Here is a 115,343-nt window from a genome sequence, read left to right as displayed (position 1 = left end):
CGGCGCGAGCTGCCACATGTAGCGCGAGCCGCCGCGGGAATCATCGGCACGGCGCACCGCGATCTTGAAGCCGGTCGAGATGGCTTCGCCGACCAGCGAATAGGACCGCGTCTCCGGCAGGCCGTCGATGGTCACGCTGACATTGATGTGGCTGCCGACCGGATAGGCGGCGGCGTCGAACTGATCCGGCCGGATCAGGAATTCGCGGATGCCGGGGGCAAGATCGCGCGTCGAAACGAGCGTTGCCGGAATCCAGGTTTCGATGAAGCGCATGATGACTGCCCTCAATCGGTTGTGGTCTTGATCAGTGCGAGCGCCGGCAAGAGGTCGAGATGGGTGCGGTTGCGCAGCGCGAGGCGCAGATTGCGCACCGCCAGCCGCGCATGCTCGCGCATGACGGCTTCGGCACGCGCGCCTTCGCGGTTCTCGATGGCGTCGATCACGACACGGTGGTGCTCCTGCCCGATGATCAGGATCTGCTGCGCCTCGGGCAGCGCCGATTGCGCCATCACGAAGCCGCTCGGGGATGCGAACGGCAGCGCCGAGGCGCGGTCGATCTGGCGGATCAAGGGTGGGCTGCGCGACAATTCCGTGAGCAGGGCGTGAAAGCGCGCGTTCAGCGTGACATAGGAGGAAAACGCTTCGATCGAGATCGGCACCTGCCGCAGCAGTTCGTCGATCGCGGCAAGGCACTCCTTGAGCGGCTCCAGCTCGCGCGCGGAGACGCCGCGCTCGGCGGCGAAGCGCGCAGCGAGCCCTTCCAGCGTGCCGCGCAGCTCGATGGAATCGGAGATGTCGCGCTCCGAAAACGCCTTCACCATGAAGCCGCCGGACGGGATCGCCTCCAGCAGGCCTTCCTCCTCCAGTCGCACCAGCGCCATGCGCACGGGGGTGCGCGAGGCTCCGGTGGTCTCCACCGCCTGGAGCTCGGAGATGCGCTCGCCCGGACGTAGGGAGCCGGACAGGATCTGGTCGCGCAGCGCAAGCTGCGCCTTCACAGTCTGCGAGACGGAGCGGTCGACCTCACGTTCGGCCATGATCTACTCCGCCGCCTGAAGGTGCTGCGGCCCGTTTTCCTTGGCCACCATCCTGTCGATCAGCTTGCGCGTCCACATCGCGCCGGCGTCGATGTTGAGGTTATAGAAGATGCGATCGGGGTTCTCGTCCATGGCGCGCTGCTGCGCCTCGAGGATCAGCTCGTCCTCGTGGAAGATGCCGGAAACGCCCTCGCGGATCTCGGAGGTGATGCGCTGCTCACCGATCTGATAGTTGCGCACGAAGGCCCAGAAATAGTGGCAGGTCTTCTCGGTCTCCGGCGTGATGGTGTTGAGCACGAAGCCGTTGACGCCCTGCGAGCGGTCGCCTTCCGGCGCGCCGGTGCCTGTGGGCGCCACGCCGACGTCGATCGCGATGGTGCAGGGAGCCTCGAAACGGATGATCTGCCAGCGATCGACGGGGCCGGACTTGCCGAGTTGTTTCGCCCAGAACGGCGGCGGCTCGATGTTCCGCATCCAGCGCGTCACCGTGACCGTCTTCTCACCATGGGTGACGTCGAACGGCGCCTCCGCCACCGCCTCGTTGCCGATGGAGGAGCCGTGCACGAAGGTCTCGTGGGTGAGATCCATGAGATTGTCGAGCACGAGGCGATAGTCGCATTTGACGTGGATGGTCTTGCCGTCGCCGGCCCAGGCCGGATCGTGATTCCAGTGCATGTCGGGGACGAGCGCGGGATCGGCCAGCGCGGGATCGCCCATCCAGAGCCAGATGTAGCGGTGGCGCTCGACCACGGGATAGGCGCGGACGCAGGCCGACGGATTGATGGTCTCCTGCGAGGGCATGAAGGTGCAGCGTCCCTGTGCATTGTATTTGAGGCCGTGGTAGCCGCAGACGACGGTGTCGCCTTCGAGCCGGCCCTTGGACAGCGGCACCAAGCGGTGCCAGCAGGCATCCTCAAGCGCCGCGACCGAGCCGTCGGCCTTCCGGTACATCACGACATGCTTGCCGCAGATCGTCCGCGGCAGCAGCGCAGCTTTCACGTCCGCGTCCCAGGCCGCGGCGTACCAGGCGTTCATCGGGAAGGGCCTTGTCATTGTCTCACTCCCACGGCTTGTGAATACGTTATGTATACAATAGCGGAGGCAAAGAAAGGTTCAAGAGGCAATTTTGCCGTACTAGAGTACCTTTATGTGTTTTGATGTATACACACAAGGTGGCGGTCATTCCCCGCGAAAGCGGGGAATCCAGTACTCCGCAGCGGGCATGAGACTCACACCACACAACTGGAGCCGCGGGCGTACTGGATCACCCGCTTTCGCGGGTGATGACAGCGGTGGATGCGGCAAGCGGTCCGCTTCGGAGCGGCAGAGGTATCCCCGCGGGCAGCAGCGAGAGCCGTAAGCGTCGGACCCTTAAGCGCCGAACACCTTCGCCAGTCCTGCCTTGGCCTCTTCCTGAATCCGCGTCAGGTGCTCGGTGCTGCGGAAACTCTCGGCGTAGATCTTGTAGACATCCTCGGTCCCTGACGGCCGCGCGGCGAACCAGCCGTAGTCAGTCTCGACCTTGATGCCGCCAAACGACTGGCCGTTGCCGGGCGCCTTGCTCAGCGTTGAGCGGACGGGGTCGCCGGCGAGATCCTTCAGGCCGAGCTGCTCGGGCGTGACGGATTTGAGGATGTTCTTTTGCGGCCCGGTCGCGGCGACGTCGATGCGCGCGTAATGCGGCACGCCGAACTCGGCGGTCAGATCATTGAAGAGCTGGCTGGGATCGCGGCCGGTCTTGGCCATGATCTCCGCTGCGAGCAAGCCAAGGATGACGCCGTCCTTGTCGGTGGTCCAAACCCCGCCGTCGCGGCGCAGGAACGAGGCGCCCGCACTTTCCTCGCCGCCGAAACCGAAGCCGCCGGTGAGGAGGCCGTCGACGAACCATTTGAAGCCGACCGGCGTCTCGACCAGCTTGCGGCCGAGTTTTTTCGCGACGCGGTCGATGATCGAGCTCGACACCACGGTCTTGCCGATCGCGGCATCCCGGCTCCAGTTCGGGCGGTGCGCGAACAGATAGGAGATCGCGGTCGCCAGATAATGGTTCGGATTCATCAGGCCGCCGGTGCGCGTCACGATGCCGTGGCGATCGGCGTCGGTGTCGTTGGCAAAGGCGACGTCGAAGCGGTCGCGCATCCCGATCAGGCTCGCCATCGCATAAGGCGATGAGCAGTCCATGCGGATCTTGCCATCCCAGTCCACCGTCATGAAACGGAAGGTCGGGTCGATCGCCTCGTTCACCACGGTGGCCTTCAGGCCGTAACGCTCGATGATCGGATGCCAGTAATGCACGGCGGCGCCGCCGAGCGGATCGATGCCGATCTTGATGGCGGCGGATTTGACGAGGTCGAGATCGACGACATTGCCGAGATCGGCGACGTAGGGCGTGACGAAGTCATAGGCATGGACGTTCGAAGTCTTCAGCGCCTTGGCATAGTCGATGCGCTTCACGCCCTTGAGGCCGTCGGCGAGATAGGCATTGGCGCGCTTCTCGACGACACCAGTCACATCGATGTCGGCCGGGCCGCCATGCGGCGGATTGTATTTGTAGCCGCCATCCTCCGGCGGATTGTGCGAGGGCGTGATGACGACGCCGTCGGCAAGGCCGCTGGTACGGCCCTTGTTGTAGGTGAGGATCGCGTGAGAGATGACCGGCGTCGGCGTGTAGCCGCCGTCCTTGTCGATCATGATGTCGACGCCGTTGGCGGCGAACACCTCGACGGCGCTGACCAGTGCCGGCTCGGCCAGCGCGTGGGTGTCGATGCCGATGAACAGCGGTCCGGTCAGGCCCTTTTCCCGCCTGTAGTCGCAAATGGCCTGCGTGGTCGCGAGGATGTGGCCTTCGTTGAAAGTGTTCTTGAACGAGGTGCCGCGATGGCCGGAGGTGCCGAACGCCACGCGCTGCGCGGGATTTGTGACATCGGGCTTGCCGGCAAAATAGGCCGTCACCAGCCGCGGAATATTGGTGAGCGCGTCCGGCGAAGCCTGCTTGCCCGCCGCGGGATGAACATCAGCCACTGAACTATCCTCGTCGTTGTCAAATTGAGGCCCTGCCGCACCATAGCATTGGGCTTGCACACGCCAACTCAAAAGCCATCGGCCGACGCCGGCAACAAATGGCCGCATTTGGGTCCATGAATGGGGACATGACCATTCTCGCAACGGCCCTGCTGCTCGCCAGTTCCTTGGTGCTATCGTCTCCCGGATACGTCGAGCAAACCGGCGTCGAACGCAACCCGATGCTGCGCAACGCAGCCGTGGATCATGACCTCGCCAAGGTGAGGCGCCGGTTCGAGCGGGAGCTCCGTAGCGACACCACGGACACCTCTGGCGCATCCACCGGGCGCTAGCGCCGCGCGTCGTGCACGTAGGCACCGCAATGCAAATTGCGGGATCGTGCTATGGTCGAGGCCTTCCGGCTGTTCGAATCGCCTCATGGCTGTCCTGCGCAAGCTGCTCCCTCTGCTGATCGCCTGGCTGATCCCGGCGGACGGGCCGTCGTCTGCGGTGGCCGCGGAGTTCTACACCGAGGATCTCCGCATCCCCATGGCGGAGGCCGGGCCGCAGGGGCTCGAGGCCTTCCTGGTCCGCCCGGCCGGGACGAAGCGCTATCCGCTGGCGCTGCTCAGCCACGGCTCGCCGCGCAGCTTCGACGACCGCGCGACGATGTCCGCGCACAAATATTACGGCATTGCGCTGGAATATGCCCGGCGCGGCTTTGCCGCGCTGATCGTGATGCGGCGCGGCTACGGCAGCTCGCCCGGCGGACGCGTCGACAGCGTCGGCGGCTGCGCGAAAGCCGCTTATCTGCCCGCAGTCGCGGTCGCGGTTGCCGACTTACGGGCCGCGATCGATGCGATGGCGCGCCGCCCTGACGTCACAACAACGGGCATGATCGCGGCCGGCCATTCCGCCGGCGGGCTCGCCACGATCGCGCTCACTGCGCAGGCGCCGTCCGGTCTCGTCGCCGCGATCAACTTCGCCGGTGGCCGCGGCTCGCGAGACGACGACGACGTCTGCAATGCCGATGGGCTGGTGCAGGCCTTCGCCACCTTCGGCAAGACCTCGCGCGTACCGACGCTGTGGGTCTATGCGACCAACGATTCCTATTTCGGCCCCGACCTCGCGCGCCGCCTCCATGACGGATTTCGCACCAGTGGCGGCAATGCAAAATTCATCGCGGCGCCGCCGTTCGGTGACGACGGCCACTACCTCTATGCGGTGGCGAGCCGTGCGCAATGGACGCCCTATGTCGACGCTTTCCTGCGCGAGCGCGGCCTCGTCAGCCGCGACATCCTGAGCCCGCCCGATCCGCTACCGCCGCCGCGCCAGCTCAATGAGGCCGCGCGGGCCGAGTTCGCGCGCTATCTCGCCAGCATGCTGCCGCACAAGGCGTTCGCGGTGTCGCCGAATGGCGGCTACGGCTGGCGCTCGGGGCACATCACGGCCGACGACGCCCGGCGCGAGTCGCTGGCGGCCTGCATGAAATGGTCGCCGACCTGCACGCTCTATGCGATCGACGACCGGCTGGCTGAACCTGCGCAAGCGACGTCCACCGATCAGAGCGCCCGCGCGCGCTAGTTGCCGCAGCGGAGGCCGGTTTATTAACTCCGGAGCTCTATGACGGACCGATGCTGTGGGATCGGGCAGGCTTCAATCTCGGCGTGACGTGGAGACACGTGGCGGTCGTCCTGCTGTTGTCGGCCCCGATCTGTGCGCGCGCTGGAGACGGCACGGAGCTCGGCGCCGGCGAAACGCCGTCATCCCGGGCCATGATCCGGAAGATCATCGAACGAGAAACCGCAAACACCAATTTACCGGCCGATGTCGCCGAAGCGGTCGTGTTCGTCGAAAGCGGCTACAATTCGGCCGTCATCGGCAGCGTCGGCGAGATCGGCCTGATGCAGGTGCGGCCCGAGACGGCGGCGATGCTGGGCTTCCGGGGCAGCGATGCGGAACTCGCCGAACCCGACATCAACATCCATTACGGGGTGCTTTATCTCAGCCGGGCCTGGCGCCTCGCCGGCGGGGATCTCTGCCGGGCCCTCATGAAGTATCGGGCAGGCCATGGCGAAGAAGATATGACCGCGCGGTCGCAGGTCTATTGCAATCGGGCCCGCAACCGTCTTGCCGCCATGAATTCGAAGGCTCTTGAGACCGAGGTTGCGGCCGCTCCGGATCCGGCGCCCCGGCCCACTCCCGCAGCACCTACGGCAGCTCCGGCAAATCCGGCGAGCCGCCCGAAGATGGCTGCGCAACCCAAAGCCGTCTATGCCCGCTATCGTCAAGGCACCGCGGCCGCCAGCCGCGCCTATTGGGCCGTGCACGAGGCCAGAGTCAACCAGATCAAGGCTCGCGTCGCAGCGCGATGGAAGCGCGTCGCATCGCGCTGACGACAAGTGCCCTATAGCCGCTCGCTGAGCGCGAGCTTGTAGCCGACGCCGGTGACGGTCGCGATCACGGGCGTACCGCTGCCGACGAGCTTGCGGCGCAGCCGCGCCACCAGCGCATCGACCGTGCGGATGTCGACCTCGGCCTGGCGGTTGCTGACGACCTCGATCAGATAGTCGCGGCTGAGCGGCCGTCCGTCGGCACCGACCAGCGCCGCGAGCAGGTCGAATTCGGCGCGCGTCAGCGCCACCGGCTTGCCGTCGCTGCCGAGCAATTCACGCCGGGTGAGGTCGATGATCCAGTCGCCGAACGCGATCGAATTGTGGTTGCGCGCCGCCTTGCGATCGAGCGAGCGTCGCCGCAGCACGCTGCGTGCGCGCGCCAGCAGGTCGCGCAGATTGATCGGCTTGGTGACGTAGTGGTCGCCGGCGATCTCGAGGCCGAGGATGCGATCGACGTCGGTGTCGCGGCGCGTCACGAAGATGATGCCCGCGTTGCTGGTCGCCTGGATCTCCTTGGCGAGTTCGAAGCCGTCGCCATCGGGCAGTTGCACGTCGAGGAAGATGAGATCGGTTCGAGCGCGCAACGCCTGGCGGCACTCCGCACAGGAACTGGCGCCGACCACGTCGAAATTGTTCTCGCTGAAATAGCCGACCAGCATGGTCCGCGTCACCGGATCGTCCTCGACGACGATCAGCCGCTCGCGGCCGGCGGGACGCAACTCCTTGAGTGCGGGATCAACCACTGTCTTGGATGTCCTGTGTGCCTGGGACCCGACCTGGAAATTCAAGTCACCGCGCAATGCGCTGTCATGTGAACGGACATTCACGACTTGTTCGAGCCCCCGAAATTGCCTGCTGGAATATTAGGCGCGTTGCGACGCGCAAACAATATTGCTCATGGTCTCCAGGGATTAAGTATGAATTGGCCCACAATTCTCATTCCGCGCATCGTACGCAGGATGCCTTGAGGGCCTTACGCCGGCCCCGGGGCCGTCGATCCCACACATTCAGCTTTGGACTCAACCGGCGGTTAACGTAAAGACAGCCTTCGGCTTCGGAAAGCCCACCTGCACCTCTATTGTCCCGCCTGCACAATACGAAACCACGGAGCAGGCGTGATGCAGGGGCAGGCCCGGTTGGCTGCCGGTCGAATCGAGCAAGGCATAGCGCCTTTCGGCCGTTCGCACACGCTCGATGTCCTGCGCGGCCTGGCCATCGCCGGCGTGATGGCCATCCACGTCTCGCAGTCGTTTCCATCAAATATCCACGCCGTCGATTACGCCTTCATGTGCGGCTGGACCGGCGTCAACGTGTTCTACTTCGTCAGCGCCATGACGATGTGCCTGATGTGGACGCGGCGTGTCGAAACCGGTCCGACGCGGAAGTTCTACATCCGCCGCTTCCTGCGCATCGCGCCGCTGTTCTGGCTCGCGATCCCGATCTACCTCGTCATCAACGGCACCGGCCCGAGCGCCAATGCGCCTGGCGGCATCGGGCCAGCTCAAGTGATCCTCACAGCGACGTTCCTGCACGGCTTCTGGCCGGACAGCGTCAACAGCGTCGTGCCCGGCGACTGGTCGATCGCGGCCGAGATGACCTTCTATCTCGTCTTCCCGCTTCTGATCACCGCGTTCGGCTCGCGCCGCCATCTCTATCTCGCGCTGGCGATCGTGCTGCATCTCGTCAATGTCTGCCTGTTCAAGCCGTGGGCTTTCGCGCTGTTCTCCGCCTATTACGGTCCCGGTCACGAAGCGTTCGTCTGGACCACGCTGCACATCAGCTTCCTGAACCAGCTGCCGGTCTTCCTTGTGGGATGCGCGCTGTTCTTCGCGCTGCGCGACGGATTTGCCAAGTCGGACGCCGCGATCTACGCGGTCTTCATTGCGGTGTCCTTTGTTGCCAACCGCATAACCGGCTCGCATGAGTTCAACTATCTCATGATCAACCTCGTGCTCGGCGCGCTGGTTGCCGGTTGCATCAAGCTTGCCATCCGCTTCCAGCCGCTCGAGGCGCTCGGCCGCAATTCCTATTCGATGTACCTGTCGCACTTCGCGGTGATCTACGGCCTGCGTCAGCTCTGGCCGCTCGCCGATGGACTGGTCTCGCTGCTCATCGCCTATGTCGTCACCGCCGCGCTGAGCTATCTCGTCGCGCGCGCGACCTGGCATCTGGTCGAACGGCGCGCGCAGGATCTCGCGCACCGCCTGACCTCGGCGGGATCGGACCGATCAATCCTCCCGCCGACCATCGCCGCCACCGCGGCCAGCATCCCCTAAGTCCCCCGCTGCATGCTCCGGGCCTGATGCGGCTTGCCTCGCTGCCGCCTCCGAATCTACTGTGGAGACTGTTCACGCTGGAGAAGGCGCCATGGAGGTCATACTGCTCGGCACCGGCGGCCCGCGCCCGGACCCGCGCCGCATGGCGACGACCACCCTGATCAGGCTCGGCGACGAGAACATCCTGTTCGACGCCGGCCGCGGCGTCGTGGTGCAGCTCAGCAAGGCCGGCGTTCCGCTCGGCTCCATCAACACGGTCTTCCTCACCCATCACCATTTCGACCACATCGGCGATCTCTACGATGTGATGCTGAATTCATGGATGCATGGTCGCAAGGACGATCTGCGCATCTATGGACCGCCGGATACCGAGCGGCTCGTCGACACGCTGGTCACGCAGGTCTACGACAAGGACATCGCCTGGCGCGATCAGGGCGAGCCGACCTTCGGCGGCTGGAAACCGGTCGTGGCGACGGACATCATTCCCGGACCCGTGCTCGACACCGCCCGCTGGAAGATCAGCGCCGAGCTCGTCTCGCACGGCGACGGCCTCGACATGTCGCCGGCGTTCCTGGCGCGATGGATGTGTCTCGGCTACCGCTTCGAGGCGGAGGGGAAGGTCATCGCGATCTCCGGCGACACGGTCCCCTGCCCCGGTCTCGAGCGGCTGGCCGAGGGCGCCGATTTGCTTGTCCAGTGCTGTTTTCTCGCAACGCCGGAGATCAACAACGAGCACCTCCGCCGCCTTGCGAAATTCACGATCGCCTGCGGCGACACCGTCGGCAAGGTTGCGGCCAAGGCCGGCGTCAAAAAGCTCGCGCTGACTCATCACCGGCCGCGCGCCGACGATGCCATGCTGAAAGCGCTGCTTGCGGATGTCAGGCAGGATTATGCGGGGCCGGTCGTGCTCGGCGAGGATCTCACGCGCATCGAGGTCTGAGGGCCGACGCTCGGCTCGCCCTTCGGCTTCAGGACGATCCGACCTCGATCCGGAACGACAAGCGCTCTTCCGCTCCCGGCGCGATATGCATCAGCCCCGGCTTGTCCGCGAATTCGCCGTCAAAGCCGGCGGGACTGGCATAGCCGCGCCAGGGCTCGATGCAGAGGAACGGCGCGCCCGACGGTTTCGACCAGACGCCGAGCTCGCGAAAGCCGCGCCAGGACATTTTGAGCCAGGGGCCGCTGGACGCGGTGTAGCGGACCGCGTCGCTTTCGATTCGGTCGAAGATGACGGCGTCATCGACGAACAGGGATTCCGACAGGGGGAGCGCGGCACCTTTGACTGGGCTCGGCTCCGTTGCCGCGCGCAGCAGCCCGCCATCAAGACGGCGGACGGGAGAGGATTCCACCTTCGCAAAGGTCAGCGCGTAGTCCGCTTTCGCGCTTTCGGGCTGGAGCGGCCAGTTGAAGGCGGGATGACCGCCGATCGAAGCCGGCAAAGTCTCCTTGCCGGTGTTGGCGATCGTGAGCGTCAGGTCGAGGCCGGCCTCATCGAGGACATACGCGGCCGTCAGACGGAACGCGAACGGATAGAGCGCGCGGGTCGTCTCGCTGTCTTCGAGCACCAGCGTGCAGCGGCTCTCGCCGCGCTCCGCCCATGCAAAGCGGCTGTCCCGCGCAAAGCCGTGCTGGGTCATCCGGTATGTCTTGCCCCGGTGCCGCAATTCGTCCCCGGCGAGGCGCCCCACGATCGGAAACAGCAGCGGCGCATGGCGCGGCCATTCCGGCCCGGCCTGCCAGACGAATTCGGTGACATTGTCCTTCAACGAGCACAGCTCGGCGCCGTGCGCCTTGATGGTCGCGGTGAGCCCCCCGCTGCGGAGGGAGTGGGTGTCGTCACTCATGGCGGACATCTACACCGCGACCTCACACGCAGCAAGGCAACGTCAGCCATGCAGGCGGAACGTCTCCACCGTGCAGGGCTGCGTCATATTTCTGTACCTAACGGTTGCTCCTTTGCGGTTCGTCCCCCCGCTTGCTTGCTGCAGGGCGGCCCGGACTCCGATCAACCATTATGGTAGCCAATTGAAATTCTTCATCAACGGTCGTTTTCTGTCGCAAAAGCTCACCGGCGTTCAGCGTTATGCCGCCGAGATCGTCAAGGCGATCGACGTGCTTTTGGCGTCGGAGCAAACTCCCGCCTCGCTGCGGAACGCAGACTGGCAGTTGCTGACGCCCGTGGATGCAAGCGAGCAGCTCCAGCTGGAGCGAATCAAGATTCGCGCCGTCGGCCGCTTGCGCGGGCACGCCTGGGATCAAATCGACCTGGCACGCGCCGCTGCAGGAGGCCGCTTGATCAGTCTCGCCAATTCCGGCCCCGTGTTCCATCGCGACCACATTGTGGTGATCCACGACGCACAGGTCTTTCGCAGGCCCGACTTCTTCAACTGGCGCTATCTGGCAGTTCACCGAACCATGGGCCGGCTGCTCGCCCGGCACGCAAGCATCGCAACCGTATCGGCCTTTTCGCGCAAAGAGCTTGCCGAGGTGCTGAATCTGTCAGCAACGGCGATCCCGGTTTTCCCCAATAGCGCCGAACACTTCGCCAGGACGAAGCCGGATCCCGACATCATTGCCCGGCTCGGCGTTCAGCCGCGAAAGTTCTTCCTCTTCGTGGGCTCGAAGACCAAGAACAAGAATCTCTCCATCGCGATCCGCGCTGTCCAGCTGCTCGATCGAGCCGACGTTCCCCTGGTCATCGTCGGAGGGGATAACAGCAAGGTCTTTCAAGACAATTCGGGCGACGGGGTTTCCGGCCTGCTGCTCGCCGGGCGTCTGACGGACGGCGAGATCGCCGCTCTCTACGCGCATGCATCGGCATTCGTGTTTCCCTCGCTGTACGAGGGCTTCGGCGTGCCGCCACTCGAAGCCATGATCTTCGGTTGCCCAGTCATTGCCTCGACGGCCGATGCGGTCGTGGAGACGTGTGCCGACGCCGCTGCGTATTTTGACGCCAATGATGCCGAATCGTTGAAGCAGCTGATGCTCGAAAGATTGGCAATCGGCGCCATCTCCGATCAGGAACGGCGGCGGCAGCAAGAACGCGTTGCGTTCTTTTCGTGGCAAAAGTCGGCGAAGTCGTTGCTCGATCATCTCGCACCATCGGCAAACGTTGCCAGCGCTGCTTGAAGTTCGATGCACTTCGCTTATCCCGCGCATCGGTTTTCGCACAAACGATTTGCAACTGGCTGCAACTCGCGCACCTGCGCATGGTTCCACGAAAAGTTTTCGTTCTTCCCATGTCAATCATGCGCACAAAGAGCTTGGCGCAACATCACCACATCGCTGCCCCAATATCGCTACGTATTCGAGGAACTGTCTCTCGCACTAGCGAACACTAGCGAACTCAGAACAGGGATACAGGATGTCCGGCTCTCCAACGCGGCCCTACGGAAGGCAAACGATGAAAGTGCTGCACATCGCCGAGACGATCCGGGGCGGGATTGCCAGCTACCTGAACGAGTTGCACCCACAGCAACAGGCGAGCTTCGGCACCGGGAACGTGCACTACGTCGTGCCGTCGGATCATCGCCGCGATCTTCCGGCGATCGATGACAACCAGATCACGACGTTCGAACGATCCGGCCGCGGCATCGCCGGGCTATTCCAGATGCTGCGCGCAAGCATGCAAGCGCTGGATGCCTTTCGCCCTGATGTCGTCCACCTGCATTCCTCGTTTGCGGGCCTGGTGCTGCGCCCGGCGCTGGCGGCCCGCTCCGACGGTCCGCGCGTCGTCTATTGCCCGCACGGCTGGGCGTTTTCACGCGAGACCGGCCGCCTCAGTCATCTCGTGACGAAAGCGGCGGAGAACCTCCTTGCCCGCACGTCGGACCGAATCATCTGCATCTCGAGCGACGAGTTCAACGAGGCCGTCCGCGCCGGAATTCCCGCCGAGCGCCTCACCCTCGTCCATAACGGCATCTCGAAGAGCCGCACGCCGCAGCCTGTCGCGGCCGACTGGACGTCTGAAAAGGTCAAGGTCCTGTTCATCGGACGGCTGGACCGCCAGAAGGGCTTTGATCTCCTGATCGAAGCGGCACGCTCGCTCGAGGACGTGCTGGAGATCCGCATGATCGGCGCCTCCGTCGTCAACAAGTACGAAGGCCCGAGCGTCCCGTCCAACGTGTCCCTGCTGGGCTGGCTCGATCGCCCGACCATTGAGACCCAACTCGAGGCCGCCGACCTCGTCGTGATCCCGTCGCGATGGGAAGCCTTCGGCCTCGTTGCCCTGGAAGCGATGCGCGCGGCCAAACCCATCCTGGCGTTCCGCAGCGGAGCATTGCCCGAGATCGTCGTCGATGGCGTGACCGGCGTGCTTTGCGAGCCCGTCGCGGTCCAGCCACTCGTCGACGGTTTCCGGCGAGCACTCGATCTCGACCTCAAGGTGCTGGGACAGCGCGGTTACGACCGGTTCAAGCAGTTTTATGACGTTCAGAAGACGCATGGGCAATTGCAGCAGGTCTATGCCGAGCTGCTCCATGACGACCGGACACCGATCGACGCGAAGGCGGGGCTGCAGTCGGACCTCTCCAAGAATTTCTGATGGCTCGACGTTCTCACTTGCCCTCGCAGATGCAGGAGATCGCGATGGCGATGTCATGGACCGGACTGGGTGTCACCGCGAACGCAGCACGCGCGAGCATGAACTAGCCGATGATATTCTCACGCACCTTGGTTCGCGGCAGCTTCCGCCTCGCGGGCATCATGGCATCGATTTTTCTGCCGGTCTCCGTCTGCGCACAGCAGGCGCAACCGCTCGATGCCCGATTCCTGCTGGGCGTCGGCACCCATCAGGGGCTGGGTGGCCCGGTGAGCGCGCGCGGATACGTTCCTTCGGAAAACGTCGCGCAGATCAAGCAGCTCGGCCTCAACGCCTTCCGCGATGACTTTCCCTGGTCCGATTTCGAGGTCGGGGGACGCCGGATGGGCTTCACGCCCAGGCTCGGCCGGCTCGAAGCGCAAGTCAAATCCGGCGTCGCGCGCCCCCTCCTGATCCTCGCCTTCGGCCATCATCTGGTTCCGAATTCCTCACCGCCGACCACCGATGAGGCCCGGCAGCGGTTCGCCGATTATGCCGCGGCGGCGGCGCAATCGGTCGTGGCGCAGCATCCGGTCTTCGAACTCTGGAACGAATGGAATCTGGCGGCGAAGAAGGATCCGGCATTCTCACCGGAGAACTATCTGGCGCTCGCGCAAGTCGCACGGCCGGCGGTCAAGCGCGTTGCACCGCATGCGCCTTTCCTGGTCGGAGCTCTCGGCGACGATCCGGGCTGGACATGGACGGAGAAGATGCTGCGAACCGGCATTCTTCAGCATGCGGACGGTGCTTCGATCCATCTCTACAATTTCTGCATGGGCCCGAGCAAACGCACGTCGGCCGAGATCATCGACCGGCTCACGGCGTTTCACCGTCTCGTCGGCCAGGCCAGCGGAAATCCTGACTTCCCGATCTACGTCACCGAGACGGGCTGGACCACGGCCACCAACAAGTGCGGCGTCAGCGAGCAGGCCCAGGCCGACAATACGGCTCAGCTCATCCTGTGGGCGTCGACCGCGACACGCTGGCTCAAGGGCATGTGGCTCTACGAGCTCAAGGACAGCGGAAAGAACCCGTCAGAGCTGGAAGATAATTTCGGGCTCTATCGTTTCGATAATTCGCCAAAGCCGGTTGCCTGCGCGGCCCAGGGGGCCTGGGCCTTCATTCGCCCCAGCCTGAGTGCCGAGCGACGCGAGCTCGCCAGCGGCGTCGTGTCGATCAATGCATCGACGGCTTCGGGCGGCAGAGTTGCAGTCTGGTCCGAGGCCCCGGACCGACGTTACGAGATCCGGCTCAAGGGCGATCAACAAGGCGCAAGCTTTGCGATGCCGTGCGACCAGGCGGCAAGGCCTGCGTCCGGGGTCTGGATCCCCGTTTCGAGCACACCGGTTTTGATTGCAGCCAATGACAGTGCCGTTCCCGTCCTGGAGATAAGGCCGGCGCGGTAGACGCGATTTTGCAGATATGAGGTTGATGCGATGAAAGTTCTTTTGACGTCCACGCTTTATCCGACGCCTCAGGCCCCAAAGATCGTCGGCGGCGCGGAGATTTTCGCCCGTCGTTTCGCCGAAGGTCTTGTGCAGCGCGGTGATGAGGTGGAAGTGATCCGGGCCGCATCCACGCCTCATCAGGCTCCGGAAACCTGCGACGGCATCAACGTCTACTCCGCGCCGGTGCGGAACGTGTATCTGCCCTTCACGGAGCAGAAGAACGTCGCATTGCGTAGCATCTGGCACGCGGTCGACGACTGGCAGATGCAGGCCCCCCTGATCGCGGAGCGCATCCGGGCCTTCAAGCCGGACGTGCTGCACTCCAACAATCTGTCCGGCCTCACCACCGCGATCTGGCGCGTTGCCGCGCAGCTCGGCGTTCCCGTGCTCCATACGCTTCACGACTATTATCTGACTTGCCCGCGCTGCTCCCGCTTCAACAATGGGCGATCCTGCGAGCACACCTGCACGAGCTGCGGAATTCTGAGCTTTCATCGCAAGCGCGCCACGCATTGGCTCAGCGCCGTGGTCGGCGTGAGCGAGCGCGTCCTGTCCATTCACACCGACATGGGCATGTTCTCGGAGACGCCAATCCGCACCGTGATCCGCAACGCCTCGACCGAGCCGCCGCGCGAGCCCTACCCTCGGCCGGTCTGCACCACGGAAGTGACGTTCGGGTTCATCGGCCGCCTCACGGAGGAAAAGGGCATCGACAATTTGATGCAGGCCCTTGCTCAGCTGCCCCGTGATCGGATTCGAATGATGATCGCCGGACGGGTCAGCGAGGAGGAGCAACGGCGCCTCAGGGCGCTCGCGCCCGATGCGCGAATCGAGTTCATGGGCTTCGTGGTGCCGGACGATTTCTACAAGCAGGTCGACGTCGTGATCGCGCCCTCCATCTGGCACGACCCCGGTCCGCTCGTCGTCGCAGATGCCAAGGCTGCGGGCAGGCCGCTGCTCGGCACGCGCTTTGGCGGCATGCCCGAGGTCATCGAGCACGGCGTGACCGGCTGGCTGACCGAAGCCGATCCGCAATCCCTGGCCAGGAGCATGCTCGCGGTCGCAGCCGATCCGCACAAGATCGACGAGATCAGCCGGCGCCTGATCGCGGATACCAACAAATGGATATTCTCCGACGTGCTGTCTTCATACAAGAACCTGTATGAACAATTGCGCGAGCAGCGGATGTCGCACGTGCGCGCAGCAACGGCCGAAGCGTCGCAGGGGCCGTCGATCGTCGGCAAGGAGCGCCTCATTCCGCGATGACACGCCTCCTCGCGATGGCGGGCTACGTCTATCAGAGCGCCGCGGCGATCATCCTGATCTTCGCGATCAGCCATCTGTTGCCCGCCGCCGACTACACCAACTTTTCCCTCGCGCTGGCCTCGAGCCAATTGCTCTGCGTCCTGATGTTCGAGTGGCTGCAGCTGGCCGGACTGCGGTTTCTGGCGGCAGCCAAGGAAAACGAGGCGGCGCGGCTGAGGTGGTCGCTGTTTGCCGCCGGCCTGTCGAGCGCAGCCGCGCTCGTCGTGGTCGGGAGCTGCGCGTCTGTGGCCAGCGTGCTCCCGACCGGGATCGTGGCGTTGGGTCTCAGCATATCCGTGCTCCAGGGCTTGACGGATCTTTACTTCCTGTCGGTGCGCCTGTCCGACCGGCTGGGCATCGCATCCTTTCTGCTCGCGCTGCGTGCCACCGCCCTTCTGATTGGAGCCGCCGCGGGCGCGATGATCTCGGGGACGGCCGAAGCGGCGCTGCTCGGCATTGCCTCGGGTCACGCCCTCGGCCTACTCGCCGGCTTTGTCGCCTATCGCACGCCGATGGAGCGCGTCTCGCCGCAGACGATGCTGGCCGACTGGAAGGAGTTCTCCCGCTACGGCATGCTCGCGGCAGGCGCGTCCGTCATCCATCTGTCGGTGCCGGTGCTGCTCCGTGTCATCGTCGTCGGCCAGCTGGGTGCGACCGGGGCCGGGGCTGGATTTTCGATTGCGCTCGACCTCCTGCAACGTCCCTTCTGGGTGCTCAATGCGGCGATCCACACCGTGAGCTATCCGGAAGTGGTCAACGACTTCGAGCACGGAGGCAGCGCAAAATCGGTGCAGTCGGCGCGGCGGATGTTCGAATTCATGATCTGCACGACCCTCGTGCTGCTCGGTGGTCTGATTGGATTCATTCCAGATGCCGCCCGTATCCTGGTGCCGCAGGCCAGCCTGAATGGCTTTCTGGAGACGGCACCAACGGTCGCCGCCTTCTATTTCCTGCACACCCATCTGCAGGCGACGATCGCGGTCGTTCCCCACCTCGAGAAGCTGGCGACCAGGCTCGTCGTCGTTGCGGCCTGCCAGCTCGCCATCGTTGTGTCCCTCTCCCTGGTCGCGGTATCGGCCGGCCTGTCGCCGCGGGGGGCGGTCGGCTGCGCTGCGGTCGCCACGCTCGCGACGATCCTGGTCGCACTCGGTCCCACGCTGCGGTTCGAGGCGTTCCCGCGCTGGCCGTTGGTCCTGCAGGCGGTCGTGGCCGCAATCCTGATCGGATCGCTCGGTTCGATACCGACGGAGCCCGCGGCATGGCTGGCCGGCAAGATCGCGATCGCCGCGATGGCAACGGCGGTCATCGGATGGCGCGGAGACTTTCTGATGCTGGCTCGCCGCAGCTGATTGGCTGCATCAGCGGTGTGCGAAGCGGATCTGGTTCCGATACGGAACCGGGTCTTCATCAACGGTTTCCGCGGCGAACGCTGCACCATCCCTGAGCAACCACAACCATTACGAGTAAATCAATTGGTTTAACCGCCCATGGAAGCGGCATCTGCGAACTTCCCGTGCAGGAAGGCGCGAGTAGCGCGAAGGAATGAGACGAAGATGCTTTGATCCACGGCCAGCGAGAAAATGTCTTGCTGCTCCTTGCCGACCTCGCGCGCCGCGCGCGCCAACCGCTCTTTCGAAATCTGTCATATAAAATCTAATTCGCGCGGTCTGCGCATACATTCAGCAGTGCAAATCACGAAAATCTTGAAAGCGCCTTCCTCACGCCATGCTGCCCGGGCATCGCATGAATATTCTGCTGCAACACAGAGCAAGTCTGTTCCTGCACAAGGAACCTCGTTTCGCTCGCGATTTGTAGCTTCCATTTTTATCTGAAATTCACACTCGACAGAGAAGCTTGAACGCAATCCCTGCGAGCAATTTCGTTCGCGCTGAAACTCGAGTGTGAAATGTCCGATCAAACCATCCTATCCGCCAGCGGCTTCATCGACTCTATCGGCGTCAACACGCACGCCGGCTTCGGCTGGACCGGCTACAACAATCTCGCGCTGATGGTCGATGACCTCGAGTATCTCGGCGTCACCCATCTCCGCGACGCCATGGGGACCAGCCCGGCCGCGCAACCCGTCGTCGACGGTCTGGCCGCTGCCGGCTACAAGTTCGACTTCCTGGTGTCATCCGCGCTGCCCCAGACCGGCACAACCGGGCTGCAGAACTACATCGCCTCGCTCCAGAAGTTCGTGACGAGCCACCCGGGCAGCATTAGCGCCATCGAAGGGCTCAACGAGGCCAATCACCAGCCCTTCAGCTACAACGGCAGCTCGAGCCTTACCGCCGCAGCTCAGTTCCAGAGCGCGCTCTATCAGGCCGTGAACGCCAACGCCGCGCTCGGCAGCATCCCCGTCTACAATCTGTCACTGGCCTACAATGATCCGCAAGGCTACAGCCAGCTCGGCGACATGTCGGGCTCGGTCGACTACGCCAACGCCCACGCCTATGTCAGCACCAGCCTGACGACCGGCAGCTCGATTTCGGCAACGCTGAGCGCCGTCATGGCCGCGGCACCGGGCAAGCCTGTCGTCATCACCGAGACCGGGTACACCACGCAAGCCAACACCCAATATCTCGGCGTCAACGAGACGGTGCAGGCCAAATCGATCCTGAACACCCTGGTCGATGCCTACAAGGCCGGCGTGAGCGCGACTTATCTCTACGAGCTGTTCGACCGCGATTCTTCCGCCGGCAATACCAATCCCGAGGCCAATTTCGGACTGTTCAATTCCGACGGGACGCCGAAGCTCGCCGCCACCGCCATTCACAACCTGACGACCATTCTGGCCGACGACGGCAAGGGCGGCCTGCAGCCGACTGATCCGTTGAACTACACGTTGAGCAACATGCCAGCCACAGGCAACAGCATGGTGCTCGGCAAGAGCAACGGCGCTTACGAGCTCGTCGTTTGGGCGGAGCCGAAGCTCTGGAAGGACTCGAACGACACCGAGATTTCCAATCCGACCGAGACCGTCACGGTGAACCTCGGCGGCGTGCATCATTCGGTGAAGGTGTACGACACCCTGACAGGGACCACGGCGATCGCCAGCTACACCGACGTCAGCACGATCACGATCCCGGTCAGCGATCACCCGCTGATCATCGAGATCGACGCGCCTCCGACCACCACGACTCCGCCGGACACAAGGACCACTGTCAGCGGCACCGCCGCCGAGATCGTGCCGCAACTGTCCGACCTCAGCGACTCCACGGCGCTGCAGACCATCACGCTGACCGATTCGCACGTCCTGCCGGTCGCCTCGAAGGCGACCATGGACTACATGATCGCCCACTACGGCAGCGCCCTCTCCAAGATCCAGGGCGGTTACTCGTTCTCGGTGACGAACTCGGCTGCGACCTGGAGCAGCACGAAGACCTATAATTCCAGCGGAACGCTTGTGTCGAAGTCGGACACCGGCCTGAATGCAAGCGGACAGCCGACCTCGACCACCGTCGCCTACACCGACGGTTCCAAGGACCTGATCAGCTACACCGGCGGCGTGAAGACGAAGTTCGTTCATGTCGGCACCGACGCAACCAGGACGACCGACACCTACAACACGGCCGGAACCCTTCTGAGCGAAGTGGTCCAGAAGTCGGACGGCTATTACTCCACCACGCTCTACACGAGCGGCGTGAAGACGGCCGCCTACGTCAAGAATGCCGACGGCTCGCAGGACAATTACACCTACGGCATCACGGGCAAGAGCTTCACGACCCAGGTCCAGCATCTCGATGCCTCCGGAAAGGTCACCTCGGTGACCCGCAGCCATGCCGACGGCTCGCTGGACTCGACGCAGGTCTACAACGCCGACGGCAGCAGCGTGATCACCACCTACAGCGCCACCGGCGTCAAGCTGGTCGAGACCGCCTATCATGCCGATCACAGCAAGGATGTCTGGACCTACAACATCACAGGCCAGAACTACACGACCGAGCACGACGTCTACAATTCGACCGGCTTCCTCACCAGCTTGACGCGGCTGCACAGCGACGGCAGCCTCGCCTTCAAGCTTACTCAGACGACCGACGGCACCAAGACGACCGATTGGTACAATGCCGCCGGCAGCCTCACCAGCGAGGTGGTCCAGAAGGCCGACGGCTTCTCCTCAACCACGCTCTACAGCAACGGGGTCAAGACCAACGCCTATGTGAAGAATGCCGACGGCAGCCAGGATAATTATGCCTACGGCATCACCGGCCAGAGCTACACCACGCTGATCCAGCACGTTGATCCCACGGGCAAGGTCACCGCCGTGACCCGCAAGCATGCCGACGGCACGCTCGACTATACCCAGGTGATCAACAGCGACGGCAGCAGCGTCGTCACCAATTATGATGCCGCGGGAACACGAACCAAGGAAACCGACTATCACGCCGACGGCAGCAAGGACGTTTTCCTCTTCAACATCACCGGCCAGACCTACACGACCGAACACGACATCTACGACGCGACCGGCTTCCTCACCACGCTGATTCGCAAGCATGCCGACGGCAGCATGGCGTTCAAGCTGGTGCAGAGCGCCGATGGGGCCAAGACCACGGACTGGTACGACGCCAGCGGCGTGCTGACCAGCGAGGTGGTCCAGAAGCCGAGCGGTTACAGCTCGACCACGGTGTATACCAATGGCGTGAAGACCGCGGCGTACATCACGAACGCGGACATGAGTCACGACAACTACAGCTACAACATCACCGGGCAGAGCTATACCACGCAGTACCAGCACCTCGATCCATCCGGCCAGACCACCGAGGTGACCCGCTGGCATGCCGACAACTCGCTCGACTACACCCAGATCGTCAACAGCGACGGCAGCAGCGTGGTGACCAACTACGATGCATCAGGTGTCAAGAAGACGGAAACCGATTACCACGCCGACGGGTCGAAGGACGTCTTCCAGTTCAACGTCGTCGGCCAGAACTACACGAACGAGCACGACAGCTACGATTCGACCGGCTTCCTCACCAACATCGTGCGCACCCATGCCGACGACAGCCTGGCCTTCACGCTGGTGCAGAGCGCCGACGGCACCAAGACCTCCGACTGGTACGATGCCAACGGCGTCATCACCAGCGAAGTGACGACCAAGAGCGATGGTTACAGCTCCACGACCGTCTATACCGGCGGCGTGAAGAGCGCTGCCTACATCAAGAATGCCGACGGCACATCCGACAACTGGAATTACAACATCACCGGGCAGTCCTACACGACCCAGCATCAGCACCTCGATGCCTCGGGCAAGTTGGTCGAGCTCACCCGGACCCACGCCGACGGCACCCTGGACTATACCCAGGTCATCCATGACGACGGCAGCAAGCTGACCGACATTTACAACAGCTCCGGGACCAAGACCCAGGAGATCGCCAACAACGTGGACGGCTCGAAGGACGTCTTCCTGTTCAACTTCAACGGACAGACCGGTACGACGCAGCACGAGAACTACAACTCCGCCAGCGCGCTGCAATTCTTCGATCAAACCAAGGCCGACGGCACCCACAATGTCACAGCCGTCGCCGGCGGCGTGACGATCCAGGGCGGGGCCGGCAATGACGTGTTCTCGGCCGCGCCAAACTCGACCACGGTTGCCTACGATCATGGCCAGGACCAGATCCTCAACTTCCAGGCCGGTGACGGCACAACCCACGACGTGGTCCAGATCTCGAAGCTCCTGGCCGCTGACTACAGTCACCTGCAGATCACGCAATCCGGGACGAATGCGCTCATCACGTTCTCGGCCAATGATTCGATCCTGCTGAAGAACGTGTATGTCAGCAGCCTGACGAGCCACGATTTCTTGTTCGTCTGAGCAAGGCGAGCTGACGACAAGTCCGCATCAACGTTGACACGGGCCGGGACCAGCCAAGGTCCCGGCCCGCTCGTTAGGCGTCTGCCTCATCAAGAGGCAGAGTTGAGGCGATGAAGACGTTCACCTCCCCGGCAAGATGGTTTCGAGGAACTCGAGGCCGACCGATCCGCGATCACGCCACCTCCCCCCGCTCCATCCAGCGAACTTGCGTCACAATTGGTCTCTAGAAGCGAGACGAACCGCGCAAGGACTCCGAGGCCCGATGGAAGCCAGTGAAGCAAGACGTTTTGTCGTTCTCGACTTCTACCGCTTCGTCGCTGCGCTCGGGGTCTTCATCTTCCACCTGAAGCTGATCGACACGGGCATTTCGCCGGCCTGGAACGGGTCCTACGGCCTGTTCGTGGACATGTTCTTCATCCTGTCCGGCTTCGTGATCTCCTATTCCTACCCGTCCGACGCCCGTGGCGTGGCGGCCTATTCCCGGTTCATGATCCGTCGCATCGCGCGGATCTATCCGCTACATCTGTTGAGCTTGCTCATCTTCGTGGTGCTCATCGGCGTCGGCCTGGAGCGCACGGCCCGCTCGACCTCGCTGGACTTCCTGTACAATCTTCTGCTGCTCCAGGCCTGGGGCGTCACCGACCATCTCAGCTTCAACTCGCCGTCCTGGTCGATCAGCGCGGAGTTCTTCTGCTATCTGATCTTTCCGCTGCTGATGCTGCTTGCACGCAAGGTGCAACCGTTCGTGCTCGGCGCGATCGTCGCCGCGCTCTATCTGGTGCTTGCCCACGGCCATTTGCCGATCTGGCAGGAACGGTCGCAGATGTATGGCGCCAATTTCGACTACGGGATGCTCCGCGCGCTGCCGAGCTTTTTGAACGGTATCCTGCTCGCCATTCTATTCCGGATGTCGCATCCCTACCGGCACAAGCGGATGATCTTCGCCGGCATCGGCATGTTCGGCCTCTCCGTGCTCGTCCTCAACGTCTTCGCCAAGCCGGACCTCGCCATCCTGCTGTTCTCATGCGCCATCCTGCTCACAGCGGTCGGCGAGAGCGCCTTCAAGGAGTTTCCGGGCGCCCGCCTGCTCGGACGGCTCGGCAACACCTCATATGCGATCTACATGCTGCACGATGCCATTCTCATTGCCGTGTTCAAGCCGCTGTGGATTTGGCTCGGACTGCGTCCTGATCAGTTCGGCCTGTTCGCTCTGGCGTGCTGCGCGGTCCTGACCATCGCCGCGGACCGCACCTACGCCTATTTCGAAAATCCGGCGCGGCGCTTCATCAACCGCTGGGCCGACATTGGTGCCACGTCCTCGCGCAAGCCGGCCGCAGCCGACACCTCCGTGCGCTTTGACAACACCGAGCGGGCGGTCAACTGACGCCTGCCGGCGACGTGAGGGCGTTCAGGCGACCTTGCCGCCGGCCTGCTGCACCGTCCGCATCGCGCTGTCGCCCAGCAACGGTGCGATGTTGGCGCGGGACAGCTCCATGACATCCGGCAGCATCTGTCGTACCTTCTCACCGACGGCTTCGTGGGCGCCAAGGAACTGCAGCACAAACTTCTCAAAGCTGTCGTCGACCAGGAACTGGGCCGGCGACAGCAACAACGATTCGCTGACGCCAAAGTGCGCGAACAGACCCTGGAACTTGTCCTGATAGGTAATCGCCGCGACGGGCGTTCCCTGCCCCAGCGCCGCAATCGCGAGATGCATGCGGCCGGTAATCACACCGTCGACCAGACCGACAACGGCCTTGATCTCGCCCGCCGACAGCGCCTGATCGACATGATGCACGTGATCGCCGAGCGTGGGCTTCAGGCGGTCAGCCAGCGGCCGAAGGCAATTGTCGTCGGCGATCTCGGGGCGGTAGTCATGAGCGAGCAACAACCAGCTCGCATTGTGCTCGCGAGACAGCCGCTTCATGGCGCCCGCCGCGAGCTCTATCATTTGCCGCAGCTTGGCCGGCTCCGGCTTCCTGAACAACATCGGATGAATGTTGAAGACAAAGACCTTGCGACCCTGCTCGCGTTGTTGCGCGATCGTCGCCGCGATCTGCCTCACCGCCGCCGTATCCGCCCGCGGCGTCAGCATGAACGCCGCGTCGGCGACCAAATGGGCACGTTTCCGCGCGAAATCGTCGAAACGCTGAAGAGATATTGTATCGCGCAGATTCAGCACCACGCCCGGGTCCAGCAGCCGGAACACCTCGCGTAACGCCTTCGCCGGGCGGGAGTTGAAACTGAAGCCGAGCACGCTGACCTTGGCGCCGAACGCAGCCATCAGATCGGCCACGAGCAGCATGCGCGCGGCATCCACCGGCGAATAGTAGCCATCGAGCACGTCGGCGCCCAGAACCAGCCCGAAATCCGGCCTGGTGAGCGACAGCTCCTGCGCGACCGTCTCGTATGAGAACGGCTGTCGCCAGAGTTCGAGGGGCTTGAAACCCATCGCGCGCACGTCCGCGCTGGCCGTTGGCGTCGCGGTGACAATGTAGACCTCGAGGTTCGGATAGGTCTTCTTCACCTCCCCAGTGGCCGCTTCGATCATCGCCTCATCGCCGCGCGATTGACGAACGCTCCAGGGATCGGAGGGGAGCACGACGAGCCGGCGCGGAGTGTTGCGCGGCGCGGCGTTGACGCCGACGTCCCTCCGGGCGATCTGCCATCTGCGCAGCTCGAGCAGGTCGAGCGCCAACGGCGTATTCTTCGCGCTGTTGAGCCAGCCTCGGAGTTGCCTGCGTACGGGCACCGGGATCAGTTGCTTCACGACATCCTCCTCGTCTTCATCAAGCGGTCGCACCGCGCTTCACGACGAAATCAATCAGGGAAAGGAGCTGCTTCCGCCAGAACAGCAGAATGCCCGTCAGATAAGTCGCGCCAAAACAGGACGACAGCAGTCCAATCCGCAAATAGGGATTCATGCCCGGCGTCGCCTCCCGGCACAGCACGACTGCGCCGTAGGCCAGAGCGATGGCGCAAAGGCATCCCGCAATGGGGCGCAGAAACTGGCTCCAGCTCAAGCCGAGCAGCCGGAGCGCCAGCGCAAACGTGACGGGGGTCACCGCGAGCTGCGAGAACGCGAAGATCGTGGCCAGTTGACCAATGTCGCGCGAGGGAAGCAGGAACATTGCCGGCACGACCGTACAGAATTTGAGGATGTTGAGCAGAAAGACGTAGTTCGGCTTGCCCAGAGCACCAAAATAGGCGCTGTTGACGAACTGCACCGTCTGGACCGCACCAATCAGCATCAGCGGCCGCATCACCGCCTCGCTGCCACCCCACTTCGCGCCGAACAGCAGCAGCGAGAACTCCGGCGCGATCGCCGCGAGGAGCACGAAGACCGGAGATCCGATCAGTGCGCCGAGACTGACGCTGCGCAGATATGCACCTGCGATGCGGTCCCGCTCGTGCGCGATTTTGGACAAGGCGCTCAGCGCCACGTCCATGACCGCCTGCGTGAGCAACTGCATCAGGATGATGTAGACCCTCGCCCCGACCGTATAGATGCCAAGCGCGGCGACGCCATAGAGCGACAGGATGATCATGTCGATCGTCCGAACGATGGCGAAGTCCAGCAGCCTGTTCAGCATGACGTGGATGCTGTAGCCGGAGAGCTCGCGAAAGCTCTTCAGATCGTAGCCGCGCATCGGCAACCATCGCGGCTGGCTCCAGAGCCACAAGCCGCTGATCGCACTCTGAACGACCACCTGGATCACGAGGCTGAGGGCGCCGAACCCTGCATAGGCACAGGCGATCCCCACGACGCCGGAGATGGCTGTCGCCACCATGGTCCTGACCGCGAGCACCCGAAAATCCATCTGGCGCTTGTAGAGCGCCTCCTGGAACAGCGTCGCGGTGCCGATCGGAAGCGAGAGACTGGCGGCCGTCAGCAGCGGCGCCAGCCCCTTCACGTCGAACCAATGCTCGATATGTGTCGCGAGCAATGCGATCAGAACGGCCAGGAGCGCTGAGGCTGCAAACGAGCAGAAGAACGGCAGCGTCACATCGGCAGGCTCGAGCGTCCGCCGCTGGATCAACGCATCACCGAAGCCGAATTCCGCGATGGAGCTCAAAAGCAGCAGGATAAAGGCGACCAGCGCCGCAAGACCGAAATCGGCGGGATCGAGCAGCCGTGCCAGCACCAGGAACAGCACGAACGACAATGCGCGGCCGCCCCAATTCTGCGCGAGCGACCAGAACAGCGCCACCACGACCTGATGTTGCCTGCCTCGAGTGACGTTCATCAACAATTCGACCCAATTCCGATCCAGACGACGCGGCAATGATGATGACACGCCACCGCTTGTCGCCGCTCTCAACGGCGACTGATTGCTCGCTACAATACGACGGAGTGATGGCAATCAGATGAGCGCCATCACGATTCCGATTTAGAGTGGAAGTGAGTTCAAATCGTGGACTACACTCCAATCGCTCTCTGCGATGTGATGCAAAATGGATGCCTTGATGAATTCGCCGGCCCCGCGTTCTTTTCCCAATTCCAGGCGCTTGCGTGTGGCGATCTACGCCCCGCATTTTGCGGAATATTCCTACCGGCTCGCTTCGGGATTGGCTCACCATTGCGACGTCAGGCTCGTGCTCAACCGCAAGGACGCCAACCAGCAATGGGAACTTGCCGACATCGCCGTGGCGGCTCCCTTCGAAACCCGGATTCGCGATTTGAGCCTGCGCCGCGGCGGCGTGATCGGTATCCCGGCTTCTTTTCTCGACATAATTTCGTTTCGTCCGGACGTCGTTCATTGTCACGAAGTTCCGGAGATCTATACGTCCAAGCTGATCCAGTTCCTTCGTCCGCTCGGCATTCCCCTGGTGCTGACCGTTCACGATGCTATCCCGCATTCGGAAGGCGGCTCCGGCACCTCGCCACGTGAAGACGGTTGGCGCGGGCACATGCGCGCCGCCGCGTCGATCGTCACGACGCATGGCGAGAGCTGTATTGCCGATTTTCGTCGCGCCTCGCCCGACTTCAAGGGCGGAACGGTCTCCAGCATGCACGGCGTGCTCATGGTTCCACCGGCCCGAGATGCGGTCACCGCGCCCGAAGCCGCACGCATCCTGTTTTTTGGACGAATGTGGGCCTATAAGGGCCTCGACGTCTTCATCGACGCGATCGACATGTTGGCCCGGCGCGGTGTGGCGCATGAGGCGATCGTCGCCGGGCGCGGTCCCGAGATGACACGGCTCGGCGCGCGGATGGAAGCGATGCCGACGGTCAAGACCATCAACGCTTACATTTCGCCTGCGGACACCGGACAGCTGTTTCAATCCGCCACCGTGGTCGCCTTGCCCTACAAGGATGCAACACAGAGCGGCGTGCTTGCCTCTGCTTACGGCAATGCTCGTCCCGTCGTTGCCAGCGCCACCGGCGGCATTCCCGATGTCGTCACCGACGGAGTTAACGGGCTGCTGGTTCCTCCAGGGGATGCCACTGCACTGGCCGATGCACTCGAACGCGTGCTGACCTCCAAGCCACTCGCCGCGACATTGACCGATGGCGCACGGCAGACCGCGGCCGGCATTTTGAACTGGGACCACATCGCCGAACAGCTGCTGGGGTCCTATCACAAGCTCGTCGGCCGTACCGTGAGCTGACCGCGACGGGCACGCGGCCGCTCAAACCGATTGCCCGACCTTCAGCGGTCGAAAGAACGTGCCGCGGATCGCGCCGTCCAGCAGGCGCCTGAGCCTGACCTCGATCAGCTCATAACTGATCGCGCTTGCGACCAATGACATCACCAGCCCGAGCACGATGAAGGCGGCCCACAGCAGCCAGCGATCGACGCCGGCGGCGACCAGCTTCAGGCCGATCACCTGCAACGGAAAGAGCACAAAGGGATGCACGAGATAGAGGCTGTAGCTGATTTTGCCGACATATTGCAGGGCCGGGGCACTCAGAGCCCTGCCAAGGCCCGATTCCGGGGCAAGCACCATGCCGAACAGCAGGAATCCGGGAAGGAGCCCCACGAACGGGTGAAACAGCACGAGGCTCGCATACAGCGCGGCTCCGCAGGCGAGGCCCGCGAGCAGGCCGACCCGTCCGGGAATGGAGATGCGAAACCCGGTGGCGCTGAACAGCATGCCGATGCAGAAGAACGCCGTGATCGGCCAGTGCATCAGGCAGGCCAGACCCAGCAGGATCAGGGGCGCCGCCAGCAGCTTGCCCCCGCCGCGCCACATCGAGAATGTCAGCGCAAACCAGATGTAGAACGCCCACTCATAGGTCAGTGTCCAGGCATTCTGCTGGGCAATGGGCAAGCCAAGCGCGTCCTGCACGAAGAACAGATTGGCCGCGAAAACCCCGAGATAGCTCGTCAGATCGATCCCACGGAAGAACTTGTAGCCGACGATCGGACCTATCGCGAACAGCGCAAGATGCAGCACGACGAACACCGGCATGATGCGCAGGACGCGATCGAAGAAGAACCGCGGCAGCGAGCCGTGCCGCACCAGGCTCGCCGGAATCAGGAAGCCGCTGATCATGAAAAACAGCTCGACGCCATGCCCGCCGACATTGATCACCGATTGCAGCCAGAGCCAGAGCGGCGGCAGGAAGCCGGGATCCGGGATGTCGTACATGCCTCCCTTTGGCATGTCGTAGAAATGATCCATCAGCACGCTCAGCGCCGCAATTCCCCGAAGCCCCTGGACCGAGGGAACGAACGATCCGTCGTAGGCGGCGCCCGGCTGGTGCAGCGCGCCACTCACTCTGCGGCACCCTGAGTACTGAGGGCGGGCTCGAGAACGACCTTCTTTCTCCGTGCCGAACGGAACCTTTGTCCGAAGGCGATGCTGGGCTTCTCGACGAATGTAAACGTCATCCAGCTGACAAGGATCGACAACGCCAGGATCAGGGTCATGAAGATCGACCATCCGAGCGGCCCGTCGCCGAACCAGACGAGGCGATGGATGAAGACGAGCACGAACGGCGACATCAGGTAGACCGAATAGCTGATCACGCCGACGAACGCCATCGGGCGCCACGCCATTCTCTCACCGAACACGGCAAAGCCGATGAAGACGAGCGCCGCGCAGACATAGGCCGATGCGATCGAATAGCTGTAGAAGAAGTTCTCGTGGTACACGCCTCCGAATCGCCGGTCGGCCAGGGTGATGGCGAAGATCGCATACAGGAGCGTGCAGACCGCCACGTGGGACCATCGCAGCTTTCCGCCGATGACGGTGTCGCGGATGATCTTGCCCAGGAACATCGCCGACAGATTCAGCCCGACCTCCATCACCGAGGAAACCGCCCTGTTCTCCACCAGGAGCGCGGCGGTGGTTCCGACCAGCGCGGCCGCAACGACGATCGTCACCGCCGTGAAGCGCCGGTTCAGCAGCCCCATCGCAAACAGAATGGTGCATCCGACATAGAACAACAGCTCGATCGCCAGCGTCCAATAGAACACCCAGAGATTCGGGACGTTCACGAAGGTCTGCAACATCGTCACGTTCGCGGCGATCTGTCCGAGCGGATAGATCTTCGAATCCAGCAGCTGCATCGTCACGAGCCCGACCACGAGCGAGGTCCAGTAGGCCGGGTAGAGCCGGAAGAAGCGGCTGATCGAAAAATCCCGCACGGGCGTGGCGCTGTCCGGGAAGCTGAACGGAATGACGAAGCCGCTGACGAAGAAGAACAGCACCACGCCGAACCGGCCAAAGTTCATGTAGTAGCCGAACAAATCGTGGATGGGCCAGTAATAGGCGCCCGTCGGGTGCTTCTCGACGATCACCTCGAACACATGCTGGACCAGAACCGACAACACGGCAATGCCGCGTAGCGTGTCGATGAATGCGAGCCGTTTATGCATTATTCGTTCTCACCTGCTTCCGCTCGCCGCCGGCACGTCCGGGCGGAAGCCTTCCAATGACGGCATCGGCGGCCGCATGACAATCGGCACGGCGTCGCCCGCCCGTGCGGAGGCCGCGCGGCGCGAAAACACATCGCTGAAGCTCAAGGCGATGATCAGGAGGCCGGACGCCGGGCCGTAGTTCAACACCGTGATCGTGAACAGGTTGACGACGAAGATCAGCGTCAGCTTGTACACGTCGGTCGCTCCGAATGTCGCCCTGAACACCATCACCATGAACGCGACGAACGGCAGACCGAACATCAGGTAGGTCCCGATGTAGAAATTGTCGACGGGCACCCAGAAGTGCGCGAGCGGCGAGAACAGCTTCTGCGGATAGTTGAAGCAGCCCGCGCCGCAGCCCGTCACCAGACCGATCGGCATGAGCTGGTTCATGTAGACGAACGGCAACTGCCAGCTGTTGTTGATGCGATCGACGATGCTGAACAGGGTCGAGTGCGGGACGGCGGCGGTGCCGGAAGCGATCACGATCATGAAGAACGGAACGAAGATCGCGGCAAAGGACCATTGCGCGATGCCCCTGATTGCGGGAAAGCGCGACTTCTCCGGCAGCATACGCACGAACACGAGCAGGAGCAGATAGAGCACGAGGACGATCATCGTCGTCTTGCTCGTGGTCAGCTTGATGACATAGACCGCGAGCGAGCCGAACAGAAGGCACCACGTCGTGCTCTTGCGAATCGAGGTGATCGCAAACGACACGAGAATGAAGAAGGCGGCCATGGTGTTGTCGGCCGCAAAACCCATGAGGCGCTGGTCGTCGCCGCCATAGGCCCACCACAGCCGGCCCGCCTCTCGAACTGCGCCGAAGGACTCGTATTTATACCCGACCCAGGGCATGAGATAGAATTTGGTCAGCAGCACCCCGATGACCGAGAGGTAGAAGGTCACGGCGATGACCGACAGCAGCTTCTTGTACGAGCCGAGACTCGAATCACAGAAGCAGAAGCCGACGAACACCGGCAGCATCATCTTGAAGGACGAGATCGCTGCGTTTGCCGTTCCCATCATGAAATAGCCAAGCACAAGCGACAGCATGATCTGGACCAACACCAACAGGGCCAGGGTGCTGCGATTGCGCAAGATGCAATGCACGATGAACTGGATCAGACATGCAAGCGCGACCGCATCGGGCAGATACCAGAGCGCATCCATGTGATAGATGCTGGTATAATAGCGGATTACGCCGCCAAAGGCGTCGCGGACCAGATAGACCCCGAGCGCGATCGCCTCGATGCTGAGGCTGATCAGGATCAGACGTGGCCGTTGCATTGCGAGGATGCTCATGCCCGACTCAGTTCGTCAGCCGCGCCGACGGCGCGGGGGATGGCGCGAAATCCCGACGGCTTCCCAGCACATTTCGCATGAACTTGCCGCCGGGAATTTCGATGTAGAGATAAGTGAAGTGCGAGACCGCTAGCACGGCGGCCAGCGAGACGACGAGATTCAGCGTCGCCGGCAGGCCTGCCCAGACCGAATCCAGGGCGGCGATCCGCCCCGCCCCCACTGCCCGCACGAAATATTCAGCGAGCAGCACCACGAGCGCGTGCACCATGTAGATGGAGTAGGAACGTTTCCCGAGCCAGACCAGCGGCCCCGCCACCAGCATCCGCGGCGCCAGCAGCGCATCTGGAAAGGCCAGCAAGCTGCCGAGGAAGATCGCGAACGTCACCGGCGCGAGGAAGGTTGCCGCGGGATTGGCCTCCGCCAGGGACACCAGAATGATGCTGGCGATCATGGCGGCGAACTGCAGCACGCCCTGCACGGCAGGGCCCGGCTTGGCCGGCAGGCGATCGACGATCCTGACCGTCAGCACGCCGAGAAAGAAGCTCACGAAGCAGCGCAGGATGCCGAAGTCGGTCTGAAGTCCGAGGCTCCTCTTGTCGAGCACGAAAATGATGACGACCAGACTTCCCACCGCGAGCAGCCCGCAGAGAACGTAGAACCACAACAGGGAACGCATGCGCTGGGCCAGCAGCACGATCAGGCCAAATACCAGATATGTGTAGAACTCGACGCTGATGCTCCAGCTCGGCGCATTCCAGCTGAGATAGTCGATAAATCCCATCGAATGCAGCAGCAGGACGTTGAGACCGAAGGAATAGGCATTGTTCACTTCGAACGCCGCCGGCGCGGCCACCACGACACCGGCCATGACCAGACCGATCCGCAGGAGGCGAAACAGAAGATTTGCCATCAGCATGACGATGTGCAGCGGATAGACCCGCGCCAGGCGCCGCACCATGAACTCGCGCAGCGAGAAGCGCCCGAACTCGCTCTCGACGTAGCTGAGCGACATGACGATCCCGCTGAGAACGAAGAACAAGTCGACCAGCAGCCAGGAGCTTCTGAAGAACGAGCAATTGATCCACGCATTGTGCGGGAACGCCGCGAGGAAGGTCGGCATCAGCAGGAGATGGTGAATCACCACCGACGTCGCGGCGATCCCCCGAATGCTATCGAGCGGCAGGACATGCGCCTTCTCACGATGAACCATCTCCGTCACATCAACATTCCGTAGCTATTGCACCGCAGCAGTGTGTATCAGGTCTTGCGCGTGTTCAATCTCTGCGATCGCGGACTCGCATTCGACGCATGAGGGTCGACGATAATTTCAACGCTCGCAGATCATTCGGACATGCGAGCGCCAAGATCACGCCACTTTTTGCCTGGGATCGACATGCGTCGGCGCGCAAATCAATTCGGCCGTGATGATTGCGAGTATTTGCGCGCAAAGTGTGCGCGAAATTCGGCGCTGTTGCGATCAAGCCGACCACGAAGACGTCGATCTCTTCGCATGCAGGATGCCGCACATATCGCACTGATAATTTTTCGCAAGCGGGGAACAATGAGTCGCGTGACGACTTGTGTCGGTTTTGCGACGCATGCTCGCGACACTTCGACGCTCAACGCCTCTTATGTTTTCAGTTTGCAATATTCCTAGGCGCCAGCGTGCCGATCTCGCAGGCATTGCATATCTTCATTTTGCAACCGACCGGGAAACAGACAATGCACGCGTTGTCTCGCCGAGAGCACGCAGCTTTTGCATCGCACAAAAATTGACACAGTTGCATGCCAAGTTTCGCGTGTTCTCCTATTGCAACAGGGAGCAAGGGACACGGATGGGTTGCGGATTAACACGTCGTCTTGCGAGATCGCGATGGCTACCGATCATCTTGGCAGGTTCTGTCTTGATGGTGTCGAGCATCGATGCTTGCCGCGCCCAGTGCGTCGAATTTACGGATCGTGCCTCGCAGCTCCAACTCGACACGTTCGTAAAATCGCCCTCCTCGCTTCTGGAGCAGCTGCGCAATGACAAGGAGAAGCTGAGATATCGGCTCGCCACATTTATCGCCACGAACCCGTCGGTGTTGCCGTCCGTGCAGACCCTCATCTCGGCGTCGACTTCAACCGACCGTTCAGCCATTGGCGCCGCGTTGAGGATCGCCGAAGGGCGGTGCACGTCGACGAAGCCAGACGCTGCGCGCAAGATCAGGGATTTCACGCAGCGGATCGGCGATCTCAACGTGCAAGCAGGTTATTCCGCCGCCGGAGAGGACGCCTCCGGCGCCCAGGCCCAATCGCAAGACAAGGGCCGTGCGCAACCGCCCCGAGGCGGGGCACTGCTCGACGGCGAGTGGAAAACCAAGCTGGCCAACCCGTTCAAACCTGTCCCCCTTCCGAATTGATCAGCGATCGTCAAAAGGCAGCGAATTAACAGATGTATCAGCCTAGAGAACATTTCCCGTCGGGCCACAGATTCGGCATCGAATTCGGCGGAGCGGTCCTGAGCTTCGAACGCGTGGCCGATGTCCTGCGCCGGCAATGGCCGATCATCGCGGTGTGCACCGGCGCTTCGCTGGCGCTGGTGATCGTCTATCTGATCATGGCGCAACCCATGTACACGGCGAATGCCCGCATCATGATGGATACCCGTCAGGCGCAGGTGCTGGACAAGGACAGCAACGCCAACAGCGCCCTCATCGATACCGGATACGTCGATAGCCAGGTCGAGGTCATCAACTCGGACGACCTGATCCTCTCGGTGGTCCGCCGCCTGAAGCTGACGGACGATCCGGAGTTCAATGGCTCCAATCCGGGTTTACTTTCCATCGTCCTCGGCAAGTTCATGGCGTTGTTCAGCTCCGGAGAACCGGCGTCGCAGGAACGACTCGAGCACGCCGTGGTCGAGCAGGTTCAGAAGAACCTGAGGACGGAACGCGTCCTGACGACCTATGTCTTGTCGCTGAACTATCGCTCGCGAAGCCCTGACAAGGCCGCCAAGATCGTCAACGCCATCGCCAGCGCCTACCTTGTCGGCGCCCTGGAAGCCAAATATCAGTCCACCAAGCGGGCGACCGAATGGCTTCAGCAGCGCAGCATCGAGCTGAGCGAGCAGGCAACGGCCAGCGACCGCGCCGTGCAGACCTTCAAGGCCGAAAACAACATCGTCGGAACCAGCCGCGGCCTGATGTCCGAACAGCAATTGTCGGACCTCAACACCCAGCTGGTTCAAGCGCGGGCGTCGACGGCCGAAGCCAAGGCCCGGCTCGACCGGATCACCGCAATTTCGGACCAGGACGTCGCACAATCGACGGTGACCGATGCTCTCAACAACTCGGTCATCACCCGCCTGCGCGCGCAATATCTGGACCTCCAGGCCCAGTATGCCGACTGGTCGAGGCGCTATGGCAAGCAACATCTTGCTGCGGTCAATCTGGCCAACAAGATGGAGGAGCTGCGCAAGAACATCGCCGATGAGTTGCATCGGATCGGCGACGCCTATCGCAGCGACTATGAAATCGCAAAGAGCCGGGAAGCCTCGCTCGAGAAGAACGTAAAGGAACTCGTCGCCCAGGCCGGCGATACCGGCCAGGCTGCAGTCAAGCTGCGCGATCTCGAAAGCGCCGCCGACACCTACCGCAACCTCTACAACAACTTCCTCGAGAAGCTGCAGAGCGCGACGCAAAATCAGAGCTTTCCGCTCAGCGAGGCGCGCCTCATCAGCACCGCCACCAAGCCGGATCGCAAGAGCTCGCCGCGCACGGTCCTGGCGCTGGTGGGAGGCCTGGTGGGCGGCCTGTGCCTCGGCTTCGGCGCCGCCTTCGCCCGTGAACTGCTCAGCGACGTGTTGCGGACCCCTGGCGAGGTCGAGGACGAGCTCGGCGTGAAGTGCCTCGGGGTCCTGCCGGACATTCGTCCGCCGACGAAGACCGGCGCGTTGCTTTCGACGTCCGCGAAGACAGGTCCACCCGATCTGTCCCGCTACGTCGTCGATCATCCATTCTCGCGCTTTGCCGAGACGTTGCGCAACATCAAGGTATCGATCGACGTTGCGCGCCTGACCCGCGAGATCAAGGTGATTGGCATCGTGTCGTCCCTTCCCAAGGAAGGAAAGACGACGGTGGCGGCCAACTTCGCCCAGTTGATCGCCCTCACCGGACATCGCACGGTGCTGATCGACGGCGATCTGCACACGCGCTCGCTCACGCGAGAGCTCGCGCCGAACGCCAAGAGCGGACTGGTAGAGGCGCTCAGCGATCCGGCCAGCCTCGGCTACCATGTGCAGCGGAGCAAGGAGACAGGGCTGGATTTCCTGCCGTCCGTCGTGGCCTCCCGCATGGTCAATTCGGCCGATGTCATTGGATCGAAGGCGATGGCCGATCTGCTCAAGGTGCTGAAGGAGCACTATGAGTACATCGTGGTCGATCTTGCCCCGGTGATGCCGGTGGCGGATTCAAAGGCCGTCAGCTTCCTGATCGATGCCATGGTCTATGTGATCGAGTGGGGGCAGACGACACGAAGCGCCCTTCAGGAGTCGGTTTCCGGGTCGGAAGTCCTGCAGAAGAAATTGCTCGGCGCCGTGCTCAACCGCGCCAATCCGAAGATGCTCAAGCGCATCGAGGCGTACAAGGGCAAGCACCACAACAGCTATTACGTCGAGCATGCCTAAAAGGCAGAGGCGCGGCGCCGCGCCCAGCCGAATTGTAAAGACGTCGGGCCCGCTGCCATTTGGCAGCGGGCCTTTTTTCGCGTCTTGCGCAACTGTCGCCTGAAGAGGAACGAGTGCGCCTTCGCACCACAAGACGGAAGATTGCGCCGAGCCCACCTCAGACTGGCGAGGCCTCCGTATTCGTCCGGAATCCACAACTTGCAGTTATTGCTCTAGCCAAAAGCAAGGATTGACGAAGGCGGCGATGGCGAGGACAGTGCGCCAATTGGCAATCATTCATCGGTAATACGAGACAATCCGGTCCTCGATGCTTCAAACTGCTGAAACTTTGGGCATCTTTCTTTCTGGGTTCCCTGAGGCTAACCTCGGCTGATATTTGTCGTTCATTTCCGGCGGGCTCGGAATGCTGATCGTCCTGACGATTTTGACTATTTGGGTTCTGCTCAACATCCTGTTCGTGTTGATCGTGGTTCCCCCCCGTAAACCGCGTCCCCAGCCGATGGCGACGACACTCTCACCCGCGCCGATCGACCCGAGCCAAAGGGAAATCGAGCAGGACGAACCCTTCTCGATCCGCCATGTCATCGTTTCCGTCGCGATGGGAGCTTTCTTCGTGCTGGTGCCGCCGTTGCTTGCCTTGCGCGACGCGATCATGCGGCTCTTCAGCAGGTCGTCGAGAGACGGAACCTGATCCCTCAAGGATCCGGTTCCGGACAGTGAAGAAATTGAACGACTAATATGCTTCCTGGAACATCACTGCGGACGCCGTCCGGGCCATAATCTTCAGGTCGAGCCAGATACTCCAGTTGCTGACGTACCAGACGTCATATTCGACCCGCTTCTCCATCAGATCGATCGTCGGCGTTTCCCCCCTGAACCCGTTCACCTGGGCCCAGCCGGTCAGGCCCGGCTTCATGTGATGCCGGTAGACGTACTTGCTGATGATCTCGTCATAGTAATTGTCATGGGCCAGCGCGTGGGGGCGCGGCCCAACCAGCGACATATCCCCGCGCAGCACGTTCCAGAGCTGCGGCAGTTCGTCGATGCTCGTCATACGAAGGAAGCGCCCGATCTTGGTGACCCGAGCATCCCTCTTGGTCGCCTGGGCAATCGTTTCGCCGTTCTCGCAGACTGTCATGCTCCGGAACTTCCAGATCTCGAACGGCCTGCCATTGAAGCCGCGGCGCGACTGGCGGAATATGACGGCTCCCGGGGAATCCAGCTTGATCAGCACGGCAACGGTGAGCAGCAGCGGCGTCAAGACTACGAGCGCGAACAGGGCCACGCCGACGTCGAGACAGCGCTTTTGCAGCCGCTCGAGAATGGTGAGAGGCGGCCGCTGGATTTCAACCGCTACGGTTCCACTGACCGGCAGGAAAGGACGAGCGACCAGATCGGCGACCGGATCGTCCGGCAGCAGGCGTATCGGCTGCGGGACCGCGCGCAGATATGGCCCGAGCTTGCGGAGCATCGGTAATTCGTTCCAGTCGATCGCAAGCAGATATTCATCGACGTCGGCCGAGCGCGACTGACGGATCACGTCGCGAATCTGCCGCTCCCAATGGCCGTCATCCCGGTCGTCGCCAAGCACGAAATGGCGCATGACGTCGAAGCCATTTCTCCGCAGGTCCTTGAAGCGGCTGGAGGTGAAGTCGAGCGGCTTGAGGCTAAGCAGGATCACCTTGCGATCGACCAATCGGCTTCGCGCAAAGCTCGTGCCAAACACCGCCTGCCAGACGAAGCGGAGGCTGACCAAACCAAGTCCGCCGATCACGGCAAATACGATGACGGTGCCGCGGGAGAGGTTGTCGGTTGATTTCAGCAGGAAGGCCGCAACGGCAAGGATCGTCAGCGACGTCAGCCAGATAAGCACCGCCTTTCGAAGCTGCCAGACGATGTTGAGCAAGCGGTGGGTGGCGTAGACATCCCGGAAATAGGCGACCGCGACGAACACCACGCCGACAAACAACCCCGCTCCCACCGAAGCGCCGTCGGCGGGTGAAGCGACGGCCGCGCCGTACAGCGAAGCCCCGGCGGCATAGCTCAACAAGATCAGCAAAAAGTCAGCCGCCATGACGACGATCTGAAATGGCCTCTGAAGAGCGCTGCCGCGCATCGACGACAGCGTGTGAGTGTTTTCAGAACCATAAGTTGCAACAGCCATTCGTACCTCTGTGTATCGAGAGAGTGTCTGACGCTCATCGTGATGCTGAAGACTCGTCACTTCCCCGCACGGAAAGTGTTGAGTGATCGCAGCGACATTGTGGCGCTGCACGCAAAACTTTTGCGGCGCACGGATCATGCGTCGTGTTGAAATGCGCAGCGAAATTCGACGCGCTGAAAATGTCGTCACAGTGATGACATATGAGCGAACGCGTTGCCCTATTTTGAATCAAGTTCCACGTCCACCGCGATGCTTTGCCGTCGTGTGAGCGACTCCTCGCTCATCTTTCAGGCGATAGAATCCCTCGGCGAAGCACAATGAGTCATTTGCGAGAATTTCGATGATTTTCTATCTGGGCGTGCGATGCAAAATTGCGCCAAGGCATGCATCTTTGCTGCACTCTCGCCTTGAGCGATGCAATCCTGCGGACCGACCATTCACACCGCCGGTCGCATACCCAGGTGGGCAAAAAATGCCGCGCCCTTCTTTTGGCGTGATCGAGCCGGAGAACAAGGACGCTCCCTCGCCAATTTCACGTCGTTCGTGTTGGATGGAAGCTCTCCGGTGCCGGCGACTTGGGGAAATTTTTTCGACCACCCGATCGATTGAGCGCCATGATATCTCTCGCCCGACCACGCCCGCCTATGCCCAAACCGCAATTGCCGGAGGGAGTCCGCATCTATGCGATCTCGGACATTCATGGATGCGCACATCTGCTCCAGCCGATGTTGCGGGTGATCGACGCCGACATCGCCTGCAGCCGGCCGCGCTACGCGATCGAGGTCTTCATGGGCGATTACATCGATCGCGGCCCGGATACGCGCTCCACCCTCGACGTCCTCGTCGAACGGAGCCGCCGGGGCAACGCGGTCTTCCTCAAAGGGAATCACGAGGCATTTCTGGTGAGGGTGTTCGAAGACCCTTCACTGTTCGAGGATTGGATTGCCGTCGGCGGGACCCAGACGCTGATGTCCTACGGGCTCGCGCCGCCGGACCTGAAGCGCGACGAGCCGGCATCGATCATGCGCGATCTGATTCGGGCGATGCCCACCGAGCATCTGGAATTCCTGGACAATCTGCGGCTGAGCTTCAGTTGCGGAGACTTCTTCTTCGTTCACGCCGGCGTTCGCCCCGGCGTTCCATTGGCCGAGCAGACGGAGCGCGATCTACTCTGGATTCGCGAAGAATTCCTGCGCAGCGAGGAGCAGTTCGGCAAGTACATCGTGCATGGCCATACGCCGGTCCGCAGCGCCGAATTCATGGCGAACCGCGTCAACATCGACACCGGCGCCTATGCGACCGGCAACCTCACCCTGATGAGCATCCAGGGCAGCCGCATGCTCGCGGTATGACGCGGAGCCTTGGTTCGCGACGGCTTGCCCATCGGACCATGGCATCGACCTCGACGGGATCTAGTTGAGCAAGCGGGGCTTTTCCAGTCGCGCGCGTGTTTCAGCCATCCAATCGTTCCAGGCTCGCTCGTGCTTGACGTAAAGCTCCAGCCAGCGCTCCCCATGTCTGTCCTGTCGGACACGGCGTGCCTCGACAAGCAAATCGGCGCCGGGGCGGGAGCTCGGATTATCCAGCGCTTCGAACTCGACCGTCTCCGAGATCGTCAGCCCGACAAGCACGCGTTGTCCGGCGCCATCGACGATGTAACGCCGCGGCGCATCCTTCTTGGGTTCGCTCATCTCGTCATGCCCCATCGTACCAGTGAGATCCCGCCAGCGAATCGGACGTTGCCTAAAAGGCTCGTCGAGCGTGGCCGAACGTCGAGGTGGGAGTCGGTCCGGTCATTCGGCGCGAGGCGCCGCGGGACGGGTTCGCAGGGCTTCGTTGCACGCGCCAAGCGCGTAGCGCGTATCCCAAGGTGAGGCCAGCGCCGAAAATGAAAGCGGAGAGGAATGTAGAAGTCATGGGAGTCGCCCTAGATAGTCCGGGACTCATCAAGAGCGAGCAGTGTGTCGACATCATGGTTCTTGCCGACCTCGGGCGCCGAAAGATTGTTCATGCCTGACCTCTTACGTGCATGCAGCACAACTCCCGCGCATTGACCGCTGCGATCAAGATCACTCATTAGAGTCACTCTATATAAAGAGATGTCCTCGCGATCCCAATCTGTCCAAGGGCTGCTGCCGTCGAACGGACCTGGCACGCCCTCCCACGAACAGGAAATTTCGGGCCAACCGGCCAATCCATGCCCTTGCAACCAGTCGGGACCCGTCGCATTATTTCGCATCTCATATTACGAGGGATTCAATCCAATGAACGTCCGCGCCCTTATTCCATCCATTGCCCTGTCCGCTCTCGGTCTCGCTTTGACAGCATCCGTAGCACCGGCCGCCGAGCTGGCGGTTGCTCCTGCACATCAGCGCGCGGCCTACGCGCAAACCGGGGTCGTGCTGTGGGATGACGTTTATCCGCCCGCGATCTACGGCCCGCAACTTCGCTCCGTCGAAGAAGTCGCAGCCATGAAGGCGCAGGCGCGTCCGGTGTCCCAGCGCTGGTGGGGCTATTGGTACGTTCGGTGAGCGCGGGAGCGCTTAGCTAAGAGCGCCCTGAGAGGCCAGCCACCTTCGACCCAGCGACCTTCGACCACAGACCGCCGATCCACCGGATAGCTGGTGGTGGCGGTTTTTGCGTGGGCTCGCGCGTCGATTGCCGGACGGCGGCTCCGGAGACAGGCCGGCAGGCGGCCAACGCCTTCTCCGAAGCCGGTTCCCTCTCAGCTCAACAGGAAGTTGCCGTTGTGCAGCGTGCCGCTCGCATTCTGCAGGCTCACATCCATATCACTCGTTCCGTCGCCATCGATATCGATCTGAAGATAGTCGTTACCCGGCCCGAAGTTCTGCAGATGAGCCGAAGCCTGGTTGGCGCCGAGCAACGCCGCATTCTCCACGTACTCGATGTGACCGCCGGCGACGCTGATGCCTGAGAACGTAAAGCTGTCATTGTCGGCATCGAAACTGTGAATGGTATCCGCGGCACCGGCGGCGGAATCCGCGGTGCTGACGAAGCGGAAGTTGTCATGGCCCGCACTGGCGAAGATCTCATCCGCACCCGCGCCGGCAGTGATCGTGGTGTTACCCGACGCATTGCCGATCGTGATCCTGTCGAAATTCGCGGCGGCATTGACGGTTTCGACATTGGTCACCGTGATGTCATAGACGTTCGCGTTGAAGTTCAGAGTGTCGTTGCCGCCGCCGAGATCGATCGCGTTCGCCGGGCTGCCCTGCAACGTCAGAATGTCGTCCGACGAGCTCCCGTTGAGCAGATTCACGTTCCACAGATTGTCGAACGAATTGCTGCCTGCGGCGAGATTCAGGACGTTGGCCGTCCCTTCACCGAGATTGACCGACACTCCGGACACGGTGTTCAGAAGCGTGACCATATCGTCCGACGGGTTGAGATTTCCGGTAAAATCACTGCCGTTGAGGTTTTCGACACCATTGATGCTGACCGAATTCACCCCATTGGCGAGCGACACCAGATCGTTTCCACCGCCCATGTCGATGACGATGCCGTCGACTGTATTCGTCAAGCTGACTGAATTATCGCCTGAATTACCGTTGATGTGCTCGACGCCGAGCGCGGCGAATGCCGCGAAGTTTCCGTTGAGAACGATCGTATCCTCGCCATCGCCGAGGTCGACCGCGACGCCGTTGGCCGCGGCGATCGCACCGGTCACGGTCAAGGTGTCGTCGCTCGCGGTTCCGTGCACGTGGTTGACGTCGTAGATGTTCACGAACGAGTTCGCGCCGGCGGCAAGATTCATCGTATTGTCGCCGTTGCCGAGGCTAATGTTCAGGCCCGTGACAATCGTCGACAGGGTGAGCACGTCGTTGACGCCGGGCGCCACACCGAAATCGGACCCGCCGACTCCCTCGACACCGATCAGGCTGAGCGTGTTGGCGCCGCCCGCGAGATTGAGCTGATCATTGCCGCCGCCGAGATCGACGACCAGTCCGTTGGCGGTCGTCGTGAGGTTGACGAATTCGTCATTGCCGCTGCCGACAAGGTTTTCGACACCTGAGAGATTGAGCGTGTAGCCGTTACCGAAGGTGCCGTTGAGCAGGACGGTATCGCCCGTCCCGACTCCCAGATTGATCCCGTGTCCGAAGATATTGGCTCCGACGCGAAGATAATCATCTCCAGCCGTTCCGATCACGGGTGCCGTGTTAGAGAACTGTTGCGTCGAGAGGTCGATCGGACTGCCCGAAGCTCCCGACGACAACAGCACGATGGCGTCGCTGAACTGCAGCGCTTCGACATTGGTCAGACTGTCGGTGCCGTCGCGATTCACGACATTGTCTTGAACCTGGATGGTTCCCGCCGTCGTGACGGTGTATTGCGATTGCGTACCCGAGAAGATCACCATGTCGGAGCCGGCGCCGCCGTCGATCGTATCGTTGCCGCCCTGGCCGGTGATGCCGTCATTGCCGCCGCCTGCGTTGATCGTGTCGCCACTGCCGCCGCCGAAGAAGAACTCGTTATTCGAGCCGCCGACGAGCGTGTCAACCTGGTTCGAACCCTGGACGCTGTTGACGCCTCCCGTGATGAAGTCTGCGCCGGCAGCACCGCTCACAAGTCCCGTCGAAAGATCGACGGAAACTCCGCCCCCGCTCGCCTGAGAATACGAGACCCGCGTATTGCCGTTGCCGGTGATGGTATCGTTACCGAGCAGGCCTTCGAACAGGTTGAAGGTGCCGAACGATCCGGCCGAAGTCACGCCGGTGAAGCCCGCGGCATTGTAGGTGTCGTTCTGGTTGCTGCCGGTCGCACTGTTGACGCCCACATAGGTATCGGTGCCGACAGAACTGCCGCCGGTCGCAGTCCCCGCCTGCAGGTTGATCGTCACAGCATCGGTCGCGCTGGAATAGATGATGCGGGTGTTGCCGTTGCCGGTGATCCCATCGTTGCCGGCCAGGCCCTCGAACTGGTTGAAGTTGCCGTTGTTGCCGACATTGTTGGTTGCGCCGTTCTGGAAACCGACTGCGCCGAAATTCGTGGCCGTGAAGACATCGTTGAACGTGGTGCCCTGGGCACCCTCGATTCGGCGGAACGTATCATTGCCAATCGAACCGTCACCGGTCGCGGTGCCTGCCGTGAAGTTGATGGTGACCGGGCCGGTGGAGAAGTAGATGTTGTTGTAGCTGATGACATCGAAGCCACCTCGGCCGTCGATGAAGTCGTCACCGGCAAGTCCGGTGAAGGTCTCCGTGGCCGTGGTGATATCGCTGCCGCTGATGGTGTCGTTGAACATCGAGGCCATCACGGCGTTGACGCCGCTGAACGTATCGTTGCCCGTGGATAAGTCACCGCTTGCAGTACCTGCCAGCAGATCGACCGTCACCGCGCCGGTGGCGTTGGTGAATGCAACGCGCGTGTTGCCGTTACCGGTGATGCTGTCGTTACCTCCCATGCCGATGAATTCGTTGAAGGTGAGGTTGGAACCGGCATTTTGACTGCCCCCGCTGAAGCCAACGGCGTTGAAGACGTCCGCAGCGTTCGAGCCGCGCACGGACTCAACCGATCGCAGCGTGTCGGTGCCGACCGTCGCAGCGTCGCCTGTCACGGTTCCCGAGGCCAGTTGAACGTTGATCCCGCCCATTGCGGCCGGGTCGAGCGCGTAGTCCGCCCGATCGAAGCCAGCCCGGCCGTCGATGAAGTCATCGCCGGCGCGGCCTTCGAAGATTTCCACGGTTCCGGCGCCGTTGGTGCTGCCGAGCAGTTGGTCGCCAAACCCAGAGCCGACAACTCCCCCGAAGCCCGAGCCCACCAGGGTATCGGTACCGACCGAAGCATCTCCCGTCGCCGAATGGGCCGCCAAATCGACGGTCACGCCGCCCGTTGCGTTGGCATACGAGATGCGCGTCAGGAGCGCACCCAGGCTGTTCATTGCGCCCGTGATGCTGTCGTTCCCGCCGCGGCCTTCGAACTCGTTGAAGCCCACATTGGTCCCGGCAATACCGGTATCGCCCGCAAAACCGGTCGCGTTGAACGTGTCGGCATAGTCGCTGCCCACGATCCCCTCAACGTTCACCAGCGTGTCAATGCCGACCCCTGGACCTGTCACGGACCCTGCCGCGAGATTTGCGGTAACGCCTCCCGTTGCAGCGACATAGTCGGCGCGGTCGAAGCCGAGGCCGCCATCGAGCAGATCATTGCCATCGAGGCCCTTGAGGCGATCGTTGCCGCCGAGGCCGCTCAGGCTGTCGGCATAGGCGGTGCCGACCAGCGTATTTGCGCCAGCGTCGCCGACGAGATTCACGCCTTGCCCCAGGATGAAGTCGGCAGCCGTGAGGTTCGACAGCGTCACGTTCAGCAGCGTGAGGGTGTCGCCATTGCCGAAGTTGATGACCGTGTTCGGCCCCTGTTGGGTGGCAAGCGCCTGAACGTCGGCAAGGGTCGAGACACCAGGGATCCCCGTGAGGTCGATCTTGTCGGCGTCCGTCTGCAGGAAGTCGCCGATGGTGTCGGCGCCGCCGCCGGCAGCGTAGACAAAGGTGTCTGCACCGATGCCGCCGTTCATGCCGTCGTTGCCGGCACCACCGCTGAGCAGATCGTTGCCGCCGTTGCCGAACAGCTGGTCGTTGCCGCCAGAACCGGTGATCGTGTCGTTGAAGTTCGAGCCCGCAACGCTGGTCACCCCTCCAATGATGGTGTCATGACCTACCGAACTATCGCCGTCCACAGTACCGCTTGCGAGGTTGACGGTCACGCCGCCGGTCGCGTTGGCGAACAGCAGCTGCGTGCTGCCGTTGCCGGTGATGAGGTCGTTGCCGGCGAGGCCCTGGAAGGAATTGAAGCCGATGAAGCCGGTCGCGTCGTAAGTGTCGGCGAAATTGCTGCCATAGACGCTGTTGACGCCCGTGAAGGTGTCATGCCCGACCGACACGTCGCCCGCGACCGAGCCAGCGTTCAGGCCGACGGTGACGCCGCCGGTGGCATTCGTGTAGAGCAGTCGCGTGCTGCCGTTGCCGGTGACCTGGTCGTCACCGCCGAGGCCCTCGAACTGGTTGAAGGTGCCGTTGTTGCCGATATTGAGCGCACCGGCCTGGCCGTAGCCCGTCGCCACATAGGCGTCGGCGTAGCCCGTGCCCTGAATGCCCTCGATCGAACGCAGCGTATCGGTGCCGATCGACGCGTCGCCGGTCGCCGTGCCTGCCGCCATGTCGACGGTGACACCGCCTGTGACCGTGCTGAGGCTGTTGTAGATGGCAACGTCGAAGCCAGCGCGGCCGTCGATATAGTCGTCGCCGCCAAGGCCCGTGAAGTTGTTGTTGAAGCTGCTGCCGAGCAGCGTATCGGAGAAGGTCGAGCCCTGCACCGCATTGACGCCGGTGAAGCTGTCGGTGCCCTCGGTCGCACCCGTGGCGCTGCCGGCAACCGTAACCGAATTCGTGGTCCCGACTGTGCTGGTCTCGAGGTCGACGCTGACGCTGGAGGCCGCGATCTGGTAGTTCAGGCGGGTGGAGCCGTTGCCGATGATGGTGTCGTTGCCGCCAGCGCCGGCGAAATCGTTGAAGGCGCCGGAGGAGCCGACATTGGTCGCCCCGGCCTGACCGAATCCGGTCGCATCGAACGTGTCGTCGAAATTGGTGCCGCGGGCGGCCTCGACGTTGCGGATCGTATCGGTGCCGACCGTCGCATCGCCGTTCACGGTGCCTGCGGCGAGGTGAACATAGATGCCCGACGTGGTCGTCGTATCCGAATTGTAGGTGACCTGATCGTAGCCGCCGCGGCCATCGATATAGTCGTCACCGCCGCGACCTTCATAAGTCTCGTAGGTGAAGGCCGCATTGTCGCTGCCGTAGAACGTGTCGTTGGAGGCCGAGCCCCAGATCGTCGAGACGTTGGAGAAGGTGTCGTGGCCCACCGAAGCATCGCCATCGGCGGTCCCTGCCCCGATGTCGACCGTGACCGCGCTGGATGCGCTCAGATAGGACAGTCGCGTCACCGCCTGCCCCAGGGCGTTGAGATCGCCGACGACGCTATCGTCGCCGCCGCGCCCTTCGAACTCGCTCTGGCCGGCGGCTACGCCGGGCAGACCGGTCGAGCCGGTAAACCCGGCCGCGTTGAACGTGTCGGCATAGTTGCTGCCAAGGATGCCCTCGACATTCGCCAGCATGTCTGTTCCGACGCCGGGTCCCGAGACGGTGCCGGCCGCAAGATTGGCGGTGATGCCTCCCGTTGCATCACCGTAATCGGCGCGGTCAAAGCCTACGCCGCCGTCGAGCTGGTCGTTGCCGCCGAGCCCTTGCAGGACGTCGTTGCCGCCGAGGCCGCTCAAATTGTCGGCATAGACCGTGCCGACCAGCGTGTTCGGATTGGCATCGCCGATCAGGTGAACGCCTGGCGCGAAGATGAAATCCGCCGCAGTCAGGTTCGCCAAAATCACGTTCTGCAGCGTCAGGCTGTCGCCATTGCCGAAATTGATGAACGTGTTCGGTCCCTGCTGCGAGGCGATCGCCTGCACGTCAGCGAGGTTGTAGATGCCTGCGCCCGAAAGGTCGATCTTGTCGGCTTGCGCATGCGAGAAGTCGCCGATGAAATCGGCGCCGCCGCCGCTCACATAAACAAACGTGTCAGCGCCGCCGTTGCCGACCAGATTGTCGGCGCCGCTGCTGCCCTTCAGCGTATCGTTGAAGTTCGATCCGGACACGCCGATCACGCCGCCGGTGATGGTGTCATGCCCGACCGAAGCATCCCCATTGACGGTGCCGCTGGCGAGATCGACAACAACGCCGCCGGTGGCGTTGGCGAACAGCAGCTGCGTGCTGCCGTTGCCGGTGATGAGGTCGTTGCCGGCAAGACCCTGGAAGGAATTGAAGCCGATGAAGCCCGTCGCGTCGTAAGTATCGGCGAAATTGCTGCCATAGACGCTGTTGACGCCCGTGAAGGTGTCATGCCCGACCGACACGTCGCCCGTGACCGAGCCGGCGTTCAGGCCGACGGTGACGCCGCCCGTGGCATTCGTGTAGAGCAGTCGTGTGCCGCCGTTGCCGGTGATCTGGTCATCACCGCCGAGGCCCTCGAACTGGTTGAAGCCGCCATTGTTGCCGACATTGAGCGCACCGGCCTGGCCATAGCCGGTCGCCACATAGGTGTCGGCGTAGCCCGTGCCCTGAATGCCCTCGATCGAACGCAGCGTATCGGTTCCAATCGACGCATCGCCGGTCGCTGTGCCCGCCGCCATGTCGACGGTGACACCGCCTGTGACCGTGCTGAGGCTGTTGTAGATGGCAACGTCGAAGCCAGCGCGGCCGTCGATATAGTCGTCGCCGCCAAGACCGGTGAAGTTGTTGTTGAAGCTGCTGCCGAGCAGCGTGTCGGTGAAGGTCGAGCCCTGCACCGCATTGACGCCGGTGAAGCTGTCGGTGCCCTCGGTCGCACCCGTGGCGCTGCCGGCAACCGTAACCGCATTCGTGGTCCCGACGACGCTGGTCTCGAGGTCGACGCTGACGCTGGAGGCCGCGATCTGGTAGTTCAGGCGGGTGGAACCGTTGCCGATGATGGTGTCGTTGCCGCCAGCGCCGGCGAAGTCGTTGAAGGCGCCGGAGGAGCCGACATTGGTCGCCCCGGCCTGACCGAACCCGGTCGCATCGAACGTGTCGTCGAAATTGGTGCCGCGCGCGGCTTCGACGTTGCGGATCGTATCGGTGCCGACCGTCGCATCGCCGTTCACGGTGCCCGCGGCGAGGTGAACATAGATGCCCGAGCTGGTCGTCGTATCCGAATTGTAGGTGACCTGATCGTAGCCGCCACGGCCGTCGATATAGTCGTCGCCGCCGCGACCTTCATAGGTCTCGTAGGTAAAGGCCGCATTGTCGCTGCCGTAGAACGTGTCGTTGGAGGCCGAGCCCCAGATCGTCGAGACGTTGGAGAAGGTGTCGTGGCCCACCGAAGCATCGCCATCGGCGGTCCCTGCCCCGATGTCGACCGTGACCGCGCTGGATGCGCTCAGATAGGACAGTCGCGTCACCGCCTGCCCCAGGGCGTTGAGATCGCCGACGACGCTATCGTCGCCGCCGCGCCCTTCAAACTCGCTCTGTCCGGCGGCTACGCCGGGCAGACCGGTCGAGCCGGTAAACCCGGCCGCGTTGAACGTGTCGGCATAGTTGCTGCCGACCACGCCTTCGATGTTGACCAGCGTGTCCGTCCCGACGCCGGGTCCCGAGACGGTGCCGGCCGCGAGGTTGGCGGCGATGCCGCCGGTCGCATCGGTATAGATGGCGCGGTCGAAGCCGGAGCCGCCGTCCAGGAGATCGCTGCCGCCGAGGCCCTGGAGGCGGTCGTTGCCACCGAGACCGCTGATGGATTCGGCATTGGCGGTGCCGACGAGGTCGTTCGCGTTCTCGTCGCCGACGATCGGCGCGGCCGGCGTGCCGAACAGGAAATCGCTCGCCGTCAAGCTGTTCAGATCGACGTTCTGAAGCGTGAGGCCGTCACCCGAGCTGAAGGTGATGACCGTGTTGGGGCCGCTCTGCACCGCGTGCGCTTGCAGGTCGGAGAGACTGAAGATGCCGTAGACCCCGGTCAGATCGAGCTTGTCCTGGCCATGGACGAAGTCCTGGACGAAGTCGAAGCCGCCGCCGCTCGAATAGACGAAAGTGTCCACACCGGCGCCGCCACTGAGGAAGTCGTTGCCGGATCGACCATCCAGGGTGTCGTTGCCGTTGCTGCCGGAGAGGCCATCGTTGCTGGCGCTGCCGACGATGGCGTCGTTGAAGTTGGACCCCAGAACGTTGAACACGCCACCGGTGATGATGTCGTGGCCGACCGAGCCGTCGCCATCGGCCGTGCCCGCGGTGAGGTTGATGCTCACACCGCCGGTCGCGTTGCCATACTGGATCTGCGTATTGCCATTGCCGGAGATGGTGTCGTTTCCGGCATTGCCCTGGAATGTATTGAAGTTCGCGTTGGCGCCGGTGAAACCCGTTGCGTCGTAAACGTCATCAAGACTGCTGCCCACGGCGCTGTTGACGCCGGTGAACGTGTCGTGACCGGTCGAGCCGTCACCGGTGGCGGTGCCACCCGCGAGATTGACGGTCACCCCGCCGGTCGCGTTGGCAAAAATAAGACGCGTGTTGCCGTTACCGGTGATGACGTCGTCACCACTCAGCCCTTCGAACTGGTTGAAGGTCCCGTTGTTGCCGATATTGGCCCCACTCGCGCCGTAACCGGTCGCATCGTAGGTGTCGTCAAAGTTGGTGCCCTGAATGCCCTCGATCGATCGAAGTGTATCGATGCCGTTCGATGCATCGCCGGTGACGATGCCGGCCGCCATGTCGACGGTGATGCTTCCCGTGATGAAGAAGATGTTGTTGTAGGACGAGACGTCGAAGCCGCCGCGACCGTCGATATAATCGTTGCCGGCAAGGCCAGTGAATGTGTCGTTGGTCGCCCCGCCCAGCAGCGTGTCGTCGAACATCGATGCCTGAACGGCGTTGACGCCGCTGAATTGGTCGGTTCCGACGGATGAATCGCCGGTGGCAAAGCCAGTGACGAAGTCGACCTGGACGCCAGCCGTCGCGTTGTTGAAACCGAGCCGCGTGAAGCCGTTGCCGGTGACGATATCGTCACCGCCATTGCCGGTGAACTCATTGAACGTCCCGTTCGAGCCGGCATTGACGCTGCCCGAGCCGAAACCGACGGCATTGTAGGTATCGGCGAAGTTGGTGCCGCGGATCGCCTCGATCCCGCGCAGCGTATCGGTTCCGATGGTCGAATCGCCGGTCACGGATCCGGCGGCGAGATTGACCGTAATTCCCGTCGTGGTGTTCGGATCGACATTGTAGTCGACGCGATCATAGCCACCACGGCCGTCGATGTAGTCGTTGCCCGCAAAGCCCGAATACACCTCCGCGGTGAACATCGGATTGTTGCTGCCCAAAATGGTGTCGTTATACGCAGAGCCCCAGACGCCGTTGAAGCCGGACCCGACGAGCGTGTCGTGACCGACCGATGCATCACCCTGTGCATAGCCGGCGGCAATATCCACCGTCACCGCGCCGGTGGCGCTGACATAGGACACGCGCGTCAGCTCGGCACCCTGGCTGTTGGTGTTGCTGATGATGGTGTCGTCGCCGCCTTTGCCTTCGAACTCGTTGTAGCCGACGGGGCTACCCGGGACATGGGCGTCGCCGGTGAAGCCCGCCGCGTTGAACGTATCGGCAAAGTCGCTGCCGATGGCAGCTTCGATGTTGACGAGGGTATCTGTTCCCACGCCCGCGCCGGACGCCGTTCCGGCCGCGAGGTTGATCGTGACGCCGCCGGTTGCGTCGGTATAGACGGCGCGATCGAAGCCCGGGCCACCGTCGAGGATGTCGTCACCCGAGCCGCCGCCGAGATAGTCCTTGCCAGCTCCCCCGAAGAGGATGTCGTTTCCGTCACCAGCGCTGATGCGATCGTTGCCGTCCTGGCCGTCAATCAGATCGTTGCCACCTCCGCCCGAAAGCACGTCATCGCCGAGCGAGCCGAACAGGGCATTCCCGACCGGGGTCAGCACGGCATTCGAAACCTCCGTGTCCAGATTTTCGACAAAGCGGTCTGTGAGCTGATCAATCGATTGTTGATCCGAAAAATCGGTCGCAGCCAGTTGGTCGGCGGCCGCGCCTTGAGCGACCTGACCGGCCTGCGCCAGTTCCGTGACGTTCGTGGCCGACTGAATGCTGTCGTTCGCGGCAGCAACGACCTCGATAACCGTCGCGGCGGCCGCCGCGTCGACGCCGGTGGACGTGACGACGCTCTGAACCGTTTCCGAAGACGCCAGATCGAAGACGGGCGCGCCGGGCCCGCTCAGGGAGGCCGTAATGGCGCCTGCAATGGCTGTAATGACCGCGCCCGTCTCCACGCCGACGGCCGACACCTGGGCGACCGTGCTTTGGACCTGGATAGCCGCCGCAAGCACCGCCGTTGCCGTCGGATCGCCATTCACCGCAGCGGGCACGGGATCGTACGACAGCAGGTCAATGGGGTTGGCGGGATCAGTGGCGAGATCGACGTTGAACGCGGCCGCAATGGCGTTGATGGCTTGGTCCACCGTCAGCGGGTGCTCGTCGTTTGCCGTGCTATCGACCAACGCAACGATCAATGTCGTCAGCGGAGTGATGACGGTGGATCCCTCCGGCGCCCTCAGCACACCGGCGACCTGCAGCCCCGTCGAGATATCGACGCCGCCGATACTCACGAGCGGACCGGAGCCGCCCGCCAACGTAAAGCTGCCGTCAGCCCGCGTCGTCGTGTACGCCTCGCCTGCGTCAAGTATTCCGTTGTTGTTGGCGTCAGCAAATACCGTCGCCCCGCCGATATAGCCGTCGATATCCAGCGCGTTGATCTCGTTGGCACCGGACGTCACGGTCAGCGCAAGCTCGGCTGAGCTCACCGCCTGATGAATGCCGTCGTCGGAGATGGCGGTGACCTGCAGCGTGAACGGATCGGTGCTGCCAACGGCGTGGTTCGGAATCAGGACGACGTTCTGAATGGAGTCGCCCGTCACGAGCCAGACGCCGTCCCCGATCGCTGCGCCGTTCTGGACCGTAAAGCTCGACGGCACGCCCTCGATCTTCACCGACAAGGTGCTGCTCTGGTCGACCTTATCGGCGGCAATGTGAAGCGTGATGTTTCCGTCGGCGGCGCCCGATGAGTCCTGAACGCTCAGATTCGGCGCGTCCTCCGCGCCATGGATATCGAAGCTGATGTTCTTTGTCGTGCCGTCGACCGACGTGACCGTGAAAGTCTCCGTCCTGGTGTCGTTGGCGCCGAGATACTGAATGGCGGCGTTGTCGACCGAATAGGTGTAGTGGCCGTCGGCCAGCAGCGTCACCGTGCCGAGGTTGCTTGGTGCCGTGATCTCGCCAGCCTGGAACGCGGCCTGATTCTGGTCGGCGTCGACGATGGACAGCTGCCCGGACGCGGTCAGCTGGCCGTCCTCGGTGACGTCGTGATCGCCAACATTGCCGATGGTCGCGCCGTCGTCCTCGCCGTGGATTGTGAACGTGACATCCTTGGTGGTGCCGTCCTGAGAGATGACCCTGAACGTATCGATCTTGGTTTCGCCGGCTCCGAGATATTGCGCGGCGTTGTTGGCGACGGTGTAGGTGTAGCTGCCGTTGGCCGAGAGGTTCAGCGTGCCGAGATTGCCCGGCCCTGTGAGCACGCCGGCCTGGAACGAGGACTGGCCCGCGTCCGGGTCGCTGACCGAGATGCTGCCCACGGCGGTCAGATTCCCGGCGTTGTTCGCCGCAAGGTCTTCCGTCACATTGGCAATGGTGGGATCGCCGATCGTCGCCGCGTGATTGCCGCCGGCCGGGCCGTGAACGGTGAAGCTGACCTGCTTGGTGGTGCCATCGACAGCGGTCACGGTGAAGGTGTCGACCTTGACGGTACCGGCCGCCAGATTATGCGCAGCGCTTTCGGCCACGACGTAGACATAGCTGCCGTCGCCCGACAGCAGCAGGAAGCCGAGATTGCCGGCAGCGGAGCCAACGGCCGGCTTGAACGCCGCTTCGCCCTGATCAACGTCCGTGATTCCGATGCTGCCGGATGCGGTGAGCACGAGTGCGGACGGATTGTCGTAGACATCGTGAATCGTGGGTGTGCCGATCACCGCCGCGTCATTGACGCCCTTGATGACGAACGAGATTTGCTTGGCCGTGCCGTCGAACGACTTGACGGTGAAGGTTTCGACCTTGGTGTCGCCCGCACCGAGATATTGCACGGCGCTGTTGGCGACCGAATAGCTGTAGGTGCCGTTGGCATTCAGCGTCAACGCGCCCAGATTGCCCTGCCCAGTGATCACGCCGGCCTGGAACGTGGACTGGTTCTGGTCGGCATCCGAGATCGAGATCGTGCCTGACACCGACAGCGTCGGCGTGCTCGCGTCCTCGGTGACGGTGGTGAAGGCGGGCGCGCCGATCACGGCGGCATCGTTGGTGCCGTGAACCGTGAAGGAGACCTGCTTAGCCGTGCCGTCCAGCGCGCTGATCGTGAACGTCTCGACCCTGGTCTCGCCGGCGCCGAGATATTGAACGGCGCTGTTTGCGATCGAATAGGTGTAGCCGCCGTCGGCTTTCAGGGACAGGGTGCCGAAATTGCCCACCGCGGATACCACGGTGGTCTTGAACGCCGATTCGCCTTGATCGACGTCGGAGATCGCGATCGTCCCGCTGAGCTTCAGGGTCGGATTGCGGGAATCCTCGGTGACATCGGCAGCCGAAGGCGTGCCGATGATTGCGGCATCGTTGGCGCCCTGGATCGTGACGGTCGCCGTCGCTGTCGATGTCAGGCCGGCGCTGTTGGTTACGGTGTAGGTGAAGCTCTCGCTCGCGGACTGGCCGGCGCGCAGCGACTGGAACGCCGAACCCGGCGTGTAAGCGATGCTGTGGCCGTCGGCGGCGATGCTGACCGTCCCCAAAATTCCCTGCGTGTTGACGGAGGTGACGCGCAGCGTCCCGCCCGCGGGGTTGGTGTCATTGGCGAGCACGTTGATCGCGGTGGCGCCCGCATCCTCGCCGATCGTGACCGCATCAGCATTGGCGACCGGTTTCTGCACGAGCGAAACCTGGAAGACGGCGTCGTTGTAGTCGGCGTCGCCCGGCGCGGTGTAGGTGCCGTTGGACCTGCGCGTCGCGGCGGAGTCCTCCCAGGCGATGGTGCCGGTTGCGCCGTCGGCGGTGTCGCCGGCGAGCTTGGCTGCCGTCTGCTGGCTGCCCATGACCGATGAGGCATAATCGATGCCGCCTGCGTTCTTGGAGGTCTCGGTGAACAACGCATTGGCGCCGGCGCCCCTGAGCAGGTCGGGCTTGCCGGCAACGTAAATGACGTTGCCGTTGGCATCGACATCGGCGACCGCCCAGGTGCCGTCCGAGAGCTTGATGACCTTGATGGCGCCGGAGAGATCGTCGGCATCGTTGCGGCCCGGCGCCGCACCGTCCGGAATGAGGAAGAACTGGATCTTGCCAAGATCGGCGGTGTTCACCGCGAAGTCGACATAGGAGACACCGGCGGTGAGGGCGCCAGCCCCTTGCGAATCCGCATTTGCGAACAGAATTCCGCCGAGCCCTGTTGAGCTGTTGTACCAACCAAAGGTGTTGCGATAGGCCGCGGACTCCGAGACAAAACTGGCGCGCAAAATCGTCTGGTCGCTCATGGCGAGCCCCCTTTAACGTTCTGATGCTCAAAAGTTCGCCGTCAGCCCAACGGCGCGAGTTGGAAATGAAATGGTCTTGTTATGATTGTATCGGGTATCGATTCGACGAGGCGCCGTTGCCCGACGTCGAACGGCGAAGTCCTGTCACGGAGCGACGAAGGACTTCTGATAATTGCAAATTGTTTTCATTGTTGCGTGACTGCGTCAAGACAGCACAGCTGCTAACCTTAAGCGCAGTGTGAATCGAACTGCGCAGCCGAGAAAGCGCGCGTTCCAGGTTTGCGATTGCGCCCGATTTCGGCAAACCAGGGGATCGAAGCTTTGCCGAATTGCAGCGCAATACGGGATGGAATGAAGCGATCGCCTTGCCTCCCCGGCTGGCCTTGACCAGATCGCTTAAGCTGCCGAGAAAATGGATTGCGACCGTTGATAGCGCAGTTGAACAATTCGCGCCGCGCCGGGCAACACATACTGCGACACTCTGACGCGCACTGATATCCCCACAGATCGATATCGGGATCCGAAAGCCGTCGTCGAGATCCGACTGACTCAAGCAAAGCAATGTCATCTCAATTCCTGGTGCGGCAAATATTTCTCTTCCATGGAATAGCGCCGGCACATCTGGACGCATGACCCGAATGGGTCATTCCGGTCCAGGCCCCGCCGCCTTCCGCCAGACTTTCGTCAAGTGCGATTTTTCAGGAAAAACAGGCAAGGGGGGCTTGCTTCGAGCCGCCTCCTCACGAAGCATCGCCGGTCAGGGAAACGCATTCCAGGCCCCAAATGTCGGGGACTTGCATGCATGCAGCAAGGATGCATGCGGGCTCGAAACGAAATGCGTGGGGTTAGGCGGAGGGGGCCGCGCTTGAAAGTCGACAAAATCGACGATGCGGAGCTGTCGAAGGTCCTCAATCGACTTGGCGAAGCCGCCGTGAATCCGGAAGCATGGCGCGACATCATGGATGACATCTGCAAGGCGGTGGGCGCGTCGGCGGCCCTACTCCTTCAAAGCGATATCCGGACCCCGGACGTTCCGCGCACGGCGTCGATTGCGGACGCTACCGAGCTCTACTTCAGGAATAACTGGCACCTGAGGGACCCGCGCGCCAAGGCTTTTCCGCGCATGATGGCGGGCGAGGTCGTGACCGACCTCGATGTGATGACGCTGGAGCAGATTCGCGCCGATCCCATGTACAACGAGTTGCTGTTTCCATCCGGATTCCGCTGGTTTGCCGGCATCGGCTTCTGGGCTGACAGCGCAGCGTGGGCATTGACGATCCAGCGAACCGGCCGCGAAGGCGCATTCGAGGCCGCCGACAAGCAACTGCTTGCCCAATTGGCGCCGCGCCTGACCGAGACCGCCACGCTCGCGACGGTCGTCGGCAGGACTGCACTCACCGCGATGACCGATGTTCTGGACCGGGTCCGACAGCCCGCGTTGATCCTCAATCGGGAAGGAATGGTCCTGCGCACCAACGCGGCAGCCGAAACGGATTCGACAACGAGATCCGCATCAGGGAGCGGCGCCTCATCCTTCGCGACAAGCATGCGATGACCAGGCTCGATCAGCTGATCAGCGCGGTGCGCTCCACGCCGGACGCCTCCGCCATCCCCGCCTCTCCGATCCTGATCCGCCGGACGACAAAGCCACCGGTCGTCTTGCGTATCCTGCCGGTGGACGGGGCGGCGCGCTCGGTCTTCCTCGGAGCCCGCGCCATGCTGATCCTGTCCAACCTCATCCCACGTCCGGCGCCGGACCCGGCGCTGATCGGCCAGGCCTTCGATCTCACCCCGGCGGAATCCCGCCTGGCCGCCCTGCTTGCAACCGGCGCATCGCTCGCCAGCGCTTCCGAGCACCTGCGCATCTCGCGCGAAACCGCCCGCAACCACCTCAAGTCGATCTTCTCGAAGACGGGCACGCACCGCCAGTCGGAGCTGGTCACGCTTGTTTCTCAACTCGCTTGATTTGCATCGTCCAGCTCGGGACCGTGACCGAGGTCCTGAACCGCGCGTGGTATCAGCCATCATCCGCGGCAAACACGAACGCGCCAATTCCCTGCGAACAGGGAAGTTTACAGGGAAAAGCGCCCACCGCAGGCCCCGCCCTTGGCAACGAGAATTGGCGAGAAGTACCTTAAATTGCTAGAAATCCCGAGCGTCCCGGCTCTCATCGGAGCAGGGAATTTTCGCTGGCGAACAGGGACTCGCATGGCCGTGAGCAGGGAAATATATCCGGCGGGCTTCAGTGGCGCGCCTCCCCTTGCGCCGCGCGAGCGGGATGACAATCGGGAGCTGCCTGAATGGGCGAATTGGCCGATCGGCCCAAGGTGAAGAACCGATCTCATTCAGCTATTGATCGCAAGGAGGCATTTGCCTGAAAAATTTCGCGCCTTGGCGTGATCCCGGACCTGGCATAGCATTAGGGAGTTTCATGCCTCCGGGGAGGCGGCTTTTGTGATGCGCCTGCAAACGCTCTCGTTTCGTGATTGGCTGGAGCACGCATTTGGACGCGAGGTTCGCTTTCAGCAAGCACCTTGGTACTTCGATCCTGAGCATGATTGGTGGGACCCGCCACCAGCAGAAGCTGTATCTTATCTCACTCGGCTGTTTGAAGACCCGCAGACCGCGCTAGAGGGATTTGCTGACAGCCAAATCGCACAAGGCTTAACCTACCTTGTCAATACCAGCGCAAGCGGCGATAACAGATGGCTTTGTTCAACTGATGTGCCCATCAAAGATCGTATCCGCTGCGTCAAGTCCATCGCAGAACTCTTTGCCAAGTTGTTCGAATCGCGGTGCACCCCCAGTTTGTCCCACCTGAGCGAAGCCGATGCCGGGACGCTAAACTGTGTCTGTTATATGTGGTGGGATGCCTTTCCGTGCTTGGCTCTTGCCGACGATCCGCACCTGCCAACTCTCCACGATTGCGCGCTCCGCACGATGGAGCGCATCCTTCACCTAAACTCGATTGCCTGTCAGGAGAGCGCTCTGCACGGGCTCGGACACTGGCAACGCGGCTACAGTGACAAGGTGACCCCAATCATCGATCGCTTTTGCACGATGCATGCCAAAGCTGACTTTCGGCTCCTGGCCTATGCTCAATCTGCCCGCTGCGGGTGCGTGCTGTGACCATGGGGACATGGCTCGATCCATGAGCAGCACGGCGGAACGCAAGATGGCGACCAAACCGTACGAGTCCCGTTGCTGAAACATTCCGCCTCACGCCGCGAAAGAAACGCGATCCTTCACCTCCCGGTGATCTCTCTGAGCGGCTCGAGGTCTGCCGGAACTTTTCCGTGCCGATGTGTCAAACGCCATATTCCGCCGATGCAATGGGCGCTGTTGCATTCCTGGCCACCGTCGCTGCAGGCTTCGGCGACGCCGCGACGACATTCGCCTTCGGCTGTAATAATCCGTCTGCGAGGCCAAACATCTGGTACACCCGGTGGGATTGCCTATCCGCGAACCAGCAATTGATGACGGGATTCCGGCCGCTGGCCCATCCGAGCTCGCGCAGTCCTCGGCGGAACGCCTCCAAGGGGCGCCAGTCAACGGTGCCCCAGGCGTCCGGCTGGACGTGCACGCCCGCAGCCAGAGCAACAGACGGCTGCAGCCTGGGCGTGATCTTGATCAAGTTCAGAAGCGTCGCTGCCACGATCATCATGAGGATCCCGCCAACGCTGAGCGTGATCTGCATCGCAAGCCCTTCCGATATGTCGAGCAGCGCCAGGAGGCTAGCGAGCGTCAGCAGGACGCCGAGGCAGAAGATTGGCAACGAGTGCTTGCCACAGAGGATGGCGCCGCGCATCACCGCACTCGTCAAGGCTTGCCGATTGGGCGGCACGAACCATACCGCCACAACCGCTAGAGCCAAGAAATGCAATAGACGCAACGGATCGAGATTGGACTTGTCTGGCGGGTAAGCCAATTTGGTCAGCCCCTGGGGGATCAACGCTTCCAAAGGCTTGACTCTCCAGCTCAATGCGATGACGAGGCTGAAGATCAGATAGAGAGCGGCAGGTACGAGCACCGTGCGAGACGTTAGCCAGGGGCGCACTCGTTCGCCCTCGATTATCATCCAGGCACCAAGAACCGCCAATAGCTGCCAGGCCAGTGGATTGAAAGCCCAATGGCCGCTCGGCCACGCCGGCATGGACCAGCCGAACATTTGCACCAGCGCATAAAGCGCCAGCGAGGCGCCAAGCGTCACGTTCGGCATTCGGAACAGCAACCACAGCAACGGCGCGAAAAAGAGGTGGAGAAGCACGAAGATCGGCAATACGTCGGTATTGACCGGACGGTATTGCAGGATCGCTGCGTGGGCGAGCGCCGAGCCCGGCTGGTCCAACAGAATCCGCGTATTGCTCTCATCAGCAAGACGGTTCCCGCCTGCGAGGTGAACCAAGATGGCGCAGGCGAGCGTCAGCAGCAGAAATGCGACATAGATGTCCCAACTTCGCCGCAGGGTCCGGCGGATCACACTGGTCCACCCCTCGCAACTCCGTACTTTGCCGTAGGCCAGCGCGCAGGTGACTCCCGAGACGAACATGAACACTTCCGCGGCATCGCTGAAGCCGTAGTTCCGTAGCGTCAGCCAACTTCCAATGTTATTGGGGACATGATCAAGAAAGATGCACCAGAGCGCGATGCCGCGGCAGGCATCAATGCGAAGGTCGCGGCTGTTGACTTTGAGCTCCGGCAGAGCGCCCGCAAATTGCTTCGGGGATGCGGTCCGATCCTGCATTGGCTTGCCTCGTCCAGGGTACGCGCAGGCTTCGAGAGGAACGATCAAGAGGAACTGAATGTAACAAAAAGCACGCTGCGGATTCTGACAGCGCCGCAGTCCAGAATTGCTTCACACCGACCCGGCCACGACAGCAATTGCGACAATGATGATATGGCCGGGGTGCGCACAACCCTCTGGTAGAGTGGCTGACTGCCGTCATCATCGTGCAAGCGCCGCAGCCTGTAAATCGGCCGGAGGTCGGTACAGAGAGGTGCCTAGGTCCTATGACCAAGGTATCGTCCGTCCTGTGGGGCCCGCGAGCTGCGCGCTTCACGTAGTCCTCTTACCTGCTTACCTGCCGGCGAACCGCCGGCCGGAGCCGAGATGGAAGATGGACGATCTCGAAGGTGGGTGTATGATTTTCTATTGATCTCCGCGCGGCCAGAAGACGGAGAGCTTTTTTATGAAGGTGCTTGTTGTTGACGATCACACATTGATTCGGGCCGCGCTGCACGCCGTCCTGAAGCAACTAAAGCCAGAAGCCGTCATATTCGAAGCTTCGAGCGGCCGGGAGGCCATGCACATCGTCGAGGAGCATCCCGACATCAGCCTCATTTTGCTTGATATCAATTTGCCTGATCGCGACGGCTTCTCCGTCCTTTGCGAACTGCGCGATCGCTATGCGAGGACTGCTGTCGTCATTCTCTCGTCCTCCGATGATCAAGACACAGTCAGGCGCGCCTTCAAATTCGGCGCGCTGGGTTTCATTCCGAAAACCACGGAACGCGAGGTGATGCTCAAGGCTATTGAATTGGTGTTCTCCGGCGGAGTTTACATCCCGTTGGAGATACTGGAGAAGACGGCGGGCCCACGGCATGCAAACAAGCCAGTGACGCCCGACTCGCTCAAGGGGGTCGGGTTGACCGATCGGCAGATTGAAGTACTTGCGCTCCTGATGAAGGGGAAGAGCAACAAGGTCATTGCCACGATGCTCAATATGGCAGTGCCTACGGTGAAGAATCACATCACGGTCGTTCTCAAGGCCCTCGGCGTAGCGACGCGTACCGAGGCCATCATAAAGGTCGGAAAAATGGGCTGGGAGTGGCCGCCGAAATCTGGATCATGAAACTGCCCCGGCGTCTCTCCCACCATCGTGATCCCTAAACAGCTTGTGCATGACCGCGCGGAGCTGCATTGGGTCGACCGGCTTATGCAGCAAAACGTATCCTCTATCCTTGGCGTCCCGCAGTGGTTCAGCTGCCGTGTCGCCGCTGATGAGAATGGCAGGAATCGTCGAGCCAAACGCCGCATTGATTTGTTCAATTGCCCTGATTCCGGTCTTCCCGCGTGCGAGATGATAGTCCGAGATGATGAGGTCGGGGCGTTGTTCGCGCTCAGCAAGTCGAACCAGTGCGGCTTCGTCGGATCCGGCGGCAAGAACCGAACATCCCCATTTGCTGAGCAATCCGCCCGTTCCCTCCTGCACGATGGGAGTATCGGCAATAACAAGAATTGCCTTGCCGTCGACTGCAAAAGCACCGGGGTGTGGTAAGTCGGCGGGCGCTGCAGCTCTGACGCATTCGTCGACCTTCGGAACCAGGATCGTGAATCGCGAACCGCGACCCACAGTCGAAGCGAGCTCAATTGGATGGTTGAGAAGCAAGCGAAGCCTGTCGACAATGGCAAGGCCGAGCCCCAGGCCGCCGGACCGGTTCTGCTCCGGAGCAGGAACTTGAAAAAACTCGCCAAAGATATTCTGCTTTTGATCCTCGGGAATGCCGGGACCGGTATCGTATACTTCGATGCGCAGCATTTCACCGCGCCGACGGCATCCGACCAGGATCCCGCCCTGCAACGTATAGCGTACAGCATTGGACACCAGATTCAGGAGTATGCGTTCGAGCAGCATGGCGTCGCTCCGCACCCAGGCGTCACTTGGCCTGACGCGTAAGCGCAAGCCTTTTTCACGCGTCGCCTGATCAAACGCCGTCTCACTTTTCTGCAACAGGCGCCCGATCGGGAATTCGGTAATGTAAGGGTTAAGCATCCCGGCATCGATTCTCGAAATGTCCAGCAGCGAATTGAACATTTCGTCCATTTCCTTGCGCGTTGCGTCGACCCGCTCGATCGTCCTCGCCCGCTCCCCCGGTTCGAGCGGCGTGCGCAGCTGGGCCACAAACAGCCCTAATGCATGTAACGGTTGCCGCAAATCATGGCTTGCCATGGCAAAAAAGCGTGATTTTGCGGCACTGGCGAGCTCCAGCTCTTGCGTTCGCTCTGCGACCTTCTGCTCGAGTTCGACGCGCGCGCGGCGCAGATGCTCCTCCGCTTTCTTGCGTACCTCGACATCGGCGCTCAGCAACAAGCTTGGAACGGTAATGCTGATCAAGAACATCAACACCAGCAGGAACGATGCGTTAAGGTCCGTGGTTGTGAACGGGCCGCCGCCCCTGAGCGTGCCCCAGATCGTGATGCCCGCAAGCATCAGGGCGACCGTCGCGGTATCGCGTGGACCGCGGCGCAGCGCCGCCCACAACATTGGCAAGATCGCCAAAAAACCCAGTGGATCTCGTCCGGGCGTTTGCTCGATCAAAGGGCTGAAAGCAATGAGTCCAACGACCGCCGCTGTCGTGAGGACGCCGACCGTCTCCTGAAGCGCATGGCGTTCGAAGTCATGATAGCGGCTTGATGCCCAAAGCACGATAACGGGAGTAATGACCAGTGCGCCTGTCACATCTCCCAGCCACCAGGTGATCCACGCGTCGGCGAAACTCTTCTGTTCGATGTACCCGAAGATTGTCAGACTGGTCAGGCCAATGCTGGCGCTGATCGGCGTCGCGATGACGACGCAGATCACCGCAAACTTTGCGACAGAATCGGGGGTTGAAAACGTATTACATCCGCTCGACCACCGATTAATGAGATAAGCGCCGACAACCGCTTCGAGAGCATTACCGGCCGCAATCGCGATTGCGGTAGCAACCGAGCCCGCCGTCGTCGCATTTGCGATCAACGCTCCCGCAAAAATTGCTGGCCAGGTCCGATATCCCCCCAACAGCACCGCCGCCAGCGCGACACCTGTCGGCGGCCAAATTGGCGTTGAACTGGGATGAACGGAGGCGAGAGCAAGGCCACCTTTGGCCAAGACGAGATAGATGGCGCCGATTGCGACCAGACTACCGACATAGCTGACACCTCGGCTAGAATTTGTCTCGGGAGCTAATGATCGAGGATTGGACATCGTCCACGTCCTGGACTAGGCAAATGCTTCGTCGATCGAAACTGACTTTTGATCTCTGGATCTAACATCGCTAGATGGATACGGGCAGATGCACTCAGGTCCAATTGATCACAGCAGTCCGCTGGCGGACTAAGAGACGGCACGTGCGATCGAGCTGGCCGACTTGCTGTTCAATCCCCGCGGATTGCGTCAGAACCAGTGGGACGAACAGGGCACCGTTGCACCCCGAGGAATTCGCGCCATCTCGTGTTCACCCCGAGCTTTGGGGGATGCATCGTACGACGAAGATAGGCGCTCCGAAAGTCGGATTTGGACCTGGACCAGGACGCCGTGTGCGACAAAGGCCTATCTCTCGTTGGAGTCTCGGGACTGAACCACTTGCACGATAGCTTGCTGCGACCTGACGAGAGAAGCGGAAGCCTCGCTCAAAAAAAAATTAGAAGCATCCATGACCGATGAGGCGACGAGTCCGTTGCGTCGGCCGTGGCGTTTGCGCTGGGCGACGCAATTCTCCCTTGATCGAACCACCGTAAAGAAGCCTATGATCGAGTGCCATCGTTCGACGACTTGCACGGCGGTCATCTTATTTGAGGCGCCGCCTCGTTTGTTCGCTATCGCTGACAAAACGGCGCACGCACTTCACCGCATTCAAGCATCTTTGAAGAAGCAGCACTGGCGTGCTCGCGCCGCCAGCGGGCGGCAACTAATCACTTGCGTGGGCATCCGAAGACGAATGCGCCGTACACGGCCTTCGTCCGGATTGATCAAAGCGAATTGGCGGGCATGCCGACATTCGCCCGTATCCCGGCATGCCGGTGGCTGGAAGCCGCATCATCAACTGAGGCTAGAGCCGTACGGTTCGAGCGCCTGCCGAACGCCGCACACACCAAACAAATACCGCATCATCGCTCCGTGGACCGCCTCGACCGCGCTCCACAATGTGGCAGGTGCTACAGCCCAAAGCCTCGGCCGATCTCCCGCATCAGCCTGAGCGCGGCGTCAGTATGGCGGCCATAGAACAGCGCGCGATCAAGCTGCGAAAAGATGCCCATTCCAAATAGCGCGATAGCGACGCCTCTAAGCATGATTGTAGACCGGGTTTGAACGATGCTGCGAAAGTCCAAAACGGCCCCAGCCGCAGGATGGGGTCAACAGCCGGGGCCGGCATTCCCATTCCAATGTGCCGCAATCGGCGGTAATCGGCACGCACCCAGCTAGCCACAGGAAAGCTAACGAACCATTTCGCGTGTCCGAATTCGGTGCGATGCGCTTTGCTGTTGCGCAAACCACGGCCCAACGCAAAGCGAGCGCCGCCCGCAATTATACGGAGGCCGAACCAGAATTGCCGTTGCGTGGCGTCCATCTTCAGCTGCTTCTTCAGGTTGATTTTATGGCGATCCAATTTTGGCCCGAGGACCCACGAGCCTCAAAGCCAAGGCGCATCGCTTCCAACGCCTCGGCCTGTTTTCCCTGGGCATTGAGCTGCCAGGCTGTGGCGGCCTGCCGCTGAATGCCGACGATCTCCGCCCAATAGGCATCCTTGTCCCGCTGCAGCTTGTCCCGCAGTTCTGCCAGTTTGGCGATGTCCGCCGTTGCCGCGGCTGCATTGCCAGAGCGCGCGGCGCCAAGAGCGCGGGCGAAACAGGTGATCGCATCGACATAGGCAAACCGGCTCGGCTCGGCCTTCAGCGCGGCCGCGCCCTGCCAATCGCCGCGCTCGACCATGTAACGCGCCTGGCTGGCCGCTATCGCATAGGGACCGGCGCGGACGGCGGGCGCATAGCCCGTCGTCGCAACCATGTCCGCGATGACGTCGCGGGCTCGGCTGTCCTGCGCGAGCTGGAGCAAGGCGTAGACCATATAATCGTCGGCATGCAGGCGCTTGCTGGGGTCCTTGCCGTCCTTGGCAGCCTTGGCGGAACGGCTTGGCCTCGATGGATTCGTTCCAGTAGCCGACGCGCGTGAAAATGTGCGAGGCCATATGCAAAGCGTGCGGCGCTCCCTGCCTGCATCGATGAAAGAAGAGAGCTTCCTGAAGGTCAGCTCCTCGCGTCGTCTGGCAAAAATCCAGCAGCTCGGCGATTCCGGCGCTGATGTTCTCCCCTGAGCGTTGACCGTTAGATGTGGAGGAGAAAATCCTGACTGGTCAGTATATTCGCGGTTACATTGGTCAAGACAATTTCCATATCCGCCGACCCTTGATTCTGCGCTGTGGTCGAGTTGTTGACGTAGACAATCGTATTCGCGCCGCTCTGAATCCACCCGATACTGTGCGCGGCGACTTGGGCGCTTCCGCTGAGCAAGCCTTGGACACTCGTCACCCCCGCGATCGCCCCGGTGTCGATGACGTCTGTACCATGAACGAAATCACTGATCGTGTCGTGGCTTGCAACCGTGGAATCGGAAACCGCAGCGAAGACGAATTGGTCGCTTCCCGCTCCTCCTATTAACGTGTCGGCACCTCCTCGGCCCTGGATCACGTCATTTCCGGCTTGCCCATCCAGCGTGTCGCTGCCGACATCGCCAAAAATGAAGTCAGCAAAGGATGACCCACGGACGGCATTCACGCCGGTGAAGGTATCTGTCCCGGTGCCGGCGAGGTCACCGGAGGCCGTCCCATGGGAGTTGCCGGCGGCGAGATCGACAGTCACCCCATCCAGAGCATTGTAGAATGCAATGCGAGTATTGCCGTTGCCGGTAATGGTGTCATTGCCGTCCATTCCCTCGAACTCGTTGAGGGTACCGAAATCGCCGGCATTTGCACCGGAGGTGCCAAAGCTGGTTGCGATGAAAATATCGTCGAAGCTAGTCCCGCGAATCGCCTCAATTGATCGAAGAGTGTCTGTTCCGATCGAAGCGTCGCCGGCCACCACGCCTGACGCCATATCGACTTGAATACCTGAAACCGAACCGTCGTTGTTGTAGAACGCCCTGTCGAAGCCAGTTTTGCCGTCGATGAAGTCATTGCCGCCGCGACCGGCAAAATCTTCAGCTGTACCGTTGGGATTGTTGGAGCCGGTGATGGTATCGGCGAATGACGACCCTGACACCGAGCTAACGCCCGAAAAGGTATCGGTGCCTACCGACGCATCGCCGGTTACGGTACCCGACGCGCCGCTGGTGGTGCTGGTCCAGCTATTGAGACCGAAAGTGATCGTCACGGGACCGGTTGCATTGGTGTAGATCAGACGCGTGTTGCCGCTGCCGGTAATGGCATCGTCACCACCAAGTCCCTCGAACTGGTTGAAGCTGCCGTTGTTGCCGACGTTAAGAGCGCCTGCAAGGCCGTATCCCGTTGCCACATAGGTGTCGGCAAGGACGGTTCCCTGGATGGCTTCGATCGAACGCAGCGTGTCCGTACCGATCGAGGAGTCGCCCGTGGCGGTGCCGGACGCCATGTCAATGGTGACACTGCCGGTCGAAAGATAGATGTTGTTGTAGCTTGCGGTATCTAAGCCGCCGCGACCGTCAATCGTGTCGTTGCCGCCAAGCCCGGTAAATATCTCGTTGATGCCGCTTCCCGACAAGGAATCGGCGAACATCGTGCCCATGACGGCATTTACGCCCGTGAACGTATCGCTTCCGACCGAGACGTCCCCGGTCGCCGTGCCGGCTGCTATGTCCACCACGACGCCTGCGGTCGCATTGTTGAATCCGAGGCGCGTATTGCCGTTGCCGGTGATGATGTCGTTGCCGCCTTCGCCGGTGAACTCGTTGAAGGTCCCGAGCGAGCCGGAGTTCGTGCTGGCGCTGCTAAATCCGACGGCGTTGTAGGTATCGGCAAATTTGGTGCCACGGACCGCTTCGATCGACACAAGTGTATCAGAACCAACCGTGGCATCCCCCGTCAGGGTGCCAGCCGCGAGACTGATCGTAATACCCGACGTGGTGGTCGGATCGTTATTATAGTCGACGCGGTCGAAGCCACTGCGGCCATCGATCACGTCGTTGCCAGCGAACCCCGCAAACACCTCGACCGTGCCGAATCCATTGTTGCTTCCGAACAGAGTATCGGCGAACGAAGAGCCCCAGACGACAAGAATCCCGGAGCCAACAAACGTGTCGTGACCAACGGATCCATCTCCATCCGCTGCCCCGGCTGCGATGTCGACAGTCACACCGGCGGTGGCGCTCACATAGGAGACCCGCGTCAGAGCCGCGCCTAAAGGATTCACGTCACTCAGAATGGTGTCGTTGCCACCGCGGCCCTCGAACTCGTTGAACCCGATCGGCGTACCGGGCGTACCGGTGCCCCCAGCGAAACCGGTCGCATTGAAGGTGTCCGCAAAATCACTGCCAACCACGGCTTCGATCGCAACGAGCGTATCGGTACCCACTCCCGGTCCGGATACCGTTCCCGCCGCAAGGTTCACGGAGATCCCGCCCGTGGCATCGGTATAGACAGCGCGGTCAAAATCGGCCCCGCCATCGAGCAGATCGTTGCCGCCGAATCCCTGAAGCCGATCATTTCCGGCGAGGCCGGAAATTGCATCCGCTTGACTCGTTCCGAGCAGCACATCCGAGCCCGAGGTGCCGTTGGTGGCGTTGGGAAAGATGAAGTCGCTCTGCTGGAGGCTTGTTACACCTATCAGCGTCAGAGTATTCCCGCTTCCGACATCGATGATGGTGTTGCCGCCGCTCACCGTTGCCTTCGATTGAACATCTGCGAGCGTGAAGAAGCCTGACAACCCTGTCGGATCGATCGTGTCACCTTGGGTACGGTTAAAGTCCGTGATGGTGTCTGCTCCGTCACCATCGGCGTAGACAAAGGTGTCGGCGCCGTTCCCGCCGGTCAAGGTATCGGCGCCACCGCGGCCGTCGATCCGATCATTGCCGTCCCTGCCGTCGAGGGCATTGGAATTGGCATCGCCGAGAATGACGTCAGCGAAAGCTGAACCGCGGGCGGCATTCACGCCGGTGAATGTGTCTGTCCCGACACCTGCGAGGTCACCGGAGGCGGTCCCGTGGGAGTTGCCGGCGGCGAGGTCGACGGTCACCTCATCGAGAGCATTGTAGTATGCGATGCGGGTATTGCCGTTGCCGGTGATCGTGTCATTGCCGGCCATTCCCTCAAACTCGTTGAGGGTACCGAAATCGCCGACATTTGCGCCGGAGACGCCGAAATTGGTCGCGACATAAGTGTCGGCGAAGCCGGTTCCGCGGATCGCTTCGATGGATCGGAGGGTGTCCGTTCCGACAGCAGCGTCGCCGGTTACCACGCCCGAAGCCATATCGATTTGAATACCCGACGCCGAACCATCATTGTTGTAGAACGCCCTGTCGAAACCCGTTTTACCGTCGATGAAGTCATTGCCGCCGCGACCGGCAAATTCCTCCGAGGTGTTGTTTGGATTGTTCGAGCCGGTGATGGTGTCGGCAAATGACGACCCCGACACCGAGCCGACACCGGAGAAGGTGTCGGTGCCCACGGACCCATCACCGGTTAGGGTACCCGACGCGCCGCTGGTGGTGCTGGTCCAACCGTTGAGATCGAAAGTGATCGTCACGGGGCCGGTTGCATTGGCGTAGATCAGCCGGGTGTTGCCGTTGCCGGCGATGACGTCGTTACCGCCCATTCCCTCGAATTGATTGAAGCTGCCATTGTTGCCGACATTGGCATAGGGAAGGCCGGTCGCGGGATCGATAGCGCCGGTGACGCCGAAATTAGTCGCGTCATAAGTGTCGGTAAAATTAGTGCCCTGAATGCCTTCGATTGAACGCAAGATGTCGGTGCCACTCGAGGCATCTCCGGTCACCGTTCCAGCTGCAAGGTGAACGCTGATCCCCCCCGTCGTGAAGGTCAGGTTGGCATATTGCGCCGTGTCGAAGCCGCCTTTTCCGTCGATGAAATCATCGCCGGCAAGGCCCATGAAGTTCTCATTGGCGCCGCTTCCAGAAAAGGTGTCGGCAAACATCGAGCCCATGACGGCGTTGACGCCGGTGAATGTATCGGTACCTACGGAGGCATCGCCGGTCGCAGTGCCCGCGAGGAAATCGACAGTCACGCCGGCGGTTGATTGCGTATATTGGAGTCGCGTGTTGCCGTTGCCGATGATGCCATCGTTGCCGCCCATGCCTTCGAAATTGTTGAAGGTGCCGCTCGATCCAGCGTTGGTGCTGGTGCCGCTGAAACCAGTGGCATCGTAAGTATCGGCGAAGTTGGTGCCGCGGACGGCTTCCACTGAACGCAGCGTATCGGTCCCGATTGTCGCATCACCGATGACCGTTCCGGCCGCAAGATTGACGGTTAAGCCCGTGGTGGTGGCGGCGTCGTTGTTGTAGACGGCAAAATCGTAGCCGCCGCGGCCATCGATCAGATCGTTGCCGGCACGAGCGTCATATTGCTCGAACGTGCCGTTCGGATTGTCGCTGCCCCGCAGCGTGTCTCCAAATGCTGACCCAATGACCGCATTGACATTGGTGAAGATGTCGTTGCCGACTGATGCATCGCCGTTCGCCGTTCCCGCGGCGAAATCAACGACCACTGCCGCTGTCGCACTGACATAGGAAATGCGGGTCAGAATCTCTCCGGAAGGATTGACCGTGCCGGCGATGATGTCATCTCCCCCCATGCCTTCGAAGCTGTTGAAGCCAATTGGCGTGCCAGGCACCCCGGAATTGCCGCTGAAACCGACCGCCGAGTAGTGATCGGCAAAGTTGCTGCCCTGGATGGCTTCGATACCGATCAGAGTGTCGGTGCCGACACCCGGCCCCGTCACGGTTCCTGCCGTCAGATCGGCGGTGATGCCCCCGGTCGCGTCGAGATAGACCGCTCGATCAACGCCCGACAAACCATTGAATGTGTCATTACCGCCGAAGCCTTGGAATGCATCGTTCCCGGCGGTCCCTGTCAGGGTGTTGTCGCCAGCATCGCCGAGAATGGCGCCGAGCACGCCGACAGAATAGACCACCGCGCCACTGGTTGCGGTGTTGCCGGCCGCATCGCTGACCCGTGCGGTCAGCGAGTTGCCGCCCTGGTTTAGCGTGACCGTCGTGCTCCAGCTGCCGTTGGCCTGCACGATCGCGGTACCGATCGTCGTGCTGCCATCCAGGATGGTGACGGTGGCGCCGGCATCGGCGATGCCCACCGTGCCGGTGATGGTCTGGCTGGCCTGGTTGACCGGTCCGCCCGCGCTGGTGATCGCGACCGCGGGTGCCGTCGTGTCCAGCGTGAAGCTCAGCGAGGCCGAGCCGGTGTTGCCAAAGATGTCGGTTTGGCTCGCGACGATGGTGTGTGATCCGTCGGCCAGCCCGCTCGGCGTAAACGACCAGGCTCCTTGCGCATCGGTGGTGGTCGTCGCCGCGATCGGGCTGCCGTCGATGGTGAAGTGCACCACCGTGTTGGCGAGGCCGGTGCCGCTCAGGGCCGGATCGGCGGTGACATGGTCGGTGGCCGACGTGCCGGTGTCGGCGACCAGGGTCTCGGTTACCGTCGGGCCGGTGGTGCTGAGCGTGTAGACCACGGCGCCGCTGGTCGCGGTGTTACCGGCCGCGTCGCTGACCCGTGCGGTCAGCGAGTTCGGGCCATTGTTCAGCGTGACCGTTGTGCTCCAGCCGCCGTTGCCCTGCACGATGGCGGTGCCGATCGTGGTGGAGCCGTCCAGGATGGTGACGGTGGCGCCGGCATCGGCGACGCCCACCGTGCCGGTGACGGTCTGGCTGGCTTGGTTGACCGGTCCGCCGGTGCTGGTAATCGCAACCGTCGGTGCCGTGGTGTCGAGCGTGAAGCTCAGCGAGGCCGAGCCGGTGTTGCCAAAAGTGTCGGTTTGGCTCGCCACGATGGTGTGTAATCCGTCGGCCAGCCCGGTCGGTGTAAACGACCAGGCCCCTTGCGCATCGGCGGTCGCCGTCGCCGCGATCGAGCTGCCGTCGATGGTGAAGTGCACCACGGTGTTGGCAAGGCCGGTGCCGTTCACGGCCGGGTTGGCGGTGACGTGGTCGGTGACGGAGGTGCCGGTATCGGCGACCAGGGCCTCAGTCACGGTCGGGCCGGTGGTGCTGAGGGTGTAGACCACTGCGACGCTGGTCGCGGTGTTGCCGGCCGCATCGCTCACCCGTGCGGTCAGCGAGTTCGGGCCGTTGTTGAGCGTGACCGTGGCGCTCCAGGCCCCATTGCCCTGCACGATGGCGGTGCCGATCGTGGTGCTGCCGTCCAGGATGGTGACGGTGGCGCCGGCATCGGCGACGCCGACCGTGCCGATGATAATCTGGCTCGCCTGGTTGGTCGGTCCGCCCGCGCTGGTGATCGCAACCGCGGGTGCCGTGGTGTCCAGCGTGAAGCTCAGTGCTGCGCTCGTCGAACTGTTGCCGGCGACATCGCTGAACTGGGCCGTGATCTGTTTGGTGCCATCGGCTCCGAGATCGCCGGCAGTCACCGTCAGATTAACGTTGCCTGCCGTCACGTCGGCGGCCGTGATCACATGCGTGACCGGGTGCGCCAGCGGCGAGCCGCCCAGCAACAGCCGCACCGTATCGCCAATGGCATCGGTCGGGTTCAGCGCCACCGTGAAGCTCGGCGGGGTCGCCGAGGTGATGTTGTCCGTGCTCGAGGTACCAGTATCCGAACCCGCCGTCAGATCTGGCGTGCCACCGGTCGGTGCCGTCGTGTCGAGGGTGAAGCTCAGCGACGCCGAGCCGATGTTGCCAAAGGTATCGGTTTGGCTTGCGACAATGGTGTGTAGTCCGTCGGCCAGCCCGGTCGGTGTAAACGACCACGCCCCTTGCGCATCGGTGGTCACCGTCGCTGCGATCGGGCTGCCGTCGACGGTGAAGTGCACCACGGTGTTGGCAAGGCCGGTGCCGTTCAGCGCTGGGTTGGCGGTGACATGGTCGGTGGCAGAGGTGCCGGTGTCGGAGACCAGGGCCTCGGTCACGGTCGGACCGGTGGTGCTGAGCGTATAGACCACCGCGCCGCTGGTCGCGGTGTTGCCGGCGGCATCGCTCACCCGTGCGGTCAGCGAGTTCAAGCCGTTGTTGAGCGTGACCGTGGCGCTCCAGGTCCCGTTGGCCTGCACGATCGCGGTACCGATCGTCGTGCTGCCGTCCAGGATGGTGACGGTGGCGCCGGCATCGGCGACGCCCACCGTGCCGGTGATGGTCTGGCTCGCCTGGTTGACCGGTCCGCCCGCGCTGGTGATCGCGACCGCGGGTGCCGTCGTGTCCAGCGTGAAGCTCAGCGAGGCCGAGCCGGTGTTGCCAAAGATGTCGGTTTGGCTCGCGACGATGGTGTGTGATCCGTCGGCCAGCCCGCTCGGCGTAAACGACCAGGCTCCTTGCGCATCGGTGGTGGTCGTCGCCGCGATCGGGCTGCCGTCGATGGTGAAGTGCACCACCGTGTTGGCGAGGCCGGTGCCGCTCAGGGCCGGATCGGCGGTGACATGGTCGGTGGCCGACGTGCCGGTGTCGGCGACCAGGGTCTCGGTTACCGTCGGGCCGGTGGTGCTGAGCGTGTAGACCACGGCGCCGCTGGTCGCGGTGTTACCGGCCGCGTCGCTGACCCGTGCGGTCAGCGAGTTCGGGCCATTGTTCAGCGTGACCGTTGTGCTCCAGCCGCCGTTGCCCTGCACGATGGCGGTGCCGATCGTGGTGGAGCCGTCCAGGATGGTGACGGTGGCGCCGGCATCGGCGACGCCCACCGTGCCGGTGACGGTCTGGCTGGCTTGGTTGACCGGTCCGCCGGTGCTGGTAATCGCAACCGTCGGTGCCGTGGTGTCGAGCGTGAAGCTCAGCGAGGCCGAGCCGGTGTTGCCAAAAGTGTCGGTTTGGCTCGCCACGATGGTGTGCGGTCCGTCGGCCAGCCCGGTCGGTGTAAACGACCAGGCCCCTTGCGCATCGGCGGTCGCCGTCGCCACGATCGTGCTGCCGTCGATGGTGAAGTGCACCACGGTGTTGGCATGGCCGGTGCCGTTCAGCGCCGGGTTAGTGGTGAGGTGATCGGTGGCGGAGATGCCGGTGTCGGCAATCAGGGCCTCGGTCACGGTCGGGCCGGTGGTGCTGAGAGTGTAGACCACCGCGCCGCTGGTCGCGGTGTTGCCGGCCGCATCGCTCACCCGTGCGGTCAGCGAGTTCGGGCCGTTGTTGAGCGCGACCGTGGCGCTCCAGGTCCCGTTGGCCTGCACGATGGCGGTGCCGATCGTCGTGGCGCCATCCAGGATGGTGACGGAGGCGCCGGCATCGGCGACGCCGACCGTGCCGGTGATAATCTGGCTCGCCTGGTTGACGGGTCCGCCCGCGCTGGTGACCGCGACGGTCGGCGCCGTCGTGTCCAGCGTGAAGCTCAGCGCGGCCGAGCCGGTGTTGCCAAAAGTGTCAGTCTGGCTTGCGACGATGGTGTGTAATCCGTCGGCCAGCCCGGTCGGCGTAAACGACCAGGCGCCTTGCGCATCGGTGGTTGCCGTAGAGGCGATGAGAACACCATCAATCGTCAGATGCACGACGGTGTTGGCCAAGCCGGTGCCGCTCAGCGCCGGGTTGGCGGTGACGTGATCGGTGGCCGACGTGCCGGTGTCGGCAATCAGGGCCTCGGTCACGGTCGGACCTGTGGTACTGAGCGTGTAGACCACGGCGCCGCTGGTCGCGAAGTTGCCGGCCGCATCGCTCACCCGGGCGGTCAGGGAGTTGCCGCCCTGGTTCAGCGTGACCGTGGTGCTCCAGGTCCCGTTGGCCTGCACGATGGCGGTACCAATCGCAGTGGTGCCGTCCAGGATGGTGACGGTGGTGCCGGCATCGGCGATGCCCACCGTACCGGTGACGGTCTGGCTGGCCTGGTTGACCGGCCCGCCCGCGCTGGTGATCGCGACGGTCGGCGCCGTCGTGTCGAGCGTGAAAACAACGGGCACGCTCGTTGTGACGTTGGCGCTAGGGTCCAAAGCCACGATGCTGTGGTCGCCATCACCTGCCAGGGTGACCGCCAGGCTCCAAACGCCGCCGGAGCCAACGGTAACCGTTCCAATCTGCCTCGTAACACCATTGTATGTGTCGTACAGCGTCACCGTGCTTCCAACGAAGGAAGGATCAACTGTTCCGCTGATTGTTTGATTTCCTTGGTTGGTTGGGCCGCCTGCGCTGCTGATAAGGACAGGTTCGAATGAAGCCACAACAACAGCTTGCGATGGGTCCAAAGTGGGGACGAGCGGCTTCGAGGCAGAGGCAGAAGTCCCCGCGATGGAAGCGAGCGTCACAACAACTGGAGCGATCGATCCCCCACCAGCTTGGCCTTTTATGTCGTCCCCTATAATGGTGGTTGGAGCTTCAGTGGGTGATGGTGGGGGGCTCCCAGCGAACTTCTGCAGCGACTTTGTGTCGACGTCTCCTCGCTTGCCGTCGCTAGGAGCCGGAGTGTCTGGAGCAATCTGTTTCCCGATATCGTAGGTCGTCAACACCTGTTGAAAAGCGTTGAACTCCTGCGCAACTTGCCCTGGGGTCTTGCTGACAGTTTGAGTGATCACCTCGAAATTCGCGGTTGGCGTGATGGTTAGCGATGGACCGTCGCTGGTAACTATCCCGATCGGATCCCCCGCAGTACAAACGCCTTGAAGCAAGTTCGTCGCTGGAACGCATTTGAAGACTTGTACGGAATGAACTCGGCCGTCTTGCTGATCAGCGACAGAGACCGAGACTTTCCCATCCACAGCATCGACGCTGAGAAGGACGGCAGTACCGCGAATTCCAATCACGGCAGTCGGCGTCGCGACCTGCATGTCGCCGCTTTTCGCGACCTGGCCAGCGACGAAACTGGCGGCACCCTGGATGAGAGTGAACATCGAATGGTTCGTGCCACTCGTCAGGCTGACTAAGGTGCCACTCGCACTACTCTGCCCCTCATACCCCAATTCGTTCAACATGAACCGAGCGTTGGCGCTCAGGTTGAACGTGCTGCCGTCGATAAGGACGAGACCAATGGTAGAGCCGCTTCCAGTTTGCACGACATCGTTCTGATAAACGACATCCCCATTATTCGCCTCGATCGTAACGCCGTTGCGAACGATGCTGGCGCTTCCCGTTACGGTCGCGACACGGCCAATCACCTTTCCAGCAGCGGCATTACCTCCGGCTTGCGCAAAGGTTTGATAACCGGTGAGGGCTTCGACCACTCTCGCATCGAGCAGCGCGCCGTCCGACGAGCTGAGCGGCAAACGCTTCTCGCCGAGAAAGTAATTGGGGATCGTGATCCGATGGTCAGAATCGGAAATGATGAGATCATGACCTGAACGTGCATAGTCCCCTGAGAACAAGAGATGCGCGTCCGAAATGATGAGTGCGTGAGCTGGGGCAGGCTTAGGGAAACTAAAGGACGCCCCAGCCATATCAGATCCGGCAACATCGAACTTTTGGTTCAATGGGGTAGTCAAACCAGCCCCCACCCATAAATTTGCAAATTAAATAATTAAATGCTAATAGCACCCCGTAAATTTAATTAAAAGAGCTATTTGATCTGGCTGGAACGATGAAAGCCTGCGGTGGTTTGGCCCGTGATAATCACGCTGGACCGAGTGTCCGTGGCTGACGATCATAAACGACACACGCTGGGTCCATCCGCATGGTGCAATCAAGAGGGCTTCATCGCCTGGACCTGTTGGAAGTGCGCCGTCAGCTGGTGCGCGCGCGCAATCGGCACTCCAATAACAGGAGCATTGTGAGGCGCATCAACGGTCTGTTATGTCGAATTTATCACTTGGATGCGATCGAACCCAAAGGAGGTCGGCGAATCCGCGAAGCCATTCAAATTGCGCTGCGAGATACATCCAAGGATTAGTTGACCAAAGTCCCGCGCCCCGCTCCCTTATTATCCGCGATTGCGCGGTGCGTTCACTCGCGAGCGTATCCTGCCATATCTCGGCCAGTGGACAATTGCGACAGACCGCGGGTTGACCGCCGCTTGCGGTTTTTACCGTTTGCCGCTGGGCGCGTGATTGCACGTCTTATGGAAAGCGTTCGCCGCCCCGGCCATCTGAAGCGATAGCTGGTCCATGGCCGATCCTTCTTCAGCCAGGCGCTTCTCAACGTACTGCTGCTCAACGTCGGTCAACGCAGTTTCTAGCAGGCGCAAATACCGCTCAACATTCTTCCTATGGGTCTGCAAACGGACAATCGTTTCGTCGCTCATGTTCTATCCAATAGGTAGCGGCGCAATATTGCGAAATAGCTCTGAAAAGCCGCGTCAAAAAACCAAAATATCAATAACAGATTTAAAATGGCAGAACAATCGAAGCAGATCAAGACTCAGCCTCGCGGTGAATTGCTTATGCTCCACACGCCGGATTTTTGAATTTACTAAAATCCAAACTCCCTTTATCCTAGAGGTATATTGCTATGCGAAATTTGATTGTGGGGCAGCGTTATGTCGAGTGCGATTGAGTTGATCGTTGGCGGCTTCACTCGGCTAAAAGACCAGCAGTCGCTCGAAGCTCTCCGGATGCATCGCTGGCGGTTGGCCGCTGATCTGAAGGCGACAACTGGTTTCGATTGCCGATCATCTATCGTCCAAATCGAGCAAGACATCGCGGCCATTGAAGCGGGGCTCCGGACGCTTTCTCAACCGGTCAGCGGCTGATCGGACAAGCGAGGGTGAGAGAGACCGAAGGCGGTTAGTCCGCTCCACCCCACGCCGATTTGCCGCCGGAATACTGGCAGGCGCTCCTCGACGATCGACGCTTCGGCCTGTCGGGCAAACTCTAGATGGCACCCGTAAATTTCCCAATGTTGCCTGCCTCGGGCCGGCGGCAAGATGACAACATGAAAGCATCGAAGCCGAAGGAATGGAGCGACCTCGAACGCAGGAAGCTTTCGGCAATGAGCCGCCGGCGGTACGGCGCGGCGGAGATTGCCGCGGCCCTTCGCCGGCATGTCGGCTCAGTCAAGCGGATGGCGCGAGAAATGGGGCTACTTCTGAAAAAATGACGATCGGACGAATCTCATCGATCTATTGCAAAGACAGAACGCCTGTCCGCGTTCGACCGATGCCGCACCTGATCGGCAGCCAGAATTCAGGACCGCTTCGTTGTAGGCGAGCTTAGCTCGGCTGGCCACGCCGCTCCATCTGTGGCAAGCTCGATTTTGTTCAACGAGCTCAACAGGTATCTCGCCACCCGACATCGGGTTCCGTAGAGGCCAGCAGTTGAACCCAGTCTTTCGGTTCGGCGCGCATGGATAGCGACTTCCAGGCGTTATGGGAGGACGACGACCGCATCTTTTGCCGGGCATCGCGCCAGGGCTCCGATGGTGGCCGCAAAACTGTGCTGGCCGTGCTTCCCGCCGAGCATGCCCCATCAACGAGCCGGGATCGCCTGGCTCACGAATATGCACTAAAGGACGAGCTCGACAGCGCGTGGGCCTTGCGGCCGCTCGAACTTGTCAGTGAGGGCGGCCGGCCCGTGCTGCTGCTCGAGGATCCCGGCGGCGAGCCGCTGGAGCGCCAGCTCCAAGCGCCTATGCAGGTGGGAACGTTCTTGCATCTCGCCGTCCACATCACGGCGGCTCTTGGCAAGGTCCATCAGCGTGGGCTCGTGCACAAAGACATCAAGCCGCACAACATCATCGTGAATCGCGCGACCGGCGAAGTCAGACTCACGGGTTTCGGCATTGCCTCGCGACTCCCGCGCGAGCGCCAATCACCCGAACCGCCTGAAACCATCGCCGGCACCCTCGCCTATATGGCACCCGAGCAGACCGGACGAATGAACCGCTCGATCGACGCGCGCAGTGATCTATACGCGTTGGGCGTCACCTTCTATCAGATGCTCGCCGGCGTGCCCCCGTTTACCGCAGCCGATCCGATGGAATGGGTGCACTGCCATATCGCCAGGAGGCCTGTGCCGCCCGCCGAGCGTCGGAAGCAAGTGCCCAATTTCCTTTCGGCCATCATCATGAAGCTGCTCGCCAAGACCGCCGAGGAGCGCTATCAGACCGCGGCCGGTCTGGAGAGCGATCTCCGGCGCTGCCTCGCCGCCTGGGAGGCTCGGCAGGGGATCGACGACTTCCCCCTGGGCGAGCGCGACATCCCGGACCGGCTGCTCATCCCCGAGACGCTCTATGGGCGCGCGCGAGACATCCAAGTCTTGCTCGCGGCCTTCGACCGCATGGTCCAGAGCGGCACGCCTGAGCTGGTGTTGGTCTCGGGATACGCCGGCATCGGCAAGTCAGCTGTCGTCAACGAGCTGCACAAGGTGCTGGTGCCCTCGCGCGGCCTGTTCGCCGACGGCAAGTTCGACCAATACAAGCGCGACATTCCCTATGCCACACTGGCGCAGGCGTTCCGCAGCCTGCTCCGCGGCCTTCTGGCGAAGAGTGAGGTCGAGCTGGCGCCCTGGCGCGATGCCCTGCAAAAGGCGTTGGGCCCGAACGGCGGGCTATTGGTGGACCTGGTCCCCGAGCTGAGGCTCATCATCGGCGAGCCGCCGCGGGTACCAGACCTGGCTCTGCAGGATGCGCAAAGGCGCTTCCACCAAGTGGTGCGGCAGTTCATCGGCGTATTCGCGCGACCGGAGCATCCACTGGCGCTATTCCTCGACGACCTGCAATGGCTAGACTCGGCGACGCTGGACCTGCTCGAGGATCTGCTGACTCAGGCGGATGTGAGCCATCTGCTGATGATCGGCGCTTACCGCGATAACGAGGTCGACGCCGCGCATCCTCTGCGGCGCAGGATCGCCGCCATCAAAAATTGCAGCGGCATCGTTGAGGAGATCGCGCTAGCGCCGCTTGCCACCGAGCATGTCGGGCAGCTGATCGCCGACTCGTTGCGTTGCGAGCCGAGTTATGCCGCGTCCCTGGTGCAGATAGTGCAGGAGAAAGCGGGTGGCAATCCGTTCTTCGCCATCCAGTTTCTTCACGAGCTCGTCGAGGAGCGTTTGCTTGCGTTCGATCATACGTCGCCGTGCTGGACGTGGGATCTCGATCTCATTCGCGCCAAGGGCTATACCGACAATGTGGTGGACCTCATGGTCGGCAAACTCGCGCGCCTTCCGGCCAACACGCAGGCAGCGTTGCAGCAGCTCGCCTGTCTCGGTAACAGCGCCACGATCACGCTGTTGGCCCTTGTTCTGGGAAAATCGGCGGCTGAAGTCGACGCAGCGCTGTGGGAAGCCGCGCACGAGGAGCTGGTCGAGCGACGGCAAGGCTATTACAGATTCACCCACGACCGGGTGCAGGAAGCCGCCTATTCAAGCAAACCGGAAGCCGAGCGTGCGGAAGCCCATCTCGCCATCGGCCGGCTCCTCGTGGCGAATACTCCCACAGAACAGCACGGGGACGTGATCTTCGACATTGTCAATCAGCTCAACCGCGGCGTTGCGTTGATCACCTCACGAGACGAACGAGCGAAGCTGACCGAGCTCAACCTGCTCGCAGCCAAGCGCGCCAAAGCGTCCACCGCCTATGACTCGGCACTGACTTATCTCAAAGCCGGCGCGGCCCTGTTGCTGGAGGATTGCTGGGAGAGCAGGCATGAACTGGCCTTCTCCCTGGAGATCAACCGGGCAGAATGCGAGTTTCTGACCGGCGCGCTGGCGGAAGCGGAGCGACGCCTGATGGCTCTCTCAGCCCGTGCGGCAGGGCCTGTCGAGTTAGCCACGGTCTCGTGCCTGCGCATTGACCTGTACACGAGGCTCGATCGGAGTAGCGATGCAATTGCTGTTGCTCTCGATTACCTCCGCCACCTGACCATCGACTGGCCGCCCCATCCGACGGAGGAGGAGGCGCGAGGTGAATACGACCGCGTCCGCTCCCAACTTGGCGGGCGCCGTATCGAAGCTTTGATCGATCTGCCCTTAATGAGTGATTCGGTGTCTCTCGCGACTCTGGGCGTGCTTACCAGGCTGCTGCCGCCTGCACTATTCACGGATTTGAACCTCTTTTCCTTGACCGTTTGTCGAGCGGTTAATCTCAGCCTTGAACACGGAAACTGCGATGCCTCTTGCGTTGCTTATATGAGGCTTGGGATGATTGCCGGTCCTCGCTTCGGCGACTACGAGGCGGGATTTCGATTTGGTCTGCTCGGATATGAATTGGTCGAACGGCGCGGATTGACGCGACTTCATGCGCAGACCTACATGCTCTTCGGAGCGCACCTCGCGCCATGGACGCAACATGTCCGGAGTGCGCGTGATTCGCTGCTTCGGGCTTTCGACGTCGCAAACAAAACCGGTGATCTCACTTTCGCCGCGTACGCCCGCGTCAATCTCAATTCGAATCTGCTCGCGGCTGGTGACCCGCTCGCCGAGGTGCAACGCGAAGTCGAGAGTGGCCTCGCATTTGCGAAGACGGCACAGTTCGGGCTGGTCGTTGACGTTGTCGTCAGCCAACTGCAGCTCATCCGAACCCTGCGGGGGCTGACGTCGAAATTCGGCTCCTTCGACGATGAGCACTTTGAAGAGCTTCAGACGGAGCGCCGGTTCGCCGAGAATGCCAACCTCATGCGAGCGGACTGCTGGTATTGGATCCGAAAGCAGCAGGCGCGCTTTTTTGCAGGCGACTACGCGACTGCGATTGAGGCGTCGCAAAGGGCGCAGCGGCTGCTGTGGACGTCTATATCGCAACTCGAAACTGCCGAATACGAATTCTATGGTGCATTGTCCCTCGCGATGGCCTGCGCCTCCGCCGCGCCTGCCCAGCACCGGGAGTACCTCGCGGCACTGGCGGTGCACCGGCGACAGATCCAAATCTGGGCAAAGAATTGTCCGGAAAATTTCGAGAATCGCGCTGCGCTTATCGAGGCGGAGGTCGCCCGCTTGGAGGGCCGCGAACTCGATGCCGAGCGCCTCTATGAACACGCAATCCGCTCGGCCCGCGCCAACGGCTTTGTTCAAAACGACGCGCTTGCCAACGAACTCGCCGCACGCTTCTACGCGGCGCGCGGGTTTGAGAGAATCGCTCGAGCGTACTTGGCCGACGCTCGGCGTGCCTATTTGCGGTGGGGGGCTGATGGCAAGGTGCGGCAACTCGACCGCGTCTATGCCCACCTGGCAGAGGAAACAGCGGCGCCCGGTCCGACGAGCACGATCGAGACCCCCCTGGAGCAGCTCGACCTCGCCACCGTCATCAAGTTGTCGCAAGCGGTCTCGGGCGCAATCGTCCGGGAGAAGCTGCTCATCACCGTCATGCGCACCGCTATCGAGCACGCGGGCGCCGAGCGCGGCCTGTTGGTTCTGTCGCACGAGACCGAGTTGCGAATTGCCGCCGAAGCGACCACCGACGGCGACACGGTCGTCGTGCAGCTGCGCGACGAGCCCGTGACTGCAGCGCTCCTGCCGGAGGCGATCCTCAACTACATCTTGCGTACGCGGGACAGCATCATTCTCGATGATGCCGCAGCCCAGAAACCGTTTTCAGCGGATCCCTACATCGTTCAGCGCCAAGCGCGCTCCGTGCTCGGCCTGCCGGTGATCGCTCATGCCAATTTCATCGGCGTGCTGTACCTGGAAAACAATCTGGCTGCGCACGTCTTCGCGCCCGGTCGGATCGCGGTGCTAAAGCTGCTCGCCTCGCAGGCGGCAATCGCGCTGGAGAACGCTCACTTGTACCAGGATCTCGCAGAACGCGAGGCTAGGATTCGGCGCCTGGTCGAGGCCAACATCATCGGGATTATCATCTGGGAGCTTGGAGGTCGGATTCTGGAGGCGAATGATGCGTTTCTCCGCATCGTGGGATACGATCGCGAGGATCTCATTTCGGGCCCCCTACGCTGGACTGACCTTACACCGCCGGAGTGGCTCGACCGCCACATGCGATTGTGGATCCCGGAGCTAAAGATGATGGGGAGCGTGCAGCCGTTCGAGAAGGAATATTTCCGCAAGGACGGCAGCCGCGTGCCCGTGTTGATCGGCATGGCTGCATTCGACGAGCGACGAGATTACGGCGTCTCTTTTGTCGTCGACCTGACGGAGCGCAAGCGGTCGGAAGAGGCTCTGCGGCAGAGCGAGGAGCGCTTTCGCACCCTTGTACAATTCTCCTTCGACGTTTACTGGGAATCCGATGCGCAGCATCGCTTCACCCGCCAGGAGTTCGGCGAGGGTCTTGCCGACGCGCCGGCGCCTGGCTCTGAAATTGGGAAGACGCGGTGGGAAGTGCCCTATTTGGAGCCCGACGCGGAGGCCTGGCGCAAGCACCGGGAGACTCTCGATGCCCACCTGCCGTTCCGTGATTTCGAGCTGGCGAGGCCTACGCCTGACGGCGGTAAACGCTACGTGTCCATCTCGGGACTGCCGGTCCTCGACAATGCAGGGCGCTTCATCGGTTACCGCGGCGTCGGACGGAACATCACCGAGCGCAAGCGGGCCGAAGAGACCTTGCGGGAGGTGCAAAGGGAATTGGCGCATGCGAGCCGCCTCGCCACCATGGGTGAGCTCACGGCCTCGATCGCCCATGAAGTAAGCCAGCCGATCGCTGGCGCATCGATGAATGCCGATGCCGCCCTGCATTTCTTGGACAGAAACCCGCCGGATGTCGGGAGAGCCAAGGATACGCTCGGTTATGTTGTGAACGACACTGATCGAGCCCGCGACATCATCGGGCGCATACGTGATCTCATCAAGAAAGCACCGCCACTGAAGGATCGCTTGGATATCAACGAGGCGATCCGGGACGTGATCGAGCTCGCCCGCAGCGAAGCGGTGAAGAACGACGTCGCGATGCAGACGGAACTCGGAGACGGTTTACCACTCGTCGAAGGTGATCGCGTCCAATTGCAGCAAGTGATCCTCAACCTGATGGTCAATGCCATCCAAGCCATGGGCACGGTCGCGAGGGGATCGCGAAGCGTGCTCATCACGACCGCTCGGGCCGAATCTGACGGCATTATCGTCGCGGTGAAGGATTCGGGACCAGGATTGGCCCCGGACGCTCTCAAGCGCATCTTCGACCCCTTCTACACGACAAAGCCTGGCGGTCTGGGGATGGGACTGTCGATCTGCCGCTCGATCATCGAAGCGCATTCCGGGCGCCTGTGGGTGACCTCCAATGCGCCCCATGGCGCGACTTTCCACTTCACGGTGCCAGCCCATCCGGGCAGCGCGTCGTGACGATCCCGCACGGCTGCTTTGGATGTGTCATAGCGATGTCGGTACCACCGCTGTCGGCAATAACTTGCTCCACTGCCGATGCGAGCACGTCAAGGTGTTCAGCCAATCTGGCAAACAGCTCGCGCTTCTTGGGATCAGTCGCCAAGTCGCGAATAAGGGCGCACTCAGCGGCGCCTCGGCGAAGCTTCTCAGACTGGGCCTGCATGTCGCATAGCCAGCCGCCGTGTTCCTTTGTTGAACATTACAAATAGCTGTCCCGGTCACAAGTGAACACAGCGATTTCGCCGACTGGGACTAGCCTCAATTGCGTGGCGCTCCTCAGCGCCATCCGTCGGACCGCCTTGGCCCCGCACTGTCCCCTCCAGCCCCCAAGGGGCCAAGGCTGGCCCGAGGGGGCTCGCAGCATCAAGGTGAGAGCCTGCCATCCCGATCGTCAGGAGCGATGCCGCGAATTGGGAAACGCAAGACCTCAGGCAAGAGATCGCACGGCAGCTCAGCAAAGCAGCAGATGGCGAGCGCCCACGCTGCGCTTCACATTGGTCCGACCTCAACGGCGTGGGGCGCGCGCCCGGACGGCGGCGGGAGAAAGCGTTCGTTAGCTTTCTTGTGGCTTGCTGGGAGCGTGCCGATTACCGCTAATTACGGCACACGGAATGGGAATGTCGGCCCCGGCTGTTTCTCCCAACCTGCGGCTGGGGCCGTTTTGAACTTTCGCTGCATCGTTCAACCCGGTCCACAACCATGTTTAGAGGCATTGCCATCGCGCTATTTGGAATTGGCATCTTTTAGCAGCTTGATCGAACGTTCTTCAATGGCCGCAATACCGACGCCGCGCTCAAGCTTGCGCGGGAGATTGGCCGAGGCTTTGGGCTGTAGGTCAGCCGCGCTGCGCTCAAGATCGCTCGGGGACTACTTCTTCAACAATGTTGGTCATCTGCGGACTTTCGGCCAAACGACAACGGATGTCAGCGCGCGCCTAAAGCCGCTGGCTATGTCAGCTATCGTCAGTTCTGAGCGTCGGAGGATTGATCGGAATCAACCCGAAATCACAGTATTCCTATAGCTCCGGACCAGAAAGTCCCATCTCTCGCTCAGCGCGAAGGACGTTGCCATAGAGACTGCCGATCCATTGTCTTCCGCTCGAGGTTACATTCAAATAGCGGATGGCAGTTTGGACGTGCGGTGCGACCTTGGTCCAGTAGAACTGAGGATATTTGTACACCACGTCCGCGGGTGTGGTGTATCCAAGCGACTTGTTGAGTCCTATCTCCTCGAACTCGTAGAACAGCGCATTTGATTTCTTCATGTAATTCGGATCGCCGAGCTGACCGATCAGGTCGGCGGCGCGAAGCAACAAACCTTCCTCTTCGTCAAGATCATCCTTGAGTTCGTTCGCTGATCCGTCTGCATAAGGAAAACGAGTGTATTCGATGGCTTGGGTAACGCGAGCAGCATCAATTTCGTCAACTGCGTCGAGACGCTCCATGGCGAATAATTTTGAGCGGTCGACATGATAGGGCGCAAGCGCTGCATCAGAAGAGCCGATCGGTAACTCAACCGTTTGGCCGGTACCATCAACCACATAGGCACCGTCCTGGTCTCCGTGAACTATTCCCCGAACGTAGCCAATATCGTGAAGCAGGCACGCCAGGATGAAGTGAGCATAGTCGCTAGCCGTCGTTGGCCTAAGAAGGGAGCGCCCGATCAGGATGTCATGCCCCACCAGCGTGACCAACAAGGTGTGCTCGACGTTGTGGTAGAGTGCATCGCTGTTACCAATACATTCCAGGGCCAGCTTTGCTGCATAGGGCAGCAATTCCGGCAAGCTGGCGTGGGACAAGCCGAAGCGACCGCTTGTCTCCGAGATCAGGAACGCACCAAGAGCCTGGGACGTCAGTTCTGGGATTGTTATCATGAGCAATCTCTCACTTTGGCGCCGAACCTTCAGGAGGCCTTTAGGACGGTAGGGAGAGGACGACCTTAATAGTTTGAAGCCAAAGGATGGGTGATAATTGACTTAGATCAACAGCAGCGACGCCGCACTACGCATGTGCCCAGTAGCGACTTCCGCTGAGGGTCACACGCAGCGGTCAGGAAGCCCGAGGCCGCCATTCCACCCCACGCCGATTGCCGCCGGAATACTGGCAGGCGCTCCTCGACGATCCACACTTCGAGGCGAGGCCGGCCTCTCCGGAGACACGCTGCGGCGAACATGCGGAGCTTCATTGAACAAAATGGAACTCCTCATAACCCTGGATGAGGTAGCCGCAGCTGGATTCGACAACGAGATCCGTATCAGAGAGCGGCGCCTCATCCTTCGCAGAGAAGCATGCGATGACAAGGCCCGATCAGCTATCAGCGCGGTGCGCGCCACGCCGGACGCCTCCGCCATCCCCGCCTCTCCGATCCTTGTCGCCGGACGATAAGCCACCAGTCGTCTTGCGGATCCTGCCGGTGGACGGCGCGGCGCGCTCTGTCTTCCTCGGAGCCCGCGCCACGCTGATCCTGTCCAACCTCATCCCCACGCCCGGCGCCGGACCCGGCGCTGATCGGCCAAGCCTTAGATCTGACGCCAGCGGAATCCCGGCAGGCCGCCCTGCTTGCAACCGGCGCATCGCTCGCCAACGCTGCCGAGCACCTGCGCATCTCGCGCGAAACCGCCCGCAACCCCCTCAAGTCGATCTTCTCGAAGACGGGCGCGCACCGCCAGTCGGAGCTGGTGACTCTCCTCTCTCAACTGGCGTGAGCGGTAGATCTGCTCAACGGCCGCTGGACGCGATGAGCTAAGAGGCGCCGACCACACTGCGGCGCTGCCGAAGACTTCCTTCATTGCCGCTGCCCTGTCAGAATATGCAGAATTCCCTGTAACCAGGGAAACGGCATATCGGCGGGCCTGGCTGCGCCAAATTAACCATCAGGGCACCGATCTCGCGAACGGATTCATTTTCCGTAAAGGCAACTCACGCTGAATCATCGAAGGAGACCCGAATCGGAGATCCCCGATGCCAAAACGCGTAAATCCAGCACGAATGACTGGCATGGTCCGGTTGGCCGGCTATGGACAAGAGGACGATCGTTCCCTCGATTTATTTTTTGGGCTCAACGACGGCTTGAAAGATCGCGGCCATCAGGGTTGCCTGCTCAGCGACGCTCAATTCAACGATCTGGTCGCCACTGCCGGAGCGAAACGCTTAGACGATCGGGCGCGCGTCGACCTGAATGAGTTTCGCCTCCACATATTCAAGGACTTACTGCACGCCGAACAGCAACCATCGCCGGGGCAAATCAACAAGGAGATGGCCAAGACTTGCGATCTGATCCATGATTTCCTGCAGCGGCTTGCGTCCATCGGATCGCTACCGCAAGAGATCACCTACACAGTCTGCATCGAACCGTTGGCACCGCCCGACGTCTTCAGCCTGTTTCCCGAACGGCTGTATGACTTTGCAGCTTTGTCGAGCTACCACGCTAAGACAAGTCCACGCCCTCGTGAGTTGGACCACGCTGCTGCCTCAGCCGATCGGTTGGCCCGCCACTTAAGAAATTTGGACGCTGCGGTGGGCGAGAAGATCTTGGATGCACTGTGGCTGAAAAATGTCCACGGTATACGCGGTCTTGCGACGATCGCCGGCGTCGTGCGCGACGCCACGACCTGTGCACTCAATCGTAGCAAGCAAAAGAGCGGTGGCCCGCGGCCGAAAACGACGATCAAACAGGTGGTGATATGGCTCGGCGATTGGCTGGAACGCTACGGCGTGAGATTCACGCACACGCCTCGGGTGAAAGGCCACTATGACGGTCGGCTGCACACACCCGCGGCATGCTTCGTCTTTCGATTTCTCAGGATGTGCGACAGCTCGATAAAGGAGACAACCGTCAGCCAATTGTTGGCCGATGCCGTTAAATTCAGGAGGCGTCGCATCTGCTAGCGGGCGGGAGATCTTCCTGATTGCTATGACGCGGCTCCTGACTCTCAATAGGCTCAGCGAGTTTGAGAGGAAACCGCCAAATGCAACGTCAATCCGTCCGGGGCAATGGATGTCCGCTGCGCCATGACCTCACGCCACGGCTCGTGCCGATTACCGAGCTGAAGCCCCTCGGGCATGAAACTCGGCGGCACACCAAGGCGCAGATCAATAAGTTGGCGGCAAGCCTGCAGGAATTCGGCGTCGTGCTTCCGGTCATCGCTGATCGTGACTGCCGCATTGTCGCCGGGGCAGCCCTCATCCGGGCGGCCCAACAACTCGGTCTTGGCGAGGTCCCCGTCGTCCATCTCCACGATCTTAACGAGACGCAGCTGCGCAGCCTCAGACTGGCGCTCAACCGCCTCACCGAGGACGCAGGCTGGGACGAGCAAGCGTTGCGGTTGGAGCTGTCGGAGCTGAGCGGACTTGATCCGGGGATCGACTTGCAGATCACCGGTTTTGCCATGGGGCAAATCGACTCGCTGCTGGCAGCTCCCGAGATGGATGAGGATGAACTGCCGCCGCTGGAGCTGCGGCCGCAGGTGACCCTGCCGGGCGATCTCTGGAATTTAGGTGAGCACCGGATCGTCTGTGCCGATGCAACTGATGCCGAGACCTATCAGCACCTTCTGCAGGGCGAGCTGGCGCACATGGTCTTTGCCGATCCGCCCTACAACGTCCCGATCGACGGCCACGTCTCCGGCCGCGGCAAGGTCACGCATCCGGAATTCGCAATGGCGTCGGGCGAGCTGTCGGCGGCAGAGTTCGAGGCGTTCCTAGCCAAAGCGCTGGTGCAGCTTGCCGCCTTCACGCATCCGGGGTCGCTGCATTTCCTGTGCATGGATTGGCGCGGCATGAAATTCTTGCTCGCCGCCGCCGAGCCGATCTATTCCGAGCTGATCAACCTTTGCGTTTGGAACAAAGCCAACGCCGGAATGGGATCACTGTACCGGTCAAAGCATGAGCTGGTGTTTGTCTTCAAGAACGGCCAGGCGCCCCACATCAACAATGTTCAACTTGGCAAGCATGGCAGAAACCGTGCGAACGTCTGGGACTATGCCAGCCAGAACACCTGGGCCAATTCCGCCAAGAGCAAGCTGTCGCTGCATCCTACGGTCAAGCCGGTCGCGCTGATCGCCGATGCGATCCGCGATTGCTCGAACGAGCACGACATCATCCTCGATCCGTTCGGCGGCGCCGGAACCACCGTCATCGCCGCGGAGCGGACCCGACGCCGCGCACGGCTGAGCGAGATCGACCCCAGCTACGTGGATATCACCATTCGCCGCGGGCAGCATGTGACAGGCAGAAGCGCAATTCACGCCGCGACCGGCGCTACGTTCGAGCAACGTGATCGCACAGCAAGGGAGACCAGGCATGACTAGCAAGAGCGACAAGCCTATCGGTTACGGCAATCCCCCGGTTCACAGTCGGTTCAAGCGGGGGCGATCCGGCAACCCCAAGGGGCGTCCACGAGGCAGCCTGAACTTTGTGACTGATCTCGAGCGCACGCTGCAGGCGCCGGTCACAGTGATCGACGGCGGCAAATCACGCAAGGTCAGTTCCCAGCAGGGCCTTTTGCTCCGACTCAAGGAAAAAGCGTTCAAGGGCGAACCGCGTGCGCTCGACAAGTATGTGTCCCTTGCAGCCACCTTCTTCGCTAAGACAGAAGAGCCTGCTGCGTCCAAGCCGCTAGCCGCCGAGGACCAGACGATCCTCGAACGTTATCGGCAAGAAGTTCTCGCCGAAGCCAAGGCTTCTCCACAGAGCAAAAACGAGGAGCAAGACGATCCATGATCAATGTGCTTGCGGCCCTGTTCAGGCAGGATTTGCGCTACTTCGTTCACAAAGCGTTCTGCACTGTCTTTCCGGGGAGCGCCTATCTTCCGAACTGGCATATTGACGCCATTGCCTTTCAGCTGCTGCAGGTCGAAGCCGGCGATTGCCGCCGCCTGTTGATCAACCAACCGCCACGATCCCTGAAATCCCTGTCCGTGTCTGTCGGCTATGTGGCCTGGCTGCTCGGTCGCGATCCTGGCCGGCGTATCATCGTCGTTAGCTATTCTAACGAGCTGGCGGCTGAGCTGCACCGGCAATTTCGCATGGTGGTCGAGTCCGCCTGGTACCGCGACCTGTTCCCGGCAATGCGCACCGCGAGGGATACCGGCAGCGAATTGGTGACCACCGCCGGAGGAGGACGTTACGCCACCTCGGTCGGTGGGACCCTAACCGGTCGGGGTGCCGACCTCATCATCATCGATGATCCGCTCAAGGCGGAGGAGGCAATGTCCGAGCTCGCGCGCAAGCGCGTTATCGATTGGTATGGCAGCACCCTGGTGTCCCGGCTCAATGACAAGGACAGAGGTGCCATCGTCGTCGTGATGCAGCGCCTACACGAGGACGACCTTGCTGGGTACCTGCTGCAGGCCGGCGGCTGGCGCCATCTCAACCTTCCGGCGATCGCAACCGAAGATGTCCAAATTCCGATCGGTCGCGGCAAGCATCACACCCGGCGCGCCGGCGAGGTGCTGCACGCGGCGCGGGAAGACAAACCGATTCTGGAGCAGATCAAAGCCGAAACCGGCAGCCTGCAATTCTCGGCGCAATATCAGCAACAGCCGATTCCGCTGGAAGGCAATTTGATTAAGCGGGAATGGTTTCGTCGCTACGCCCAGCTGCCGACCACTGACCCATCTAGCCACGTCGTGCAAAGCTGGGACATCGCCATGATGATGGGAAGCGGCAATGATTATTCGGTCTGCACCACCTGGCGCATGGTCCACAAGGACTATTACCTGGTCGACGTGTACCGGGGCCGCCACCAATATCCCGAGCTCAGGCGAATACTGATCGGACTGGCCAAGCGACATGATGCTGCGACCGTGATCATCGAGAACGCCGGGCCAGGCATGGCGATGTTGCAGGATCTGCAGCGCGAGATGCCCGACGAACTGCCGCGCCCGATCGGCATCAAGCCGGAAGGCAGCAAGGTCGACCGCATGGCAGCACAATCGTTCAAGATCGAAGCCGGGCAGGTTCACCTGCCAGCCGACGCGCCATGGCTGGACGCCTACCTGCTGGAATTGCTCGCCTTCCCGCAAGGCCGGCACGACGACCAAGTCGATAGCACCTCACAATTCCTAAAATGGGCGAGCACGCGCTTTATGTTCGACGATTGCCCTCTTGGAGTTATCTCGGTGAAGCTGACGCGTGGCTACGATGGCTCGTACATGGAATGAGCCGGCACTCGGCATCCAGAGCTGACAAGTCGTCGGGCAATCCGGCGCAGCGCCGCGGTAAGAGCAATCGCGCCGCAGAACAGGAACCGACAGCGGATCGGCGGATACTCGTTCGCTGGAGTGCACAGTCCGAAGAACTGGCCGGGTTTGGCTGTCGAGCGCATCGCTCCGCAATTGCCGGGCGGCTGCCGTCAGGGGCGCTGAGAAGCGCTGAAACACCGGGCACAAAAGAGCAAGAATGTTGCTGCAGAATGGACTGGCATCCGCGGGCAAATGGAGCGTTACTGAGTCGACCGGGGCCTTTGCGATACCGGTATCTCACCTCGCAGGTGCGGGGCTTTCGGCGGTGCGGCCCGCGGGCCGCTCATGACCAAGCCCAAGGAGATACCGGTGAGCACGCTTGCAGCCAATGGCGCCGAGGCGCCCCGTTCCCCCCTCCCGTTTAGGACAAATGACCGCCGAGCCTTTATCGGCGGCTCGGACGCCCGCGTCATCATGGGCAGCGACGCAGCAGCGTTGCTTCGGCTCTGGCAGGAAAAGCGCGGCGAGGTCGAACCCATCGATCTGTCGGGCGATCTCATCGTCCAGCTCGGTACCGCGACCGAGCCCCTCAACCGTATCTGGTACCAGCGCCAAACCGGCCACGCCATCGAGCACGTTCAGCGCCGGGTTGTCCACCCCGTGCACAAGTGGATGGCCGCGACGCTGGATGGGCGGGTGCAGCAAACGGGCGCGGTGTTTGAGGCCAAGTTCATGCTGCCCTGGAATTTCTCGGAGGAAGCCGCGGCGGACAAACATATGGCGCAGCTGCAGCACAACATGTGGGTGATTGCCGCCCGCGCCGCGGTGCTCTCGATCATCACCGGCGGTGGCAAATGGCTGGACATCGAGGTCCATGCCGACCCGCTGTACCAGCATCTGCTGCTGACCGCGGAAAAGAGGTTTTGGCGCTGCGTGCAGACCGGCGAGGCGCCGCAGCTGTTTGGCATCGAGCCGCCGCGGCCGCGGCTGGCGGCGGTGCGGGTGGTCGACATGGCAGGCTCAAACGCCTGGGCGGAATTGGCCGCGCTCTATCGCCAAACCCGGAGCGCGGCGCTGGAGCACGAGCGGGCGAAAACCGAGCTCAAGGCTTTGATGCCGGAGGATGTTAAGGAGGCGCGCGGCCACGGCTTGCGCGCCAAGCGCTCCAAGGCCGGCGCGATCAGCTTTGAAGTGATCGACGCCGCCTAGATGGCCCGCCAAGCCGAGTCTTAGGGCGCAGCTGGCGCCCAACCAAACCATTACTCGGATGCTTTGGAGACCTTGTCGATGCAGCCAAACTTCGACTTCGTCCATCTCGCCCCCTCTTTCGATCCTCCGCAATCCTACCAGGACGCCTTCGAGCTGTTTGGCGAGCTCTGGGCTGAACTGCGCGCCTTTCAAGCGAGCTGCGCGCACGACCACATCATTTTGGCCGTGGCTCAGCATTTGGAGCACCAGTTGGCGATCGCCGGACTGGTGCTCGCGATCCAGCTTGACATCCTGAACGACCCCTAACCCGAACACGGAGGCCGCCATGCAGCGCTCCAGCGAGACCATCAGCCAAATCGCCGGCGCGCTGGCCAAGGCGCAAGCCGAGCTGGAAAATCCGGAGAAATCATCGACTGCCACGATCATATCGCCATTCCCGCGCGAGGGGAGCCGCACCTTCCGATACGCCTCGCTCGCCAGCGGCCTCGAGATCGTGCGCAAGTGCCTCACCCGGCACGAGATCGCGACCGTGCAGGCCACCGCGATCGATGCCGCCACCGGATTGATCCGGCTCACAACCACCCTGCTCCACAGCTCAGGCGAATGGATTGCGTCCGACTGGCCGGTATGCGCGGTCACTGATACCGCCGCCCCGCACCGCATGGGAGCAGCGCTAACCTATGCCCGACGCTACGCGCTGTTCACGCTGGTCGGCATGGCCGGCGAGGACGATCTGGACGCGCCGGAGCTGATGGCCGGCACTCCGGTTGCGGTCGGGCCGTCCGTTGCGAAGGCGAAGCCCGCCAAAGACTCTTTGAATCAACCGCCGCTGCTGCAAAATCCGCAAGCATCGGCCGAGCTCCGGGACCGACTGCTTGGCGAGTTGATCTCCCTAACGAGCGGGGATGAGCTTTTGAGCTGGGCCAAGACCAGCCTTCCTCTCAAGAACACCCTTTTGGAGGCGGATGCCCGTTCGGTTGAGGTCGCCTACTACACGCGGCTCAAGGCAGCCGATCCTGCCGAGCTCAGCACAGCGCCGCACCAGTTCGCCGTTGCGGGGAGACGTGTTCAGGACGGCGCTAAGCGCGCCGGCGCAACCGAAGATCAATCCGCCGCGGAGCCGAACATCGGGCTTGCCTTCCCGAAAGAAGCATCGCGGAAGCGCAGCAAGACGCACCTTGCGTTCGTGCGCAGCCAGCCCTGCCTTGTTTGCAAGCAGACGCCCTGCGATCCCCACCATCTCAAATTCGTGCAACCGCGAGCTCTCGGCCGCAAGGTCAGTGATGAATTCACGGTGCCCTTGTGCCGCGCGCACCATCAACAGCTGCACCGCCATGGAGACGAAAGGGCATGGTGGTCGGATGTGCAGATCTCACCGCTCCTCGTTGCAAAGGAGCTGTGGACCGCGAGCCCAGTCCATGAGCGTTTGACAGCGTCCTCTATTTTCCGGGATAATCTCGTTCCAGGATCAGATTGACCCCGGCGATCATGGGAAATCCCTCAAATCCGCCCAACTGCCCCTTGTCGCAACGCGACACAAGGCCGGCATCCGCAAGCAGGTATTCGCTAAGAAGCTGCGCAAGGCGCAATCTTTTCTCGCCAAAAGGAGAGTGCTGCCGGTACGTCCGTATCCCGTGATCAGGAGTGGGCGCCCGACCGGAATTTCGGCGATTTCGGGATGATCAGCGATATCCTTACACACACCAAGGTCGGCTAGGATCCGGACGAACAATTCGCGCTGGAGGAGATGCAACTGTGGCTCGCTGTAACGCCCCCGAGTCGCCAGGGCCGAGGCAAGGCAGCGCAATCCATCGACATATACGTCCCGCCGGTGGTTTCGCTGAAGTGCCGAGCTTTCGCGCAGCGGCACGCCAAAGGCCGTCAACATCGATGGCGCAAGCCGGTGACATGGCCAGCAAAGCTACGCGCGCCAGCAAGGGCTTTCAAGATGGCTCACAATGAGAAAGGTTGAGGTCAGCACTCATCACGCTGCCGACAGGATTGCAGTTCGACAAAATTTTCGAAATGCGACGTATTCAGCAGACCTCTTTGTCAGCCTGGCCTTAGCCAGCGCCTCAGAAAGCGACGCTGCGAGGCCTGGACCGGCCTCTCATAGCGCTCCAACCCGGCGAGACGTTTTGCCAGCTTCGGACTTGGGCATTCCAGCAACCCAATTAGCAACTCGTAGCGGGCTTGCCGGATGCGCCCCAGCCGCAGATTGGCCCCGACGAGATCATCCACGTCGAATGAACTCTGTGTCAGCGGGCGCCCTGCGGGGCTTGAGCTGGCATCGTCCTCAAAGTTCAGACGTGAGAGTCCATGTTGACGAGCTGCGATCCTTCGCGATTTACCGCAACCATTCGATTGTCGATTCATAGGCCAAGTCGGCTGCGCAATCTGTCACGCTCCTCGCGCAGTTCTCGGAGTCGTTGAGCATTGTCAGATTGTATCTCCTGCCACTCGATGCGATCCTCTGCAGTCCACAAGTAAGACTCGCGATTGAAACGATCTTTCTCCTTTGTATCAAACTCCATGTATAATTTTATGTCGCGTTCAACCTGGTCCAGTTGTTCTAGGAGAGTACTTGGCATCAGCCGTTCCTTCGGCTCTGCCTCCAGCCCGCTCCGATCTACGACGCAATCGGCATAGCGATCAATGGGCGTTGTCCCTCACGGCTGATATATCCATCTTATTTGAACGAGTTCGCCTCAAAGTGTCCCCGGGTCGGAGTGATTTTACTAAAGTACTAGCTCAGATCGACTGATCTCCCTCCGTGAGATTATGCAGACAAGCTAAACTCCCGGAGGAAGCGGCAGAGCATCCTCCTTTCATTACCTTGCACTCTCGGAGAAGTTGTGGCCGCCTACACTGGAGCGTTACCGAATCACCCGACGCGATGGTGTGGCCGGCGTTTCTACCGTGCGGGCACTGATAATAGGGCGCGCGGTAGACGGCTCCGCACCGAGTGTTAATGGTAAACAGCAATCAGGGATTGTAGCACCTCGCGGTGGAATTCGGGGGTGAAGGTGTCGACATCGGCCTTGGGATTGGGCTTCCCGGATGATGCGCTCGACCTCGTCCACCGGACGGCACGGTCGATCTCGTTACCACCACGGTGCCGCCGGTGTGCGACTTCACGATCTCACGAGCGGCGGCGTAGATATAGGACAGATTGGCATGGCCATCACCGCGGCGGGAGAGCGTGCCAACCGCGATGAAGACTGCATCGGCCGCTGCGATCGGCTTAGTCAGGTCAATGGTGAAATCCAGCCCCTTGGCTTTGACATTGTTCGCCACCAGCTCGTCAAGCTCCGGCTAGTAGATCGGAATCTCGCCGCGATCTCCTTCTCGTCCTTGTGACCGAAATCCGCAAAGCAGTCGCCCGACACCAGTCCCACATACTCCGCGATGATCATCGCAATGCGCACTTCGGACGTTGCTCAGGTTCTTCGATAGTCGTCTTCAATCCGGATGATGTCGTCTTCCCCGAGATAGCTTCCAGTCTGGACCTCGATCAGTTCCAGCATGATTTTACCGGGGTTCTCCATCCGGTGCACGGCGCCCATCGGGATATAGATCGACTCGTTCTCGTGCACGGTCTTCACGGCCTCGTTGACGGTGACGCGGGCGGCGCCGCGGACCACGATCCAGTGCTCTGCGCGATGATGGTGCTTCTGCAGCGACAGCCGCCCGCCCGGCTTCACCACGATGCGCTTGACCTGGTGGCGCTCGCCATTGTCGACGGACTGATAGCTGCCCCAGGGCCGATGCACCTTGAGATGCTCCTCGGTGACCTTCGGCGCGACCGCCTTCAACTTCGTGACGAGACGCTTCAGGCCGTTGGCATCCTTCTGGCGCGAGACCAGCACCGCATCCGCGGTCGCGACCACGACGAGATCGTCGACGCCCTCGAGCGCGACCAGCGCCTGGTCAGTGGTGACGTTGCAGTTGCGGGAGTCTTCGAACACCGCCGCGCCGTGCGACGCATTGCCTTGCGCGTCCTTGTCGGAGAGCTCCCACACCGCGTGCCAGGAGCCGACATCGGACCAGCCGCATGACACCGGCACCACGGCTGCGCGCGAGGTCTTCTCCATCACGGCATAATCGATCGAGATCGCCTTGGCCGCGCCGAACGCCTCGGGCTCCAGCGTGACGAAGCCGAGATCGCGGCCGGCATTGTTGACCGCGTTGGTGACAGCCTCGACGCTTCCTGCATCGACCCTGCGATACTCATCGAGCAGCACGCTGGCCGGGAACATGAAGTTGCCGCTGTTCCAGAGATAGCCCGAATTGACGTAGTCGGAGGCCTTCACCGCGTCCGGCTTCTCGACGAAGCGCGCGACCGCATGCACCTCGCCGGAGATCACCTCGCCCGGGTTGATATAGCCGTATTCAGTCGCCGGCCGCTCCGGCTTGACGCCGAAGGTGACGATGCGCCCGGTGCTCGCGGCGTTACGGCCCTCGCGGCAGGCGGCAACGAAAGCGGCATTGTCCTGCACGACGTGATCGGCGGCGAGCGCGAGCACGATGGCTTCACTGGCGCGGTTCTGCGCGAACACCGCGCCCGCGGCGATCGCAGGACCGGAATCGCGCCGCATCGGCTCGAGGATCACGTCGGCCTCGATGCCGATCTCGGCGAGCTGCTCCAGCACCATGAAGCGATAGGACGCATTGGTGATGACGATCGGCCGGTCGAACAGGGAGGGATCGGAGACGCGCAGCAGCGTGTCCTGGAACGTCGAGCGTGTGCCGAACAGCGGCAGGAACTGTTTGGGGCGCACCTCGCGCGAGGCGGGCCACAGCCGCGTGCCGGCACCGCCGCACATGATGAGGGGGATTATGCGTTTGTCCAAAATCTGAAGCTCCAGGCCAAATTCAATCCACAATCGTGCAACATCCAATAAAGCGTGAATTTCACGGTGGGAACACAAATTCGAAATGACCTTAGCAGAACCTCTGTTGCCTATTCCACAGACCTCAAAGCCGTTAATCTAAGCTTGCATTTTTGACCCAGCTCATCTCCCTTTTCTCTTCATTTTCGAGTACGAACGGCCTACCGAACCTAGAGATTATTTATGACAAAGAAACGTGCACTTATTACCGGCGTGACAGGTCAAGACGGCGCCTATCTCGCCGAATTGCTCCTGGAAAAAGGATATGAGGTCCATGGTATTAAACGCCGGACCTCTCTCTTCAATACCGATCGCATCGATCATCTCTATCTCGACCCCCATGAGCCAAATCCACCGTTCCGCCTGCACTATGGCGACCTGACGGACTCTTCGAGCCTAATACGCATTGTCGGTCAGGTGCAGCCTGATGAGATCTACAATCTCGCGGCCCAGAGCCACGTTGCGGTTTCGTTCGAGGAACCCGAATACACGGCGAATTCCGACGCTCTCGGCACTTTGCGCATCCTCGAGGCCATGCGCATTACCGGCTTGGAGAGGAAGGCGCGCTTCTATCAAGCGTCGACATCCGAACTGTATGGTTTGGTCCAGGAGATCCCCCAGAAGGAGACCACGCCGTTCTATCCGCGTTCACCGTACGCGGTCGCCAAGCTCTACGCTTACTGGATCGCGGTCAACTACCGCGAAGCCTATGGGATGTACGCTTGCAACGGCATCCTCTTTAACCACGAATCTCCCGTTCGGGGCGAAACCTTCGTTACCCGGAAGATCACGCGTGCCTTGGCGCGCATCCATTTGGGCCTGCAGGAACGGCTTTACCTTGGCAATTTAGACGCCCTGCGCGATTGGGGACACGCGCGTGACTATGTCGAAATGCAATGGCTGATGCTGCAGCAGGACAAGCCGGAGGATTTCGTGATCGCTACGGGTGTACAGCATTCTGTCCGAGATTTTGTCAATGTCGCTGCAAACGAGGTGGGCATGACGGTTCGCTGGGAAGGAAGTGGCGTCGAAGAAAAAGGATATGACGGCAAGACCGGCAAGTGTGTCGTTTCTGTCGATCCCCGCTATTTCCGCCCCACAGAGGTCGCGACGCTTCTTGGCGATCCGTCAAAGGCCAAGCAGAAACTCGGCTGGGAGCCCAAGACGTCGTTCGAAAGTCTGGTTCGAGAAATGATGAAGGAAGATCTCGAGGCCGCAAAGCGCGACGAACTCATCAAGCAGCACGGGTTTAGATATTACCCGCGACACGAGTAGTTCTTGTAGATCGGCCAGAAAGGCGATCAAGCCAAGCAAATGAGCGCCCATCGCGGCGCTCATTTTTTGGGCGACATCACCGCATCCAACTGCGGTCGAATGCCTCAGGGACAGCGAACAATCGCAGGGTACTCGTCCTTGCTGACGATGGTGATAGCGATGTCGATTGGCTGACGATGTTTGCGCTTGCGCTGCGCATGGTGGATCTCGGCGAAAATCAACTTGGGCTTGGTGGATATCGTCAGCAACAACGACTATGCCGCGCCTGTCACGATGGGTACTACTCCAATACGCCGGGCGAAGCAGCGTTCCAATGTCGGCCTACAAGGGGACGTCTATCGGAGGGTCAACGACTGCACTTTCTGCCCTTGTGGCGACAAGATTCAGGCCAGGAGAGACGCGGTCAAGCTACTACGATGTCGTGGCGGCTTGGACGTTCTTCCTGTCTGCCGAGGCTGACGGCAACGTGATCATAGCTAATGGGGGGACTGCGACTATCCACTGACGACGTTGTGAATCAGGTAGAGCGGATATGTCATCAAGCCGATCGGTCTAAGGGCTTTGTGTTCGATCCGACGCGCCATCAGTGTCCAGCAAATAAAGGCGACAGCCGCGAAAAACACTAGGAGCGGGACGGCGTAACCGATTTGAAGAGACACCTTTGAGCCAAGAACCTTTGCAGCGCTTATGATTTCCAGCGTGCACCCCAGCGAGAACACTGCAAGTAGAGATACCCGAGATTCAAAGAACTTGGTCGGCGTCGAGTATTGAGCGCTGAACGCGATGATGAATCCGCTGATCACGAAGAAGATTTCGATGCCGATCCATCCAAAGCTGAAAAGGGAGCTGGTCGACGGCATCGGACCTGCGGCTTTGGCGATTTCGCCGCTAGGATAGGTCCAAACCCAAAAGCCATAGTGAAAGAGCATCATGGTAGCTGAAAGAAAGCGGACGAGATCGACGCCGCCAAAGGTGCGGTGCTGCGAAATTTCCATAAGAATGCCAGTGAATTCATGCTGAAACCGACCCATCTTATGGGTGAAGTGGGGCGGTGTCACGGCTCTGGATTACTTGTTCGTAAATACGGTTATTTCGATCATTCCGACGCTCCCCTTCCAGGTCAGTAGGGATAGAAAGCGACGCTCAGGGCGAACCAGAGAAGTGATAGGCCTATGATTGCCAGCAAAGTTCGCATGAGCGCATGCACCCCTATTGCGTCAAAGGCGGGATAGACCAGTTTATCAGCTTGCCCAAAAATTGGCCCACTCCCTCAGGGCGACCGAACGGCATCATCCACCGGAAGCCCAACATCGCCGGCAGCGCCCGTCAGGCCGATGTTCGTCTGCCCTGCCGTGTTGCCCTGCCCTGTCATGGCCTCCGACCATCGACGCACGATCGTGCGTCGATCCCAACGATCAAGGGCTCGCTTTCTTCCTTCTTCGCCGTAGTGCTCGCGGAGGGCCGGCTCTTCACTAAGCTGGCAAATTGCAAGCTCGAGAGCCGACGAATCTCCCGGTGGGATCACAAGACCCGCATTCGTGACTTCCGCCGCGAGGCCGGTGCCTTCTTCAGCCATTGCAATGACCGGCCGAGCAGATGCGAAGATCGCGCCGAGTTTCGAAGGCAACACCAGGTCGGCGGCCTCGGCCTTCTGCGGAATCAGATGGAAATCGGCAGTGGCCATCAATTGATTGAAGCCGTTATTGGGCTGAAGCCCCATAAAGTGGATATTGCGATGTCCGGCGGCAAGCTGCGCGAGCCTCATTTTATGAGGCCCCTCGCCTGCAAGGATGAAATGGATATGCGGATGACCTTTCTCTAAGCCAATCGCAGCCTCGATCACGAGTTCAAGGCCTTGCTTGTTGGACATCGTTCCGGAATAGAGTGCAACGATATCGTCCTCGCCCAGGTTTAGCTCCTGACGGTATTTGGTCATTCGAGAAGCCGGGCAGATCGCGGTGGTGTCGATCCAGTTTCTCACTTCGGCGGTTCTGTCGGGCCTCAGACCCTTGATCCTCAACCGTTCTACCATCGCTTGAGAGATGGTTGAAACGTTGTCAAACGATTTGAGGATCGCCGCTTCGACTCGAAGCATCCACTTTCGCAGAGACGGATTTCGCAGCAAACCAAGATCGAACGCCGCATCCACCTCGAAATCCTGCACGTGAAGCCATGATTTGGCGCCGACGCGGCGGGCGACGAAAGAGACGAAGGCAGCCGACATCAGTGATGGGGCGACGGCGATCATGACGTCGGGCCGCCAGGATAGCGCCTCAAAAAGAACCGGCGCCGCGCTGGTGAGCGCGAACGAAGCGTGATGGACCAACCGTTTTGCGCCCGAGGGATGTCCGGGCACATAAATCGGTGTCCGTGTTACTCGAACGCCGTTGATATCTCTCGATCTGAAGTACGACGATTTGAACGCGGGGGGGATCTTCCAGGCCGGATAATAGGGAGGCGCCGTAATCACTCTGACTTCATGACCTTCGGCTACCAAACTTTCGCAGAGCTCGGCATTGTATTTCGCCACACCGATCAGATCGGGGGTATAATTGATGCCGACCAAGAGAATACGCATAAAGCCCGCCCCAATTCAAACTTCAGAATAAAAAAATCTTGCAATCTAAGTAGTCTGCTCAGCGCGACGCGCCGACTTCCAGATGACGTCCGTGGCCTTGGAGATAATCTGCGTAGGCCGCTGCGAGGCCGGCCCGCAGAGCAACTTTCGGCTGCCAGCCAAGCCCTCGAATTCTCGAGCTATCCAGCAACTTGCGTGGCGTTCCGTCAGGCTTGGATGTATCGAATGCGAGCTGGCCTTCGTAGCCCACAACCTCGGCGACTGCTGTCGCGAACTCGGCAATAGACAATTCGTCGCCACTGCCAACATTGATCGGCAGGTCACTCGAATAGTTCTTCAGAAGGAAAACGCAGGCCTCTGCAAAATCCTCGACGTTGAGAAATTCGCGGAGCGGCGAGCCTGTGCCCCACACAGTGACTGTCGGGGCCTTGGCAAGCTTGGCTTCGTGGAAGCGCCGGATCAGCGCGGCCGGAACGTGGCTATGATCGGGATGATAATTGTCGCCGCGGCCGTAGAGATTGGTCGGCATGACCGAGATGAAATCATCGCCATATTGTCGACGAAAGGCCTGACACATCTTGAGGCCGGCGATCTTCGCGAGTGCATACCACTCGTTGGTCGGCTCCAGCGGACCGGTCAGTAATTCGCTTTCGGCCATCGGCTGCTTGGCGTGCTTGGGATAGATGCAGGACGAGCCGAGGAATAGCAGGCGTTGCACGCCGATCGCGTGACTCGCGCGAATGACGTTCAGCTCCACTGCAAGGTTGTCGCAGAGAAAGTCGACCGGAAAATTATTGTTGGCTGCGATACCGCCGACCTTTGCCGCCGCGTGGACCACGACCTCGGGACGATTCGCCTCGAGCCATTTCAGCGTGGGCTCTTCCTTGGTGAGATCAAGCTCACGCCGATCGGCGACCAGCATGGTGCAATTCTCTGACGTAAGCCTTCGGACGACAGCCGATCCGACCATGCCGCGGTGACCCGCGACAAAGACACGTTTGCCCGTGAGATCGTAGGTTGAAACCCCTGTCATCGTATCCTCTACCGGCATTGGATAGGCCGGCTCGTCACTTCCGTGAGATCCGGCTACCGCCGCACTAAGCAATCATGCTGCCGATGCAGCCCCGCCAAGCTGGTAACACAATCTTCACGATGCAACAGCCTATCCTGGCCCGACAAAGATATTCATGGTGAACCCGTGCTGCGCGCACAAAAGAGCAGCACACGGCGAAACAAAAATGAGCAAGGCAGCCGCATGAGCTGTGCGGCTGCCTTGTAAATCTTCTAAAAAGCGGTGCTCGCCGCTTGGGTCAGCCGAAGCTCAGTATGCCCGACGCAGGACAGGGCCGACGGGCGCGCAAACACGGTCCATATACCAGCCATAGGGCGTCTCGACCCGCACCAAGGGGCAGTGGCGCGCCGGCACATATCTATATGGGTAAGGCTGAGCCCAGAACGTGACAGGCGTCGCCTGGCTTGCACCCGTCAGGAGGGCCGCCGGCGCCGGCATTTGCATCGCCGCGCTTGCTCCGCTCGCCGCACAGAAGGAAACGGTGGCGGCCAAAAGGCCTGCTCGCATCAAGGTCTTAAACATCCCAAACAGCTCCTCGCTTCGGCGAATTCGGTCCATTCCCCGCGCCCCCACTAGGAGGTCGCAACCCGAGAACCGCCGCGAACCAGCCTAAATAGTAAAGCCTAGATTACCAAGGCTAGGGCCAAAAAGGCAACCGACGCCGGAGCTTGGGGAGGGACTTTGTAGCGATATGGCGCGCAACTGTGGCTTCTTGGTCCTATTTTTCCTCGCTCCAGGCGCCCGGGGCAGCAAGGTCGGGTGAACGTCGGTACACATCTCGAAGGAACTGATAGTTGACGGTCTGGGCCAGCGGCACGTCCTCTTCGCCAAGCTTGGCGAAGAGGAGAATGTCCCGAAGCGTCCGCCAACGGCTTTCGTCGTAATCGCCGATGCGCCCCCCTGTCGGCAACACGAGCGGACGCAGCTGCTGCAGTCCGAATTTCAGCCGCTCTGAATTCGGCTTGGCCGGTCCGGCGCCGGCCAGAACGGGCACGCTCCGTGCATAGTCCGCGTAGGTGAATTGCCATCCTCGAATGAGGCCCTGAAGGACATCGGCAATCATGGATGGCTGTTCATGGACGAGAGCGTTACTCGCGAAGTAGACCAAGCCAGGAACATGGATGCCGTAGTCTTGCGGTTTGATGACATTCAGCTTCGTGTACGTCGAACTGGAGGGATCCGGTTGCTCGTCGATGGCGGCGATGATCGCATCCACCTCTCCGGCTCGCAGAGCCTCGAAGCTGTCGCGGTCAGGCACCTTGGTGATCTGGCTGCGGGGAAGCCCGAGCTGCGCCATCATGGCGTCGAAAACAACGTCGCCCTCGCTCGCCCTGCGGTATCCGACCCGTTTTCCGACCAGATCAGCCGGCCGCCGCAGGCTCGAGCTTTCGAGCGTGAAAATCGCGACAGAGGTATCGAGGAAGCTTGCAGCGAAGGCGGTTACGGGAATGCCGCGCCAGCTCGCCAGCAGGAAGTTCTGGCCGCTCGTCACGCCGATGGCATGTTGGCGTGCAACGGTCTGGACGAACTCGGGGTCTTCGGGCTGGGCCGCCACCTCAATGCGGGAGGAGAAATATCCCTGCGTGGATGCAGCGAGCTCGCCGGCAAAACGCGCGCCATATCGCCCATCAAGGAGGAGCTTGATTGCGACGGGCTTGGAAGCCGTTGGAGCTCGGGGGGCCGCATCGGGACGAAGAAGAAGCACGATTCCCACCAAAGCGACGGCCGCAAGGCCAATGGCGAGGTACCGCTTCCCTCTCGGCCTGGTCCGCCGCCGGGACGGGTTGCGAGGCAACGAAGACTTCCTAACAGGTTGTGAAATTTAACATATCACTCGGGGCGAGATGGGCTACAATGCAGCTTGTGGGGTAAGGTTAATTTTTCCTTCGCCTTGTTCTAACAGCGATTTTGACCGATAGCACGGCTTGTTCGGGGTAATGAATTTTGAGTCAATGGGTTTGGCAGGATGACAATTCTTTCCGCTCGGCCGCTGCCCGTCGCTGATTCTACGACGGAAATTCGGGTGGTCGAGCCAGTCGCCGAAACAGCTGCGGGGTTTGCGCTGAGCTGGTTGCGACCTGTGGTTGTCGAGCGGCTGATGGCCGTGGCGGATGCCGTGGTGCTAGTGCTCAGCGGGTTCGGCTGCGCGGTCGGCTATCACGTCGTGACCGCGGGCACGCTCGGCAAGGCGGATGTCTATGCGGCGGCCAGCGTGCTGGTTGCGATCAACTTCATCCTGCTGACTATCGTGCAGCAGGGCTATCGCCTCAAGACCGTCACGAACCTTGCCCGCACGTTCCGGATGACGCTGACGACGTGGACCGGGCTGTTCGGCGCGCTGCTGGCGATCGCCTTCACGATGAAGGTCAGCGACGAGTTCTCGCGCGGCACCACGATCTCGTTCTATCTGGTCGGCCTCGCCGCCCTGCTGGCCTGGAAGACCGCGGCGGCGCACTGGACCGCGCATGCCTTGCGTACCGGCGCCTTCGCCAACGGCCGCGCGATCATGATCGCCGAGTTCGGCCTTGCCACCTCGTCCAACGCGGTCGACGACCTCGGCCAGCACGGTTACCGCCTGATGCGGGTGCTGGAGATCCCGGCCAAGGAGCTCGCTTCGCCCCTGCTGCTCTCCTCGCTCGCGCCGCGCTTCGAGGAGCTGATCAATTACGCGCGCGAGCACCGGATCGAGCATGTCTTCCTCTTGATCAACTGGAGCCGGCAGCATGCCATCGACAGCATTTTGGACGTGCTGAAGATCCTCCCCCTCCCGGTGCATCTGGTGCCGGACCCCACCACGGCGCGCTTCCTGCGCAACCCGCTGGTCGGCACGGGCAGGACCTTCACCGCCGAGCTGCGCCGCGCCCCGCTGACGTTGGGCGAACGCGCGCTCAAACGCGCGCTGGACCTCTTCGGCGCGAGCCTTGCCCTTTTCGTGTTCGCGCCGGTGATGCTGGTGACCGCGGTGCTGATCAAGCTGACCTCGAAGGGCCCGGTGTTCTTCCGCCAGACCCGCCACGGCTTTGGCGGGCGCGCGTTCAAGATCTTCAAATTCCGCACCATGCGCGTGCTAGAGGACGGCCCGACCATCGTCCAGGCGCAGAAGAACGACCCGCGCGTCACGAGAATCGGCAAATGGCTGCGCAAGACCTCGATCGACGAGCTGCCGCAGCTCATCAACGTGCTCAAGGGCGACATGTCGCTGGTCGGCCCCCGCCCGCACGCGGCCGCACACAACACCGAATATGAGCAGATCATCGGAAACTACGCCTTCCGCCACCACGTCAAGCCCGGCATCAGCGGCTGGGCCCAGGTTAATGGTTATCGCGGAGAAACCCACACGCTCGACCTGATGCAGAAGCGCGTGGAGTATGATCTGTGGTACATCAACAATTGGAGCGTTGGGCTAGACTTTGTTATACTGCTGCGAACGATTGCTGTGACGTTCACTCGTCCAACGGCATATTGAGCAAGAGAGCATGATCCCGATAGCTGAACGGCCGAGGTTTCAAGACCTATCGCAGTCCAAACCTCCAGCTGGGTTCAGAGGTCGTTCAGGATTGACCGTCCTACTCTGGCAAATAATCCAGCAGACCCTGTTTGCGTGGTCGCCTCAGCCTGCATATGGCTGGCGCAGATGGCTATTGCGCCTATTCGGAGCGGAGGTAGGCAAGGGCGTACTCGTGCGCCCCACTGCGCGCGTGACATACCCTTGGAAAGTAAAATTGGGTAATCATTGCTGGATCGGCGACGCTGCAGAACTCTACAGTCTGGGACCAATAACCATTGGTGACAATGCGGTTGTATCTCAGCGCTCGTATGTGTGTGCCGCGACGCACGACCACAAGGACATCTCTTTTCCACTCGTCGCCAAGCCGGTGATCGTGGAATGTGAGGCTTGGATTGCTGCCGATTGTTTTATTGCCCCCGGAGTAACTATAGGCGCCGGCGCGATCGTCGGAGCACGGAGCACGGTGCTTCGGTCGGTCGATTCGGCGACCATTGTGGCGGGCTATCCGGCCGAACTCAAAGGGCATCGATAAGTGTTCGCTGTCACGAGTTCTGTCGTCCCCCCCTTTGCGGTCGTCAAATTCCGAATTTTTGCATTCGAAATCACGACATGGATGAAAGGCGTTTGCACGTTTCGCGAAGCCCAAATTCTCAAGGTCGCGGCGGATTCATTCCTCGAGCTCGGCGTAACGCTTCAGGAAGGAGCGGCGCTGGGAGCCCGAAGCTTAGCTTTCGACGATCTTTCATCATGGACGGTATACGTCCGCAACCCTGCTGCTCCACGTTCGCCGAACACTTTTTGGCGGACCAGAGCAGATGCAGATAGCAATGAGCGAGACTAAGGCCGCCGGTCAGGCAACAACAAAGAACATACCGCAGATGCAGACTAGATACGATGTGCACCTTTGGGAGCCAGAATTATCACCGCACAAGTTACCTCTGTTTCAAGCGTTACTTGGGCATCCGCGCATCGCCAGCGCGACTTATATTGCCGAAGGAGAACTGAACCATCATCGCACTCTGCAAGGCTGGCAGGTAGACGTCGGGCAACAGCTTCCGATCATAATCGCTCCGACGGCTGCGCAAGTAGATTCCATAATTGAACGATCTCCGCCCAACTCAGTTCACATCTTTTCTGGCATGCATTGGGTACCGTGCATCGTAAATGGTATCCAGGCCGCCATCCGGCATCGACGTCGATTTGGGATTTTGCACGAACCGCGCGTCTTCGAAGGGCTCGGCGGTCTTGCCCGGCTAGGCCACTCGTGGCTAACGGAGGCGGCATTACGGCGCAATGCGAGTTTCATACTCGCCATCGGCGCCCATGGCCCCAGCTGGTTTCAGATGAGCGGTTTTCCAAAAAGCCGAATCTTTCCGTTTGCCTATTTTCTGAGCAACCGGGCGGCATCAGAGGCAAGCTTCAAGATCATGAAGACGCAACGACCTGTGGTCTCATTCCTGGGCCGGTTAGAGAAGCTGAAGGGCATACACTTGTTTCTCGATTCCATGGACAAAATCGAGAGCGAGGCAGACTTCTATGTTGCCGGGTATGGATCTTGGTCCTCGCGGGTCGAGGACGCTCGGCGCAGTCATCCTAACCTTCACCATCTGGGCGCTATCAAGATGGAAGAGGTACCCTATTTGCTTGTCAATACGGACATCCTTGTCCTGCCATCGATCACAATGGATGACGGTTGGGGGGCCGTGATCAGCGAGGGGCTGATGGCCGGTGCTGCAATCGTTTGCTCCTATAAGGTGGGCGCATCAATGTGCTTGGCCGATTCCAAGCGCGGACAGGTCGTAGGGAGGCTTGCCGGAGCTGAAGTTGCCAAGGCCGTCGACCGCATAATCAATGAAGGCTTGCTAGACGTCAGGTATAGAGAAGCCAGAGCTCAATGGGCCGACACGCATCTTACCCATCGTGTTGGGCTCGATTATTTACTAGATATATTCGATCACGTTTTCGATGGGAAAGCCCGGCCAAGATCCTTTGTTGCAGAACATGACTGACAAGGGCTCGATCGAAGCACCGACTGGCCGCCAAGAGCAGTTGCTTCCGCGCTCGACGGCTCCCGCCGTATGGCGCCGACGCGCGCCTGGTCCGGCACAGTTCGCCCTCCGGCATCTCGTGCTTTGCGCCTCGTCCGTTGTGCTCATGTTTTCGAACGACGAAAGTAACGCGATTTTTTTTCAGGCGCTTGGCGTGATGCTTTTCGTGTTTTCGGGAGCCATGTTCTTTGTCACGGCTCCGTATCGCTCGATCGAGATCACGCCGATTGATGCTATCATGCTGACTTCAGTGCCGCTGTCGTATATTGCGCTCACCCTTTCCCAGGACAGCTACTCGTTAATGCACACGACGATCTTTCTAACTACCTACCTGTCCGTCATGATCATCGCTCAGCGCGCTACAGCCGAAGAATTTATCATGTGCGTCCGCATCTCGACCCTCGCCATTCTGGGCATCGTAATCGTGGTATTCAGCGACAAGTTGGTTACGGGGCTGATGCCGGGGGCGCTCAAGCGTTGGGAGCTGCGGGAGGCTCCTTTCGGGATGCATCCAAATCTTGCTGGATTCGTCTATGGCGGATTTATCGTCATGGCCGCGAATTCCAGCGTGCTGAAGCCGCGATACAATCAATTACTTACACCAATCATCGTCGGCGTATGCGGTGCCGTGATGCTCGTCGCATCGGCTCGGGGCGGGCTCTTGGCTGTCGCGCTTACGCTCGCAGTGTACGTGCTGACCGAGTTTTTTAGGAGCCGCCGTTCCGCTATTTATCTGGTTACTCTTGGCGCGGCGGTGATTATCTTAAGTTTCGTCTACTGGGACAGCATCGCGGCCTATGCTGTCGAAATGTTCGACCTCAATTCGAAGGAGCGCGGTCTTCAATCGGGAGGGACCGGACGAGTCGAAATTTGGGCTCGCGGGATCGATTATATCTCCAGCAGAAGTTGGGAAATATTCATTGGAAGCGGCCTAAGGACAGCCGGCAATATGGGCTTCCCCGTGGAAAGTTCGTACATCAATCTCATGGTGGAGTCGGGCATCTTTCTCACTGCAGCAATCGTGTTTTGCCTCTTAACAATTCTGTTGCGAAGCTACCGCAAACAGGCGAACGGGAGCGCTTTTCACCGCTTTGCATTTTACACGATTCTCTTTGCGATGTTTCAATCGATTTTCAATAGATATCTGATCGCAATCGGCAACCCATTTTCATTAATGATGCTTGTGATTGCGTCCAAGGCCTCCACAAGAGGTAAGCCCACAAATGACGAAACTCCCGCGAACGAATTTGCCCGCATTCGTGCAGTCCCAGTTCGATCCGGCATGCTGGTCGACAAAGACGCAGTAAAAGATAATCTCAACCAAAGGATCTAGGTCTTGCGGCTGATTTCAATGGTTTGCTTTGTTGTTCTAACGTCATCAACATACTCGGTGGAGGCATGCGATGACCGGCCGCCTCCAATCGGAGCGGTTGCACTCAAGTACACCAATGTCGCGTTCGACTTTTGTCCGACTCTCGCCGACATCTCACTATCTGGCCACGGAACAGCGGCAAAGTTATACAATGGTCATTGGTGGACTAGATCTACCCCAAGCCCCTCACTCTATGGTGAGGGTCCAAACGGTTCGCTGGCCATCACTTTGGGCGGTGCGGTAACGAGCATACCTAAGACAATGAGGGGGCCGGGTTCGCTGCCCTTGCTTCCGGGCAATCGAGGCTTTTTTGTCGAATTCGAAGCCTCTCTTTCAGACGATCACGAAGATCATTTTCCGGCTTTATGGCTGATGCCGATTGAGCACAATCAACGGCAAGAAGACAGTTATCCTCCTGATGAACGCGGCTTTGAACGCTGGCTTGAAATTGACGTAGAGGAAGGAGGTTTCAGCCCGGGTCCGATGGCCACTGCGATATCCTGGTCCGGCACCTGGCCGAACTATCAACGATTGCGAAGCAACCCCAACTTGCGCAACGAAAAAATTGATCGCACCCAGGCACACCGTTTCGGAGCTGGATTTGACCCCGAGCATCTCAAAATTACTTTCTGGTATGACGGCAAAATTCAGTATGTCGCGTCAGGCGCGTCGGTGCCGGAGATCGCCAGACGGCAGCACTTCTATATTATAATGAATGCCGACACTCGAAAATTACAAATTCCGTACAAGCTTTACATACACCGAGTCCGAGCCTTCGTGCCGGAATAAGAAGAAACCCAAGCTGGGCGCTTCGCGAAAGGGAATGAAGGGTTCAAGCGCCCCGCGCGACAAAAACTTCGTCGAATCCAAACTTAAGGTTGACCAGTGAGGTTAGTCGACATTGTCGCAATCATCGATCAAACTGCATCCACCTATGAACTGCGGCAGCCTGGTCCAGCCATCCGATATAACCGAAACTTGGCCTTCCCTTGTTCGAAAGATCGGTTTTGGTTTGCGATAGTATCTTTCGCAGGGTCTGGGTCATATCGGGCGGGACAAGCGGAAACCTTTCCTTAAAGATCAGTTGCTGGTCGAGCCCTCCATCGTACTGAGGCAGCCACGCGACCCAGCAGGGAATACCGAGACAGGTAAATTCCCGGAGACTCCCGGGAACGCCGCCCTCCGCCGACGACATCAGCACGCCAACGTCGGAAGTCGCGATAATCTCCAGCAGCCGGCGCTTATTCGAGACAAACCCGAGCGAATCGATATAGCTGCGGTTAGGTATCATCCCCCGATCAGGGCCAACAACGCGGAGCTTGATCCGCTCTTGTTCGGCACCGGACAGAGCATCCATCGCCTCAATGATCTGCAAGACCCCCTTTCGTACTGCGTCCCGGCCTATGATCGAAAAGACGATGGGCCCATCGGGCTGGACGGGACGTTTACCCCGTATCTCGCTGGCGAGTTCGAAATCGGCCCTAGACATGTTCAGCCCGCGACCCGTCACGTAGATCTTCTTTTCGTCGACCCCGTATCGCTCAATCAGAGTGCCGCGGATCACCTGATCATAGACGAACACGCGACGTGCCCGTGCATACAATCTGGTTTCACTCTCGATGAGCTCTTCCCTCGCCTTGGGCGTCAGCGTTCTTGCGTATTTGAATTGCTCCAGTAGTTGGAGATACGTGGCGTCTCGATAGACGTAGAGGCGGCAATGGTCTGCCGCATCGATGGCGCGCCATAAAGAAGGCGCCATCAGGCTGGTAAAGCTGATAATGCTTGTGCCGCTTGGGATGCTGATGGGGACGTTTCGAACGCTCGCCTCGTGATAGTCCTTCGAAAAGAAGAACGCCGACTTCTCGAAAGTTCCAGTCTTCACTCCCCAGCGCAGGTAGGTAAGTGGGATCTCTGTGATCCTCTTAAGCGGAATCGGCCGGATGATCGAGCCGTCACGATCCCCGACCACCTCGCGCAGATTTTGCATGAAGTAGTATGGCGACCCAGAATAATGGATGGGGTCCCGCGCGGCGTAGACATAGACGGGATCGGGAGGTTTCTGCCTTATGTCTACGTTTCCAATCATCGTCCGCTTCTGCTGTGACCGTCAATGGGAAGTCGCACTGCGCAACGGCATGGTCTCCTGCACGCCAAGGCGGTTCCGGAGCGTACCCAACACCTCGGCCCCTGCTTGGATGTCAACGCTTTGCGCAAATTGCAGATACGACGCAACCCTTCTCCGCGCGCGCGAACTGAAGAGAACGAGGCCGCGGGGATTGGCCGCAATTGCCGCCAAGAGCAAAACCTTGGCGATGTCGTCTGGAGAACCAATCTCGATGCGGCACAGATCTTGCAAACGCTGCTTGGAGCGGGCGTCGGTCCGGAGCTTCTCATGAACGACTTCCATCGCGCCCAGGATACTTCCATGGAAGATCTGGTAGCGATCAGCGAACAGGTCCTCATCTGCCACACGGACCGACCAGGGCCGTTGATACACTTCGACGTCCAGGCCGGCAGCCTTGATCTGCTTCATGCTTTCGACACTCGTCCCGATTCCCAGCCGCCGTACCTTTCCCTGGTGGACGAGCTTCTGAAGCTTGTCTAACAGTTCATCCGAGACATCCTGCGGTCGCACCTCATGCAGCAGCAGGAGATCAATGTAGTCGGTTTTTAGTTTCGTCAGCGATTTTTCGATCGATCGATCAATAAATGACAGGGAGAAATTCGTTTGGACGGGCGCGGAATAGATCCGCTTCGCTGCAAGGTTTGATAATCTCGGCGTCCATCGGCGCAACGGGGTCGCGACCAAGCGGAGGAGTTGCCTTCTGGAGCTCAGCTCGCCGTGGGGAATACCAACCTTGGTTGCAATGGAAATATTGTGGCGCTCGCCCCGGAAGGCGGCTGCCAGCACTTCCTCTGAGGTACCGTGCCCATACATCGGGGCCGTATCGAAGTGTCGCACCCCGAGATCATAAGCCAGACGCACTAGGCGCAGATTGGCCCGGGCCTCGACCCCCCCGGTGATATGCGAACAACCAAAGCCTATCCGCTCCGCAGCTCGTTCTGTCCTAACGCCTGTTAAAGCCATCGCTGCACCCGCCGCGTGATCGTCTCGGCCGTCCGCAGCGCTAGCGCCATTGCGGTGAACGTGGGATTGGCAAAGCCCGAAGCTGGAAATACCGCGGCGCCCATGACATAGAGGTTGTTGCAGCCGAACACACGGCACATCGAATCAACTACGCCATCTGATTCTGAGATGCCCATCCGAGCTCCGCCCATGTGATGGTACGTATCCACAAAGGAGGCCAGCAGCTCTGTCCCACCAGCGTTGATCTGCTCCGGAACAGCGACCATTGCGATCCCACGACTTTCGAAATATGTCTTCGCAAGCGCTGCAGCCGCCTGGATGGTCCTAATCTCTTTCTCGCCGGACACCGCCCAGCTAAGCTCGGGGATTCGCATTCCATATTTGTCGCTGGCGTCGGAGAGCGTGATCCTGCTGCTCGGCAATGGCTCATGCTCTAGCATGAGCCGAAGTTGGATGCTGCCGTTCATCGGCGACCAGATCCGCTGGTTCATGAGATAATGCCATGCCATGGGAAAACCAAGACGTGCCGCGGCCCAGACCTCCGAGGTAATTTTCCGCGGATCGGACAAACGCCCCTTGAGCAGGCTGGCCAAGAATATCTTTGCATTTTGCACATGCTCCTGCGTCTCGAACTTGACGTGGATTGCTGCGCCAAGAAGCTCGTCCTCGATCTGGCGCGCCGCGGACAACTTCAGACGCGGCTGAAGCTTCATGCCTTGCAGGAAGACGTTGTCGAACAGGCTCCTGAACAGGCTCTTGTCGAGGGGCGTGACGCTAGCGATCGTCCCCTCTAAATGGTCCATGAATCCCCGACCCAGCCACGGATTGGCGGCCCAGGGCGGGGCATGGCCATCCGTCGTGTCATGCTGTAGCAGGCGGATCATCTCGACCGTTCCGTTGGCGAGGACGAGGAGGCGGGCGGTAACATCGACGGCCGCAGGACCGAAACCGACTGTCACAGATGCGATTTCACCGCTCGCAGTGATTCGCAGGCTCGTGACAGGGGCATTCGTGGCCACTGTGATGTTAGCATTGCTTTCGAGAAAGCGGCCGAAACGGAAGCGGAGGTTTTTCTCAGTCAGCCAGCGCGTGTAGAAATATTCGAGATCGTCATCGCGGTAGTCTGCGGGCGTTTGTAGCTTCTTAATCACAATTCGATCGTCGCTGAGCGCTTGAGGCAGGCCAAGCAGATTTTCACATTCGGCGTAGAATGGCTCGATGTCTTCCAGACTGATGGGCCAACCCGTGTCGTTCAGCCAACTTCGCTCCGCGAACACAGTTCGGTCGAAGCGGACCAGCTGCCCGCCCCAGAAGTTGGTCGTCCCTCCGAGGGCCCGGAAACGTCCTTGGTGCAGGCCAGCATGCTTGCGCCCCTTGGACATAGCCGCTTGGAAGATCATCTGGGAGTCCTGATGCAGCTGCTCCGGCCCGGCCTCCAGGATCAGAACCCTTACATTCCGGGACGCCAGATAAACGGCAGCCAGAAGGCCGACCGCTCCGCCGCCCACGATAACAACGTCCGGCGAGAGCTCCGTCAAATCGATCTTATCAGACGACACTATCACGATCGAACCAGCGGCCAGAGTTGATAGCGTACGCGACTAGTCCGATCGTTCAGCACGAGGAATGCCGTCAGCGTACCGAGCTCAAGCCCAATCAAACTTGCAGCAATCCCGTCGAGGCCGAAGACTTTGGCCGCCGGCCAGGCGATCGGCGTAACGACGCAAGTAATCACGACTAAAGCGAAGCCAAACTTGACATGCTTGTTGATCGAAACCAAGAGATTGGCCGAAAACGCCCAGCAGCCATGAAACAGTGCACCGACGGCGATCAACCACACGAAGACTGAGGGCGGATCGAGATGCCCATGTGTCCAGAGCCTCACCAGTTGAGGTCCGAACAATCCAAACAGTGCACAGCCCGGAAGCAGCAGAAAGAGCAGCAGAAGCCGCATGATCCCATCAATCACGTCGCGGGAGCGCTGGTTGTTCACGGCGACGCTGGCGGAATAGATCGGCATAGCGGCACGACTAAATATCCCAACAAGTTGAATCACCACCCGACTGGCCGTGCGCACCGTCGCGAGGATCGCGGCGGCAGCGGGGCCAATGGTAGCGCCTGCGATCCAGATCATACCTTGAAAGTTTAAAGCAAGCGCAATTGGCATAGCCATTGCTGCGAGGGCCGGCGCAAACAACATGCGGAACGCACTCCAATCGAACGCTCCGAAGCCCCAAGGCAACCAATTCATCCGCCGCGAGATCAGTAGAACTAGGTACGCAATATTCACAACGCGAATGCACGTATAAAGAAGCGCGCAAACAAAGAAGCTTTTGCCCATGTAGGCGGCCCACAAAATGGCGGCGCCTTCCAAAAATTGAATAGCATCGTAGACGAGGGTGGATTCGGCATAGTGTTGGCCTGCCCTCAAGCAAGCGAGGAATAGACGCGAGAGTATGAGCAGAGCGGAATAATAGACGACCAAATATAGGGCCGCGAGCGCATCTGCATTGAGTTGAACGCGGCCAATCTCTGCATGATCGAGATAGAGCACCGGCGTCGCGGCCACAATGAGACTCACGCAGACCAACAGCGTCATGGCCAGTATGGTTTGAAATATCCGTGTAGCCTCGAATCGCCTTCCCTTGGCGATTTCCATCGTCATCTGCGATGCTGCCGCATCGGCGAATCCGAGATCGGCGACCGCAAGTAGTGTTGGCAGCGACGTGATAAAGAGCCACTCGCCGTAACGGTCACTGCCCCACCAAACCAATAGGGCAGGCGGCAAAATCAGCTGACCGACTATTCGCCAGAAGATGCTGCCGGCGCTGGCGATATTGTTGGCCAGCATCTCCTTTCTCATGACCACTCCTCATGCATGGGCGCAAAATCAGCCAAAACACTCACGCGATTCACCTCTGAAAAATGAAGAATTTGAATCGCGAGACTTTCGTCATCATTCCAAGAAATATTTCCTCGGTTTTGTAAGACCCCAATTCGAGAGCCTTACAATGATCATCGGTAAAATAACAAACTTTGAGCTTCAAGATTCGAGGGCACTTATTCTCTAGTCTGACTAGGTGATCGATCAAATCCCGATTTATGGTATGCGATCGGGAAAGACCAACTGCCTCCAGGCAAGGGCGACCGAGCGCGTCTCTGACAGGGACCGACCCCAGGGCCTCAGAGGGCTCTTGTACCTGTGAGCGGAGGCTTCCGAGCTGGGCATGAGCTACTATCTTCCCTTCAAACGAAAGCATAGCAACACTAAGAAAGGCTAGCGCCAGACAACTCCGAGCCAGTATTGGAGGGATGATGCACATTTAATTACGACGCCAAGGTTGATCCGGAACCGATACCCCCGGGACTTGGACAGCGATACCCCGGTCCCACAACGCCCTTGCGAACATTTCACGAGTTGGCAAGTCAACTCGTTCCAGCGCAGCGAGAAGACGTTCGCGGTGCACCCACGCCGCTCCGACCATGCTTGCTTGAGCTACTTCAAATAATCTCGCCTTAACAAGCGCCGCGAATTCCGAAATGGCCTGTTGCTGATTGCCATCATCAAGCAACGGTAAAATCGCCAGTGCTCGACGGTTTCTTGATATCGCGATCCATCCCTCTCGTGGCCCCGTGCTGTAGGACTCATGAAGAAGGGCTGCATCCTCAGTCGCAAACCCGCCACTGGCATTCCGGAGCAGATACAGGCTGAGCCATAGGAATGAATCATGCGGATTCTGCATCAGAGAAGCTCTGACCGCTCGCTCTGCCGCGGGCAGCGCCTCCTCACTGCTACCGCTTTTCAATTCAGCTAAATACAGCGAGACAATTGCTTCCGCTCGCACAATTTTCGGATCATCGACGTTTGCGACCGCCTGCCTCCTAGGTGACGCCAAAGTCTTCTTAAGCTCGCCGAGCCGATAAGTGTCGCCGCTAATAAGTCGTGCCGCAACATCAAGCTCTGCTCCGCGCCCCCAACGATCGTACAATACCAACATCGACCAATTCACCCCGAAGACGCCCAGGCCGAGCAGTAGCAACCGTGATACTAGGCGGAGAGAGCGCAGTGTTCTCACTCTACATAGCCATATCGAGAATAGTACTTTTGGTAATAGTATCTGCCCTGGTATGATTCATAGCGCGAGATTAGCTTGGTATCAGCCTTATTGAGAACCACTCCCAGAAGTTTCTCATGGATGGCGGGCGAGGCACAAAGGTTGTGCATGACGACGTCCGTCTTGGTCTTACCCCATTCAACCACAAAGACATACGAGTCTACGAAAGATGGCGTCACGCGCACGTCGACCACAGGGGCCATGGGAGGGAGATCTAAAACTACATAATCAAACTTCGTCTTCAGAGCCGCAATTAGCTCGCGCATGGCTTTCGATGCGAGTATCTCGTTAGTGTGAAGCAGCCGTGACGTAACAACCGCCGGCAGAACACTAAGCGACGTCTCTGGATCTAGCGTACATGCATCTTCTGGAGGCGTCTTCCGCGCAATAACTTCGAGCAGCCCAATTTTCGCGTCGGGAAGAAGTGCACGCGACAAGGATGGATTACGAAGATCAACGTCAACCAGGATCACGCGAGCGCCGCCGTGCGCCATCAGCTGGGCGAGATTGGCCGAAATTGTGCTCTTCCCTTCGTTGGGCAAGGCGGAGGTCACCGCAATGACACGGCTCTCTCGCACAATGGAGTTGATATCTAAACTCACCTTCAAAGAGCGAATGGCCTCGGAAAACCTTGAAAGCGGTTGATCAACAACGTAGCGGAGCAAACTTCCGTCGTTGGGAGACTTGTTTGCTCCGAGCAACTTTCGAGACGACCCTTCGCTAGCAATCGCGGGAACGATCGCCACGCAACTAGCTCCAAGCTTTTCTTGAATTCTAGATGTTGTTCGGAAAACGTTGTCTGTGAGCTCACGCGCGAGAGCTACACCAAGACCCAGCAGAAGACCCGACAGGAGTCCTCCGGCGAGCACAACAAAGGTTTTGGGATATGTTTTATCTAAGGTCGTGCTTGCAGGAGTAATTACGCGAGCTTCGGTGATAGGAAAGGATTGCTGCTGCACCGACTCCA

The 115,343-nt window shown here is 60.9% G+C and carries 71 protein-coding genes and 1 pseudogene (2 of these 72 cut by a window edge); 39 read left to right on the top strand and 33 right to left on the bottom strand.

The genetic code is table 11. From position 1 onward, the window contains the following. The 4 genes from GGD65_RS30200 to pgm all read right to left on the bottom strand — a co-directional run. On the bottom strand, positions 1–273 hold the 5' end (the start) of the coding sequence (locus GGD65_RS30200; protein WP_018323222.1) for a PDR/VanB family oxidoreductase. It extends 708 nt beyond the left edge of the window; only the first 273 of its 981 coding nucleotides appear in the window; it begins with the start codon at positions 271–273; its stop codon lies beyond the left edge, outside the window. A gap of 11 nt (positions 274–284) precedes the next feature. Beyond that, positions 285–1,037 (bottom strand): GntR family transcriptional regulator, encoded by a 753-nt coding sequence (locus GGD65_RS30195; protein WP_092261598.1) that lies wholly within the window; start codon positions 1,035–1,037, stop codon positions 285–287. A 3-nt stretch (positions 1,038–1,040) separates the two neighbouring features. After that, on the bottom strand, positions 1,041–2,090 hold the full coding sequence (locus GGD65_RS30190) for an aromatic ring-hydroxylating dioxygenase subunit alpha (RefSeq protein WP_183237596.1): 1,050 nt from the start codon (positions 2,088–2,090) through the stop codon (positions 1,041–1,043). A gap of 318 nt (positions 2,091–2,408) precedes the next feature. Further along, positions 2,409–4,055, bottom strand: a complete 1,647-nt coding sequence (gene pgm / locus GGD65_RS30185; RefSeq protein ID WP_183237595.1) for a phosphoglucomutase (alpha-D-glucose-1,6-bisphosphate-dependent) — start codon at positions 4,053–4,055, stop codon at positions 2,409–2,411. A 128-nt stretch (positions 4,056–4,183) separates the two neighbouring features. On the opposite strand from pgm, the gene GGD65_RS30180 reads away from it, so the two are divergent. The 3 genes from GGD65_RS30180 to GGD65_RS30170 all read left to right on the top strand — a co-directional run bounded on the left by GGD65_RS30180 (position 4,184) and on the right by GGD65_RS30170 (position 6,430). Then, positions 4,184–4,387, top strand: a complete 204-nt coding sequence (locus GGD65_RS30180) for a hypothetical protein (protein ID WP_143109112.1) — start codon at positions 4,184–4,186, stop codon at positions 4,385–4,387. An 85-nt stretch (positions 4,388–4,472) separates the two neighbouring features. Further along, positions 4,473–5,618 carry a S9 family peptidase gene (locus GGD65_RS30175; protein ID WP_183237594.1) on the top strand — a complete coding sequence of 382 codons (1,146 nt, stop codon included), beginning with the start codon at positions 4,473–4,475 and terminating at the stop codon, positions 5,616–5,618. Between the two features lie 50 nt (positions 5,619–5,668). Next, positions 5,669–6,430 carry a transglycosylase SLT domain-containing protein gene (locus GGD65_RS30170; protein ID WP_183237593.1) on the top strand — a complete coding sequence of 254 codons (762 nt, stop codon included), beginning with the start codon at positions 5,669–5,671 and terminating at the stop codon, positions 6,428–6,430. Positions 6,431–6,441: 11 nt separating this feature from the next. Here the strand turns inward: GGD65_RS30170 and GGD65_RS30165 are convergent, their stop codons facing one another. Continuing rightward, entirely contained in the window at positions 6,442–7,257 is an 816-nt protein-coding gene (locus GGD65_RS30165; RefSeq protein ID WP_018323215.1) for a response regulator transcription factor, read from the bottom strand. Between the two features lie 291 nt (positions 7,258–7,548). Here GGD65_RS30165 and GGD65_RS30160 point away from each other — a divergent pair, with 291 nt between their 5' ends. After that, a complete protein-coding gene (locus GGD65_RS30160) occupies positions 7,549–8,706 on the top strand; it encodes an acyltransferase (protein WP_183237592.1) in 1,158 nt (385 codons plus the stop codon). Positions 8,707–8,797: 91 nt separating this feature from the next. Then, the gene (locus GGD65_RS30155) at positions 8,798–9,646 is read left to right on the top strand and encodes an MBL fold metallo-hydrolase (RefSeq protein WP_183237591.1); all 849 of its coding nucleotides are present in this window, start codon (positions 8,798–8,800) and stop codon (positions 9,644–9,646) included. A 28-nt stretch (positions 9,647–9,674) separates the two neighbouring features. On the opposite strand, the gene GGD65_RS30150 is transcribed toward GGD65_RS30155, so the two are convergent. Further along, on the bottom strand, positions 9,675–10,550 hold the full coding sequence (locus tag GGD65_RS30150; RefSeq protein WP_183237590.1) for an aldose 1-epimerase family protein: 876 nt from the start codon (positions 10,548–10,550) through the stop codon (positions 9,675–9,677). Between the two features lie 181 nt (positions 10,551–10,731). On the opposite strand from GGD65_RS30150, the gene GGD65_RS30145 reads away from it, so the two are divergent. The 7 genes from GGD65_RS30145 (at position 10,732) to GGD65_RS30115 (ending at position 23,237) form a co-directional block, all read left to right on the top strand. After that, positions 10,732–11,835: a glycosyltransferase family 1 protein gene (locus GGD65_RS30145; protein WP_018323211.1), complete on the top strand. Its 1,104-nt coding sequence runs from the start codon at positions 10,732–10,734 to the stop codon at positions 11,833–11,835. Positions 11,836–12,109: 274 nt separating this feature from the next. Next, positions 12,110–13,249 carry a glycosyltransferase gene (locus GGD65_RS30140; protein ID WP_018323210.1) on the top strand — a complete coding sequence of 380 codons (1,140 nt, stop codon included), beginning with the start codon at positions 12,110–12,112 and terminating at the stop codon, positions 13,247–13,249. A gap of 161 nt (positions 13,250–13,410) precedes the next feature. Next, positions 13,411–14,691: a hypothetical protein gene (locus GGD65_RS30135; protein WP_246783443.1), complete on the top strand. Its 1,281-nt coding sequence runs from the start codon at positions 13,411–13,413 to the stop codon at positions 14,689–14,691. A 30-nt stretch (positions 14,692–14,721) separates the two neighbouring features. After that, positions 14,722–15,999: a glycosyltransferase family 4 protein gene (locus GGD65_RS30130; RefSeq protein WP_018323207.1), complete on the top strand. Its 1,278-nt coding sequence runs from the start codon at positions 14,722–14,724 to the stop codon at positions 15,997–15,999. After that, a complete protein-coding gene (locus GGD65_RS30125) occupies positions 15,996–17,387 on the top strand; it encodes a hypothetical protein (protein WP_183237588.1) in 1,392 nt (463 codons plus the stop codon). The genes GGD65_RS30130 and GGD65_RS30125 overlap by 4 nt, the downstream gene beginning before the upstream one ends. A gap of 557 nt (positions 17,388–17,944) precedes the next feature. Continuing rightward, positions 17,945–21,853, top strand: a complete 3,909-nt coding sequence (locus tag GGD65_RS30120) for an RHS repeat protein (protein WP_183231100.1) — start codon at positions 17,945–17,947, stop codon at positions 21,851–21,853. A gap of 262 nt (positions 21,854–22,115) precedes the next feature. Next, the gene (locus GGD65_RS30115; RefSeq protein ID WP_018323203.1) at positions 22,116–23,237 is read left to right on the top strand and encodes an acyltransferase; all 1,122 of its coding nucleotides are present in this window, start codon (positions 22,116–22,118) and stop codon (positions 23,235–23,237) included. A 24-nt stretch (positions 23,238–23,261) separates the two neighbouring features. Here GGD65_RS30115 and GGD65_RS30110 read toward each other — a convergent pair whose 3' ends face one another. Then, entirely contained in the window at positions 23,262–24,623 is a 1,362-nt protein-coding gene (locus tag GGD65_RS30110; RefSeq protein ID WP_312017744.1) for a polysaccharide pyruvyl transferase family protein, read from the bottom strand. Between the two features lie 19 nt (positions 24,624–24,642). After that, positions 24,643–26,100: a lipopolysaccharide biosynthesis protein gene (locus tag GGD65_RS30105; RefSeq protein ID WP_183237586.1), complete on the bottom strand. Its 1,458-nt coding sequence runs from the start codon at positions 26,098–26,100 to the stop codon at positions 24,643–24,645. Positions 26,101–26,368: 268 nt separating this feature from the next. On the opposite strand from GGD65_RS30105, the gene GGD65_RS30100 reads away from it, so the two are divergent. Further along, positions 26,369–27,466 (top strand): glycosyltransferase, encoded by a 1,098-nt coding sequence (locus GGD65_RS30100; protein WP_312017743.1) that lies wholly within the window; start codon positions 26,369–26,371, stop codon positions 27,464–27,466. Positions 27,467–27,487: 21 nt separating this feature from the next. Here the strand turns inward: GGD65_RS30100 and GGD65_RS30095 are convergent, their stop codons facing one another. Genes GGD65_RS30095 through GGD65_RS30080 form a run of 4 tightly spaced genes read right to left on the bottom strand, consistent with a single transcriptional unit; the run spans position 27,488 to position 32,239 of the window. After that, positions 27,488–28,579 carry an acyltransferase gene (locus GGD65_RS30095; protein ID WP_183237584.1) on the bottom strand — a complete coding sequence of 364 codons (1,092 nt, stop codon included), beginning with the start codon at positions 28,577–28,579 and terminating at the stop codon, positions 27,488–27,490. Then, positions 28,576–29,682 carry an acyltransferase gene (locus tag GGD65_RS30090; RefSeq protein WP_183237583.1) on the bottom strand — a complete coding sequence of 369 codons (1,107 nt, stop codon included), beginning with the start codon at positions 29,680–29,682 and terminating at the stop codon, positions 28,576–28,578. The genes GGD65_RS30095 and GGD65_RS30090 overlap by 4 nt, the downstream gene beginning before the upstream one ends. 9 nt (positions 29,683–29,691) lie before the next feature. Next, positions 29,692–31,029 carry a hypothetical protein gene (locus tag GGD65_RS30085; protein WP_092261614.1) on the bottom strand — a complete coding sequence of 446 codons (1,338 nt, stop codon included), beginning with the start codon at positions 31,027–31,029 and terminating at the stop codon, positions 29,692–29,694. A 7-nt stretch (positions 31,030–31,036) separates the two neighbouring features. Next, a complete protein-coding gene (locus tag GGD65_RS30080; protein ID WP_183237636.1) occupies positions 31,037–32,239 on the bottom strand; it encodes an acyltransferase in 1,203 nt (400 codons plus the stop codon). Positions 32,240–32,936: 697 nt separating this feature from the next. Between GGD65_RS30080 and GGD65_RS30075 the strand changes: the two genes are divergently transcribed. From GGD65_RS30075 to GGD65_RS30065, 3 genes are all read left to right on the top strand, one after another. Further along, positions 32,937–33,431 carry a hypothetical protein gene (locus GGD65_RS30075; protein ID WP_018323195.1) on the top strand — a complete coding sequence of 165 codons (495 nt, stop codon included), beginning with the start codon at positions 32,937–32,939 and terminating at the stop codon, positions 33,429–33,431. Positions 33,432–33,463: 32 nt separating this feature from the next. Next, on the top strand, positions 33,464–35,695 hold the full coding sequence (locus GGD65_RS30070) for a Wzz/FepE/Etk N-terminal domain-containing protein (protein WP_183237582.1): 2,232 nt from the start codon (positions 33,464–33,466) through the stop codon (positions 35,693–35,695). 403 nt (positions 35,696–36,098) lie between these two features. Beyond that, the gene (locus GGD65_RS30065; protein WP_028141809.1) at positions 36,099–36,386 is read left to right on the top strand and encodes a hypothetical protein; all 288 of its coding nucleotides are present in this window, start codon (positions 36,099–36,101) and stop codon (positions 36,384–36,386) included. A gap of 42 nt (positions 36,387–36,428) precedes the next feature. On the opposite strand, the gene GGD65_RS30060 is transcribed toward GGD65_RS30065, so the two are convergent. Further along, positions 36,429–37,859, bottom strand: coding sequence for an undecaprenyl-phosphate glucose phosphotransferase (locus tag GGD65_RS30060; protein ID WP_183237635.1), 1,431 nt, complete (start codon positions 37,857–37,859; stop codon positions 36,429–36,431). Positions 37,860–38,473: 614 nt separating this feature from the next. Between GGD65_RS30060 and GGD65_RS30055 the strand changes: the two genes are divergently transcribed. Next, the gene (locus tag GGD65_RS30055) at positions 38,474–39,211 is read left to right on the top strand and encodes a metallophosphoesterase family protein (RefSeq protein ID WP_092261618.1); all 738 of its coding nucleotides are present in this window, start codon (positions 38,474–38,476) and stop codon (positions 39,209–39,211) included. Positions 39,212–39,271: 60 nt separating this feature from the next. Here GGD65_RS30055 and GGD65_RS30050 read toward each other — a convergent pair whose 3' ends face one another. Beyond that, positions 39,272–39,565: a hypothetical protein gene (locus GGD65_RS30050; RefSeq protein WP_028141812.1), complete on the bottom strand. Its 294-nt coding sequence runs from the start codon at positions 39,563–39,565 to the stop codon at positions 39,272–39,274. A gap of 558 nt (positions 39,566–40,123) precedes the next feature. Between GGD65_RS30050 and GGD65_RS30045 the strand changes: the two genes are divergently transcribed. Next, a complete protein-coding gene (locus GGD65_RS30045; protein ID WP_092261620.1) occupies positions 40,124–40,390 on the top strand; it encodes a hypothetical protein in 267 nt (88 codons plus the stop codon). 194 nt (positions 40,391–40,584) lie between these two features. Here GGD65_RS30045 and GGD65_RS30040 read toward each other — a convergent pair whose 3' ends face one another. Beyond that, entirely contained in the window at positions 40,585–54,012 is a 13,428-nt protein-coding gene (locus tag GGD65_RS30040) for a VCBS domain-containing protein (protein ID WP_183237581.1), read from the bottom strand. A gap of 865 nt (positions 54,013–54,877) precedes the next feature. On the opposite strand from GGD65_RS30040, the gene GGD65_RS30035 reads away from it, so the two are divergent. The 3 genes from GGD65_RS30035 to GGD65_RS30025 all read left to right on the top strand — a co-directional run bounded on the left by GGD65_RS30035 (position 54,878) and on the right by GGD65_RS30025 (position 57,141). Further along, positions 54,878–55,567, top strand: coding sequence for a hypothetical protein (locus tag GGD65_RS30035; protein WP_183237580.1), 690 nt, complete (start codon positions 54,878–54,880; stop codon positions 55,565–55,567). After that, entirely contained in the window at positions 55,564–55,977 is a 414-nt protein-coding gene (locus GGD65_RS30030) for a helix-turn-helix transcriptional regulator (RefSeq protein ID WP_183237579.1), read from the top strand. Before GGD65_RS30035 ends, GGD65_RS30030 begins: the two co-directional genes overlap by 4 nt. 492 nt (positions 55,978–56,469) lie before the next feature. Then, entirely contained in the window at positions 56,470–57,141 is a 672-nt protein-coding gene (locus GGD65_RS30025; RefSeq protein WP_084675014.1) for a hypothetical protein, read from the top strand. Positions 57,142–57,319: 178 nt separating this feature from the next. Here GGD65_RS30025 and opgC read toward each other — a convergent pair whose 3' ends face one another. Continuing rightward, positions 57,320–58,756 carry an OpgC domain-containing protein gene (gene opgC, locus GGD65_RS30020; RefSeq protein ID WP_018323186.1) on the bottom strand — a complete coding sequence of 479 codons (1,437 nt, stop codon included), beginning with the start codon at positions 58,754–58,756 and terminating at the stop codon, positions 57,320–57,322. Positions 58,757–59,201: 445 nt separating this feature from the next. On the opposite strand from opgC, the gene GGD65_RS30015 reads away from it, so the two are divergent. Then, positions 59,202–59,864: a response regulator transcription factor gene (locus GGD65_RS30015; RefSeq protein WP_018323185.1), complete on the top strand. Its 663-nt coding sequence runs from the start codon at positions 59,202–59,204 to the stop codon at positions 59,862–59,864. On the opposite strand, the gene GGD65_RS30010 is transcribed toward GGD65_RS30015, so the two are convergent. After that, positions 59,859–61,979 (bottom strand): MASE1 domain-containing protein, encoded by a 2,121-nt coding sequence (locus GGD65_RS30010; RefSeq protein WP_084675013.1) that lies wholly within the window; start codon positions 61,977–61,979, stop codon positions 59,859–59,861. The genes GGD65_RS30015 and GGD65_RS30010 overlap by 6 nt on opposite strands. Before the next feature lie 1,377 nt (positions 61,980–63,356). Then, entirely contained in the window at positions 63,357–63,827 is a 471-nt protein-coding gene (locus GGD65_RS30005) for a hypothetical protein (protein ID WP_245283408.1), read from the bottom strand. A 55-nt stretch (positions 63,828–63,882) separates the two neighbouring features. Between GGD65_RS30005 and GGD65_RS40365 the strand changes: the two genes are divergently transcribed. Beyond that, positions 63,883–64,086 (top strand): hypothetical protein, encoded by a 204-nt coding sequence (locus GGD65_RS40365; protein WP_245283407.1) that lies wholly within the window; start codon positions 63,883–63,885, stop codon positions 64,084–64,086. Positions 64,087–64,096: 10 nt separating this feature from the next. Here the strand turns inward: GGD65_RS40365 and GGD65_RS30000 are convergent, their stop codons facing one another. Together GGD65_RS30000 and GGD65_RS29995 are read right to left on the bottom strand one after the other, a co-directional pair. Further along, on the bottom strand, positions 64,097–74,317 hold the full coding sequence (locus GGD65_RS30000) for an Ig-like domain-containing protein (RefSeq protein ID WP_183237578.1): 10,221 nt from the start codon (positions 74,315–74,317) through the stop codon (positions 64,097–64,099). A 548-nt stretch (positions 74,318–74,865) separates the two neighbouring features. Next, positions 74,866–75,084, bottom strand: a complete 219-nt coding sequence (locus tag GGD65_RS29995) for a hypothetical protein (RefSeq protein WP_183237577.1) — start codon at positions 75,082–75,084, stop codon at positions 74,866–74,868. Positions 75,085–75,318: 234 nt separating this feature from the next. Between GGD65_RS29995 and GGD65_RS29990 the strand changes: the two genes are divergently transcribed. From GGD65_RS29990 to GGD65_RS29980, 3 genes are all read left to right on the top strand, one after another. Next, positions 75,319–75,531 carry a hypothetical protein gene (locus GGD65_RS29990; protein WP_018322887.1) on the top strand — a complete coding sequence of 71 codons (213 nt, stop codon included), beginning with the start codon at positions 75,319–75,321 and terminating at the stop codon, positions 75,529–75,531. Between the two features lie 182 nt (positions 75,532–75,713). After that, entirely contained in the window at positions 75,714–75,878 is a 165-nt protein-coding gene (locus GGD65_RS29985; protein WP_161500021.1) for a hypothetical protein, read from the top strand. 245 nt (positions 75,879–76,123) lie between these two features. Further along, positions 76,124–81,994, top strand: a complete 5,871-nt coding sequence (locus GGD65_RS29980) for an AAA family ATPase (protein WP_183237576.1) — start codon at positions 76,124–76,126, stop codon at positions 81,992–81,994. A gap of 1,057 nt (positions 81,995–83,051) precedes the next feature. Here the strand turns inward: GGD65_RS29980 and GGD65_RS29975 are convergent. After that, positions 83,052–83,909: an HD domain-containing protein gene (locus GGD65_RS29975; protein ID WP_183237575.1), complete on the bottom strand. Its 858-nt coding sequence runs from the start codon at positions 83,907–83,909 to the stop codon at positions 83,052–83,054. A 1,087-nt stretch (positions 83,910–84,996) separates the two neighbouring features. Between GGD65_RS29975 and GGD65_RS29970 the strand changes: the two genes are divergently transcribed. From GGD65_RS29970 to GGD65_RS29940, 7 genes are all read left to right on the top strand, one after another. Then, positions 84,997–85,923 carry a hypothetical protein gene (locus tag GGD65_RS29970; protein ID WP_183237574.1) on the top strand — a complete coding sequence of 309 codons (927 nt, stop codon included), beginning with the start codon at positions 84,997–84,999 and terminating at the stop codon, positions 85,921–85,923. A 143-nt stretch (positions 85,924–86,066) separates the two neighbouring features. Beyond that, entirely contained in the window at positions 86,067–87,344 is a 1,278-nt protein-coding gene (locus GGD65_RS29965; RefSeq protein ID WP_312017742.1) for a DNA methyltransferase, read from the top strand. Continuing rightward, a complete protein-coding gene (locus tag GGD65_RS29960) occupies positions 87,337–87,756 on the top strand; it encodes a DUF5681 domain-containing protein (RefSeq protein WP_183237573.1) in 420 nt (139 codons plus the stop codon). Before GGD65_RS29965 ends, GGD65_RS29960 begins: the two co-directional genes overlap by 8 nt. Further along, positions 87,753–89,198, top strand: a complete 1,446-nt coding sequence (terL, locus tag GGD65_RS29955; protein WP_183237572.1) for a phage terminase large subunit — start codon at positions 87,753–87,755, stop codon at positions 89,196–89,198. Before GGD65_RS29960 ends, terL begins: the two co-directional genes overlap by 4 nt. A gap of 366 nt (positions 89,199–89,564) precedes the next feature. Continuing rightward, on the top strand, positions 89,565–90,428 hold the full coding sequence (locus GGD65_RS29950; RefSeq protein ID WP_210317341.1) for a YqaJ viral recombinase family protein: 864 nt from the start codon (positions 89,565–89,567) through the stop codon (positions 90,426–90,428). A 78-nt stretch (positions 90,429–90,506) separates the two neighbouring features. Then, complete coding sequence (locus GGD65_RS29945; protein ID WP_183237571.1) at positions 90,507–90,734, top strand: hypothetical protein; 228 nt, start codon at positions 90,507–90,509, stop codon at positions 90,732–90,734. A 19-nt stretch (positions 90,735–90,753) separates the two neighbouring features. Further along, positions 90,754–91,905 carry an ERF family protein gene (locus tag GGD65_RS29940; RefSeq protein WP_183237570.1) on the top strand — a complete coding sequence of 384 codons (1,152 nt, stop codon included), beginning with the start codon at positions 90,754–90,756 and terminating at the stop codon, positions 91,903–91,905. Positions 91,906–93,429: 1,524 nt separating this feature from the next. Here the strand turns inward: GGD65_RS29940 and GGD65_RS39980 are convergent. Both GGD65_RS39980 and GGD65_RS29930 read right to left on the bottom strand, forming a co-directional pair. Further along, positions 93,430–93,856, bottom strand: a pseudogene (locus GGD65_RS39980) (UDP-glucose 6-dehydrogenase); the annotation flags it as partial. 12 nt (positions 93,857–93,868) lie between these two features. Further along, positions 93,869–95,281, bottom strand: a complete 1,413-nt coding sequence (locus GGD65_RS29930; RefSeq protein WP_183237569.1) for a mannose-1-phosphate guanylyltransferase/mannose-6-phosphate isomerase — start codon at positions 95,279–95,281, stop codon at positions 93,869–93,871. A gap of 222 nt (positions 95,282–95,503) precedes the next feature. On the opposite strand from GGD65_RS29930, the gene gmd reads away from it, so the two are divergent. Beyond that, a complete protein-coding gene (gmd, locus tag GGD65_RS29925; RefSeq protein ID WP_183237568.1) occupies positions 95,504–96,595 on the top strand; it encodes a GDP-mannose 4,6-dehydratase in 1,092 nt (363 codons plus the stop codon). Between the two features lie 494 nt (positions 96,596–97,089). Here gmd and GGD65_RS29920 read toward each other — a convergent pair whose 3' ends face one another. The 4 genes from GGD65_RS29920 to GGD65_RS29905 all read right to left on the bottom strand — a co-directional run bounded on the left by GGD65_RS29920 (position 97,090) and on the right by GGD65_RS29905 (position 101,950). Next, entirely contained in the window at positions 97,090–97,590 is a 501-nt protein-coding gene (locus GGD65_RS29920) for a hypothetical protein (protein ID WP_183237567.1), read from the bottom strand. 275 nt (positions 97,591–97,865) lie between these two features. Next, entirely contained in the window at positions 97,866–99,173 is a 1,308-nt protein-coding gene (locus GGD65_RS29915) for a WcaI family glycosyltransferase (RefSeq protein WP_183237566.1), read from the bottom strand. 58 nt (positions 99,174–99,231) lie between these two features. Continuing rightward, positions 99,232–100,206, bottom strand: a complete 975-nt coding sequence (locus tag GGD65_RS29910) for a GDP-L-fucose synthase (RefSeq protein WP_183237632.1) — start codon at positions 100,204–100,206, stop codon at positions 99,232–99,234. 757 nt (positions 100,207–100,963) lie between these two features. Then, positions 100,964–101,950 (bottom strand): ABC transporter substrate-binding protein, encoded by a 987-nt coding sequence (locus tag GGD65_RS29905; protein ID WP_312017741.1) that lies wholly within the window; start codon positions 101,948–101,950, stop codon positions 100,964–100,966. Between the two features lie 318 nt (positions 101,951–102,268). Here GGD65_RS29905 and GGD65_RS29900 point away from each other — a divergent pair, with 318 nt between their 5' ends. From GGD65_RS29900 to GGD65_RS29880, 5 genes are all read left to right on the top strand, one after another. Next, on the top strand, positions 102,269–103,711 hold the full coding sequence (locus tag GGD65_RS29900) for an undecaprenyl-phosphate glucose phosphotransferase (RefSeq protein WP_312017740.1): 1,443 nt from the start codon (positions 102,269–102,271) through the stop codon (positions 103,709–103,711). A 10-nt stretch (positions 103,712–103,721) separates the two neighbouring features. After that, positions 103,722–104,285, top strand: a complete 564-nt coding sequence (locus GGD65_RS29895; RefSeq protein WP_183237564.1) for a WcaF family extracellular polysaccharide biosynthesis acetyltransferase — start codon at positions 103,722–103,724, stop codon at positions 104,283–104,285. A 295-nt stretch (positions 104,286–104,580) separates the two neighbouring features. After that, positions 104,581–105,762, top strand: a complete 1,182-nt coding sequence (locus GGD65_RS29890; RefSeq protein ID WP_183237563.1) for a glycosyltransferase — start codon at positions 104,581–104,583, stop codon at positions 105,760–105,762. Continuing rightward, positions 105,755–107,134: an O-antigen ligase gene (locus GGD65_RS29885; protein WP_183237562.1), complete on the top strand. Its 1,380-nt coding sequence runs from the start codon at positions 105,755–105,757 to the stop codon at positions 107,132–107,134. The genes GGD65_RS29890 and GGD65_RS29885 overlap by 8 nt, the downstream gene beginning before the upstream one ends. A gap of 3 nt (positions 107,135–107,137) precedes the next feature. Beyond that, positions 107,138–107,962: a hypothetical protein gene (locus GGD65_RS29880; RefSeq protein ID WP_183237561.1), complete on the top strand. Its 825-nt coding sequence runs from the start codon at positions 107,138–107,140 to the stop codon at positions 107,960–107,962. A gap of 121 nt (positions 107,963–108,083) precedes the next feature. Here GGD65_RS29880 and GGD65_RS29875 read toward each other — a convergent pair whose 3' ends face one another. From GGD65_RS29875 to GGD65_RS29850, 6 genes are all read right to left on the bottom strand, one after another. Then, positions 108,084–109,259 carry a hypothetical protein gene (locus tag GGD65_RS29875; protein ID WP_183237560.1) on the bottom strand — a complete coding sequence of 392 codons (1,176 nt, stop codon included), beginning with the start codon at positions 109,257–109,259 and terminating at the stop codon, positions 108,084–108,086. Between the two features lie 21 nt (positions 109,260–109,280). Continuing rightward, on the bottom strand, positions 109,281–110,261 hold the full coding sequence (locus tag GGD65_RS29870; protein WP_183237559.1) for an aldo/keto reductase: 981 nt from the start codon (positions 110,259–110,261) through the stop codon (positions 109,281–109,283). Next, entirely contained in the window at positions 110,252–111,820 is a 1,569-nt protein-coding gene (locus GGD65_RS29865) for a GMC oxidoreductase (RefSeq protein ID WP_183237558.1), read from the bottom strand. The genes GGD65_RS29870 and GGD65_RS29865 overlap by 10 nt, the downstream gene beginning before the upstream one ends. Positions 111,821–111,822: 2 nt before the next feature. Next, positions 111,823–113,124 (bottom strand): lipopolysaccharide biosynthesis protein, encoded by a 1,302-nt coding sequence (locus GGD65_RS29860; RefSeq protein WP_183237557.1) that lies wholly within the window; start codon positions 113,122–113,124, stop codon positions 111,823–111,825. Between the two features lie 460 nt (positions 113,125–113,584). Continuing rightward, entirely contained in the window at positions 113,585–114,259 is a 675-nt protein-coding gene (locus GGD65_RS29855; protein ID WP_183237556.1) for a hypothetical protein, read from the bottom strand. 74 nt (positions 114,260–114,333) lie between these two features. Continuing rightward, positions 114,334–115,343 carry the 3' portion of an AAA family ATPase gene (locus GGD65_RS29850; protein ID WP_183237630.1) on the bottom strand. It continues 1,240 nt past the right edge of the window, so 1,010 of the gene's 2,250 nt are visible here — the last part of the coding sequence; its start codon lies beyond the right edge, outside the window — the gene reads right to left on this strand; the stop codon is at positions 114,334–114,336.

The organism is Bradyrhizobium sp. CIR18, assembly GCF_014198295.1.
Taxonomy (GTDB): Bacteria; Pseudomonadota; Alphaproteobacteria; order Rhizobiales; family Xanthobacteraceae; genus Bradyrhizobium.
Note: the sequence above shows the minus strand (reverse complement) of the source record. Positions and strands in the feature narration are given on the sequence as shown.

What these genes read in the sequence shown, in the direction of transcription:
- GGD65_RS30195 (WP_092261598.1), bottom strand. Translation starts at nt 1,037, where the DNA reads ATGGCCGAACGTGAGGTCGACCGCTCCGTCTCGCAGACTGTGAAGGCG.
- GGD65_RS30190 (WP_183237596.1), bottom strand. Translation starts at nt 2,090, where the DNA reads ATGACAAGGCCCTTCCCGATGAACGCCTGGTACGCCGCGGCCTGGGAC.
- GGD65_RS30180 (WP_143109112.1), top strand. Translation starts at nt 4,184, where the DNA reads ATGACCATTCTCGCAACGGCCCTGCTGCTCGCCAGTTCCTTGGTGCTA.
- GGD65_RS30175 (WP_183237594.1), top strand. Translation starts at nt 4,473, where the DNA reads ATGGCTGTCCTGCGCAAGCTGCTCCCTCTGCTGATCGCCTGGCTGATC.
- GGD65_RS30170 (WP_183237593.1), top strand. Translation starts at nt 5,669, where the DNA reads ATGCTGTGGGATCGGGCAGGCTTCAATCTCGGCGTGACGTGGAGACAC.
- GGD65_RS30160 (WP_183237592.1), top strand. Translation starts at nt 7,549, where the DNA reads ATGCAGGGGCAGGCCCGGTTGGCTGCCGGTCGAATCGAGCAAGGCATA.
- GGD65_RS30155 (WP_183237591.1), top strand. Translation starts at nt 8,798, where the DNA reads ATGGAGGTCATACTGCTCGGCACCGGCGGCCCGCGCCCGGACCCGCGC.
- GGD65_RS30150 (WP_183237590.1), bottom strand. Translation starts at nt 10,550, where the DNA reads ATGAGTGACGACACCCACTCCCTCCGCAGCGGGGGGCTCACCGCGACC.
- GGD65_RS30140 (WP_018323210.1), top strand. Translation starts at nt 12,110, where the DNA reads ATGAAAGTGCTGCACATCGCCGAGACGATCCGGGGCGGGATTGCCAGC.
- GGD65_RS30135 (WP_246783443.1), top strand. Translation starts at nt 13,411, where the DNA reads ATGGCATCGATTTTTCTGCCGGTCTCCGTCTGCGCACAGCAGGCGCAA.
- GGD65_RS30130 (WP_018323207.1), top strand. Translation starts at nt 14,722, where the DNA reads ATGAAAGTTCTTTTGACGTCCACGCTTTATCCGACGCCTCAGGCCCCA.
- GGD65_RS30125 (WP_183237588.1), top strand. Translation starts at nt 15,996, where the DNA reads ATGACACGCCTCCTCGCGATGGCGGGCTACGTCTATCAGAGCGCCGCG.
- GGD65_RS30120 (WP_183231100.1), top strand. Translation starts at nt 17,945, where the DNA reads ATGTCCGATCAAACCATCCTATCCGCCAGCGGCTTCATCGACTCTATC.
- GGD65_RS30115 (WP_018323203.1), top strand. Translation starts at nt 22,116, where the DNA reads ATGGAAGCCAGTGAAGCAAGACGTTTTGTCGTTCTCGACTTCTACCGC.
- GGD65_RS30105 (WP_183237586.1), bottom strand. Translation starts at nt 26,100, where the DNA reads ATGAACGTCACTCGAGGCAGGCAACATCAGGTCGTGGTGGCGCTGTTC.
- GGD65_RS30090 (WP_183237583.1), bottom strand. Translation starts at nt 29,682, where the DNA reads ATGCATAAACGGCTCGCATTCATCGACACGCTACGCGGCATTGCCGTG.
- GGD65_RS30085 (WP_092261614.1), bottom strand. Translation starts at nt 31,029, where the DNA reads ATGAGCATCCTCGCAATGCAACGGCCACGTCTGATCCTGATCAGCCTC.
- GGD65_RS30080 (WP_183237636.1), bottom strand. Translation starts at nt 32,239, where the DNA reads ATGGTTCATCGTGAGAAGGCGCATGTCCTGCCGCTCGATAGCATTCGG.
- GGD65_RS30075 (WP_018323195.1), top strand. Translation starts at nt 32,937, where the DNA reads ATGGTGTCGAGCATCGATGCTTGCCGCGCCCAGTGCGTCGAATTTACG.
- GGD65_RS30070 (WP_183237582.1), top strand. Translation starts at nt 33,464, where the DNA reads ATGTATCAGCCTAGAGAACATTTCCCGTCGGGCCACAGATTCGGCATC.
- GGD65_RS30065 (WP_028141809.1), top strand. Translation starts at nt 36,099, where the DNA reads ATGCTGATCGTCCTGACGATTTTGACTATTTGGGTTCTGCTCAACATC.
- GGD65_RS30060 (WP_183237635.1), bottom strand. Translation starts at nt 37,859, where the DNA reads ATGGCTGTTGCAACTTATGGTTCTGAAAACACTCACACGCTGTCGTCG.
- GGD65_RS30055 (WP_092261618.1), top strand. Translation starts at nt 38,474, where the DNA reads ATGATATCTCTCGCCCGACCACGCCCGCCTATGCCCAAACCGCAATTG.
- GGD65_RS30050 (WP_028141812.1), bottom strand. Translation starts at nt 39,565, where the DNA reads ATGGGGCATGACGAGATGAGCGAACCCAAGAAGGATGCGCCGCGGCGT.
- GGD65_RS30045 (WP_092261620.1), top strand. Translation starts at nt 40,124, where the DNA reads ATGAACGTCCGCGCCCTTATTCCATCCATTGCCCTGTCCGCTCTCGGT.
- GGD65_RS30040 (WP_183237581.1), bottom strand. Translation starts at nt 54,012, where the DNA reads ATGAGCGACCAGACGATTTTGCGCGCCAGTTTTGTCTCGGAGTCCGCG.
- GGD65_RS30030 (WP_183237579.1), top strand. Translation starts at nt 55,564, where the DNA reads ATGACCAGGCTCGATCAGCTGATCAGCGCGGTGCGCTCCACGCCGGAC.
- GGD65_RS30025 (WP_084675014.1), top strand. Translation starts at nt 56,470, where the DNA reads ATGCGCCTGCAAACGCTCTCGTTTCGTGATTGGCTGGAGCACGCATTT.
- opgC (WP_018323186.1), bottom strand. Translation starts at nt 58,756, where the DNA reads ATGCAGGATCGGACCGCATCCCCGAAGCAATTTGCGGGCGCTCTGCCG.
- GGD65_RS30015 (WP_018323185.1), top strand. Translation starts at nt 59,202, where the DNA reads ATGAAGGTGCTTGTTGTTGACGATCACACATTGATTCGGGCCGCGCTG.
- GGD65_RS30010 (WP_084675013.1), bottom strand. Translation starts at nt 61,979, where the DNA reads ATGTCCAATCCTCGATCATTAGCTCCCGAGACAAATTCTAGCCGAGGT.
- GGD65_RS29995 (WP_183237577.1), bottom strand. Translation starts at nt 75,084, where the DNA reads ATGAGCGACGAAACGATTGTCCGTTTGCAGACCCATAGGAAGAATGTT.
- GGD65_RS29990 (WP_018322887.1), top strand. Translation starts at nt 75,319, where the DNA reads ATGTCGAGTGCGATTGAGTTGATCGTTGGCGGCTTCACTCGGCTAAAA.
- GGD65_RS29985 (WP_161500021.1), top strand. Translation starts at nt 75,714, where the DNA reads ATGAAAGCATCGAAGCCGAAGGAATGGAGCGACCTCGAACGCAGGAAG.
- GGD65_RS29980 (WP_183237576.1), top strand. Translation starts at nt 76,124, where the DNA reads ATGGATAGCGACTTCCAGGCGTTATGGGAGGACGACGACCGCATCTTT.
- GGD65_RS29975 (WP_183237575.1), bottom strand. Translation starts at nt 83,909, where the DNA reads ATGATAACAATCCCAGAACTGACGTCCCAGGCTCTTGGTGCGTTCCTG.
- GGD65_RS29970 (WP_183237574.1), top strand. Translation starts at nt 84,997, where the DNA reads ATGCCAAAACGCGTAAATCCAGCACGAATGACTGGCATGGTCCGGTTG.
- GGD65_RS29960 (WP_183237573.1), top strand. Translation starts at nt 87,337, where the DNA reads ATGACTAGCAAGAGCGACAAGCCTATCGGTTACGGCAATCCCCCGGTT.
- terL (WP_183237572.1), top strand. Translation starts at nt 87,753, where the DNA reads ATGATCAATGTGCTTGCGGCCCTGTTCAGGCAGGATTTGCGCTACTTC.
- GGD65_RS29950 (WP_210317341.1), top strand. Translation starts at nt 89,565, where the DNA reads ATGACCAAGCCCAAGGAGATACCGGTGAGCACGCTTGCAGCCAATGGC.
- GGD65_RS29945 (WP_183237571.1), top strand. Translation starts at nt 90,507, where the DNA reads ATGCAGCCAAACTTCGACTTCGTCCATCTCGCCCCCTCTTTCGATCCT.
- GGD65_RS29940 (WP_183237570.1), top strand. Translation starts at nt 90,754, where the DNA reads ATGCAGCGCTCCAGCGAGACCATCAGCCAAATCGCCGGCGCGCTGGCC.
- gmd (WP_183237568.1), top strand. Translation starts at nt 95,504, where the DNA reads ATGACAAAGAAACGTGCACTTATTACCGGCGTGACAGGTCAAGACGGC.
- GGD65_RS29920 (WP_183237567.1), bottom strand. Translation starts at nt 97,590, where the DNA reads ATGGAAATTTCGCAGCACCGCACCTTTGGCGGCGTCGATCTCGTCCGC.
- GGD65_RS29915 (WP_183237566.1), bottom strand. Translation starts at nt 99,173, where the DNA reads ATGCGTATTCTCTTGGTCGGCATCAATTATACCCCCGATCTGATCGGT.
- GGD65_RS29910 (WP_183237632.1), bottom strand. Translation starts at nt 100,206, where the DNA reads ATGACAGGGGTTTCAACCTACGATCTCACGGGCAAACGTGTCTTTGTC.
- GGD65_RS29895 (WP_183237564.1), top strand. Translation starts at nt 103,722, where the DNA reads ATGATCCCGATAGCTGAACGGCCGAGGTTTCAAGACCTATCGCAGTCC.
- GGD65_RS29890 (WP_183237563.1), top strand. Translation starts at nt 104,581, where the DNA reads ATGAGCGAGACTAAGGCCGCCGGTCAGGCAACAACAAAGAACATACCG.
- GGD65_RS29885 (WP_183237562.1), top strand. Translation starts at nt 105,755, where the DNA reads ATGACTGACAAGGGCTCGATCGAAGCACCGACTGGCCGCCAAGAGCAG.
- GGD65_RS29875 (WP_183237560.1), bottom strand. Translation starts at nt 109,259, where the DNA reads ATGATTGGAAACGTAGACATAAGGCAGAAACCTCCCGATCCCGTCTAT.
- GGD65_RS29870 (WP_183237559.1), bottom strand. Translation starts at nt 110,261, where the DNA reads ATGGCTTTAACAGGCGTTAGGACAGAACGAGCTGCGGAGCGGATAGGC.
- GGD65_RS29860 (WP_183237557.1), bottom strand. Translation starts at nt 113,124, where the DNA reads ATGAGAAAGGAGATGCTGGCCAACAATATCGCCAGCGCCGGCAGCATC.
- GGD65_RS29855 (WP_183237556.1), bottom strand. Translation starts at nt 114,259, where the DNA reads ATGTTGGTATTGTACGATCGTTGGGGGCGCGGAGCAGAGCTTGATGTT.